The 103,294-nt window shown below is 61.4% G+C and carries 100 protein-coding genes and 1 pseudogene; 50 read left to right on the forward strand and 51 right to left on the reverse strand.

Annotated elements, in window-relative coordinates; translation table 11 throughout:
• The first annotated feature begins 185 nt into the window (after nt 1–185).
• Nucleotides 186–1,079: a LysR family transcriptional regulator gene (locus V3W39_RS26965; RefSeq protein WP_330213695.1), complete on the forward strand. Its 894-nt coding sequence runs from the start codon at nt 186–188 to the stop codon at nt 1,077–1,079.
• Between the two features lie 13 nt (nt 1,080–1,092).
• Here the strand turns inward: V3W39_RS26965 and V3W39_RS26970 are convergent, their stop codons facing one another.
• On the reverse strand, nt 1,093–2,595 hold the full coding sequence (locus V3W39_RS26970) for an APC family permease (protein WP_177121011.1): 1,503 nt from the start codon (nt 2,593–2,595) through the stop codon (nt 1,093–1,095).
• Nucleotides 2,592–3,854 carry an aspartate aminotransferase family protein gene (locus tag V3W39_RS26975; RefSeq protein ID WP_330213696.1) on the reverse strand — a complete coding sequence of 421 codons (1,263 nt, stop codon included), beginning with the start codon at nt 3,852–3,854 and terminating at the stop codon, nt 2,592–2,594. Before V3W39_RS26975 ends, V3W39_RS26970 begins: the two co-directional genes overlap by 4 nt.
• A gap of 224 nt (nt 3,855–4,078) precedes the next feature.
• Here V3W39_RS26975 and V3W39_RS26980 point away from each other — a divergent pair, with 224 nt between their 5' ends.
• Nucleotides 4,079–5,263: a DUF2252 family protein gene (locus tag V3W39_RS26980; protein ID WP_330213697.1), complete on the forward strand. Its 1,185-nt coding sequence runs from the start codon at nt 4,079–4,081 to the stop codon at nt 5,261–5,263.
• Nucleotides 5,264–5,400: 137 nt separating this feature from the next.
• Here V3W39_RS26980 and yghX read toward each other — a convergent pair whose 3' ends face one another.
• Together yghX and V3W39_RS26990 are read right to left on the reverse strand one after the other, a co-directional pair.
• Complete coding sequence (yghX, locus tag V3W39_RS26985; protein ID WP_177115664.1) at nt 5,401–6,288, reverse strand: YghX family hydrolase; 888 nt, start codon at nt 6,286–6,288, stop codon at nt 5,401–5,403.
• Nucleotides 6,289–6,332: 44 nt separating this feature from the next.
• Nucleotides 6,333–6,827, reverse strand: a complete 495-nt coding sequence (locus V3W39_RS26990; protein ID WP_177130266.1) for a PaaI family thioesterase — start codon at nt 6,825–6,827, stop codon at nt 6,333–6,335.
• 118 nt (nt 6,828–6,945) lie between these two features.
• On the opposite strand from V3W39_RS26990, the gene V3W39_RS26995 reads away from it, so the two are divergent.
• Nucleotides 6,946–7,500, forward strand: coding sequence for a YceI family protein (locus V3W39_RS26995; protein WP_177046715.1), 555 nt, complete (start codon nt 6,946–6,948; stop codon nt 7,498–7,500).
• 41 nt (nt 7,501–7,541) lie between these two features.
• Nucleotides 7,542–8,696, forward strand: a complete 1,155-nt coding sequence (locus tag V3W39_RS27000; RefSeq protein ID WP_330213698.1) for an MFS transporter — start codon at nt 7,542–7,544, stop codon at nt 8,694–8,696.
• Here the strand turns inward: V3W39_RS27000 and V3W39_RS27005 are convergent.
• A complete protein-coding gene (locus V3W39_RS27005; RefSeq protein WP_177078679.1) occupies nt 8,693–9,583 on the reverse strand; it encodes a DMT family transporter in 891 nt (296 codons plus the stop codon). The two genes, V3W39_RS27000 and V3W39_RS27005, sit on opposite strands and share 4 nt — an antisense overlap.
• 92 nt (nt 9,584–9,675) lie before the next feature.
• On the opposite strand from V3W39_RS27005, the gene V3W39_RS27010 reads away from it, so the two are divergent.
• Nucleotides 9,676–11,004 carry an aminotransferase-like domain-containing protein gene (locus tag V3W39_RS27010; protein ID WP_330213699.1) on the forward strand — a complete coding sequence of 443 codons (1,329 nt, stop codon included), beginning with the start codon at nt 9,676–9,678 and terminating at the stop codon, nt 11,002–11,004.
• Between the two features lie 297 nt (nt 11,005–11,301).
• Here V3W39_RS27010 and V3W39_RS27015 read toward each other — a convergent pair whose 3' ends face one another.
• Nucleotides 11,302–11,733 carry a nuclear transport factor 2 family protein gene (locus tag V3W39_RS27015; protein WP_177046709.1) on the reverse strand — a complete coding sequence of 144 codons (432 nt, stop codon included), beginning with the start codon at nt 11,731–11,733 and terminating at the stop codon, nt 11,302–11,304.
• Between the two features lie 238 nt (nt 11,734–11,971).
• Here V3W39_RS27015 and V3W39_RS27020 point away from each other — a divergent pair, with 238 nt between their 5' ends.
• The 5 genes from V3W39_RS27020 (at nt 11,972) to V3W39_RS27040 (ending at nt 14,707) form a co-directional block, all read left to right on the forward strand.
• On the forward strand, nt 11,972–12,175 hold the full coding sequence (locus tag V3W39_RS27020; RefSeq protein ID WP_330213751.1) for a DUF6434 domain-containing protein: 204 nt from the start codon (nt 11,972–11,974) through the stop codon (nt 12,173–12,175).
• A 326-nt stretch (nt 12,176–12,501) separates the two neighbouring features.
• Nucleotides 12,502–12,738, forward strand: a complete 237-nt coding sequence (locus V3W39_RS27025) for a hypothetical protein (RefSeq protein WP_330213700.1) — start codon at nt 12,502–12,504, stop codon at nt 12,736–12,738.
• Nucleotides 12,735–13,490: a hypothetical protein gene (locus tag V3W39_RS27030; RefSeq protein WP_330213701.1), complete on the forward strand. Its 756-nt coding sequence runs from the start codon at nt 12,735–12,737 to the stop codon at nt 13,488–13,490. Before V3W39_RS27025 ends, V3W39_RS27030 begins: the two co-directional genes overlap by 4 nt.
• 17 nt (nt 13,491–13,507) lie before the next feature.
• Complete coding sequence (locus V3W39_RS27035) at nt 13,508–13,978, forward strand: RidA family protein (protein WP_177130272.1); 471 nt, start codon at nt 13,508–13,510, stop codon at nt 13,976–13,978.
• 6 nt (nt 13,979–13,984) lie between these two features.
• Nucleotides 13,985–14,707, forward strand: a complete 723-nt coding sequence (locus V3W39_RS27040) for a CPBP family glutamic-type intramembrane protease (RefSeq protein ID WP_177130274.1) — start codon at nt 13,985–13,987, stop codon at nt 14,705–14,707.
• A gap of 6 nt (nt 14,708–14,713) precedes the next feature.
• Here V3W39_RS27040 and V3W39_RS27045 read toward each other — a convergent pair whose 3' ends face one another.
• Both V3W39_RS27045 and V3W39_RS27050 read right to left on the reverse strand, forming a co-directional pair.
• Nucleotides 14,714–15,133, reverse strand: a complete 420-nt coding sequence (locus tag V3W39_RS27045) for a hypothetical protein (RefSeq protein WP_256348384.1) — start codon at nt 15,131–15,133, stop codon at nt 14,714–14,716.
• A 124-nt stretch (nt 15,134–15,257) separates the two neighbouring features.
• Nucleotides 15,258–16,061: a helix-turn-helix domain-containing protein gene (locus V3W39_RS27050; protein ID WP_330213702.1), complete on the reverse strand. Its 804-nt coding sequence runs from the start codon at nt 16,059–16,061 to the stop codon at nt 15,258–15,260.
• A gap of 116 nt (nt 16,062–16,177) precedes the next feature.
• On the opposite strand from V3W39_RS27050, the gene V3W39_RS27055 reads away from it, so the two are divergent.
• Nucleotides 16,178–16,495 (forward strand): DUF2834 domain-containing protein, encoded by a 318-nt coding sequence (locus V3W39_RS27055; protein ID WP_330213703.1) that lies wholly within the window; start codon nt 16,178–16,180, stop codon nt 16,493–16,495.
• Nucleotides 16,495–16,905 carry an MAPEG family protein gene (locus V3W39_RS27060; protein WP_330213704.1) on the forward strand — a complete coding sequence of 137 codons (411 nt, stop codon included), beginning with the start codon at nt 16,495–16,497 and terminating at the stop codon, nt 16,903–16,905. The genes V3W39_RS27055 and V3W39_RS27060 overlap by 1 nt, the downstream gene beginning before the upstream one ends.
• A 119-nt stretch (nt 16,906–17,024) precedes the next feature.
• Here V3W39_RS27060 and V3W39_RS27065 read toward each other — a convergent pair whose 3' ends face one another.
• Both V3W39_RS27065 and V3W39_RS27070 read right to left on the reverse strand, forming a co-directional pair.
• Complete coding sequence (locus V3W39_RS27065; RefSeq protein WP_330213705.1) at nt 17,025–18,191, reverse strand: cystathionine gamma-synthase; 1,167 nt, start codon at nt 18,189–18,191, stop codon at nt 17,025–17,027.
• Entirely contained in the window at nt 18,188–19,564 is a 1,377-nt protein-coding gene (locus V3W39_RS27070) for a pyridoxal-phosphate dependent enzyme (protein WP_177046700.1), read from the reverse strand. Before V3W39_RS27070 ends, V3W39_RS27065 begins: the two co-directional genes overlap by 4 nt.
• 264 nt (nt 19,565–19,828) lie before the next feature.
• On the opposite strand from V3W39_RS27070, the gene atzF reads away from it, so the two are divergent.
• From atzF to V3W39_RS27085, 3 genes are all read left to right on the forward strand, one after another.
• Entirely contained in the window at nt 19,829–21,628 is a 1,800-nt protein-coding gene (atzF, locus tag V3W39_RS27075; RefSeq protein ID WP_330213706.1) for an allophanate hydrolase, read from the forward strand.
• Nucleotides 21,629–21,630: 2 nt separating this feature from the next.
• Nucleotides 21,631–22,317, forward strand: coding sequence for a GntR family transcriptional regulator (locus tag V3W39_RS27080; protein ID WP_330213707.1), 687 nt, complete (start codon nt 21,631–21,633; stop codon nt 22,315–22,317).
• Nucleotides 22,318–22,489: 172 nt separating this feature from the next.
• Complete coding sequence (locus tag V3W39_RS27085) at nt 22,490–22,675, forward strand: FCD domain-containing protein (protein ID WP_442968433.1); 186 nt, start codon at nt 22,490–22,492, stop codon at nt 22,673–22,675.
• Between the two features lie 170 nt (nt 22,676–22,845).
• Here the strand turns inward: V3W39_RS27085 and dapA are convergent, their stop codons facing one another.
• Together dapA and V3W39_RS27095 are read right to left on the reverse strand one after the other, a co-directional pair.
• Entirely contained in the window at nt 22,846–23,709 is an 864-nt protein-coding gene (gene dapA, locus V3W39_RS27090; protein WP_259197435.1) for a 4-hydroxy-tetrahydrodipicolinate synthase, read from the reverse strand.
• Nucleotides 23,710–24,001: 292 nt separating this feature from the next.
• Complete coding sequence (locus tag V3W39_RS27095) at nt 24,002–24,979, reverse strand: alpha/beta hydrolase (RefSeq protein WP_330213708.1); 978 nt, start codon at nt 24,977–24,979, stop codon at nt 24,002–24,004.
• A gap of 105 nt (nt 24,980–25,084) precedes the next feature.
• Between V3W39_RS27095 and V3W39_RS27100 the strand changes: the two genes are divergently transcribed.
• Nucleotides 25,085–25,558 (forward strand): VOC family protein, encoded by a 474-nt coding sequence (locus tag V3W39_RS27100; RefSeq protein WP_177120996.1) that lies wholly within the window; start codon nt 25,085–25,087, stop codon nt 25,556–25,558.
• 15 nt (nt 25,559–25,573) lie between these two features.
• Here V3W39_RS27100 and V3W39_RS27105 read toward each other — a convergent pair whose 3' ends face one another.
• Nucleotides 25,574–26,731, reverse strand: a complete 1,158-nt coding sequence (locus V3W39_RS27105) for a GGDEF domain-containing protein (protein ID WP_330213709.1) — start codon at nt 26,729–26,731, stop codon at nt 25,574–25,576.
• Nucleotides 26,732–27,017: 286 nt separating this feature from the next.
• The gene (locus V3W39_RS27110; protein ID WP_330213710.1) at nt 27,018–28,688 is read right to left on the reverse strand and encodes a M24 family metallopeptidase; all 1,671 of its coding nucleotides are present in this window, start codon (nt 28,686–28,688) and stop codon (nt 27,018–27,020) included.
• A gap of 77 nt (nt 28,689–28,765) precedes the next feature.
• On the opposite strand from V3W39_RS27110, the gene pdxR reads away from it, so the two are divergent.
• The 3 genes from pdxR to V3W39_RS27125 all read left to right on the forward strand — a co-directional run bounded on the left by pdxR (nt 28,766) and on the right by V3W39_RS27125 (nt 32,207).
• Complete coding sequence (gene pdxR, locus V3W39_RS27115; protein ID WP_330213711.1) at nt 28,766–30,256, forward strand: MocR-like pyridoxine biosynthesis transcription factor PdxR; 1,491 nt, start codon at nt 28,766–28,768, stop codon at nt 30,254–30,256.
• Between the two features lie 309 nt (nt 30,257–30,565).
• Entirely contained in the window at nt 30,566–30,892 is a 327-nt protein-coding gene (locus V3W39_RS27120) for a DUF6124 family protein (RefSeq protein WP_330213712.1), read from the forward strand.
• Between the two features lie 970 nt (nt 30,893–31,862).
• Complete coding sequence (locus tag V3W39_RS27125) at nt 31,863–32,207, forward strand: hypothetical protein (protein ID WP_330213713.1); 345 nt, start codon at nt 31,863–31,865, stop codon at nt 32,205–32,207.
• Nucleotides 32,208–32,753: 546 nt separating this feature from the next.
• On the opposite strand, the gene V3W39_RS27130 is transcribed toward V3W39_RS27125, so the two are convergent.
• Complete coding sequence (locus tag V3W39_RS27130) at nt 32,754–33,248, reverse strand: hypothetical protein (protein ID WP_330213714.1); 495 nt, start codon at nt 33,246–33,248, stop codon at nt 32,754–32,756.
• A 371-nt stretch (nt 33,249–33,619) separates the two neighbouring features.
• On the opposite strand from V3W39_RS27130, the gene V3W39_RS27135 reads away from it, so the two are divergent.
• The 4 genes from V3W39_RS27135 to V3W39_RS27150 all read left to right on the forward strand — a co-directional run bounded on the left by V3W39_RS27135 (nt 33,620) and on the right by V3W39_RS27150 (nt 40,052).
• Nucleotides 33,620–37,498 (forward strand): autotransporter outer membrane beta-barrel domain-containing protein, encoded by a 3,879-nt coding sequence (locus tag V3W39_RS27135; RefSeq protein WP_330213715.1) that lies wholly within the window; start codon nt 33,620–33,622, stop codon nt 37,496–37,498.
• 132 nt (nt 37,499–37,630) lie between these two features.
• On the forward strand, nt 37,631–38,641 hold the full coding sequence (locus V3W39_RS27140; RefSeq protein ID WP_330213716.1) for an asparaginase: 1,011 nt from the start codon (nt 37,631–37,633) through the stop codon (nt 38,639–38,641).
• 80 nt (nt 38,642–38,721) lie between these two features.
• On the forward strand, nt 38,722–39,432 hold the full coding sequence (locus tag V3W39_RS27145; RefSeq protein WP_330213717.1) for a CPBP family intramembrane glutamic endopeptidase: 711 nt from the start codon (nt 38,722–38,724) through the stop codon (nt 39,430–39,432).
• A gap of 53 nt (nt 39,433–39,485) precedes the next feature.
• Entirely contained in the window at nt 39,486–40,052 is a 567-nt protein-coding gene (locus tag V3W39_RS27150) for a hypothetical protein (protein ID WP_330213718.1), read from the forward strand.
• A gap of 121 nt (nt 40,053–40,173) precedes the next feature.
• Here V3W39_RS27150 and V3W39_RS27155 read toward each other — a convergent pair whose 3' ends face one another.
• On the reverse strand, nt 40,174–40,716 hold the full coding sequence (locus V3W39_RS27155; protein ID WP_330213719.1) for an AAA family ATPase: 543 nt from the start codon (nt 40,714–40,716) through the stop codon (nt 40,174–40,176).
• 118 nt (nt 40,717–40,834) lie between these two features.
• Between V3W39_RS27155 and V3W39_RS27160 the strand changes: the two genes are divergently transcribed.
• The gene (locus V3W39_RS27160; RefSeq protein WP_177078704.1) at nt 40,835–41,203 is read left to right on the forward strand and encodes a hypothetical protein; all 369 of its coding nucleotides are present in this window, start codon (nt 40,835–40,837) and stop codon (nt 41,201–41,203) included.
• A gap of 16 nt (nt 41,204–41,219) precedes the next feature.
• On the opposite strand, the gene V3W39_RS27165 is transcribed toward V3W39_RS27160, so the two are convergent.
• Nucleotides 41,220–42,101, reverse strand: a complete 882-nt coding sequence (locus tag V3W39_RS27165) for a LysR family transcriptional regulator (protein ID WP_177116006.1) — start codon at nt 42,099–42,101, stop codon at nt 41,220–41,222.
• Nucleotides 42,102–42,223: 122 nt separating this feature from the next.
• Between V3W39_RS27165 and V3W39_RS27170 the strand changes: the two genes are divergently transcribed.
• Nucleotides 42,224–43,354: an epoxide hydrolase family protein gene (locus V3W39_RS27170; RefSeq protein ID WP_330213720.1), complete on the forward strand. Its 1,131-nt coding sequence runs from the start codon at nt 42,224–42,226 to the stop codon at nt 43,352–43,354.
• On the opposite strand, the gene argC is transcribed toward V3W39_RS27170, so the two are convergent.
• Nucleotides 43,338–44,270: an N-acetyl-gamma-glutamyl-phosphate reductase gene (gene argC / locus V3W39_RS27175; protein ID WP_330213721.1), complete on the reverse strand. Its 933-nt coding sequence runs from the start codon at nt 44,268–44,270 to the stop codon at nt 43,338–43,340. The genes V3W39_RS27170 and argC overlap by 17 nt on opposite strands.
• Nucleotides 44,271–44,382: 112 nt before the next feature.
• On the opposite strand from argC, the gene V3W39_RS27180 reads away from it, so the two are divergent.
• The 3 genes from V3W39_RS27180 to V3W39_RS27190 all read left to right on the forward strand — a co-directional run bounded on the left by V3W39_RS27180 (nt 44,383) and on the right by V3W39_RS27190 (nt 46,203).
• Nucleotides 44,383–45,267: a LysR family transcriptional regulator gene (locus V3W39_RS27180; protein WP_330213722.1), complete on the forward strand. Its 885-nt coding sequence runs from the start codon at nt 44,383–44,385 to the stop codon at nt 45,265–45,267.
• 79 nt (nt 45,268–45,346) lie between these two features.
• A complete protein-coding gene (locus V3W39_RS27185; RefSeq protein ID WP_330213723.1) occupies nt 45,347–45,892 on the forward strand; it encodes a hypothetical protein in 546 nt (181 codons plus the stop codon).
• Nucleotides 45,889–46,203, forward strand: coding sequence for a DUF2388 domain-containing protein (locus tag V3W39_RS27190; RefSeq protein ID WP_330213724.1), 315 nt, complete (start codon nt 45,889–45,891; stop codon nt 46,201–46,203). The genes V3W39_RS27185 and V3W39_RS27190 overlap by 4 nt, the downstream gene beginning before the upstream one ends.
• A 13-nt stretch (nt 46,204–46,216) precedes the next feature.
• Here V3W39_RS27190 and V3W39_RS27195 read toward each other — a convergent pair whose 3' ends face one another.
• Nucleotides 46,217–46,852: an HAD-IA family hydrolase gene (locus V3W39_RS27195; RefSeq protein ID WP_330213725.1), complete on the reverse strand. Its 636-nt coding sequence runs from the start codon at nt 46,850–46,852 to the stop codon at nt 46,217–46,219.
• Nucleotides 46,853–47,038: 186 nt separating this feature from the next.
• Between V3W39_RS27195 and V3W39_RS27200 the strand changes: the two genes are divergently transcribed.
• Both V3W39_RS27200 and V3W39_RS27205 read left to right on the forward strand, forming a co-directional pair.
• The gene (locus tag V3W39_RS27200) at nt 47,039–47,845 is read left to right on the forward strand and encodes an alpha/beta fold hydrolase (protein ID WP_330213726.1); all 807 of its coding nucleotides are present in this window, start codon (nt 47,039–47,041) and stop codon (nt 47,843–47,845) included.
• A gap of 101 nt (nt 47,846–47,946) precedes the next feature.
• A complete protein-coding gene (locus V3W39_RS27205) occupies nt 47,947–50,142 on the forward strand; it encodes an OsmC domain/YcaO domain-containing protein (RefSeq protein ID WP_330213727.1) in 2,196 nt (731 codons plus the stop codon).
• Between the two features lie 129 nt (nt 50,143–50,271).
• Here the strand turns inward: V3W39_RS27205 and V3W39_RS27210 are convergent, their stop codons facing one another.
• Genes V3W39_RS27210 through V3W39_RS27220 form a run of 3 tightly spaced genes read right to left on the reverse strand, consistent with a single transcriptional unit; the run spans nt 50,272 to nt 54,372 of the window.
• Nucleotides 50,272–51,690: an efflux transporter outer membrane subunit gene (locus V3W39_RS27210; protein WP_330213728.1), complete on the reverse strand. Its 1,419-nt coding sequence runs from the start codon at nt 51,688–51,690 to the stop codon at nt 50,272–50,274.
• Entirely contained in the window at nt 51,687–53,267 is a 1,581-nt protein-coding gene (locus tag V3W39_RS27215) for a DHA2 family efflux MFS transporter permease subunit (protein WP_177130366.1), read from the reverse strand. Before V3W39_RS27215 ends, V3W39_RS27210 begins: the two co-directional genes overlap by 4 nt.
• Entirely contained in the window at nt 53,260–54,372 is a 1,113-nt protein-coding gene (locus tag V3W39_RS27220) for an HlyD family secretion protein (RefSeq protein WP_259197404.1), read from the reverse strand. The genes V3W39_RS27215 and V3W39_RS27220 overlap by 8 nt, the downstream gene beginning before the upstream one ends.
• A 99-nt stretch (nt 54,373–54,471) precedes the next feature.
• On the opposite strand from V3W39_RS27220, the gene V3W39_RS27225 reads away from it, so the two are divergent.
• Nucleotides 54,472–55,176, forward strand: coding sequence for a CerR family C-terminal domain-containing protein (locus V3W39_RS27225; RefSeq protein WP_177120975.1), 705 nt, complete (start codon nt 54,472–54,474; stop codon nt 55,174–55,176).
• Nucleotides 55,177–55,178: 2 nt separating this feature from the next.
• Here V3W39_RS27225 and V3W39_RS27230 read toward each other — a convergent pair whose 3' ends face one another.
• The 5 genes from V3W39_RS27230 to V3W39_RS27250 all read right to left on the reverse strand — a co-directional run bounded on the left by V3W39_RS27230 (nt 55,179) and on the right by V3W39_RS27250 (nt 61,597).
• Nucleotides 55,179–55,799: a LysE family translocator gene (locus tag V3W39_RS27230; RefSeq protein ID WP_177044199.1), complete on the reverse strand. Its 621-nt coding sequence runs from the start codon at nt 55,797–55,799 to the stop codon at nt 55,179–55,181.
• Nucleotides 55,800–55,848: 49 nt separating this feature from the next.
• On the reverse strand, nt 55,849–58,266 hold the full coding sequence (locus V3W39_RS27235) for a TonB-dependent siderophore receptor (RefSeq protein WP_177120972.1): 2,418 nt from the start codon (nt 58,264–58,266) through the stop codon (nt 55,849–55,851).
• A gap of 106 nt (nt 58,267–58,372) precedes the next feature.
• Nucleotides 58,373–59,317: a FecR family protein gene (locus V3W39_RS27240; RefSeq protein ID WP_330213729.1), complete on the reverse strand. Its 945-nt coding sequence runs from the start codon at nt 59,315–59,317 to the stop codon at nt 58,373–58,375.
• Complete coding sequence (locus V3W39_RS27245; protein WP_177044196.1) at nt 59,310–59,843, reverse strand: RNA polymerase sigma factor; 534 nt, start codon at nt 59,841–59,843, stop codon at nt 59,310–59,312. Before V3W39_RS27245 ends, V3W39_RS27240 begins: the two co-directional genes overlap by 8 nt.
• 122 nt (nt 59,844–59,965) lie before the next feature.
• On the reverse strand, nt 59,966–61,597 hold the full coding sequence (locus tag V3W39_RS27250; protein ID WP_330213730.1) for a sensor domain-containing diguanylate cyclase: 1,632 nt from the start codon (nt 61,595–61,597) through the stop codon (nt 59,966–59,968).
• Nucleotides 61,598–61,749: 152 nt separating this feature from the next.
• Here V3W39_RS27250 and V3W39_RS27255 point away from each other — a divergent pair, with 152 nt between their 5' ends.
• Complete coding sequence (locus V3W39_RS27255) at nt 61,750–62,787, forward strand: alpha/beta hydrolase family protein (RefSeq protein ID WP_330213731.1); 1,038 nt, start codon at nt 61,750–61,752, stop codon at nt 62,785–62,787.
• Between the two features lie 233 nt (nt 62,788–63,020).
• Here the strand turns inward: V3W39_RS27255 and V3W39_RS27260 are convergent, their stop codons facing one another.
• Both V3W39_RS27260 and V3W39_RS27265 read right to left on the reverse strand, forming a co-directional pair.
• Nucleotides 63,021–64,409, reverse strand: a complete 1,389-nt coding sequence (locus V3W39_RS27260; protein ID WP_330213732.1) for a hypothetical protein — start codon at nt 64,407–64,409, stop codon at nt 63,021–63,023.
• A 266-nt stretch (nt 64,410–64,675) separates the two neighbouring features.
• Nucleotides 64,676–65,176 carry an Lrp/AsnC family transcriptional regulator gene (locus V3W39_RS27265; protein WP_330213733.1) on the reverse strand — a complete coding sequence of 167 codons (501 nt, stop codon included), beginning with the start codon at nt 65,174–65,176 and terminating at the stop codon, nt 64,676–64,678.
• 118 nt (nt 65,177–65,294) lie between these two features.
• On the opposite strand from V3W39_RS27265, the gene V3W39_RS27270 reads away from it, so the two are divergent.
• The 4 genes and pseudogenes from V3W39_RS27270 to V3W39_RS27285 form a co-directional block, all read left to right on the forward strand.
• Entirely contained in the window at nt 65,295–66,329 is a 1,035-nt protein-coding gene (locus tag V3W39_RS27270) for a histone deacetylase family protein (RefSeq protein ID WP_177116018.1), read from the forward strand.
• 76 nt (nt 66,330–66,405) lie between these two features.
• A complete protein-coding gene (locus tag V3W39_RS27275) occupies nt 66,406–67,815 on the forward strand; it encodes an amino acid permease (protein ID WP_177078719.1) in 1,410 nt (469 codons plus the stop codon).
• Nucleotides 67,816–68,019: 204 nt separating this feature from the next.
• A complete protein-coding gene (locus V3W39_RS27280; protein WP_177044185.1) occupies nt 68,020–69,429 on the forward strand; it encodes an OprD family outer membrane porin in 1,410 nt (469 codons plus the stop codon).
• Between the two features lie 59 nt (nt 69,430–69,488).
• Nucleotides 69,489–69,734: pseudogene (locus V3W39_RS27285) on the forward strand (TOBE domain-containing protein); the annotation flags it as partial.
• A 161-nt stretch (nt 69,735–69,895) separates the two neighbouring features.
• Here V3W39_RS27285 and V3W39_RS27290 read toward each other — a convergent pair.
• From V3W39_RS27290 to V3W39_RS27300, 3 genes are all read right to left on the reverse strand, one after another.
• Entirely contained in the window at nt 69,896–70,405 is a 510-nt protein-coding gene (locus V3W39_RS27290) for a cytochrome P460 family protein (RefSeq protein WP_177044184.1), read from the reverse strand.
• A complete protein-coding gene (locus V3W39_RS27295) occupies nt 70,405–71,445 on the reverse strand; it encodes an alpha/beta fold hydrolase (protein ID WP_330213734.1) in 1,041 nt (346 codons plus the stop codon). Before V3W39_RS27295 ends, V3W39_RS27290 begins: the two co-directional genes overlap by 1 nt.
• A 133-nt stretch (nt 71,446–71,578) precedes the next feature.
• Nucleotides 71,579–72,106: a GNAT family N-acetyltransferase gene (locus tag V3W39_RS27300; protein ID WP_330213735.1), complete on the reverse strand. Its 528-nt coding sequence runs from the start codon at nt 72,104–72,106 to the stop codon at nt 71,579–71,581.
• Nucleotides 72,107–72,256: 150 nt separating this feature from the next.
• Here V3W39_RS27300 and V3W39_RS27305 point away from each other — a divergent pair, with 150 nt between their 5' ends.
• Entirely contained in the window at nt 72,257–73,384 is a 1,128-nt protein-coding gene (locus V3W39_RS27305) for a GGDEF domain-containing protein (RefSeq protein ID WP_177078724.1), read from the forward strand.
• 3 nt (nt 73,385–73,387) lie between these two features.
• Here the strand turns inward: V3W39_RS27305 and V3W39_RS27310 are convergent, their stop codons facing one another.
• The 7 genes from V3W39_RS27310 to V3W39_RS27340 form a co-directional block, all read right to left on the reverse strand.
• The gene (locus tag V3W39_RS27310; RefSeq protein WP_259197389.1) at nt 73,388–75,064 is read right to left on the reverse strand and encodes an ATP-binding protein; all 1,677 of its coding nucleotides are present in this window, start codon (nt 75,062–75,064) and stop codon (nt 73,388–73,390) included.
• A 141-nt stretch (nt 75,065–75,205) separates the two neighbouring features.
• On the reverse strand, nt 75,206–75,625 hold the full coding sequence (locus tag V3W39_RS27315) for an organic hydroperoxide resistance protein (RefSeq protein ID WP_330213736.1): 420 nt from the start codon (nt 75,623–75,625) through the stop codon (nt 75,206–75,208).
• A gap of 140 nt (nt 75,626–75,765) precedes the next feature.
• Nucleotides 75,766–76,620 carry a CAP domain-containing protein gene (locus tag V3W39_RS27320; protein ID WP_177044178.1) on the reverse strand — a complete coding sequence of 285 codons (855 nt, stop codon included), beginning with the start codon at nt 76,618–76,620 and terminating at the stop codon, nt 75,766–75,768.
• 81 nt (nt 76,621–76,701) lie between these two features.
• Nucleotides 76,702–78,027 (reverse strand): MFS transporter, encoded by a 1,326-nt coding sequence (locus tag V3W39_RS27325; protein ID WP_177044177.1) that lies wholly within the window; start codon nt 78,025–78,027, stop codon nt 76,702–76,704.
• Between the two features lie 58 nt (nt 78,028–78,085).
• The gene (gene lhgO, locus V3W39_RS27330; protein WP_330213737.1) at nt 78,086–79,279 is read right to left on the reverse strand and encodes an L-2-hydroxyglutarate oxidase; all 1,194 of its coding nucleotides are present in this window, start codon (nt 79,277–79,279) and stop codon (nt 78,086–78,088) included.
• A 105-nt stretch (nt 79,280–79,384) separates the two neighbouring features.
• Nucleotides 79,385–80,095, reverse strand: coding sequence for a FadR/GntR family transcriptional regulator (locus V3W39_RS27335; RefSeq protein WP_177044175.1), 711 nt, complete (start codon nt 80,093–80,095; stop codon nt 79,385–79,387).
• A gap of 46 nt (nt 80,096–80,141) precedes the next feature.
• Nucleotides 80,142–81,368 (reverse strand): MFS transporter, encoded by a 1,227-nt coding sequence (locus V3W39_RS27340; RefSeq protein WP_330213738.1) that lies wholly within the window; start codon nt 81,366–81,368, stop codon nt 80,142–80,144.
• Nucleotides 81,369–81,479: 111 nt separating this feature from the next.
• Here V3W39_RS27340 and V3W39_RS27345 point away from each other — a divergent pair, with 111 nt between their 5' ends.
• Nucleotides 81,480–82,370 carry a LysR family transcriptional regulator gene (locus V3W39_RS27345; protein ID WP_330213739.1) on the forward strand — a complete coding sequence of 297 codons (891 nt, stop codon included), beginning with the start codon at nt 81,480–81,482 and terminating at the stop codon, nt 82,368–82,370.
• A gap of 399 nt (nt 82,371–82,769) precedes the next feature.
• The gene (locus V3W39_RS27350) at nt 82,770–83,444 is read left to right on the forward strand and encodes a GNAT family N-acetyltransferase (protein WP_177044172.1); all 675 of its coding nucleotides are present in this window, start codon (nt 82,770–82,772) and stop codon (nt 83,442–83,444) included.
• 46 nt (nt 83,445–83,490) lie between these two features.
• Here the strand turns inward: V3W39_RS27350 and V3W39_RS27355 are convergent, their stop codons facing one another.
• On the reverse strand, nt 83,491–84,093 hold the full coding sequence (locus tag V3W39_RS27355; protein ID WP_259197383.1) for a TetR/AcrR family transcriptional regulator: 603 nt from the start codon (nt 84,091–84,093) through the stop codon (nt 83,491–83,493).
• A 91-nt stretch (nt 84,094–84,184) separates the two neighbouring features.
• Between V3W39_RS27355 and V3W39_RS27360 the strand changes: the two genes are divergently transcribed.
• Nucleotides 84,185–84,793, forward strand: a complete 609-nt coding sequence (locus V3W39_RS27360; protein WP_330213740.1) for an NAD(P)H-dependent oxidoreductase — start codon at nt 84,185–84,187, stop codon at nt 84,791–84,793.
• Here the strand turns inward: V3W39_RS27360 and V3W39_RS27365 are convergent.
• Complete coding sequence (locus tag V3W39_RS27365) at nt 84,790–85,659, reverse strand: LysR substrate-binding domain-containing protein (RefSeq protein ID WP_330213741.1); 870 nt, start codon at nt 85,657–85,659, stop codon at nt 84,790–84,792. The genes V3W39_RS27360 and V3W39_RS27365 overlap by 4 nt on opposite strands.
• A gap of 107 nt (nt 85,660–85,766) precedes the next feature.
• Between V3W39_RS27365 and V3W39_RS27370 the strand changes: the two genes are divergently transcribed.
• Together V3W39_RS27370 and V3W39_RS27375 are read left to right on the forward strand one after the other, a co-directional pair.
• Nucleotides 85,767–86,045 (forward strand): carboxymuconolactone decarboxylase family protein, encoded by a 279-nt coding sequence (locus tag V3W39_RS27370; protein ID WP_330213742.1) that lies wholly within the window; start codon nt 85,767–85,769, stop codon nt 86,043–86,045.
• 5 nt (nt 86,046–86,050) lie between these two features.
• Nucleotides 86,051–86,425 carry a tautomerase family protein gene (locus V3W39_RS27375; RefSeq protein WP_330213743.1) on the forward strand — a complete coding sequence of 125 codons (375 nt, stop codon included), beginning with the start codon at nt 86,051–86,053 and terminating at the stop codon, nt 86,423–86,425.
• A gap of 1 nt (nt 86,426) precedes the next feature.
• Here V3W39_RS27375 and V3W39_RS27380 read toward each other — a convergent pair whose 3' ends face one another.
• Both V3W39_RS27380 and V3W39_RS27385 read right to left on the reverse strand, forming a co-directional pair.
• A complete protein-coding gene (locus V3W39_RS27380; RefSeq protein ID WP_177130399.1) occupies nt 86,427–86,816 on the reverse strand; it encodes a hypothetical protein in 390 nt (129 codons plus the stop codon).
• 32 nt (nt 86,817–86,848) lie between these two features.
• Nucleotides 86,849–88,105, reverse strand: a complete 1,257-nt coding sequence (locus V3W39_RS27385) for a 3-phosphoshikimate 1-carboxyvinyltransferase (RefSeq protein ID WP_330213744.1) — start codon at nt 88,103–88,105, stop codon at nt 86,849–86,851.
• A 234-nt stretch (nt 88,106–88,339) separates the two neighbouring features.
• Between V3W39_RS27385 and V3W39_RS27390 the strand changes: the two genes are divergently transcribed.
• Together V3W39_RS27390 and V3W39_RS27395 are read left to right on the forward strand one after the other, a co-directional pair.
• Nucleotides 88,340–88,693 (forward strand): DUF1428 domain-containing protein, encoded by a 354-nt coding sequence (locus V3W39_RS27390; RefSeq protein ID WP_330213745.1) that lies wholly within the window; start codon nt 88,340–88,342, stop codon nt 88,691–88,693.
• 212 nt (nt 88,694–88,905) lie between these two features.
• Entirely contained in the window at nt 88,906–89,535 is a 630-nt protein-coding gene (locus tag V3W39_RS27395) for a lytic polysaccharide monooxygenase auxiliary activity family 9 protein (protein ID WP_330213746.1), read from the forward strand.
• A gap of 34 nt (nt 89,536–89,569) precedes the next feature.
• Here the strand turns inward: V3W39_RS27395 and V3W39_RS27400 are convergent, their stop codons facing one another.
• Entirely contained in the window at nt 89,570–90,133 is a 564-nt protein-coding gene (locus V3W39_RS27400; RefSeq protein WP_177130403.1) for a TetR/AcrR family transcriptional regulator, read from the reverse strand.
• Between the two features lie 92 nt (nt 90,134–90,225).
• On the opposite strand from V3W39_RS27400, the gene V3W39_RS27405 reads away from it, so the two are divergent.
• Nucleotides 90,226–91,293, forward strand: a complete 1,068-nt coding sequence (locus V3W39_RS27405) for an NAD(P)-dependent alcohol dehydrogenase (protein WP_442968431.1) — start codon at nt 90,226–90,228, stop codon at nt 91,291–91,293.
• 22 nt (nt 91,294–91,315) lie between these two features.
• Here V3W39_RS27405 and V3W39_RS27410 read toward each other — a convergent pair whose 3' ends face one another.
• The 5 genes from V3W39_RS27410 to V3W39_RS27430 form a co-directional block, all read right to left on the reverse strand.
• Nucleotides 91,316–91,870, reverse strand: a complete 555-nt coding sequence (locus V3W39_RS27410; protein ID WP_177120944.1) for a UPF0149 family protein — start codon at nt 91,868–91,870, stop codon at nt 91,316–91,318.
• 88 nt (nt 91,871–91,958) lie between these two features.
• Nucleotides 91,959–93,212 carry a chloride channel protein gene (locus V3W39_RS27415; RefSeq protein WP_330213747.1) on the reverse strand — a complete coding sequence of 418 codons (1,254 nt, stop codon included), beginning with the start codon at nt 93,210–93,212 and terminating at the stop codon, nt 91,959–91,961.
• Between the two features lie 114 nt (nt 93,213–93,326).
• On the reverse strand, nt 93,327–94,010 hold the full coding sequence (locus V3W39_RS27420; RefSeq protein ID WP_177134876.1) for an anti-sigma factor: 684 nt from the start codon (nt 94,008–94,010) through the stop codon (nt 93,327–93,329).
• Nucleotides 94,007–94,534 carry a sigma-70 family RNA polymerase sigma factor gene (locus tag V3W39_RS27425; protein WP_259197374.1) on the reverse strand — a complete coding sequence of 176 codons (528 nt, stop codon included), beginning with the start codon at nt 94,532–94,534 and terminating at the stop codon, nt 94,007–94,009. Before V3W39_RS27425 ends, V3W39_RS27420 begins: the two co-directional genes overlap by 4 nt.
• A gap of 71 nt (nt 94,535–94,605) precedes the next feature.
• Nucleotides 94,606–95,127 carry a DUF3455 domain-containing protein gene (locus tag V3W39_RS27430; RefSeq protein ID WP_330213748.1) on the reverse strand — a complete coding sequence of 174 codons (522 nt, stop codon included), beginning with the start codon at nt 95,125–95,127 and terminating at the stop codon, nt 94,606–94,608.
• A 136-nt stretch (nt 95,128–95,263) separates the two neighbouring features.
• Between V3W39_RS27430 and V3W39_RS27435 the strand changes: the two genes are divergently transcribed.
• Together V3W39_RS27435 and V3W39_RS27440 are read left to right on the forward strand one after the other, a co-directional pair.
• Nucleotides 95,264–96,043, forward strand: coding sequence for a class I SAM-dependent methyltransferase (locus V3W39_RS27435; RefSeq protein ID WP_330213749.1), 780 nt, complete (start codon nt 95,264–95,266; stop codon nt 96,041–96,043).
• 82 nt (nt 96,044–96,125) lie between these two features.
• A complete protein-coding gene (locus V3W39_RS27440; protein ID WP_076013626.1) occupies nt 96,126–96,911 on the forward strand; it encodes a sulfite exporter TauE/SafE family protein in 786 nt (261 codons plus the stop codon).
• Here the strand turns inward: V3W39_RS27440 and V3W39_RS27445 are convergent.
• Complete coding sequence (locus V3W39_RS27445) at nt 96,908–98,143, reverse strand: acyl-CoA dehydrogenase family protein (protein WP_330213750.1); 1,236 nt, start codon at nt 98,141–98,143, stop codon at nt 96,908–96,910. The two genes, V3W39_RS27440 and V3W39_RS27445, sit on opposite strands and share 4 nt — an antisense overlap.
• Before the next feature lie 263 nt (nt 98,144–98,406).
• On the opposite strand from V3W39_RS27445, the gene sfnG reads away from it, so the two are divergent.
• The gene (gene sfnG, locus V3W39_RS27450; protein ID WP_177044154.1) at nt 98,407–99,498 is read left to right on the forward strand and encodes a dimethylsulfone monooxygenase SfnG; all 1,092 of its coding nucleotides are present in this window, start codon (nt 98,407–98,409) and stop codon (nt 99,496–99,498) included.
• On the opposite strand, the gene V3W39_RS27455 is transcribed toward sfnG, so the two are convergent.
• Nucleotides 99,482–100,582, reverse strand: coding sequence for a GNAT family N-acetyltransferase/peptidase C39 family protein (locus tag V3W39_RS27455; RefSeq protein ID WP_177044153.1), 1,101 nt, complete (start codon nt 100,580–100,582; stop codon nt 99,482–99,484). The two genes, sfnG and V3W39_RS27455, sit on opposite strands and share 17 nt — an antisense overlap.
• A gap of 94 nt (nt 100,583–100,676) precedes the next feature.
• Here V3W39_RS27455 and V3W39_RS27460 point away from each other — a divergent pair, with 94 nt between their 5' ends.
• Together V3W39_RS27460 and V3W39_RS27465 are read left to right on the forward strand one after the other, a co-directional pair.
• Nucleotides 100,677–102,263 carry a RimK family protein gene (locus tag V3W39_RS27460; protein ID WP_003215278.1) on the forward strand — a complete coding sequence of 529 codons (1,587 nt, stop codon included), beginning with the start codon at nt 100,677–100,679 and terminating at the stop codon, nt 102,261–102,263.
• Nucleotides 102,264–102,269: 6 nt separating this feature from the next.
• Nucleotides 102,270–103,211 (forward strand): magnesium transporter CorA family protein, encoded by a 942-nt coding sequence (locus tag V3W39_RS27465; protein WP_177134868.1) that lies wholly within the window; start codon nt 102,270–102,272, stop codon nt 103,209–103,211.
• Nucleotides 103,212–103,294 lie beyond the last annotated feature (83 nt).

The raw sequence follows: 103,294 nt of genomic DNA on the forward strand, positions 1-103,294 counted from the left end.
GAGTGCGCAGCGCTCCCGCTTTTTTTTGGGGCTGCTACGCAACCCAGCGGGAGCAAGCTCCCTCGCCACAGCAAGCTCCCTCACCCAGCAAGCTCCCTGACCCAGCAAGCTCCCTGACCACAGCAAGCTCTCTCACCACAGGTTATTCTCCCACTCGGTCTGCCGACTGATCATAAGAGGCTTCAATGCAAACTTCCGGCGTGGACATCCGTCAACTCAAGGCCTTCGTGGTAGTCGCCGAAGAGCTCAGTTTTGTGCGCGCGGCGACCCGCCTGCATGTCTCGCAACCCGCGCTGTCCCAGACCATCCGCCAGTTTGAAGCGCTGCTGGATGTGCAGTTGTTCCAGCGCAATACCCGCAACGTGGCACTGACCGACGCCGGCGTAGCGTTACTGGTTGAGGCGCGGGAAATTGTCAACGGCGTCAGCCGCCTGGTGCGCACCGCCCACGAACATGCACGCGGCGTACGCGGCTCATTGAATATCGGTTTCCTGATCGGCGCCGGTGTAGACCTGATGCCCCAAATCCTCAGTGTGTTCGCCAAACGCTACCCGGAGATCGAACTGGTGGTGCGCGAATATGACTTCGGCTCGCCCCATGCCGGGATCGACGAAGGCATGGATGTCTCGGTGCTGCGCCCGCCGCTGGGCCTGGCGGACATCGAGTTGCACACCCTGGTGACCGAACCGTGCGTGGCGTGCCTGGCGTCCAGCCACCGGTTGGCCGGGGAGAGCAGCGTGAGCATCTATGATGTGCTGGATGAGCCGATCATTGCTGCACCGGGTGTTGGCGTGTGGCGCAGTTTCTGGACCGCCGATGCGTACCGCAACGGCCAGCCGGCACGGGTCGTCCATGAAGCCTCGACGGTAGAGACCGAGTTGCAGGCGGTGGCCTCAGAGCGCGGGATCAGCATCACCGCGCTGTCCACTGCACGCTTCTATGCGCGCCCTGGCCTGGCGTTCCCGGTGATCAGCGATATGCCGCTGTGTGAAGTGGCGGTGGCGTTGCCGCCACAGCCGAGTGTGGCGGCACGCAACTTTGCCGAGTTGGCGATGGAAGTGGCGAGCAGCCGACGTTAGTCAGGAGGGGCTCCTACTGATCCAGTAATTTGCTGCTCGGCCCGGCGCTGCCATTGTTAAGGCGTGTACGCAGCGAAAACAACCACCACAGCACGCCGACGCCGAGTGTCACCCCGGTGGTGATGGCGCCAGTATGGCTTTCTTCCGGCACGCTCAGGGTCAGGATCACCGCGATGGCCCACAGGCCGCCGAGGACGATCATCGGCAACAACCAGCGACCCAGGCTGAACACCCCCGCGGGCGCCCCCGGCATCCGGCCGTTTTTATAGGCCAGGTATGCGGCAATCAGCGTCAGCAGGTAGGTGCAGTAGTAGGTCAGGCCGACCATCGAGTAGATCGCCGTGACAAACCCGCCGCTCGCCAGGTTCAGCAGCACGGCGATGGCGGTGATCAGCACGATGGCGCCCACCGGCGTGCCGAAGTGCGGGTTGATCTTCGCCAGCACCCTGGAGCCCGGCAGCATGTTGTCCCGGGACAGGGCGAAGGTCATGCGCGTGGCCACCGCCATATTGGCGATCAGGCAGGCGAGGATCGAGGCGAAGGCGATCACGATCATGCCCACGCCGGCGGCGTTGCCCAGTTGCAGGCGCACGATATTGATCACCGGGTTTTCGCTGTGGCTGAGCAGCTCGCTGACCGAGCCCGGTATCGCAATGCTCAGCAAGGCGAACACCACGAAGCCCAGCACGCTGGACACCAGCACCGCCCGCAGCATCGCCCGGGGCGCGGCGCGGCGTGGGTCCTTGGTTTCCTCCGACAGGTCCGCCGCGCCTTCCCAGCCCAGCAGCACCGAGACCGGCAGCAAGGTGGCGAGGGCGATGGTGGTGAAGCTGACGGTGCCGCCGCTCACCGGTTGCGCCGAGGTCAGGATCGCCACGCCCTGGGTGTGTTCGAAGAAGAAAAACACCCCGAAGAACAACGCAATCGCCAGCAGCACGGTGCCGATGATTTCGATGATCGCACCGATGTCGTTGATGCGCGTGGCCAGGCGAATCCCGCAGATATTCAGCAGGCCCACCACCAGCGTCGCGCCGATGCTCAGGCCTTGGATCTGGCCTTGTGTGGGGTTGGCCCAGATCTCCGGTGCGAACACCGTGCCGATGGCCGCCGAGGTGGCTGCAGTACCCGCCACGAACGAGGTGAACGCGACCCAGCCGGTAAACCAGCCGAAGTGATTGCCCGCCAGCCGGCTGGACCATTGGTAGGCGTAGCCGGTAAGCGGAATGCGCCCGGCCAGGTGGCAGTAGACCATGACGATGCAGCACACCAGCGGGATCACCAGCAGCCACAGAAGGATGCCAATACCGCCGACGCGGTTGAACGGGTCGGCGAACAGCGTGACCACCCCGGTATTGATCGAGACCATGGAAAAGGCCAGGGCAAACGAGGTGAACGAACTCATGGTGCGGTGCATCTTTTGCTCGTAGCCGAGGCTGGCGAGGTCGGCGTCATCGCTGGACAGCGGGGCCTGGGCATTCGGCGGGGCGGTCACGGTGTTTTCGACGAATGTGCTCATGGCCGTTGCTCCTCGATGATGCCGATCACTTCGTCCAGCACGTCGAGGGCCTTGGCCAGCAACGGGCGTTCGATATCCAGCGGCGGCTTGACCTTGATCAGGTTGCCGAGCCCGGCGTAACGGCTTTCGCCAAACAATACGCCGCGCTCCACCCCAAGGCGATACACCTCCTGGGATTCCCGGCAGGCCGGTTCCTTGGTGGTGCGGTCCTTGACCAGTTCGATGGAGGCCATCAGCCCGGGGCAGCGCACGTCGCCGATCAACGGGTGGCGGGTTTGCATCTCCTTGAGGCGGGCGGTGATGTACTCGCCGGAGTCCCGCGCCTTTTCGCAGAGGTTGTCGGCGACGATGGCTTCCACCGTGGCGTAGCCGGCGGCCAGCGAGACCGGGAAGTGGCCGAAGGTCAGGGCTTCTTCGCCTTCGTCGAACCACTTGAGCTTGTCGTCGGCCAGGATCCCGGCCAGGGGGAAGCCGCCGCCGACGCCTTTGCCGAACACGATGATGTCGGGCAGTACGTCGTAATAGTCAGCGGCGAACATCGTGCCCATGCGCCCGAAGCCGGTTTGGACCTCATCGAAAATCAGCAGCACACCCAGGCGGTCGCAGATCTCGCGTACGCCCTTGTAGTAAGAGCGGGGGAATTCGATATGCCCGCCATTGCCCTGGATCGGCTCCATCATCACGGCGGCCACGCCACCGTCGACACCTTTGAGGATGGTTTCTTCCAGCAGGCCGAGGCACAGCTGCGACTCGGTTTCCGGGTCCATGCCCAGGCGGGTGCGGTAGGGGTTGGGGTGTGGCACGCGGGTGAAGCGCGGCTGGATCGCCAAAAACGGGTTGTTCGGATGGGGCCAGCTCGCGCCGAGGGTGGCCAGGGAGCGGCCGTGGTAGCCGTCTTGCAGCACCAGCAGGTTCTGCGCGCCGGTGCGGTTCTTGAAGGCCAGTTTCATCGCCATCTCACCGGCGAGGCTGCCATGCAGGGCAAAGCCCATCTGGTTGAGGGCGCCGGGGGAAACTTCCCGCAGTTTCTTGACCAGCCGGGTGTGGGCGGGGGAGCCGAAGTTGGGGCGGATGTGGGTCATTTCGCGCAGTTGCGCGACGGCGGCTTCCACCACCCGAGGGTCATTCGCCCCCAGATTGTTTGACCAGGCCTGGGCGGTACAGTCGATGTATTCCTTGCCCTGGTCGTCCCATACCAGCGAGCCTCGGGCCTTGACCAGGTTGATCTTGGCGGGTGCGGTGTTCATCACTTCATTCATCTGCTTTATCTCTTTTGTTAGGGCGGCAGTGTTTGGGGATGTGTGCAGTTAGGGTTGTGACTCGCTGCATCGAGTTGACCCGATGCTAGTCCCGGGGACGGGAGGAATAGAAAGACCGATTGCAGTGGGATTATTTGGCGTGGCTTATTAATAAAATCCTCTGAAACAAAATGAAACATTTGTCGCGGGCCAGCCTCTACCGTATCTCCACGACGAGTACTTTCATGAAAACTCCGCGTCCTTCTTCGCGAATGCCTCACCTCACGCAACTGCGCAACCTGAAGATGGCGCGCTCCGCCCACGCTTACGTGCGGGGCAGTACGGTTCAGTTTTATGAGTGGCTCCACAGCCAGCACGGCCGGCGCTTGCCCCACGGGCCGGCGATCTGGATCTGCGGCGACTGCCACGCCGGCAATCTTGGGCCTACGGGCGACACCAAGGGCCGGATCGACATGCATATCCGCGACCTTGACCAGGCGGTGATCGGCAACCCGGCCCATGACCTGGTGCGCCTGGCGTTGTCCCTGGCCACTGCTGCCCGGGGCTCGGATTTGCCGGGGGTGACCACCGCCCGCATGCTCGAAGAGATGATGGTGGGCTACGCCCAGGCATTTAAGGACAAGCCCGACGAGGCACCGCCGCGTCCGTCCCAGGTGAAGTCCGGGATGCGTAGCGCGGTGGAACGCACCTGGAAAAACCTGGCCCGCGAACGCATTGAAAACACCCGGCCGACGATTCCGTTGGGCAAGCATTTCTGGTCGTTGTCGCGGGGGGAAAAATCAGCCCTGGAAACGCTGTGTGCGTCGGATGAAATCCACCGGCTGGTGACTTCGCTCAAGGGCCGCTCCAACGACGACACGGTCGAGCTGCTGGACTCGGCTTACTGGGTCAAGGGCTGCAGCTCCCTTGGGCTGTTGCGCTATGCGGTGTTGCTGGGAGTAGGAGACAAGTCGGATCAGGAATACTGCCTGCTCGATATCAAGGAAGCAGTAGGCGCTGCTGCTCCGCGTGCGGCCCGGGCAAAGATGCCCAGGGATAATGGCCGGCGGGTGGTGGAGGGCGCGCGGCACCTTTCACCGGCGTTGGGAGGGCGAATGTTGGCGACGCGGTTCCTGGATCACGGTTTTTTCATCCGCGAATTGCTGCCCCAGGACATGAAGCTGGAGCTGGATGAGCTGAGTGAGATTGATGCGATGCACGCGGCAGGGTACCTCGCGCGGGTGGTGGGCGTGGCCCATGCACGGCAGATGGATCGGGACACGCGCAAGGACTGGATGGCGATGTTGCAGGAGAACCGCTCCAAGCAGCTGGATGCGCCGTCGTGGCTGTGGACCAGTGTGGTGCAGTTGGTGGGGAGCCATGAGGAAGGGTATCTCAACCACTGCCGGCGGTATGCGCTGGAGCACTGACCCGGGAAACAGCTGAATCACTGTGGGAGCTGGCTTGCCTGCGATGGCATCACCGCGGTGTATCTGACACACCGAGGTGATGCCATCGCGGGCAAGCCCGGCTCCCACATAAGCCCGGTCCTACCTGAGCGCTGTGTTCAGGCCAGGTATTTCCTGAACCAACCCAGCGTCCGCTCCCACGCCAGATTCGCCGCCGCCTCGTCATACCTCGGCGTCGAGTCATTGTGGAATCCGTGATTGGCGCCCTTGTAGATAAACGCCTCATACGTGGTACCCGCCGCCTTCAACGCCTTCTCGTACGCCGGCCAGCCCTCGTTGATCCGCGTATCCAGTTCGCCGTAGTGCAGCATGATCGGCGCTTTGATCCGTGGCACATCCTTGGCCTCCGGCTGGCGCCCGTAAAACGACACCGCCGCGCCCAGTTCCGGATAGGCCACCGCCGCCGCGTTGGTCACACCGCCGCCATAACAGAACCCGGTGATGCCCACCTTGCCGGTGCTTGCATCGTGGTGCATCAACCATTCGATGGCGGCGAAGAAGTCGTTCATCAGTTTCTCGGGGTCGACCTTCTGCTGAAGTTCCACACCTTTCTCATCGTTGCCCGGATAACCGCCGACCGAGGTCAAGCCGTCCGGCGCCAGGGCAATAAACCCGGCCTTGGCCAACCGACGGGCCACGTCTTCGATATACGGGTTCAACCCACGATTCTCATGCACCACCACAACCGCCGGCACCTTGCCGGTGGCCTTGGCCGGGCGCACCAGGTAGCCGCGCACCGTGCCGTTGCCCTTGGGTGACGGGTAGGTGATGTAGTCGGCGACGATCTGCGGGTCGGTGAATTTCACCTGTTCGGCCAGGGCGTAGTTGGGGCTCAGGGCGGCGAGCAGGGCCGAGGCCGTCAGCCCGCCGAAGGTGAACAGTGCCGCACGGTCGAGAAATTCCCGGCGGTTGATCTTGCCGTGGGCGTAGCCGTCGTAAAGCTCCAGCAGTTCAGGGGCGAAGTCTTTGGCGGTCAGACGAGTCATCGGTGGCGTCCTCGATTAGCGGTGGGACTGAATGTAGACCAGGATCAGGCTTCCCGGCCATGGGCAGCGGCGGCCAATTGCCCGGTGTCGACCCGCACGAACACCGAATCGCCGATCGCCGTCAGCACGCCATCGGCGTACACCTCGCACACCACGCGGCTTTTGCGCCCCACGTCACCTTCGACTTTCGCACGCAGGCTCAGCGGCACGCCCATCGGGGTGGGCTTGATGAATTTGATCCCCAGGTTGCCGGTCACGCAGTCGATACGCGGCAGGCTGCCGGGTTCGCGTTGCTCGGCGCGGTAGTGGTAGGCCATGGCGGTCCAGTTCGAATGGCAGTCCACCAGCATCGCGATCAAGCCGCCGTAGACCAGGTCGGGCCAGCCGCAGTATTGGGCGTCGGGCTGGTGCTCGGCGATCACGTGGATGCCGTCGGCGTCCCAGCGGCTCTTGATGTGTAGGCCGTGGGGGTTGCTGCTGCCGCAGCCGTAGCAGACGCCTTCGGGGGCGGTGGTGTCTTGCAGGGAAAGCGCGGGCATCGTGGCTCCTTGTTGTTTGAGTTCCATCCGGCATGAGCCTAATGCCAGGGGCGTGAATAAATCCAGCACCTACGCTGTTAGCAGTGCACAGCGTGTTCCATTCCCACTCGAGAATCCCATGAAACGTCGATTGCTAGCGGCCTTCCTTACCCTCGGCACCCTGTCCAATGCGTATGCCGTGGAATACACCGACGTCAACCCGGCGGCCAGCACCATCAGTTTCACCTATGACCAGATGGGCCAGCAGGTGTACGGCACCTTTGGCACCTATTCGGCAGCCCTGAGTTTCGATACGCAAAACCCTGCTGCTGCCAGCACCGTGCTGACCATCCAGCTGCCGAGCATCAATGCCGGCAGCGACGACGCCAACACCGAACTGCCCAAACCCGGCTGGTTCGACATGACGACTTACCCGGTGGGCACCTTCACCTCCACCCACATCACCGACCTGGGCGGCAGCCGCTACCTGTTCAGCGGCAACCTGACCCTCAAGGGCCAGACCAAACCGGTGGAGGTCAAGGTGGCCCTCAAGGAACAGAGCGGCATCGGCGTGTTCGACGGTGAATTCGTGCTCAAGCGCGACGACTTCAAGATCGGCGCGGGGGAGTGGGCGGACAGCGTGGTGTCCAATGAGATCGTCATCAAGTTCAAGATGGTTGCGCCTGAACGCTGAGAGCTGAGATTCTGGCAGCTCTGAATCAAGGCGGTAACGTCATGGATGATATTGCTTACAGCGACAGACAACGCTGGCTGGCCCTGACCCGCATCAACACCCTGTCGGTGCTGTCCCAGATCGTGCAGATCGGCACCATCACGCCGTTGCTGTCGTTGTCCCTGGAACAGAAGGGCGTGGACCCGGCGAAAATCGGCGTGATCGTCAGCGCCTCGTGGATCGCGATCCTGCTGCTGTACAAGGTCGTGCCACGGTTGTTGGGGCACCTGGGGTTGGTCAGGGCCAATCTGCTCAGTGTGGTCCTGACCGTGCTGGGGCTGATCGGCATGACGCTGACCAGCGAACTGGCGCTGCTGTTCGCCCTGAACTTTGTGCTGGGCATCGGCTTGATCCTGCGCTGGATCGCCTGTGATACCTGGATCGTTTCCGTGGCCACCGACAGCGAACGCGGCCGGGCCATTGGCGTGCACGAAACCCTGATGGGCCTGGGGATTGCCGTCGGGCCCTTGCTGCTGGTGGTGTTCGGGGTCGACAGTGCGATTCCCTATTACGCCTGTGCGGCTATCGTGCTGCTGTCCGGTGGCCTTGCGTTGAGCTTGAAAGGGCACGATTCGCGGCCGAAAACACCGGCGGAGAAACGCCACGGCAAACTGTTCAGCGTGATTCCGGTGGCCTTGTGCGGCGCGTTTATCGCCGGGTTCTCGGAGACCTCATCGGTATCTTTCCTTGGCGCCTACAGCCTTTCGGCGGGCTATGTGCTGGCGGCGGCGACGTTGTTGATCTCGGTATTCGGCCTCGGCGGCACCGTGCTGCAACTGCCCATTGGCTGGATGGCGGATAAAAGTTCGTACAAGACCGGCCAGTTGGCCTGTGGCCTGGTGGTGCTGCTGGGCACCCTGGCGATCCCGTTCAGCCAAGGGCTGCCGTGGCTGTCGGCGCTGATCGTGTTTGTATGGGGCGGCGCGATTGGCGGCATGAACACCCTGGCGGTGATCGAGGCAGGAGACCGGGTGGCCGAGCACCAAGTGTCTACCGCGATGACTGCGATTGCGCTGTTCTACACCTTGGGCAGCGTGCTCGGGCCGATTGCCACGGGGGCGACGGTGTCCTATGTCAGCCCTCATGGCTTGATGATCAGTGTCGGCGTGGCCGGCGGGCTGTTTATCGCGTTGTTGATGTTGAGGAAGGCCGACTAGCGCGCAAACTTCTTCGCGCCCGCCACGCAGGCAATCACCGCCACAGTCACCAGAAGCATGCCCAGGCTCACTTGCTCATGCAGCAGCGTCGCCGCCAGTGCCAGGCCAAAGAACGGTTGCAGCAACTGCAATTGCCCCACGGCCGCGATACCGCCCTGGGCCAGCCCGCGATACCAGAACACAAACCCGATCAGCATGCTGAACAGCGACACATAGGCCAGGCTCAGCCAGGCCGGCAGGCTGATGCCGGTGAACGACGCGGGTTTGAGGATGGCCGTCAGCGGCGCGACAATCGGCAGCGAGACCACCAGCGCCCAGCAGATCACCTGCCAGCCGCCCAGGGTGCGCGACAGCTTGGCGCCTTCGGCATAACCCAGGCCGCACACCAATATTGCCAGCAGCATCAGCAAATCCCCGGCGGGCGCGGCGCTCAAGCCTTGGGCAACGGCATAGCCGACCACCAGCAGGCTGCCCAGGATCGAGAACAACCAGAACACCGGCTTGGGCCGCTCGCCGCCGCGCACCACGCCAAACACCGCCGTAGCCAACGGCAGCAGGCCGACAAACACGATGGAGTGGGCGCTGGTGACGTACTGCAAGGCCAATGCCGTAAGCAGCGGAAAGCCGATCACCACCCCCAGCGCGACGATTGCCAGGGGCAGCAAATGGCTGCGGGCCGGGCGTTTTTCCTTGAACAGCCACAGCAGGCACAGGCCGAGCAGGGCGGCGATGGTGGCGCGGGCGACGGTCAGGAACACCGGGTCGAATTCCAGCACCGCCAGGCGCGTGGCGGGCAGCGAGCCGCTGAAGATCACCACGCCGATAAAGCCATTGAGCCAGCCGCTGGCGTTGTGTTCCCGGGTGTTGAGGTGGGTGGTGCGTTCCATGGGCGTCGGGCTCGATGAAGGATAAGTTGCGTCCTTCGCATCCTATGATTCACCATTAAGACAATCAAAAAATTGTCATGGATACATCGCCTATGCCTCGCGCCCGCTACAAGACCCTGGTGGACACCTTCGCCCGGGATATCCGCTCCGGCACGCTGGCGGCGGGTACCCGTTTGCCGACCCACCGCCAGTTGGCCGCGAGCCACGGCCTGGCGTTGGTTACAGCCAGCCGGGTGTACACCGAGCTGGAGGCCATGGGGTTGGTCAGCGGCGAGACCGGACGCGGGACCTTTGTGCGGGAAATTGCGCTGTCGCCGGGGCAGGGCGTCGGCCAGATTGCCGTGGCGGCGGGCATGATCGATCTCAACTTCAACTACCCGTCGTTGCCGGGCCAGACCGACCTGCTGCGCACTGCCTTGCGCCAGTTGGCGCTGTCCGGCGACCTGGCCTCGCTGCTGCGCTACCAGCCCCACGCCGGCCGCCTGCATGAGCGTGCGGCGGTGGCGCGGCATCTGGCGAGCCGGGGGCTCACGGTGCACGCGGAGCAGGTGCTGATCGTCAGCGGGGCCCAGCACGGGCTGGCGGTGACCATGATGTCGCTGCTTAAACCCGGCGATGTGGTGGCGGTGGATGCGCTGACCTATTCCGGGTTCAAGGTACTGGCCGAGACGCTGCATCTGGAAATCGTCGCGGTCCCGGTGACCGCGACCGGCCCGGACCTGGCCTTCCTCGAAAAGCTCTGTGCCCGGCGCCCGGTACGCGCCGTGTACAGCATGCCGACCTTGCATAACCCGCTGGGCTGGGTGATGAGCATGGCGCAGCGTGAACACTTGGTAGCGATTGCCCGTCGGCATGACCTGATCCTGATCGAGGACGCTGCCTATGCGTTTTTAGCCGAGGACGCGCCGCCGCCTGTGGCCGAACTGGCGCCGGAGCGCACGGTGTACGTGTCGGGGCTGTCCAAGAGTGTCGCCACCGGCCTGCGGGTGGGGTTCGTGGCCGCGCCTCAGCAGTGGATGGCGGCGCTGGAACGTACGGTCATGGCCACCACCTGGAATACCCCGGGGGTGATGACCGCTGTTGCCGCCGCATGGATCGACGACGGCACGGTGCAGCAGTTGGAAGCGCAAAAACGCGAGGATGCCCGGGCTCGCCAGGTGGTGGCTGATGAGGTGTTGGCGGGGCTCAATGTGATCCGCCATCCTTCTTCGTATTTCTTGTGGCTGCCCTTGCCGGAAGACGCCCGCGCCGACCAGATCACCATGGCGCTGGCGCGGGAAAACATCTCGGTGTCCACCGCCGAACCGTTTGCTGTTTCGGCCCACGTGCCCCATGCCTTGCGTGTGGCGCTGGGGTCGGTGGACCGGGAGGTGCTGCGCGAGGCGCTGGTGAAGGTGCGCTGGGCGGTGGAGGCGTACTAGGCCTCCTGATGGCCTTTGATATGACTGTGGCGAGGGAGTCTGCTAAGTGGCGAGGGAGCTGCTGTGATGAGGAGCTTGCTGTGGTGAGGAGCTTGCTGTGGCGAGGGAGCTTGCTGTGGCGAGGGAGCTTGCTCCCGCTGGGCTGCGTAGCGGCCCCAAAAAAAGCGGGAGCGCTGCGCACTCCAGCGGGAGCAAGCTCCCTCGCCACAGCAGCTCCCTCTTCACAGCAGCTCCCTCTTCACTGCAAACTCCTCACCAAAGCAAGCTCCCCCCTCACAGGAAAGCATCCGCCTGCTATCAGAACTTGTAAGCCTGGCGCCCAATCAGCAGCCACTTGCCTTTCTGCTTCTGCCAGACCTGGAAGTTTTCAATTTCGGTAGGCACCTCAACACCACTGTTCACCGCCTGGGCGGAAAAGTGGTTGCGCACCAGGGCGGTGTCGCCATTGAGGGTGATGGTTTGTTTCTGCATTTCCAGGGTCTTGAAACCGCTTCTGCCGGTTTCAATGTCGGCGATGAATTCCTGCTTGTTCTGGATCTTGCCGCTGGAGTGGCCGTAGGTGAGGTTGTTGGCGGTGAGTACCTGCAGTTGCGGGATGTCCTTGTGCAGCATGGCCTGGGTCAGGTGATCGACCGCAGCGGCTACATCCTTGTCACTTGCGGCAGGCGCGGCCGCCGCGTAGCCGCTGAACAGGCACAGAAAACCAATCAGAACCTTGACGTTTTGCATGGGTGTTTCCTTGTTGTTGTGGGGTACTGGTACGACACAGAAGAGGTTTTATAGTCGTCGTACAACCATGCCGTATTTCGGACCGTCAAGGAAAGTGAAATTTGTATTTGTCCATAATTTCGGCGTCATTGATTATTTCTGGTCGTCATATCACTTGAGAATTAAAGGCTGGTGTTTCCTGTCGAAATGGCACATGGCTATGCTGTGGCCGGAGCACCCACACCGGGGAAAGAATGCAATGCTTTTTGATTGGCACAGTGACTCGATCCAACGCGCTACCCCCGTTACCCCGCAGTACAAAAACACCCAGAATGTGCGCCGCTTCATGCTTGAACAGTGCGGTGCCGGTTTCAGGTTCGACCGTGATTTCATGGCGTGGATTCGCAACGACATCCCCAAGACCATGGGCGATGTGGTGGATGAATGGAGGCGGCGGCAGTGAACACCGGAGGGGCGGTAAAGGTGCCGTCGACCAAAAGACAAATAGACGAAAATGATATCGCATTGATATCATTGGGATTGCTTGTGGATTGAAGAACGATCCTCCAGAAAGCTAGTGGGGGATTCATCGCAGTTATATTGCACCGTAGATCTAGGGGCTTCTTGTCTGACTGCGGTGATAAGGGGGGTTACGTTATTTAACACTTTTTGAAGTAATACCCAGTGGCGAAGTTGCTGGATAGTGTTTCGTGCGGTCCATGAATTTTATAATCACGCCTGTGCATTAAGGCATATTTAAATTTTTATCTCAGCGGTCAAGGAGTAATAATGGGGATTATGATTGCCCAAGTTCTACATATATTAGGAACGCTGCTTGCGGCTGTTGTGGTGTTTTTTTTCGCTCCGTGGTTTGCGGACGCCACATCCTCTGATCTACCGCTTGTTTATTTTTTTCTGTTCGGAGTTCTCGCGGTGTGGAGTGTTCGTAAAGTTAATGTCATTGCTGCGGGAAATGACAAGCTGGCCAATAGATTGCAAGATGTTTTTGACGGAAAATCTAAATGATACTCTCGATTGTGCTGGGCGTTGTTGGGACACTCATTGGTCTTCTGATATTTTACATGCGCGTAATCAGTGTCGTCGTTGATGAGATGGCTGCGATTGAGTTAAATGAGGCCTCTTTAAGGAGGCATGCGCTGGCTATTAACGTTTCAAAAAAATTGGCGCGGCACTGGCCGGCTATCAAGTCGATGGATTTGTTGCGCTGGTCCGCCATTTTATCGAATCTAGCGATGCTGTTGATGTTCGTGCTATTGCTCTTACTTGGACAGCTGAAGGAATACCTGGCTAATTATGCAGGCTTGGTTTTAGTTCTGCTGTTTTTGCTTTCTTCATTGTCCAATGGTCAAAAAAGCCTTGAGCGATATCATAAGATAAAGCCATATCTGCCGATTATTTTTCCGGCGCTGGTTTATCAAGCCTTGTCTCAGCTCGAGATAAGTAACCCTGTTGCCGCTTCGGTGTTTGTTTTTCCTGGAGCTACGTTCCAAGAAACCAAAGTGATGGCGGGCGTGATTGCGTTTATTCTGACGTTTGTATTGCCGTACCCATTGGCCAAGTTTGATGCCTGGTTTTCTCACGTTGTTTTTGGATGCGTGCTGAATTTTGTACAGGATATTATGCGCCTTGGTACAAAACCGTCGGACGCAGAAGAGATAGCATTGCGGAAAGTCGCTAAGGAAAGTCTGGCATTTTCGTTGAGAGTGATTCTTATAATTTTGGCTGTTATTGTTTTTTTGAATACACGTCCGTCTTGATCAGTAAGGAAAATAAAATGACACCGGATCAAAAGTACGCGGCGGCCATGACGCGCCTCGGTTACCAGCTCAACGAGTTCAAGATCGGCGGCAACTACACGCCGTTGTTGCGGGACGGCAATCACATCTACATCAGCGGCCAGATCCCCCGGGTGGGTGACGCCATCGTGCTGCCCGGCAAGGTCGGCGAAAGCCTCAGCCTGGCCGACGCACAAATTGCCGCGGGCGTCAGCGCACTGCGGTGCCTGGGGTTGCTCAAGCAGGCACTGGGTTCGCTGGATCAGGTCAAGGCGATCTTGAAGATCAATGTGTACGTGCGCAGCGCGGATGACTTCGACCAGCAAAGCGAGGTGGCCAACGGCGCGTCCGACTTGTTGAACGAGATTCTGGGGGCGGCCGGGTCGCACACGCGTACCTCGGTGGGCGTGCTGCAACTGCCCAAGGGCGCGGCGGTGGAAATCGACATGATTGCCGTGGCAAGGGACTGACGCCGGGTGATCACCGAGGCGTTTGCGGTACTGATCCACTATGGAATCTACCTGCTTCCAGGGCTGATCCTGTTTGGCCTGTGGTTCGGCCTCACGCCGAAGACATTGCCGGGCTTGCGCATCGTTATCCTGCTGCTGGCCTTTGTGCTGATGCGTGATGCGATGACGCCGCTGGGCCTGTGGTCGCTAAGCCGCGAGGTGCAGATCGAGTTCACGGCCAACCCGTTGGTGCTGGCCGCGCTGGGCGGGTTATCCCTTGGGCTGATTGCGCTGCTCGCACGCCTGGCACCGGAGTTGTGGCAGCTGACGGTGCTGTTCAAGGGCAATCGTTGGGCGGGCCTGGCGGTGGGCCTCGGGGCCGGGTGTTTGATCGGCCTGCCATTGCGACTGTATCAAGGCATTGAGCCGGTTTACGGGACCTGGCTGATGGGCATGCTGGTGCTTGCCTACTGCGCGAATGCACTGGAAGAGGTGCTGTTTCGCGGCTTCCTGCAGGGCTATCTCGAACAACACGTCACGCCCCTGCGCGCAGCGTTGCTCAGTGCGCTGGCGTTCGCCGCGTGCCATTCATTCCTGGCGCTGAGCGTGACGCAACTGGGCTGGCCGGTGCTGGCGTTTACCCTGATTGAAGGGCTGGCCTGCGGCCTGGTGCGGATTCGCTACGGTGTGGTGGCCGCGACGGCGACCCATGGCACGGCGATCTTGCTGATTGCCGTGCCGATGGTGTGAGCCCCTTCAGGCTTGCACATCAACGCCGATGTGCGCCTGCAGCCAGTCCTTGTATACGGCGATGTTATCTGTCGACTGGTCGCCATTTTTCGCGGTGACGGTCTTGCCATCCAGGCGCCCGATGTCCAGCAGGTACTGAAGACCGTTGGCCACATGGGTGGCGTCGCTTTTGCTGAGTGACTGCACATCAGGCAATTCGACGGCATTGCTTTTATCGTCGAAGGTCGCCCACGACGGATTGGCTCTGGCGGTGGCAACGGTTTGCGCGGTCGAGATCACTTGCTCCTGATAGCTGGCTTCCAGCTTGGCCTTGATCTCTGGTGTGGCGTTGATGACCTCGATCCTCCCGGCCCGAAGCGTGCCGTTTTCCATGGACTGGGTCAGGCTCTTCTGGGCCAGTGCGATAAGGCTGGTGCTTCCGATCATGATGTTGCTCCCTGGTTGGTAACAGGAGCACAGCAATAGTCAGGCCATAAGCTGCAAGCCTTGTGCTGCGGGGCCGCCGGGGGCGGGGAGTGGGCAGGGGTTGCCGGATCCGGCAAGGCATTGCCTATTTCGACCGTTCATACGCCGCGGTCATCACCTGCCACGTCTGTGCATCCGCCGGAATCAAATGCTCGATGCGCAACGAGGTCACCGTGATGTCCTGCGGCATGCCAAAGGTGGTGAAGGTCGACATGAAGTTCAACTCACCTTCCCGGGAGTGGAGGCGTGTCAGCAGCAGCGGCGGCAGCTCATGGGCCAAGGCCCCGGGGCTCTGCGGCGCCGGCAGGCTGTCCAGAATCCTGGCAAGTTGCGGATTGCCCAACGCCTCGCGGGATGCCCGTTGCCAGGCGACGGTTCGGATTTCTTCAGCGTTGATCAAGTGATCACCCAGCCCGCCAGGCTGCAGCAGGGTGACCAACAAATTCAGCCCTTCAGCCGCTTCCGGCTTGATCCCCACCAGATCGAACAGCACGTGGGTACTGGCATTGGCGGCGAGCACTTCCCAATGGCTGCCCAGCACGATTGCCGGTGCAGGATTGTTCGCGTGCAGCACATGGTTGATGGCCTCGCGAATAGCTTCCATCGACGGTGAAGCGAGCGGGGTGGCCTCATAGCGCGGGGCGAAGCCGGCGGCCAGGAATACGTTGTTGCACTGCTCCAGCGGGGCCTCGAGGGCCATCAGCAAGTTGTGCAAGGTGCCCGGGCCAGGCTTGGCACGGCCGGTCTCGATACAGCTCAAGTGGCGCTGGGAAACCCCGGTGATCAGCGCCAGTTCCAGCTGGCTCAATCTGGCCTGCCGACGCAGCACGCGCAGTTGCGCGCCGGCGGGCGTGTCGGGGGTTGCGCGGGGGAAAGGTTGGCTGCTCATGGGCTGACTCTGGCCGTGCGGGTCGGTGATGTCGATGACCTGTGAGGTCATTGAGAAGGGACGGACGTTATCACTAATGTGCAGCTTCCCGAACCCTCGTCTCCAAGGAGGAGAACATGCACAGACCCTGGACCGCCCTTGTCGGGTTGTTGGCGTTTGCCCTGTACACCGTGATTACGATGCTGATGGCCGAGCAGTCGCTCATGGCGTTCGGGCTTGAATTGATATCGAGGCCGGACACCGCCCAGGTGGTGATTGACCTGTACCTGATGGCGCTGATGGCGTGTATTTGGATGTACCGGGATGCGCGGGCCAGAGGCAAATCCCTGGTGTCGGTGTTGCCTTATTGGTTGATAACGGCGGTGTTTGTGTCCGTGGGGCCGCTGCTGTATCTGGTGGTCAACGGGTTCCGCCGCCGTTCGGGGAGCCGATGATGAAGGTGTATGCCCTGTGCGTGTTGGTGCTGTTCATCAAGATGCTGGCGATCTCTTGCTATCAAGGCTATTTCCGCCTCAGGCACCTTGCGTTCATCAACAGTGAGGATGCCGGCTTCTTCAAGCGGGCGGCTAATTCGCAGGAATTGCCGCAAGTCAGCCGAGGCGCCAGGGCCTGGGCGAATGACCTGGAGAACATTCCGTTGTTTTTTGTGTTGGGCGGATTGTGCGTGGCGTTGGATGCCCCCAGCGTCATGACTGCCTGGTTGTGCTGTACGTTCACCGTGGCAAGGGTGGTGCATACGCTGATGCACCTGCGCAGCCGGCAGCCATGGCGTACGGTCGCTTATGGCGTGGGGTTGATCTGTTTATTCGGACTGGCGGGCGTCATTGGCGTGAGCCTGATATAGCTCCCTGTAGGAGCGAGCTTGCTCGCGAAGGTCGTTAACGATGACGCTGGCATCCTGATTCAATGCGGCGCCCTCAGGTTCTTCGCGAACAAGCTCGCTCCTACAGTGACGGGGCGTGGTTAGATCAGCGCCAATGCCTGCGCCAAATCCGCCCGCAGGTCCTCCACATCTTCAACCCCCACCGACAACCGCACCAACCCGTCACCAATCCCCAACTGCGCCCGGGTCGCCGCCGGAATGCTCGCGTGGGTCATGATTGCCGGGTGCTCGATCAGGCTTTCCACACCGCCGAGGCTCTCGGCCAGGGCAAAGATCTTCACGTTTTCCAGGAAGCGTGTCGCACCCGCCAGGTCGCTTTTCAGGTCCACCGAAATCATCCCGCCAAACCCGCGCATCTGTCGGCGTGCCAGTTCATGTTGCGGGTGCGAGGCCAGCCCCGGGTAGTAAACCCTCGCCACCTGCGGCTGTTGCTCCAGCCATGTCGCCAGTTCCAGTGCGTTGCTGCAATGGCGCTCCATACGCAGCGCCAGGGTCTTCACCCCGCGCAGGGTCAGGAAGGCGTCGAACGGCCCGGCAATCGCGCCCACGGAGTTTTGCAGGAAGCCCAGGCGCTCGGCCAGTTCAGGATTCTGGCCCACCACCGCAATGCCGCCGATCACATCGGAGTGGCCGTTGAGGTACTTGGTGGTGGAGTGCACCACGATGTCGAATCCCAGCTCCAGCGGGCGCTGGATCCAGGGGCTGGCGAAGGTATTGTCGGCCACGCAAATGATGCCTCGGGCCTTGCACACCCGAGCGATGGCGGCGAGGTTGGTTAGGCTCAGCAGCGGGTTGCTTGGGGTTTCGACCCAGACCATTCGTGTGTCGTCCTGCAACGCGGCTTCGAAGGCCGACAGGTCGGTCAGGTCGACGAAGCTGAAGCGATGCCCTGCGCTGCGTTGACGCACCTTATCGAACAGGCGAAAGGTGCCACCGTACAAGTCGTTGCCGGAGACCACGTGGGCGCCGGCGTCGAGCAGTTCCAGCACGGTGGAAATCGCCGCCAGCCCGGAGGCAAACGCGAAAGCCTGAGTGCCGCCTTCAAGGTCGGCCACGCAGCGTTCCAGGGCAAAGCGCGTCGGGTTGTGGGAGCGCCCGTAGTCGAAGCCTTTGTGCACGCCGGGGCTGTCTTGCAAATAGGTGGAGTTGGCGTAGATCGGCGGCATCAGCGCGCCGGTAGTCGGGTCTGGGGATTGCCCGGCATGGATCACGCGGGTGGCGAAGGCGCTTTTATCGTGCTGGGTCATGCAAGGGATCTCCGTAAGTGATTGAGCAGGTCGACGCGGGTGATCAGGCCGTGAAAGCCCGAGGCGTCGGCAATGATTGCCACCAGTCCGCGATCCAGTTCGGCCTGCAATTGCGCAAGGCTCGCGCTGGGCGCAAGGGTGTGAAGGGCGTTGGTCATGGCGCTGGCCACGGTCATGGAAAAGTGCGCGGCGTTGTGATGCAGGCCAAGCAGCACATCCGATTCGTCGAGCACGCCCACCAGTTGCTGGCCGTCCACCAGCACCGGCAGTTGCGAGACGTCCGCCAGGCGCATGCGCTGGAAGGCGGTGAGCAGGCTGTCGTCGGGGCCGACGCTGATCACCCGACCATCCTCGAACCGGCGGGCGATCAGGTCCCGCAGGTCGCCGTAGTGTTTGTATTGCAGCAGGCCGGCGTCGTTCATCCATTGGTCGTTGTAGACCTTCGACAGGTAGCGCGTGCCGGTGTCGCAAACGAAGGTCACCACGCGCTTGGGCTCGGTCTGTTCGCGGCAGTAACGCAGGGCGGCGGCGAGCAGGGTGCCGGTGGAGGAGCCGCCGAGAATGCCTTCGGCCCGCAGCAGTTGGCGGGCGTGGTCGAAGCTTTCTTCGTCGCTGATGGAATAGGCGTGGCGCACGCTGGAGAGGTCGGCGATCGAGGGGATGAAATCTTCGCCGATGCCCTCCACCGCCCACGAGCCGGGCTCCGTCATAGTGCCGCTGCGGCTGTATTCCGCCATCACCGAACCCACCGGGTCGGCCAGCACCATGGCCAGGTCGGGTTGCACGCGCTTGAAGAAACGGGTCAGGCCGGTGAGGGTACCGGCCGAGCCGACGCCGACCACGATGGCGTCCAGGTCATGCTGGGTCTGGGCCCAGATTTCCGGCGCGGTGCTGGTCTCGTGGGCGAGCGGGTTGGCGGGGTTGTTGAACTGGTCGGCGAAGAAGGAATCGGGAATGTCCTTGGCCAGCCGGGCGGCCACGTCCTGGTAATACTCGGGGTGGCCCTTGCCGACATCGGAGCGGGTGATATGCACCTCGGCGCCCATGGCTTTGAGGTGCAAGACCTTCTCGGTGGACATCTTGTCGGGCACCACCAGCACCACCCGGTAACCCTTGGCGCGGCCCACCAGGGCCAGGCCGAGGCCGGTATTGCCGGCGGTGGCTTCGATGATGGTGCCGCCGGGGCGCAGGCGGCCGTCGCGTTCGGCGGCGTCGATCATGGCCAGGCCGATGCGGTCCTTGATGGAGCCGCCGGGGTTCTGGGACTCAAGCTTGAGGAACAGCGTGCAGGGGCCGGTATCGAAGCGGCTGACCCGAACCAGCGGGGTGTTGCCGATCAGTTCGAGCACGGCGGGGCGGGAAGCGGTGGGCATGTCGTCACCTGGCTACGGAAGGGCGTATGGGATGGACAGCAGTTTCGAAAGCATGGTTTCGAACATAGGCCGGTATCGAGCCGCTCGCAACCGGGCGGCCGCCTGAATGTCTTTTTTTGGCGCATCGCTGCTTCATCACGGAGCACAGCCGAAGGCTGCCAAGCCGATGGATTTCGATCGCGGCCACGTATTCATTGGTTTGCAGCCGATTGGCCCAACGCTTGCTAAAAGAAATCCAAACTTGGATACAAGATGGAATCCCCAATGCGCAACGAACAACTCGGCTGGACCCTTGGTGAATGGCAGGCTGCCTACCGCAGCCGGGCACTGACCCCCGACATCCTGTTGACCCTGGCGGATACGTTTCCCGCCGAGGACAACGCCTGGATCAGCCGGGTACAACCCCAGCAGTTGAATGCCCAGTTGGCGCAACTGGCCGAGCGGCTGGCGGCGGTCGACGGCGATATCGACAAGCTGGCGCTGTATGGCGTGCCGTTTGCCATCAAGGACAACATCGATGCGGCGGGCTGGGATACCACCGCTGCGTGCCCTGAGTTCGCGTATACCGCCGTGGCGGACGCCTCGGTGGTAGCCCGGTTGCGGGCAGCCGGGGCGATCCTGATGGGCAAGACCAACCTCGATCAGTTCGCCACAGGCCTGGTCGGCACTCGTTCGCCCTATGGCGCGGTTGGCAACAGCTTCAACCCGGATTATGTCAGCGGCGGTTCCAGCTCGGGCTCGGCTTCGGTGGTTGCCCGTGGCCTGGTGGCGTTTTCCCTGGGCACCGACACCGCCGGTTCCGGACGGGTGCCGGCGGGCTTCAACAATATCGTGGGGCTCAAACCGACCAAGGGCCGGCTGTCCAATACCGGGTTGGTGCCGGCGTGCCGCACCGTGGACTGTATTTCGGTGTTTGCCCTGACGGTTGAAGATGCCGAGCAGGTGGCAGGCGTGGCCGCCGCTTACGACCCCAGTGACGCGTATTCCCGTGTCAACCCCAACACCGCGCCGGTGGCGGCAGGTGCCACGATCAAACTGGCGGTACCGGCCACCCTGGAATTTTTTGGCGACGTGCAGAACCAGGCGGTGTTTGAACAGGCGCTGCTCAGGTTCAAGTCCCTGGGCGCCGAAATCACTCCGGTGGACTTCAGCCCGTTCCAGCAACTCGCCGAGCAGCTGTATTACGGCTCCTGGGTGGCGGAACGCACGGTCGCGCTGGAAGGCATGCTCGCCAGCAACCCCCCCGCGATCAACCCGGTGGTGCGCGGCATTGTCGAGAACGGCCTCAAATACAGCGCCTGCGATGCCTATAAAGCCGAATACCTGCGGGCCGAACTGAGCCGGCGTATCAACGACACCCTCGTCGGTTTCGACGCCTTGCTGGTGCCGACCTCGCCGACGATTCGCACCCTGGCGGAAATGGCCGTGGAGCCGGTGCTCTACAACTCGCAGTTTGGCTTCTACACCAACTTCACCAACCTCGCGGACCTTTCGGCGCTGGCCGTTCCCGCCGGGCTGCGCAGCGATGGCCTGCCATGCGGCATCACCCTGATCGCACCGGCCTGGCACGATGCGGCGTTGGCGCATCTGGGCAAGCGTTGGCAGGCTGGCCTCGACCTGCCGTTGGGCGCCACCGAACGCGCTCTGCCGCCACCAGCCGTTGCACGACAGGCGCCCGGCAGCGTGCGGGTGGCAGTGGTGGGCGCACACCTCACCGGGATGCCGCTGAATTTCCAACTGACCAGCCGCAATGCCGTATTGGTCGAGCAAACCCTCACCGCCAGCCACTACCGCCTGCATGCGTTGCCGGGCACGGTGCCGCCCAAGCCCGGGCTGGTCAAGGATGACTCGGGCCGTTCGATCATCGTTGAGCTGTGGGACATGCCCATGGCCCGCTTTGGCGAGTTCGTCGCCGAGATCCCGGCGCCGCTGGGCATTGGCAACCTGACCCTGGCGGACGGGCGCAGCGTGAAGGGTTTTATCTGCGAGCCCTGGGCCCTGGCAGGTGCCACCGACATCACCGAGTTCGGCGGCTGGCGCGCTTACATGGCAAGCAGGGCGTAGCCATGCAGCTTTCAACCACGAGAAAGTCCGGCGAACGGCCGGACAGCCTGGCGGAGCGGGTGTACCAGCAGTTGAAGGACGACATCTTCGGCTTTCGCCTGCTGCCGGGGGATCGCTTCAGCGAAGGCGATGTGGCCGAGCGCATGCAGGCCAGCCGCACGCCGGTGCGCCAGGCGCTTTACCGGCTGGAGCGGGAAGGGTACCTGGAGGTGTTCTTCCGGAGTGGCTGGCAGGTGCGGCCGTTCGACTTCAACTATTTCGAGGAACTGTACGACGTTCGGATCGTGCTGGAGCTGGCGGCCGTCAGCCGCTTGTGTGGCATGGCGGAACAGGGGCTTGAAGGGCTTGAGGCGATTTGGCGGGTGGACAAAAGTGCGCGGCTGGATGACGCCCAGGTCGTCTCGGCACTGGACGAGGCGTTTCACTGCGGGCTGGTGCAGGCCACCGGCAACGCTGAAATGGCGCGGATGCACTACGAGATTACCGAGAAAATCCGCATCATTCGGCGGCTGGATTTCACCCAGCAGTCACGTATTGCGGCGACGTATGAGGAGCATGGGTTGATCCTCGCGGCGATCCTGCAACGGCAAAGCGATCAGGCGCAGCAACTGCTCAAGACCCATATTGAGCTGAGCAAGCAGGAGGTGCGCAAGATCACATTGCACAGGTTGGCGGTGGCAAGGGGATAAGCCCTTCACACTGAAAAATTGGCTAGCCCCAATCCCTGTGGCGAGGGAGCTTGCTCCCGCTGGGCTGCGCAGCAGCCCCAATCCAGACACCTCTTTTCGGCAGATAAAATAGGGTGTCCGGTTTTGGGGGCGCTTCGCACCCCAGCGGGAGCAAGCTCCCTCGCCACAGGTTATTCGAGCGTGGCCAAGACTTGCATCACGTATTGCGGCGACGTATGAGGAGCACGGGTTGATCCTCGCGGCGATCCTGCAACGGCAAAGCGATCAGGCGCAGCAACTGCTCAAGACCCATATTGAGCTGAGCAAGCAGGAGGTGCGCAAGATCACATTGCACAGGTTGGCGGTGGCAAGGGGATAAGCCCTTCACACTGAAAAATTGGCTAGCCCCAATCCCTGTGGCGAGGGAGCTTGCTCCCGCTGGGCTGCGCAGCAGCCCCAATCCAAACACCTCTTTTCGGCAGATAAAATAGGGTGTCCGGTTTTGGGGGCGCTTCGCACCCCAGCGGGAGCAAGCTCCCTCGCCACAGGTTATTCGAGCGTGGCCAAGACTTGCTGCAATTGATTCACCACCGTCTCACTCGCCGCCAGCATCGGCGCGCGCAACTCACTGCCGATCAAACCCTCCATCGCCAACGCGGCCTTCACCGGCGCCGGATTGGGCTCCACAAACATCGTGTGAATCAACGGCAGTAACCCGAAAAACGTCTCGCGTGCCTCGTCCAGGCGGTTATCGCGAACCTGCCGATGCAGCCTCACAAACGCCTCGGTCCGCACATGCGCCGACGCGGCAATCGCCCCCGTCGCTCCCAGGCACAGCGCATTGAATATCTGCACATCCTCACCACACAGCACATCCACATTCCCGCTGGCCAATAGCGCCAGGGTATTGGCCAGGTTGCCGCCGCAATCCTTGATCGCGACGATCCGCTCATGGGCGACGATGTTCAGCAGCGTCGCCTGCTCGAAGGCAATCCCGGTGCGATAAGGAATGTCATACAGGATGATCGGCACGCTGGACGCATCGGCCACGGTGCGGAAGAACGCCTCAAGGCCGGCCTGGGACGGGCGGATATAGCTCGGCGGCGGCACCAGCAAACCGGCCACCGGGCGCTTTAGAATCTCGGCCTGGAACTGCAACAGCTCGATCTGGTTATACCCCGCCAGGCCCATCACCACCTGCTGCGGTGGCACCAGCTCCAGCACGGCATCCAGCATCGCCAGTTGCTCATGGCGGCTCAGTGCCGCGGCCTCGCCGGTGGTGGTGCAGACCATGATTCCGGCCACGCCCTTTTCCAGCAGATGGCAGACCAGGCGGCGCAGGCCGATGAAGTCGATGGCGCCGTTATGGAACGGTGTCACGACGGGAACCCAGATACCTTGAAACGATGACATGCGCTTTCTCCTGATGGTTGACCGATTGAGTCACCGTCAGAAGGGCAGAGGGAGGTAAGCAAGAGGAGGGGGCCTTCGCGCTCATTGTCCTGTCAGCTCATCTGACGGGACAGCGCGCCCCGGTCACATGAGCGACTGTTTCTTCGATTTGAGGGCGTGCGCAACGCAACCTTGCGCCTTGGCAATCAAGCCAATGACGGAAAAGTTGAAGGTCGTTGCAGACATTGAGGACACACCCTGAAGAAGACGCTCATCTTTATGGATTATTACAGGGTGTGTCAACTCACCGATATCAGTCGCGTTTCAGCCAGTGGCGTACAAAACGCACCACTTCTGCCGACAGCTCGGCATCTTCCGGGGCGCCCATGAAGCCGCCGTGGGGCATGGCTTCAAAAATGTGCAGCTCCACCGGCACCTCGGCCCGTCGCAGCGCGCGGTGCAGGCGCACGGCGTTGGACAGGAACAGGTCCCGGGTGCCGCTTTGCACCAGCGTCGGCGGGAAGCCCTGCGCGAAATCCCCGAACAGGGGCGACAGGTACGGGTGAGACAGATCCGCGCCGGCGGCGTACAGCAGGTTGACGCTCATCAGCGGGTTGGGCAGCACCAGGTCGACAGTGCGGTTGACCTGGAAGCTGTCGCCCGACTCGGTCAGGTCCATTTCCGGCGACAGCAACACCAGCGCGGCCGGCAGCGGCAAGCCTTCGTCGCGGGCGCGCAGCACCAGGGCGGCGGCGAGGTTGCCGCCGGCCGAGCGCCCGCCGATCACGATCTTGTCCGGGGTGTGGAGCGTGAGCACGTGGCGGTAGGTGGCCATGCAATCATCCAGTGCCGCGGGGTACGGATGGTCCGGTGGCATGCGGTAGTCCACGCCGTAGCAGGTCATGCCGTGCAGGTCGGCGTGTTTGCCGGCAGCAAGGCGGGCGTTTTCGCCGCCGCCAAATACCAGGGCGCCGCCGTGCAGGTCGATATAGGCAAACTCGGCGCCATCGGTGGGCGTCGCCCGGTACACGGTGGCGTCTTCCACGGTGATGGTCTCGACGCGGGCACGCAGGTTGGCCGCCTGACCCACCTGAGCCGCTGCGTACTGCTGGGCAACCGCGGCTTGCATGCGGCGCCAGCCTTCGTGGTCGTCGGCGGCGGGCATGGCGTACAGGCTGTTCACCGGCACGCCATCGGCGTTCACCAGGCGTTGCAAAGTCGCCTGGGCCTCGGGGCTGATGGACTGTGGAACCGGGAGGGTTCGCGGGTCGATCCTTACACCGTTACTCATTATCTGCACCGTCGGGGTTAAAGCGGGAGGGGGTCGAGACGCGAGCGCATTCTTGTCGGTACCGGTACTACACTGCAAGTCCAACCTCCCATCAGGGGAATCGTCATGATGAGCAAAAACACGATTTGTGTTTGGTACGACGGCACTGCACTGGACGCTGCGAACTTCTACGCCAAGACCTTCCCCGACAGCGCCGTGACGGCGGTGCATCACGCGCCCGGGGATTATCCGGCGGGCAAGCAGGGCGACGTGCTGACCGTGGAGTTCACGGTGATGGGCATCCCGTGCCTCGGCCTGAACGGCGGCTCCGGCGTGCAACACAACGAGGCCTTCTCGTTCCAGGTGGCCACCGATGACCAGGCGGAAACCGACCGCCTCTGGCACGCGATCATCAGTCATGGCGGCGAGGGAAACGTCTGCGGCTGGTGCCAGGACAAATGGGGCGTGCGGTGGCAGATCACCCCGCGCGTGCTGACGACGGCGATCACCAATCCGGACCGGGCAGCGGCCAAACGGGCCTTTGACGCGATGATGGGGATGACCAAAATTGATATTGCTGTGATTGAAGCGACGCAGTGAAAGTGGCCGGTGCAATCAATCGGTCACTGTCCGGTCAACCAGGCGAATACTGTTACGCCCGCCACGCTTGGACTCATACAGCGCCGCATCGCCTTGCTCGATCAGCGCAGCCAGGCTGGCGGGCGGCGTGTCGAACAGGCTGGCGCCGATGCTCAGGGTGACCGCTGCGGGTGTGATGAATGCCTGTGAGGCGGCTTGGTAAAACTGCTCACGCAGCGCGGCGCCCAGCTCGATGATTCGCTCGTTCGAGGTGTTTTTAAGCAGGATCACGAACTCGTCGCCGCCCAACCTCGCCGCCAACGCTCCCTCGGGCACCTGTGCGCGAATCATCTCGCTCAACGCCACCAGCAGGCGGTCGCCTGCGGTATGGCCGTACAGGTCGTTGACCAGTTTGAAATTGTCGATATCGATCAGCAGCAAGGCGCCTGGCCGGGCGGGCGAGACCTCGTTCAAGAGGCCCGGCGCCCGCAGTTCCAGGGCGCGGCGGTTGTACAGGGCGGTCAATGGATCCCGGGCGGCCAGGCGTGCAATCTGTTCCTCGCGTCGGTAACGCTCGGTGCCGGTCATCGACAGTGCAATCAGCATGATCGCCATCGCGCCTTCCACCAGCGACACCTGAATGATCTCGCCACGAAACGCCGTCAGGTCGATCAGCGTACCCGGCACAACCGCCGACAACGCCTTGGCCAGATAGAACACCCCGTGGGCCAGCAGCACATAACGCAATTGCACCGCGCCAACACTCAGCGACCGGCCGTGGGGGCGCAGCAGGAAACTGGCCCGCAGGGTCGGCACCGCCACCAGCAGCGAGTTGGTCAGCAGCATGGTTTTGGACCACAACTGGCCTTCCGGCAACAGCAGCATCGCAAACCAGGCCACGAAGATCAGGTACCAGGCGCGAGACAGGCGTACCTGGGTGAAACGTGCGACGCCCAGCAGGAACAGCCAGTGGGCGGTGACCAGCAACCCGTTGGCAAACCAGATGCCGATCAATACCAGCCCGCTGGCCCGCAGCAAGGCCAGGGTGCTGCCCACGCTGATGATGGCGAAACCGGCGGTCCAGTACAGCAGCGAAGGCTCGCGGACATTGCGCCACTCGACCGCCAGGTACAGCGCGGCGGCGCCGGCGAGGGCGATGGTGAGGACCAGAATGGTAATGGGGTCGAGCGCCATGGACGGACTGGCCTGCCTGAATTGCGGTGAGAACGCGATTGTATGCGTTTAGGCCGGTTTTCGCAGTGTTCGGCAGGCCCATATCCCCATGAATGCAGCATCTGTCGACAGGTGGATTAGGCTTCTACAGCTACACACAGCACCCTCTTGCGTATGCCTTTGTGTTAGCCATGAATGGCAAACCTGATGCCGCGCAAGAGGAGTTTCAACGCTATTCGCTGCGTCTTTCAGCGGCAGCTCAAAAGAAGCTTCGCCGGTTATTCGTTGATGCTGGCGGTTACCCCGACTAACCCCGCTTGGCCTCCCCAATCAGGATATCCTCGAAAAACGCCCCGATCGGCAGCGTCGGGTGGCACAACTGTATCTCCAACACCCAGACCATCTCGCTCGGTACGATCTCCACTTCCGCCAACTTGTCCTGCCCGAACAGCGCATGGGGGAAGTCGGCGATGCGGTGTCCTGCCAGGTTGCGCTCAAGGCGCCAGCCTTTGGCGAAGGCACTGTGCTCGGCGAAGTCATACAGCTGGCGTCCGGTCAGCCCGCGGTGCCAGGCGTCGCGGGTTTCGTCGAACACCTGATGCAATGCTGTCACGCAGGCCTCATGCAGCGGGTGCCCGCCGAAGACGAAGGTGTCGCCATAATCGCCTTCATAGCCATCCCACACCGGGCCGAGGTCGACCACGGCGATATCGGTGGCCCGCAGTTCGCGGAGCAGGTCGACGCCCTGGCGCGGGGTACGGACGGTGTCGTCGCCAAAACGTATATAGGTGGGGTGCCAGGTGTGAGACGCGCCCATGTCCTGCAATGTCTGGCTGGCCATGTGCAGGGCTTGCGCGGTGGTCATGCCGACTTCCAATTGATCGGCGATGGCGGCCAGGGCCCTTACCGTTTGCTCGCGGGCAGCCAGCATGCCGTCCAGTGAGTAGCGCGGGCCGACTTTTTCCAGCACCGGGTCCAGCGTCTTGAGCGACTCCGCTTGCGGTAAAGCCCCGCTGGGGACGAAGGCCTCGGCGACAAAACGATGGGCCTGCGCACCCGCTGCCAGGCAGGTTTCGCGCACCTGGCTGATCATCGCGCCATTGCCGCAGGCGTAGATCTGGCTATCGCTCCAATGGTGGGGCTGCGCCAGGGCGACGTGCTGCACACGGGCCTCTGCCGACTGGACGCGGTGCCAGTGAAAACGTGGATGAGCCTGGCTGGCCTGCTCCAGAAACTCAGCGTCGTAGAAGTCTGCCGGGGTTGAGTTACCCCAGTACAAAGTCACCTCGGCATCGCGGGCCAGGGCCGTCAGCAATAAGGGCTTGATCCCGGCGTAACCGGTCCCGGTGGCGAACAGCACAACCGGGCGCTCATCTTCGTGTTGCCAGGTGCAGGCGCCCACGGGGCCTTCGAGTTGCACCGCATCACCCACTTGCAGGGCCGGCAGGACGCCTTCGGAAAACCGGCCGCCGCTGACCTGGCGAATATGAAACACCAAGCGGCCTTGGTCCTGTGCGGGCAGATTGGCCACGGAGAAACAGCGGCTGTCCCCATCCTCCAGGCGAAACCTGAGGTACTGACCGGGCCGCACTTCCAGTGGCTGGGCCGTCTGCAACACCAGCTCGACGATATCGGCGCTCAGGGCGCGCTTGCCGATTACCTGGGCGGTGACTTCCAGCGCTGGCGTGTCCAATGACCAGCCGGGAATCTCCAGGCGCAGGTCGCTGCAGGCATGGCTCTGGCACAGCAACATCTCGTCAGCCGCGAGCGGATAGGATGGGGCCGGGGCGTCTGGCGCGAGCAGTTTTTGCCGATACTCACCCGACACCACCTTGACCTTGCACGACCCGCAGGCGCCCCGCCGGCAGGAAAAGGGCACGGCGAGACCGCTGGCCAACATGGCGTCGAGCAGCAATTGATCGGCGGCTTCGAAGGATTTGCCCGAGGGCAGCAGTTCAACGACATGACGGTTTTGCATAAACACCTCGGGGCAATTGAGGTTCGATTATTGCGTTAGACTAGGACCATAAGAACCTCCAGTTTTGGATACTTCACATGGTCCAGCTCCGCAAATGGCGTCCTCTGCTCAAGCTCGATGGCGCGCAGCCGCAGGCATCCTATAGAAAGATCATCGAGGGCCTAGTGAGCGCGATTGCCGAGGGCCGGCTGCGCCCCGGCACGCTGTTGCCCGGGACCCGGGAGATGGCACAACTGCTGGACGTCAATCGCAAGACGGTGATCCTTGCCTACGAGGAGGGCGTAACCAAAGGCTGGCTGGTCAGCATCCAACGTCGCGGTACTTTCGTCAGTACGCAACTGGCGCAAGGCACGGTAGCGGCTCCCCGCGCGGCAAAGTCGTTTGCCCTGGCGCTGCGGGAAACGCCGGCTGCGGCCTATTTCACCCCGGGTGAGCAAGTCATCGCGCTGCAACAGCGGCCGGGTGCGCTGTTTTTCGACAATGGCGCCTGTGACCATCGCTTGCTGCCCCAAGCCGTGCTGCATCGCTACTACCGCAACGCCTTGCGCAACAGCTTTACCACCAACACCGTGCGACATGGCAGCGAGAGCAGCAGCCACTACCTGCGCAGCGCCCTGGCCGAAATGCTGCGCCACAATCGCGGCCTGACGGTCGACGCGCAGCAGATCTGCCTGACCCAAGGCGTGCAGATGTCGCTGTACCTGACGGCCAGCGTGCTGATCAAGCCCGGTGATGTGGTGGTTGTCGAACGCTTGAGTTACCCACCTGCCTGGGAGATCTTCCGCCAGTTGGGCGCGCAACTGGTCACCGTGGACCTGGACGACGAAGGTTGCCAGGTCGACCAACTCGCCGAGCTGTGCCGGGTGCACAACGTGCGCATGATGTATGTCACGCCCCATCACCAGTTTCCTACCACCGTCAGCCTGCGTGCGGGGCGTCGCCAGCAACTCCTGGAACTGGCCCGGCTGCATGATTTCTGCATCATCGAGGAAGATTATGACCACGAGTACCACTTCGCCGGACGCCCCTATCTGCCCCTGGCCAGCGACAGCGCGCAGCGCCACGTGATCTACATCGGCTCGCTGTCCAAGTCCCTGGGCAGCACCTTCCGTTGCAGCTACATCGTTGCACCGTCGAATGTCATCGAAGTGCTCGAGCGCAAGGCGGCGGTGAGCCTGGGGCAGGGCGATGCTGTGATGCAGCGGATGCTCGCGGACTTGATCAACGATGGTGAGCTGAAGAAGCACCTGCGTCGGGTTTCCAAAGAGTACCGTCGGCGCCGGGAAACGCTGCTTGGTTGCCTGCTGGAGGCGTTTGGCGAGCAGATAGCCGTGCAGGAGCCGGAGGGAGGTCTGGCGCTGTGGGTGAGGTTTTCCGACTCAATCGACGTCGACCAACTGACTGAAAAAGCGTTGGAGCTGGACCTGGTGGTGCGCGGCGGTCGGCTGTTTTCGCCGTTTGATCACCCCGAGAATGCCCTGCGTTTGGGGTTTGCCTCGCTCAACCTGGAGGAAATTCGTATCGCTGTGCAGCGCTTGGCTCAGGCGGCGTGGGCATTGAGACGGTGAGCACGGCACCTTGCTCCATTGCCTACAGTTGCGTCAGAATCCGCCGGCTTGTGCGCTTGGGGATGGGTCTCTAAGGTTGCTCGGTCGCTGAAACCTCAGTGATCGGGTTTAGTAGCCCGAAGTATTCTAGGCATGTGCATGAGCATCATCTGTCAGACATCCTTGTCTGTGCTTGATGGTGGCTGTGCGCAGGGCGTCTTCGGGCGCGCCGGCTTTTGTAGTTTCCCCGGTCTACTAACCTGCGTACAGCTGCCACCCCATTCGTTTAGTAGCGACGTGGTGACGGCCCAGCTCAGGAAAACTACTGATATGTTCAAGGTAACGCCGAATCCTCCGGGAACTCCCGACCCAAAACTCCACCAGGCCGCCCAGCGCGCCTTGGACCACTACCTCAATCCCTCCTTGAAAACTGCTCCGCCATCGGCAGCACTGTTCAGTGTTGCTGCAGATGCCAGCAGTGAAAGTCTGATTACCAACAGCTATGAAACCTTCTCCTCGGTCAGTGCATTGCTGCTTGATCTGTCGGAAGAACTGAGCGGGAAAGACCGCGATGTGGCGCTGGCTATTCACCAGCTTAGTGAGTTGGGGGTGCTGTTGATGGGTAAGCTGATGGATCGGGAGGTGCCTTGTAGCTGAAGCCGGACGCTGTCTAGGCTACTCGACTAGCTCAATCGACTGATCGCCGAGGCGTTGTAGGCATCTACAGCGGCTCAGCGACTATGAGTGCCGAGTGCTGCCTTCAGTTGAGTGAGTCGCCGGTCATGCTGCGCTAAATGGCGACTTTCGGCCACAAGCGGACATTCTCACAGTATCTTGATAGACATCCTTGAGGCCTGAGAGGCTCTCTGAAATTGGGGCCGACTCACTGCGACTCCACCTCTAGGGCCGCGCTGTACTCGTCCTCTTAACTACCTGCCCAGAAGTCTGCTTGAGGTAAGGACTAAATCGTATTGCTGCCCTCAACGAATGTGCCGCCGACATGCAACTGCTCAAGGATTTTGAGAGCCAAGAGGCCATAGACTACTTCAGGCTTGGTGTCATTTCGGACGTACCGGATGTGGGTTACGACATGTGAGGTGCCAAAGCGTCGATTCGCCTCCGATGTTCCTTCGAGTACGCTTGCAACGATATCAGCCTCAACTAGTGGTTCGTGATTACATGCACCCTGCGGCGGTAGACACTCACAGATCGGCTCATGCTGCTCACCAACTCCTAGGCGCAGTTGCAGGAGATTATGCCGAGGCCCAGTAATACGTGAAGCGGCAAGGTACTTTCCGAGGCGGACGAAATGCATGTGACGTGGCTCTACTGTTTGGTTAAAGGGTGCACTCTAGCCCATCTTAGAGGCTCAATCATGCCCGTCGAGTGGAGCAGTTTGTTGGCATTAGAGGCAACCACTCTGGATGAATGCCCGTCGTTCTTTCACAGTACTGAATCGGTCCTTCTTCCGTAGACGCTTTCAAAGGACCGCTTCTGGCCGTTTCAGCCGGTCGCGACAGGCAGAAAACGGCCAATAGCGGTCGCCCAACTGCTTCGCCCTCGCTTAAGGACCAGCCAAGTGATATACCGCGCTTGGGTCTAATGCATGACACAAACAGGCAGTCTCATGATGCGATTCTCAATTTATAGCGGATTGGTTTTGGTGGGCTACTCGGCGCTCGATTATGGAGATCCCCCGATGGGCGTTGCTTTTGGCCAATTCGAACCTGCCGATGGGTACGCAGCTATCCAGAACCAGTGCTCCACGAACCATCACGACCAGACCGTTCTGGAACTTTCTGTTCAGACCGAAGCGGGTCTGGTCATTCCATGTGCGGGTCTGGCCATCCTGGATTACTCCGAAGGGTTCGCGCCACCGTGCATCGAAGTGAACATTTTCGGCATTCCACATCCGCTCTATGGCGAGCTGTTTCCTCAGCACGTCGACCTGTATGAGCGTCAATTCAGCTAATCGGAATGCCCCGCCGATGTCCGCTTCGGGTTGCGGACTCAACCGGCCATTAGCTGTCCTTCACGAAGGGCAGCTTTGGGTCGATAGCTGCCACTCAGTGAAGGTGGAAAAGCCTCAAGATCAAGCGTGAGGCTTTATCACCGTCGGCCTCATATAGACCGTGTAATCCGGCCTGATCGGTAAGTTTGTGTAGATTGAAGTGGTTGTAAAACGCTTGGCCCAGTCGCTGATGTTCGAAGCTTCCTTGACTCCAAAGCCGGACGAACTCCTCATAAGCGGCGCGTTCGATCTGCAACGAGGAATCATGTCCCATGTCAGGTTCCTATCATTAGAGGGACTCAAGCGTACTAGCTGCCCATCAGCCCTTCCAGCTCGGCCTTTCCAATCAGAAAGTCAGCAATCGGCCAGAAGCAAGCACTCGCCGTTGGCCGGTTATGACCCAAGGCGGTCACAGTGGATCATCCCATGGCTCGGGATGAAGCCTATACGAAGGCCGGACGCAGAGCGTCCAGAGCGGCATTCCCACGCAGAGCGTGAGAACGGTCGTCAAGGCTTGACCACCGAAATCGCTGGAAACTGAAACCCGTCGTCCACTCTTTTTTGGGTGAAGTCGTTGCCACTGTCTTGCGCCTTGCTGCGGTACGTAGTGGCGGTTAGCTCAATGATTTCGTACGCGTCATTAAGGTAAGGGTTTCCTGGGATGGCGTGAGAGATCTCATCTCCCACTTGCTTCCCGGTGGTGATGGTGAAGTAGATTTTGCCGGACACTCCCCATAGGCCGAATTCCTTTTGCTCAATCCATTGGCCGGATTTGTCGGTCACGCGAAAGTTCACGGTGAAGCCGCCATCGGCGCGGCGCTCACTCAGTTGCTGCGTACGTTTACCGTCGAGGGTTGTCGCTTCGCCGTACCATTTACCGATCATCAGGGCGTGTTCCTGTTCCTGAAGGGTACCGATGGGTTTCACGCTATGAACAAGGATTTGTTGATCGCAGCCGAACAGACACGCGAGGGCAAGCGCTAAAGCGAAAGTCTTGAACACGTAAATTCCTTGGCTCATGAGCCGCTGCTTGTCGATCCCTTTCAATGGGGAGATTTGGCGATTTACCTGGTAGGCAGATAATGAATGTCAATAATAGTCAGGATGATGACAAATGGCCATCCGTCCTTTTCGGCGTGCCACCCTGCACACCAACAGTGAACGTCTGACGAACCTACTTTGAATGACCTGTCTGAAAGTCGCATACCGTCGTGTAAAAATGTACTTTTCATCCGAGAGGTTAATGTTCAAATAAGATTGAATGACCGCTTTTGGCCGATTGCTGCCTGTCAAGAAGGGCAGCAGTCGGCCAAAAGCCGAAGCTCGCTTAATCCGACATCTGCACTAAAGTCAATACCTGTTAAGGACGATGATTGAGTGATTCGGTGCGGGCAGTGATCCTCCCGCGGTGGATGTTCGACAAGGAGGTTGTCATGGTCATGCAAGGAGCTTGCTATCACTCTCACCCAGGCATTGCCCCGCATCTTCTTCGCCGTGCCTTGCTGGTCGCCATGGCAAATGCCCTGGCGCTGGCAGACGTACAGGCCGCCTGCGGACCGCTGACAGCGGGCGCCTACAACGTATCGCAAACCTGTACACCGGCAGCCGGCGTCGATGCCTCGCTTAGTACCCAGGCAGGAACGAGCGTCACCACCACCGCCGGGTCTTCGCTACTGAGCCGAGCAAACAACGCCAACTCAACGTTGACGCTGGACGGCACCACGATAAACAGCTCCCCGCCGACGGCCGCCAACGCCGTGTTCTCCAATGTGACCGGCAGTGCCGGCATTGCAACACTGACCGTCAATGGCGGCACAAACACCGTCAACCTTGGCGGTAGCGGGCTGGATGCGCTGGCAATCAGCAAAGCCGGCAGCGGGCTGTCGACCTTCTCGGTCAGCTCAGGCACAACACTGAATATCCTCAATACTGTGGTCGGCAACGAACACGACGGGATCGATGTAAATGCCAGTGGCGGCGGTGGAATCACCGTCGCCCACGATGGCAACGGTCAGATAACGCTGCTGGGCGGGAACGGCATCTGGACCAAGGCCACGGGTAGCGGTGATACCGATGTCAGGGTGGGCGCCGGGGTCAGTATCCTGGTCAACAACGACGATGCGCTATCTGCCGGCCCTCCGATTGTTGACGATACGTTGCCCACCGCTGGCATCGGCAACCACGCCGGTGTCCACACCCGCGCGGTCAATGGCAACACCACCGTGGTGAACGCCGCGACCATCCAGGCCATTGGGATGAATGCTTTTGGTCTCTTCACCGAAGGTGGCGCCGGCAACACCCGGCTGAGTAACAGCGGGACGCTCACCACCAATGGTCTCAGCGGCTTTGGCATTCGCTCGTTCTCGACCGTTGGCAGCATCGACATCGTCAACGATGGCGCGATCACTACTACCGGAGGAGGTGGGCACGGTATCTATGCCAACGATAACGTCGGCGCCACCGGTTCGATCAGCATCGAGAACAATGCCACATTGAACGTCGGCAGCACGACCAATACCGCCGGCTCGCGAGCGATCTACATCATCAAGCGCGGTACGGGTGACGCGACGGTCACCGGCAACGGCAATATCAACGTATTTGGCGCAATCAACACCACGCGCGCCTACGGCATCATCGTCAGTGCCGAGAACAACAACGTGCTCATTGATTACTCCGGCGACATCTTCGCCAGCGGTTTTGGCGCTGGCGGCATTCGGGTGGATTCAACCGGCGGCAATGTCCGGGTCGACTATTCCGGTAACCGTATCGAAACCCTGCACAGCAACGCGAACGGCATCTATGCCTCGACCCAGTCCACAACCGGCACGGTGGACGTCACTGCCGCAGGTACGATCATCACCCACTCCGATGCGGGCACTGGCGATGGCAGTGGCATTGGTTCCTTTGGCATCCAGGCGTTGACTATGGGGGGCAATGTCAGTGCCGCATTCACCGGGCCGTTGATTGACGTCAATGGCCAGGGTGCAGCGATTCTGGCGGGCAACGCATTCAATTCTGGCTCCGGGCTGGGAACGATCAATGTCAGTAACAGCGGCGAACTGCTCGCACGCGGTAACCAGCAGCGCGGCATCCGCACACTGTCTGTCAGCGGTGCGCAGACGATAGTCAACAATGGTTCGATCCAGACGCTCGGTGCCAGCGACAGCCAGGGCATTCTCGCCCAAGCCTCGGGGGCGGCCAATCTCTCGGTGTCCAATACGGGCGCCATTACCACCAGGGGCACCGGTTCGTCGGCGATTGAAGCACTGACGGACGGCGGCACGGTCAATGTCAGCAACACGGCAACGATCCAGGGTGGGCGGGCAGACAGTAGCGGCGTCACCCTCGGTGGCGCATCACAGACCTTGGTCAATACGGGGCAAATCGGGGCACTCAGCGATTCGGCGGTACGTGCTGATGCAACCACGCCTGGGACGAGTTTTGCCCTCGACAATCAGGGGCAGATGACAGGCTCGGTCAATGCGCTCAGTGCCGCCAGCACCGTGACCAACAGTGGCACTTGGACGCTGCGTAACTTTACTGACACGACGGGCAGCGGCGTACGGGATACCTGGGGCGTGGCCACCAGCAACCTGGGGGCTTCGGGTGCCAACAGCGTCGATAACAGCGGTGCCCTGCGTTTGGCGGCGCAGCCAGCATCGGGTATCGGCAACTTCAGTACCAGCGGTGCTTATCTGCCGCTCGGGCAAGCGGCCAACACGCCTGCGCCGGGAGGTGCCGTCCAAGGCCAGTTGCTCGGAGTAAATCGCTTCACCAATAGCGGCACTCTCGATCTACCGGCCGGCAGTCAAACCGTGGGCAATGTGCTGCTGATCAGCGGCGCCACCACCGCCGGCACCAATGGAGGCGGGGTTTTCGTTTCCAATGGCGGCAGCCTGTTGCTCAACACCACATTGAACGCAGGGGGCGCAAACAGCCGCTCCGACATGCTGGTGGTGGACTCGACCACTACGGGGAGCGGCGGCGCCACCGGGGTCGCGGTGACCAACGTTGGAGGGCAGGGGGAGTTGACTGAGGGCAATGGCATTGCAGTGGTTGAACTGCTCAACAAGGCTGACGGTGCGAGCGATCCGAACGCCTTTCGCCTGGCGCACCGGGTGGTTGCCGGGCCGTATGAATATCGCCTGCAACAAGGCGCCGAAGATGGCAGTTCCAAGGACACCTGGTATCTGCGCTCGGATGCACTGACGCCGGTCGATCCGCCAGGCCCTGATCCCGATCCTGCCCCTAACTATCGTCCGGAGGTATCGTTGTACGGCGCGGTTCCGGCATTGGCGTTGGTATATGGCAGGACGATGGTCGACACCCTGCACGAGCGGGTCGGTGAAGAACGCCTCAATGCCAGCGATCCTTTACCCAGGGAGGACCAGTCCACCCTGGCTCCAACCATGGGCTGGGGCAGAGTGATTTATCGCAGCGGCAAACAGGACGGTGATCGCAAAAACGCCCTGGGGAATACCCCCGAATACAACTACGATTTGACCGCCTTTCAAGTCGGTACCGACCTTTATCGCAAGACCAGAACCGACGGCAGCCATGAGCAGGCCGGTATCTCGTTATCGGCGGGCACCATCAGTGCGGGGGTCAGCCATTACACAGGTGCCGCCGCCGGTGGGGACACGTTGCGAGCCTACGGGTTAGGCGCTTACTGGACCCATTTCGGTCCCTCGGGTTGGTACCTGGATGGGGTGTTGCAAGTCAATCGCTTCGATATCGAAGCCAAGCCAAACAACCTGGCAAAGCTGAAAACCCGCGGCTGGGGTTATACCGCCTCGCTGGAAAACGGCTATCCGTTCGAGGTCGACAAGGACTGGTACGTCGAGCCGCAATTGCAGGCGATCTACAGCTACGTTGATCTGAACAGCAGCGATGACATCGGCGCCAAAATCCGCTTCAAGAATGTTGATTCACTGATTGGCAGACTCGGCGTGCGCATCGCCAAGGACTGGGACACCGAAGGCGTCGACAAAAGCGAGCGGCGCACCAACGGCTGGATCAGGCCAAGCATATGGCATGAGTTCAAGGGACAGCCGAAGACCGAGTTCTCATCCGAGACCGGTTACCTTCCGTTCGAATCGGACATCCAGGGCACCTGGGGCGAGGTCAACGTGGGAGTGGACTATCAAGCCAACCGGCGCACTACATTCACCGTCTCGGCAGGTTATCGCCAGGGTTTCGACGGCGACAGCCATGGGTATGACGCGATGCTTGGGTTCAAGATCAACTTTTAGAGACGACGCTTAACAGGACCGATGTCCGCTTTTGGCCGACAAGAGACAACGTTGAGTTGAATTCACGCTCTTGCAGAGTTTCACAATGCTGCTCTACTGATTCAACCTTCACACCCGCGTTTGGATCCTGCAATGCTGATACCTGCTCATACCCCGATTGTCGTCGTGACACGCAATACCCACATCGAACGGATTCACTGGGGATCCGTCGCAGTGGTTGACGCGGCGGGCGCGTCAGTTGTGCATGTCGGAGACCCTGACGCCTACGTGTTTTCACGTTCGACACTGAAGCCTTTTCAGGCCGTGCCATTGGTCAGGGATGGTGGGCATCGTCACTTTGGGTTCTCGGCGGCGGAGCTGGCTGTTACCTGCGGCAGTCACTCTGGCGAGGACTTTCATGTGGCAGCTGTCACGCGGCTGCTTGAAAAAATCCGCAAATCAGAAGCTGACCTGCGTTGTGGGTGCCATTTACCTATTCAATACGGTGAGCACAATCTTCCGCCGCGCGGGAGCACGTTCGATCAGCGGTATAACAACTGTTCAGGCAAGCACGCAGGGTTCCTGGGGTTCTGTTCTTTACACTGCCACAATCAAAATTATCTTGATTCGGATCACCCGCTGCAGGTGGATATCCGTAATGGAATTGCGCGACTTGCGAACCTGCCGTTAAACCAGCTGTGGTCTGGAATAGACGGTTGCAGTGCGCCGAATTACGGCATGCCATTATCACGCCTTGCCATGCTCTGGGCGCGCCTTGCTACTGGAGACTCCGGCATCGACAACGATCACGATAGTGCGTTGTCATCGATCGCGTCCGCGATGGCTTCGCACCCGGAAATGGTATCAGGCACCGGTCGCTGTGATCACGCCATCGCTCAGGCATCCAAGGGGGATTGCATTGCCAAGGTTGGCGCGGATGGTGTCTATACCATCGGGGTTCGTAGCCGCGGTTTGGGCGTCGCAATTAAAGTTGCCGACGGAGGCCTGGGGCCCCTCTACACGACGGCCGTGAGCGTATTGCTACAGCTGGGTTTGATCGACGGCCATGAGCTTCTAACGCCCTGGGTTGATCCGCCTGTGCGGAGCATGGCGGGTGAGTGCGTAGGCCAACTGCAGACGACGTTGAAGCTGGCTCGCCTGTGACGCTCAGATAAATAGATCGGTCCTCGTGACGCTCGTTCGTTAATATGCCCGGCATACCAATCGGGTAAAGGAAGTTTGGCGTGAAGTACGAAGCGCTTTCAGGGCCGTCTGCGGCTTGCATGGACACTTACTCCTGGCGGCGTCGTATCTTGATGGCCTGCCTGGCGATAGGTTTGTACCTCGCGATTCAACTTGCGCTGGTGCTGGTTGTCGGCACAGGAAACTTGACCAGGCTCACGCAGCTAATCGACGGCGGTTTCTCTGCAATGGTGCTGCTGATGTTGGCGGTGATCGAGCGCAGGCACTCAGGCGGATTTCGCGCGGTTATTGGGCGCGACCTGAGCAGGACATTCAAGCTGTGTTTGCCATGGATACTGGGGGTTTACCTGGTCTGTACCAGTCTCGATATCGGGCTGGGATACGGGTCTGAGGCCTACACAATGGCCTTCCGTGGCAGTCTTCCCACCGCTCAAAAGGTGCTCCTTCTCTCAATGGGGCTCCTGATTATTCCGATTTTTGAAGAGCTCCTGTACCGGCACTTCCTGATTCGCCTCTTCCCCCTGGACCATCGCCTTTGGCAGTGGGTGGCGATACTGGCCACCACCACGTTGTACGTGGCCATGCACATGCCGTTTAGCGGTTGGACAGAGTGCCTGCTGATCGGCACGCTCTCAGTCATCCTGGCGTATGCCCGGGTGCGCAGCGCCGGCATTCTGGTCCCGGTGCTATTGCACATCTTCGCGGGCGTTGTGAATCTTTCGAGGGGCCTCGTGGCTACTCTCTGGCTGTGAGCCTGCGCTGCTTTTGACTCACCCCCGGAACTAAAAAATAGAGTAGGCAGGGAATGGAATATCCTTCATTTGAAAACAAACCAAAGAAAAGAGCCATTTTGGTAGCGGTGTGTTTGGTTTTTGGGGCCTGGATTCTTTATATGCTCTGGGCCGTTCGTATTGGAACGCGAACAGTTTTAATGCCGTGGGCTCCTGAGTGGACGACCTATACAATCGTCGGCTGTTTGATTGGACTTATTTTTGCCGGAAGGGCGATCTACTATCGTCCTGATGGGAGAGGCTTGAAGCGTGTTGCAGATTCTTTTGTTGGTGGCTTTTGTCTTGGCCTTATTTTGTCTTTGAATATTTATAATGTCTGTACTTACCTGTTGCCTGGCGAAATTGTTCATTATGAGTCAGCTTATGAGCTAAATATTCCGGGGCGCTCCTTTGGAAGGGCTGGCCGTTGTGAGGCGGGTGTGCGGTTTAAGGATTTGAACACTGAGCGCTGGATTGAGCTTTGTACCACTAAGTCAGAGCTCGACGATCGAAGAAAGAAAGGTATGAATGCCGTTTGGGTGACGGCTCATTCAAACAAGATAGGCTCGTATATTCTGGGGTATGAATTTATTTATAAATGAATCAGATTGAAGTCCCGTTCAAACGCGTCGGCCGATATCCGCCTGTGCGATTTCCCCGGTCTACTAACCGCCATCGGAGGCGGCAACTCCGAGAGTTCGAATGCCGCATAGCGTCCAATAATCACAGCGCCCGTTCCTCGCATTCCGGCCTCATGGGCAAGCTGCCAAGAAACTCCTCAATCTCCCGACCATCGCGCAAGTGCACCACTGGAACCTGCGGCCCTACCGCCAGCCGCACCGCCTCAATGCGCGGGCGGGAGCCGCGATCAAACGTCCACACGTACTTCAGAAAGGTCAGGAATTCGCGGTCGAGTTTTTCGGTGCAGCCTGCGGGTAAGTCCGGGCGAGGGCGGTTCAGTGCACTGCGCACTAGCACCCGGGTAAAGCAGGTGAGCCGTGGCGTATCGAGCCAGATGATCAGGTCGGCACGGGGCAGGCGCAGGTCGAAGGTGCGCCGGGCGTAGTTGCCTTCGCACACCCAGGCATCAGGGGCGACTGCGTCGCGCACCCGCGTGCGGAACTGTTCGGCGTCGGGTTCGACCCAGCCGGGGGACCAGAACAGGCTGTCCAGGTGCACCACGGGCAGGCCAAGGCGTTCGCCAATTGCGCGGGCGAGGGTGGATTTTCCGCTGCCGGCATTGCCGAGAATTACGATGCGTTGCATGAGGACATCCTGTCGCGGAAAAGCCAGCAATTGTGCAGGTTTTAAATGACCGGTTAAAGCGTTATGAGGTAGGTTTACCGCCCCGGAATGGACCCTGTCGATCAAGGAAGCGCTTTATATGCAAACCCCCTTTTCCCAAATCAGCGAACGCTTGAACAATCGCCGGTTTGTCGTTGCCGGCAACACCCATGGCTTGTCCGGGGCAGGCACGGTGTTTCATTACCATGTCGACGCCAACGCCATCTGGGGCACTTACCAGGGCGGGCGGATTCGCATGGGCAATCAAGTCGGGCGCGCCACCGGCCCCGATACCATCGAGTTGCTGTATCAGTGCCTGACCACGGAGGGTGAGATTCTTGCCGGCTGGTCCCGGGGCACAGTAGGCGTGGATGACGCCGGACGTACCACGCTGGCCTTCGTGTGGGGCTGGTTGTCGGGCGCGGAGGGCGGCGGGGAGTCGAGCTACGTTGAGCTCGTCGCAGAGTAGCCACACGGTTTAACGCTCACTGGAACCGCTCAACCAGGTAATCGACAAAGCAACGGACCCGTGCCGGCGTGTGTGTGCCCCCCAGGAACACGGCATGAATCTCTTCCCCGTCGCCAGGGTTGAAAGCCTCCAGCAGCGGCACCAGCCGGCCTGCCTGGATCGCGTCTTCGACGGTCTCGGCGCAGACCCGTGCGATGCCGATGCCCTCGGCCGCCAATTGGCCCTGGGTGTCGCCGTTATTGGTTTCCACATGGCCCTTGATCGTCAGTGAATAGTCGTGGCCATCCTTGCGAAACGGCCAGGTGGGCGCAGCGCGTTTGAAGTTGAAGCCGATGCAGTCGTGATTCAGCAGGTCCTCCGGTACCTGCGGCGTGCCGCGCCGCGCGAGGTAGCCGGGGGAAGCGATGATGACCTTGTGGGTGGCGCCAAGCCGGCGGGAGGTCAGGGCGCTGTCGGGCAACGGGCCCAATCGCACGGCGACATCGGCCTGGCCGGCGGCGATGTCGACCACGGTGTCGGTGAGGTCGATGTCTACCAGGATGTCCGGATAGCGTTGGATGAACTCGGCCAGCAGCGGTATCACGAACGTCCTGCCATACAGCAGCGAACTGCTGACCCGCAGGCGCCCGCGAGGTGAGTTCTGGTCGGTGATCTGCTGTTCGGTTTCCCGCAGGTCGGCAAGGATTCGTCGGGCGCACGACAGGTAGGCCGCGCCCTCCGGAGTCACGGTCAGCGAGCGTGTGGTGCGCAGCAGCAGGCGCACACCAAGCCTTGCTTCCATGCGGTCCAGCACCCGTGCAATGGAGGAGGGCGCAAGGTTCAAGCGACGGGCCGCCGCCGAGAAACTCTGGGTCTCGGCCACGAGGGTAAAGATTTCCAGTTCGTCCGTTATATCCACGGGAAACTCACTTATGCGTTTTTCGCAAAGGCCTTGAGCGGCGCAATGGGGTTCACATCGGGTTTTGTCGCGATCAGTATTGCGTAAAGCAACGTAATACGGAAACTCACGAGGAGAATCCCATGATCTTGCCTTACACCATCGACATCCCCGAAGAACGTCTTACCGCCATCCGCGACAAAGTCGCCGCCTACGACTGGACCCAACTTCCCGACCTGGGCGGGTGGAGTGCCGGCGTTGGCGTCAGCGACCTCAAGCGCCTGGCCACTTACTGGCTGGAATCCTACGACTGGCGCGAGGTGGAAAAACACCTTAACCAGTTGCCCAACTTCATCACCGAGATCGAGGGCGAGCACCTGCATTTCGTCCGTGTGCGGGGCGACGGTTCCAAGCCGCCGGTCCTGCTGCTCCACGGCTGGCCAGGTTCGTACCTTGAGTTTGAAGCGCTGCTTGAACCGCTGGCCGCGGATGGACACGATGTGATCGTGCCGTCGCTCCCGGGCTTTGCGTTTTCCAAGCCGATCACTGGGGTGATTGGCCCGCGTCGGGCTGCCGAGTTGATGCACGGGCTGATGGCCAGGTTGTTCGGGCAAACCCGCTTCATCGTCCAAGGCGGCGACTGGGGTTCCGGCATCGCCGGCTGGATGGCCCACGATCGGCCCGAGGCGTTACTGGGGATTCACCTGAACATGGCTGACCTGATTGCCCAAGGCACGGTCGCAACCACGGCCGAAGAAAAGGCGTTCGTCGCCCGGCGCGACGTGCTGATCGACTGGGAAACCGGCTACAACCACCTGCAGGAAACCCGCCCGCAGACCCTGGCTGTTGCGCTGGCCGACAGCCCGGTAGGCGCCGCCGGCTGGATCCTGGAAAAAATCGGAACCTGGGCCGACCTGCCCAAGACTGCCGACGGCAGCCCTGACCTTTGGCATACGTTTAGCGAAGCGCAATTGCTCACCAACATCATGCTGTATCTCGCACCGTCTGCCATGGTCACTTCGACGTGGATGTATCACGGCAAACGCCTTGAGGGCTCGTCGATATTCCCGCCCGGCACCCACATCCAGGTGCCGACCGGATTCGCCGCGTTTCGCGACCCGGTGTTCGTGCCGCCGCCGCGCTCATTTGCGGAAAAGACCTTCAACATCGTGCACTGGAGCGAGATGCCTGCCGGCGGTCACTTCGCGGCCTGGGAGCAGCCGCAGTTGATGCTGGCGGACTTGAGGGCCTTCATCGCTACTGTTTCGGCTTGAGCATCAGGTCCAGGTTTTGCACGGCGGCACCGGCGGCGCCCTTGCCGAGGTTGTCGAATATCGCCGCCAGCAACACCTGGCCCGTCTCGTGGTTCTCACGCACGATCAAGCGCAAGTCATCCGTGTCGTTCAGGGCTTGGGGATCAAGGAACGTCAGCTCGTTGGCGGCCTGCATCGACAGCACCTGTACGTGATAGGTGTCGCGGTAGTGCCCGGTCAAACAGTCGTGCAACTGCAACCCATCCACGCCCGGTGCCAGTAGTCTCAGTTGCAGTGGGATGGTCAGTACGATCCCCTGGCGAAAAGCACCGTAGGCCGGCACAAACACTGGCCGTTGCGTCAGCCCGCTTTGCAACTGAATCTCCGGGACATGCTTGTGTTCCAGCCCCAGGCCGTAGACCAGGAAGGCCGGTGCCTGCGAGGCGTCGGCGCCCTCATGTTCCTGCACCCCGGCGCGGCCCTTGCCGGAATAGCCTGAGACGGCATGGATGGTCGTCGGGTAGTCCCGAGGCAGCAGCCCGGCCTCAAGCAACGGCCGCAACAACCCAATCGCGCCGGTGGGGTAGCAACCGGGATTGCTGACCCGCTGCGCCGTGGCGATGCGTTGAGCCTGTTGCGGGTTCATCTCGGCAAACCCATAGGTCCAGTCGGAATGGGTGCGGTGCGCCGAACTGGCGTCGATCACCCGCACGGCCGGATTCCTGATGCTGGCGACAGCGTCCCGCGCAGCCTCATCGGGCAAACACAGAATCGCGATGTCACAGGCGTTGATCATCTCGGCACGCTGTGCCGGGTCCTTGCGGTGTTCGGGGCTTAGGGTGATCAGTTGGAGGTCGGTGCGGCCGCGCAGGCGTTGATGGATCTGCAAGCCGGTGGTGCCTTGGTCGCCGTCGATAAATACAAGAGGACTTGCCATGGGATGCTCTCGGAAAGGAAATCAGGTGTCCCCATCTTCGGTGAGCGGCTAGGATAGGAAAAGTTGAATTTCCAAACTATGGAATTCAGGTTTTCTGAACGAGGAGTCGCCCATGCGGGAAATCAGCCTGGATCGTTTGCGCACCCTGGTGGCGATTGCCGACCTGGGTTCCTTTGCCGAGGCGGCCCGTATGCTGAATCTCGCGCCGCCCACCGTCAGCTTGCACATTGCCGACCTGGAAGCCCGAGTGGGCGGGCAGTTGCTGTCACGCACCCGTGGGCGCGTGCAGCCTTCGGTGATTGGCGAAACCCTGGTGGAGCGCGCACGCCGATTGCTGGCGGATGCGGAACAGGCACTGGAGGATGTGGAACGTCAGGTCCAGGGCCTCGCCGGGCGTGTGCGCCTGGGAGCTTCCACCGGGGCCATCGCGCAGTTGCTCCCCCAAGCCCTGGAGACCTTGAGCCAACACCATCCCGCCATCGATGTGCAGGTTGCGGTGCTCACCTCCCAGGACACCTTGAAGAAGCTCGCCGAGGGTGCTTTGGAAATCGGCCTGGTGGCGCTGCCGCAGGCGCCGGTCAAAGGGTTGCGCATCGAGCCCTGGCGGCGCGACCCGGTCATGGCCTTTTTGCCCGCGCGCCGGGAATGCCCGGAGGTGGTCACACCTGCCTGGCTGGCTGCCCAGCCCTTGATTTTGAATGACACCACCACCCGACTTTCGCGCCTGACCTCGGAGTGGTTTGCCAATGACGGCTACCAGCCCACACCGCGCATTCAACTGAACTACAACGACGCGATCAAAAGCCTGGTGGCCGCCGGTTATGGCGCAACGTTGCTGCCTCATGAAGCGTCCACACCGCTGACCGACAGCCGAATTGTGATGCGGCCATTGCAACCGTTGTTGTGGCGCCAGTTGGGTATCGCGCATCGTGCCGGAGACGTCGAGCGGCCGACGCAGCACGTGCTGGATGTGTTGTGGGGGCTGAGCGCGGGGTAGGGTGACGGTTGTGCGCGCAGGGCAAGACGGTTAGCCTTGCACCCCGATGTAACTGGCCATTTCAAGGAAGGAAGCGCGCGTGAAGGTTTTTCAAGGAGTGATCGGGCTATCGCTATTGAGCTTGCTGTTCGGCTGCAGCACCGGGCCCGTGCAAACGCTGAAGTTCAATGTGCCACACGGTTATTACGGCAGCTACCTCAAGCAGAAAGTCGGGAATCACGGGCAGTTGACCTGCAACGTGACCACTGAAAAAAACAATCTCGGTGAGGAATGGGTGTCTTCGGTCATTCTCGGAGCGGGCGAGGACGATACCCAGGACAATATCCTGTTTCTGTCCAGCTACCCGCTAGGTACCGACGACCAGCGGGCTTTCCAACTGCGGCTGTTCAACAAGGCACAGCGGGTCACCGATAGCCTGGTCCTGACCACTCCCGATCACAACGGGGTCTACTCACTGCGCCTGGCTTGGGCCGACGATGGCTCCATCAGCTACCAAGTCGCCAGTGGCGGGCCATGGTCTGAAAAGAAAACGGTGACGCACCCCGGCTTTTCCGTGCGGCAGGTCAGCATGCAAGCCTCGGGTATAAAGGGCACGGCTGTCTGTGAACTGGCGGCTGATCGTTGAGAGTCTTCGCGCTCATCTTCGCCTTGCTCATCACCACCTCCGCCCAGGCCAAAGACGGCATCTCCTTTGCCGACGATCCGCTGGGCTGGTCATGCCTGAGGTTCTCCACCTTCACCTTGTTCACGTCGGAACTGACGACGCGCCCGGGCAGCTTTCTTTCGGCCAAGAATGACGCATTGGCGTTTGTCGGGTCCGACGGCGAGATTCGTGGCGCGTATTTCGAACAGGCGCTGCTGAGTTTTCGCAGCGCTGGCGGTAACGATGACGTCAGCGATGCGCAGTTTGCCGAGGCGGTGGCGGTGATTGAGTAAGACCGCAGCAGGCTTATGAGGACGGTGCGAGGTGCACACCCTCGGTCTGGAGTTTGGCCAGCTCGGCAGAGAGGCAGCAGCCCTCCATCCATTGCACCGCATTCCAACCCAGTTGCCTTGCCGCGACGACATTCGCAGGGGTGTCGTCTATCAGCAGCAATTGCTCTGGAGCGAAGCCCGAGTGAGCGGCAGCCTGTTTAAAGAAGTCCGGATCCGGCTTGCGGCTACCCAGCGCTGCCGAATAATAGATGCCGTCTACGTGCAGGCCCAGGTCAAGTCGATCCATCAGATAGGCAGCCCGCAGGTGCTCCTGGTTAGTCGCCAGATAAACCTTCGTACCCGTTTTGCGCAGCTGGCTGAGAGCTTCAAGCAACGGTCGGTTTAGCCTGGCGTCGCTTTCAAACCAATAGGCAATCAAGCTTTCGTGGGGCACGGACGGCGCAATTCGAGCCAGTACCCGTTTCAGTTGCTCGGCTAGCCCATGGCGTCCAACGACAATATCGTTCCAGTAAGGGCCAAAAAACTCGCGGTTCAAATCGACGTTACTGATGCCAAGATCCGTTTCAATATCAGACGCCCAGGGCCTGCCATCCGCAGGCCGTCCGTTAACGAGCACACCGTCGACATCTACCATTATCGCGTGAATCATCGTGCCGTTCTTCCTTGTAGTGGTTGTCTGCACTGCAGGTACCGCGCTGCAATGCCATGCTTCCATACGATAGGCCTATGAATACATTCCCGGATCAGGAATTTACAGCGGCCTGAATATCCTTGAAATTGGCGGTTTTTGGCCGCCAATCCGTTCTCTGCGGTCGTTTCTCTCAAGGAATTCTATATGTCATCACTCGATTCGTTCATCCATACCCAGCTCCCCATGACCGTCGACGGCGTACCGTTGAACATCGCCACAATCCACCGCGCCGGCACCCTGGCACCGATTGTGTTCCTGCATGGCTTCGGCTCCACCAAGGAAGACTACGCCGACATCGTCCTGCAGCCAGCATTCGATAGTCACCCGTTTGTTGCCTACGACGCCCCCGGTTGCGGTGAAAGCCAGTGCGGCGACCTGTCGAAGGTTTCCATCCCGTTCCTGCTGCAGACCGCCGTGCAGGTGCTCGAGCATTTCGACATCGACCGCTTCCATCTGGTGGGCCACTCCATGGGCGGGCTCACCGCGCTGATGTTGGCCCATCAGTTCCCGGGCCGGGTGCTGAGCTTTGTCGATATCGAAGGCAATATCGCTCCGGAAGACTGCTTCCTCAGCCGGCAGATTGTCGACTACCCGGCAGAGGATCCCGAGGCATTTTTCAGCGCCTTCATCGAGCGCACCCGCCAGGCGCCGGCCTACGCCAGTGCGCTGTATTCGGCGAGCCTGCGGCACAAGGTGCGCGCCGGTGCGGTGCGGGGGATTTTCCAGTCGATGGTCGAGCTGTCGGATAACGCCGACCTGATGGGCAAGTTCCTCGGCCTGGAATGCCCGCGGATGTTCATGTACGGCGAGCAGAATTCCCATCTGTCGTACCTGGCGCATATCCAGGCCCATGGCGTGCGACTGGCGCCGATCGCCCGGTGCGGGCACTTCCCGATGTACTCCAATCCCGTTGCGATGTGGCAACAGATCGCGGACTTCCAGGCCGGCTGATCGCAACCACCAACCATCAGCCAGGCCCGAAAGCACAAGACTTACGCCTCGAAACCCGGATAATGGCGGCCATATTTTGCTCGCTATTCTGGTAATCCCGCATGGAAATCAAGGTCAATTTTCTCGACAACCTTCGACTTGAAGCCAAGTTCGACGACTTCACCGTGGTGGCCGACCAGCCTATTCGCTACAAGGGCGATGGCTCGGCCCCCGGTCCGTTCGATTACTTCCTGGCGTCGTCGGCGTTGTGTGCGGCTTACTTTGTGAAGTTGTACTGCGAAACCCGCAACATCCCCACCGACAACATTCGCCTGTCGCAGAACAACATCGTCGATCCGGAAAACCGCTACAACCAGATCTTCAAGATCCAGGTGGAGTTGCCGGCGGACATCTCCGATAAGGACCGCCAGGGCATCTTGCGATCCATCGACCGTTGCACCGTGAAAAAAGTGGTGCAGGCCGGGCCGGAGTTTGTGATCGAGGAAGTGGAAAACCTCGACGCCGATGCCCAGGCGTTGTTGATGCCGAGCGCGGCGTCCGATGCAGGCACTTACATCGCGGGCAAGGACCTGCCGCTGGAAACAACCATCGCCAACATGTCGGCCATCCTGGCGGGCCTGGGCATGAAGATCGAAATCGCGTCGTGGCGCAATATCGTGCCCAACGTGTGGTCGCTGCATATCCGCGATGCGCACTCACCGATGTGCTTTACCAACGGCAAGGGTGCGACCAAGGAAGGCGCACTGGCGTCGGCACTGGGCGAGTTTATCGAGCGGTTGAACTGCAACTTCTTCTACAACGACCAGTTCTGGGGTGAAGACATCGCCAACGCGGCGTTCGTGCATTACCCGGACGAGCGCTGGTTCAAGCCCGGCCGTAAAGACGAACTGCCGCCGGAAATCCTCGACGCGCACTGCCTGCACATCTACAACCGCGACGGCGAGCTGCGCGGTTCGCACCTCTACGACACCAACTCCGGCAACGAAGAACGCGGGATTGTTTCGCTGCCGTTCGTGCGCCAGTCCGATGGTGAGTTGGTGTATTTCCCGTCCAACCTGATCGAAAACCTGTACCTGAGCAACGGCATGAGTGCGGGTAACACCCTGGCTGAAGCCCAGGTGCAGTGCCTGTCGGAGATCTTCGAGCGCGCCGTGAAGCGTGAAATCATCGAAGGTGAATTTGCGCTGCCGGATGTGCCCCAGGAAGTGCTGGCGAAATACCCCGGCATCCTGGCCGGTATCCAGGGCCTGGAAGCCCAGGGCTTCCCGGTGCTGGTCAAGGACGCGTCCCTGGGCGGCGAATTCCCGGTAATGTGCGTGACCTTGATGAACCCGCGCACCGGCGGTGTATTTGCCTCGTTCGGCGCGCACCCAAGCCTGGAAGTCGCGCTGGAGCGCAGCCTGACCGAGCTGCTGCAAGGCCGCAGTTTCGAAGGCCTGAACGACTTGCCGCAGCCGACGTTTGAAGGCCACGCGGTGACCGAGCCGAACAACTTTGTGGAACATTTCATCGACTCCAGCGGCGTGGTGTCGTGGCGCTTCTTCAGTTCCAAGTCGGATTACGAGTTCGTCGAATGGGACTTCTCCGGCCAGGGTGAAAACTCCAACGCCGAAGAGGCCGCGACGTTGTTCGGCATCCTCGAAGGCATGGGCAAGGAAGTGTACATGGCGGTGTACGAGCACATTGGCGCGACCGCCTGCCGGATCCTGGTGCCGGACTATTCGGAGATCTATCCGATCGACGATCTGATCTGGGACAACACCAACAAGGCGCTGTTTTTCCGCGAAGACATCCTGAACCTGCATCGCCTCGACGAAGCCGAGTTGAAGGGCCTGGTTGAGCGTCTGGTGGAAAGCGAGCTGGACGACTACACCGACATCCCCACCTTGATCGGCATCGAATTTGATGACAATACGGCGTGGGGTCAGCTGACGATTCTGGAATTGAAGCTGCTGATTTACCTGGCGTTGCAGCAGTTTGAAGAAGCCAAGGAACTGGTGGAAATGTTCCAGCAGTACAACGACAACACGGTTGAGCGCGGGTTGTTCTACCAGGCCGTGAATGCGGTGCTGGAGATGGAACTGGACGAAGACCTGGAGCTGGCGGATTACGAAGTCAACTTCCGGAGGATGTTTGGCAACGAGCGGATGGATGCGGCGATTGGCTCGGTGAACGGCAGTGTGCGGTTCTACGGGTTGACGCCGACGAGCATGAAGCTGGAAGGGCTGGATCGGCACCTGCGGTTGATTGACAGCTACAAGAAGCTGCATTCGGCTCGGGCTAATACTGCGCACTAACCTGTCGATGAAGAACCCCTGTGGGAGCTGGCTTGCCTGCGATGCCGACAACTCGGTGTATCTGCTACACCCGGTTGATGCCATCGCAGGCAAGCCAGCTCCCACAGGGTTATGCGTCGTCCTGAAGCGTTACAACGTCCATCCCAGCCCGAGCGCCTTGTGCAACGACGCAAAGTCCTTGAGCAACGCCGCATCCCCGGAAATCCGGCTTTCCTGAGCCTGGTACCGCGTACGTTCCGCGTCCAGCCAGTCCAGCGTACTCGCCGTGCCTGCTTTATAACGCTGGCGCGTCAGGTCCGCCGCCCGTACCGCCGACGACTCCACATTCCTCAGCAACACCACGTTCTGCCGCTGGTTGCCATACCGGGCCAACGCCACATCCGCATCACGCAATGCACTCAACACCACGCTTTTGTAGTGGGCGAGGGCTTCATCGCGGCCGGCTTGCGCACCTTTGACACTGGCCGCCACCCGGCCGAAATCCAGGGCGTTCCAGGTCAGCCGTGGCAACAGCAACCAGGTGCCGCTGTCCTTGCGCGCCAGGTGCCCGGGATCCGCCGCCGAGAATGACAGGTCACCCATCAGGCTGAGTTTGGGAAACCAGTCGGCGGTTTTCTCGCCGATCTGCGCGTTGCTGGAGGCCAGTTGGCGCTCGGCAACGCGGATATCGGGCCGGGCTTTGAGGATCGTCGCCGGGTCGGCAAACGGCACCTGGCTCGGGATGGCGGGCAGGGCGCGAGGCGTGCTGAGCTGTGCATCCAGCTCGCCCGGCTCGAGGCCGCACAGCAGGTTCAACTGATCCACCGCCTCGACGATTGACGCTTGCAGCGGCAGGCGTTGAGCCCGAGTGTTTTCCGCCTGGGTCAGCACCTGTTCCAGTTGCAGCTGTGAGGCCACGCCACGACTGCGCCGTTGTTGGGTCAGGTCCAGCGCCTGCTCCTCGGTGTCGACACTGGCATCCACCAGCGCGAGCCGCGCCTGTTGGTCGCGCAGGTCGGCATAGGTCTGCACCACCTCGGCGGCCAGTTGTACCTGGGCATCGGCCAACTGCGCCTGTGACGCGTCGTTTTCGGCTTGGGCTGCCTCGATTGCACGGCGGGTGCCGCCAAACAGATCGGCCTCCCAGCTGGCATCAAAGCCGGCGAGGTAAAGACTCAATGGCCCGCGTCCGCCGCCACCGTTGCCACCCAGCGCCGACGTGTCGGGGGAGCGCAGTTTGAGCATCGCGGCATCGCCGGTGATCTTGGGCAGGGCGTCGGCGTTGGCGCCGCTCAGGCTGGCGCGCGATTGCTTGAGTCGGGCCTGGGCAGTCGCCATGTCCGGGCTGTTTTGCAGCGCCTGGGCCACCAGTTGGTTGAGTTGCGGGTCACCGAGGGTTTGCCACCACTGGGCGACACCCGGCGTACTCGACTCGCTGCCTGCGTGAGGCAAGCGTCCGGCCGCCAGGGTTTTTGGCGCGGCATCCGGCGCGCCGTGGTAGTCCGGCCCCACGGTGCAGGCCGCTAGCAGGCCGACGGTGAAGAGCAGGGGAAGTGAGCGATAAATCATGTTCGTTGGCCTGCCTGCGCCGCGCGCTTTTTCAGGATGAAGATCAGGGGAAGGCACGCCAGCATGGCGAGTCCCAGCACGTAGAACGCGTCGTTGTAGGCCATCACTGCCGCTTGCTGGGCGATGTCGCTGGCCAGGTGACTGAGGGCTTGCAGCGATGCGGTAGACGGATCACCGGTTTGTGCCAGGTAGCTGGCGGTGTCGCTGGCCATTTGGTCTTGGGTCAGCTGGGTGTTGGCCTGGATGCCTTCGCGCAGCATGTCGTCATGAAAGTGGCTGCGCCGATCCATCAGTACACCCAGCAGCGCCAGCCCCAGGGTGCCGCCGAGGTTGCGTGACATGTTGTAGAGCCCGGCCGCATCACCGGCGTCTCGCGCCTCTACCGAGCGCATGGACAGCTGGCTGAGGGGCATCATCACCAGGATCTGCCCGAAGCCCCGCAGGATTTGCGACCAGTAGAAATCATGCCCGACGCTTTGGGCGGTGAGCTGGGTGTCGAGAAAACAGCTGGCCCAGTACATCAACAGGCCCACGCCGACCATCATCCTGAGGTCCAGGCGGCCGAGCATTCTCGGCAAAATCGGCATCAGCAGAAACGCCGGAATGCCCGACAGCAACATGATCGAACCCGATTGCTGCGCGTTATATCCCGACAGGATGCCAAGGAACTGCGGCACCAGGTAAGCCGTGCCATACAGCCCGGCGCCGACCGCCGTGGCAATCAGCAGCACACTGCCAAAGCTGCGGTTAAGCACCAGTTGCAGGCGCAGGATCGGCGTACTCGACCGAACCTGCCCGACGGCAATCAGAAAGAAACCGACCACCATCGTGATGCTCAGCCAGATGATCAACTGTGAGTCGAACCAATGCTCACGCTGGCCTTCCTCCAGCACCACGGTGAGCGAACTCAAGCCCATGGCCAGGCCGAGGATGCCCAGCCAGTCGGCCTTGATGAACTGTTGAAGGTTCATCCGCTCACTCGGCAGGCCGGTGATCAGCAGGGTAATCAGGGTGATGCTGACGGGCAGGTTGATAAAGAAACACCAGCGCCAGTTGATGTTTTCCGTGAGCCATCCGCCAATCACCGGGCCCAACAGCGGGCCGAGAATCACCGTCATGCCGAACATCGTGGTGCCGATTGCCAGCTGGTGAGCGGGCAGGCGGGTGCGCACGATGGTCTGTGCGGTCGGGATCATCGCGCCGCCGGCAAAACCCTGGCCGATGCGCCCGGCGATCATCGCGCCGAGGCTTGAAGACAGCCCGCAGAACATCGAGAAAAACGTGAACATCAACGCGGTGCCGATCAGGAACCGGCGCAGGCCGAACACCCGGGTCAGCCAGGCGGCGAGGGGAATCATGACGATTTCCGACATCAGGTAACCGGTGGCGATCCACGTGCCTTCCGTGCCGGTGGCGCCAATCTGGCCCTGGATCTGCGGCAGGGCCGAGTTGGTGATCGAGATGTCCAGGGTCGCCAGCAATGCCCCCAGCGAACCGGCGGCGACCGCGATCCAGTCCGTCAGCGAGGCGTTGCGCGGTTTGTCCGCGGGCACCTCGGTCAAAATGGCTTCAGCCATGGTTGGCATCTGCCTTGTGGGTGCGGGTGTCGACTTCCACGGTGGCGGACAAGCCGGGCACCAGCGCCTGGCGAACGTCGTCATCCGGCAGGTCGAGGGAAATCCGCACGGGCACCCGCTGCACGATCTTGGTGAAGTTACCGGTGGCGTTCGACGGTGGCAGCAAGGCGAACTGTGCGCCGGTGCCGGGGGACAGGCTGTCGATATGGCCCTGGATGTCGTGGCCCGGCAGCGCGTCTACGTGCACGGTCACGACCTGCCCGGTGTGCATCTCGCCGATCTGGGTTTCCTTGTAGTTGGCGGTCAGGTAGATCGCGCTCACCGGCACCACGGTCAGCAGGCGTGTGCCCGGCTGCACGTATTGGCCGACACGCACGCCACGGTCGGCGATGCGCCCGTCGAGCGGGCTGCGGATCACCGCGTCGTCCACATCCAGCTGGCTTTGGGCCTCGCTGGCCTTGGCCACCCCGAGTTGCGCCTGGGCTTGCTTGAGCTGGGCTTCGAGGGTGCCATAGCGGGTCTGGCTGGAGCGCAACGCCGCCTGCTTGGCGGCCACGGTACTGCGGGCCTGGGCCAGTTGGTTGTTGAGCTGGGCCAGGCGTTCTTCAGGCTCGGCCCCGGAGCGCGCCAGCGGTGCATAACGCGCGACTTCGCTTTGGGCATGCTGGGCATCGGCCTGCGCACCTTGCAGTTGGGCGCGGGCTTCGGCGATGGTCGAGTCCTGCTGCACCAGGTCGGCCTGGGCCTTGGCAAAGTCGGCCTCGCGGGCTGCAATCGTCGCCGAGGCTTCGTCACTGACCGCCTGGTATTTGCGGGCGTCCAGGCGTACCAGCACGTCGCCACGCTTGACGTTCTGGTTGTCGGCCACCAGCACTTCGGCCACGTAGCCGTTGATTTTCGGCGCCACGCTGATGCTGTCGGCTTGCAGGTAGGCGTCGTCGGTGGTCTCGATAAACCGTCCGGTGAGCCACCACCAGGCGCCCCATGCCAGCCCGGCCAACAGCGCTGCGCCGGCGAGTGTGAGCAGGATGCCTCGGGCTTTGCCGCGTTGGCCGTTGACGGTGGTATCAGGAATGACCTGAGAAGAGGGAGGTGCAGCGGACATCAAGTCACTCCAGTTTTATATCAGTTGGAATAAATTCGTTTTTCCACGAAAATTTGTCAACTGGTATATTTTGGTTACGTTAAAAAAATGGAGTTGCACATGGCACGACACAAACCAGCCGCCGAAGGGGGTTATCAGCGGGGCGAGGAAACCCGCGCGCGGATCGTCGAGGCTGCCGTTGAGGTATTTGGCGAGCGCGGCTACGACGGCGCGTCCACGCGGGATATTGCGAACGCCGCCGGGGTCAATGCACCGGCGATCCAGTACTACTTCGATGGCAAGGAGGGCGTGTATCTGGCCTGCGTCGAGCATTTGATTGCGCTGCTATGGCGAAAGATGTCGCCCTCCGTTGAAGCGGCGGAAAGCGCGCTGGCCGACCCTGAGGTCAACGATCAGGCGCTGATCGAAGTCTCATTGGGCATCCTCGGCACGGTGGTCTCGACGATTCAGGACAGCCCCCAAACCACCGCGTGGCGTGCGTTTATGGATCGCCATCAAGCCGGCCTGTGCCCGGAAAGCGCGACGATGGCCTTTGAAGAGCGCTTCAAATCGCGCATTGCCAATGTGATCCGCCTGTTGATCGCACGCCTGGCCGGCCTTGCGGTCGACGACGAGCGTACGGTGATCCACTCCATGGCGCTGTTCACCCAGGGCCTGGCCTTTCGGGTGCAGAAGCCCAAGCTGCTCTCGGCCCTGAACTGGACGGAAGTGAACCAGAAGGAAATGGAGTTGGTGCGGGATGTGGTGCTGATGCAGGCGCGGTTTACCCTCGAAGGCCTGGTGCGGCACCGGGACCGGCGCTGACCTCAGCGCTTGCTGAAGGCCAGCCGGGCGGCAAACAGCACAAAGATCATGCCGGTGGTGCGGTCCATCCACTGGATCACCTTTTCGCGCCGCAGCACGCCGGCCAGTGGCTGCGTGGCGCCTATCAGTATCAGTGACCAGACCAGGCTGATCAGCACATGGATGCTGACCAGGCCAAAGGTCCATCCCACCAGCGAATGCCCCTGGGGAATGAACTGCGGCAGGAACGACACGTAGAAAATCCCGACCTTGGGATTCAGGACGTTGCCCAGCATGCCTTTCAGGAACCAGTTGGCGCCGGGTTTTCCGTCGGCCTCCACAGACGCCAATGAGCGGCGCGGGCGCACCAGCATGTTCAAGCCGAGCCACGCCAGGTAAGCGGCGCCGCAGTACTTCAAGACGTTGAAGGCCACCTCGGACACGGCAATCAGCGCGCCCAGCCCAAAGGCCACCGCTGCGCCCCACAGTAAACACCCGGCGTTGATGCCCAGGGTGGCGCGCAACGCCTGTTGTTTGCCTTCGACCGTTGCGGTGCGCAACACCAGGGCCGTGTCCAGCCCGGGTGTGAGGGTCAACAGCGTCGCGGCGAAGGTGAAGGCGAGCAGGTTATCGGCGATGGACATGGGCAGGGCACGTCGAAGTGGGCACCCGCCCACGTTAACAGGCCCTCTGTCAGAAATTCCAGCGGGTGCTCAGCATCACGTTGCGCGGGTCACCGTAATACGACGAGTTATAAAAACCGATGTTGGTGTAGTAAGACTTGTCGAACACGTTGTTGACGTTGAGGGTGGCCGACAATTTGTCGGTGATCTGGTAGCGCGCCATCACGTCCACCAGCCACAACGGGTCCTGGGAAAACTTCTCCTTGATGCCATTGTGTTCGAGGATCTTCCAGCCCGTGCCCTGCCAGCGCACGCCGCTGCCGAGGGTCAGCTTGTCCAGCGGCCCCTTCAGCTTGTAGGTGGTGTAGAGGTTGACCTGGTCCTCCGGCTCCCAGGTGGAGAGTTTATCGCCCGCCTGATCGCGCATGATCTTGTGGGTGTAGCCTGCCGCCAGTTGCCAGCCCGGCGCCACTTCACCGGTGACCTCCGCCTCATAACCCTTGGTCTTGGCCTTGACGCCCTTGGACGCGTAATCAAGCCCTGGGTAGCTGTTGGCGACATAGTCCAGATCGTCCACCGGCTTGTTTTCCTCATGCACTTCGAAGTAGGCGAGGCTGGCGTTCAGGCCCCCGTCGAAGAACTCACCCTTGAGGCCGATCTCGTAGTTCTTGCCTTCGTCCGGATTGAGTGGCTTGTCGTTGCCATCCCGGTAGTCATCCTGGGGCAGGTAGATTTCGGTATAGCTGGCATAGGCCGAGAAATTATCGTCGAGGTCGTACACCACACCGGCGTAGGGCACGACTTTACCGGTGTCCTTGATCTGGCTGGTGCCGCTGACTTCGTAGTTGTTGACGCGGGCACCGAGCAGCAGGGTCAGGTCGTCGGCCAGGCTGAAGCGGCCGGTGGCGTAGTTGGCGCTCTGACGGGTGGTTTCATCATTACGTTTGGTCTGCGGGCCCCAATCCGGTTCGGGCGCATCGCCGTCCCAGCCAAAGTAGTCGTAGCTGTTGTTGAGGTTGGTGGCGTTGGTGTAGTCACGGCCCAGCCAGCGCGAGCGCGATACCGAGGTGCCCAGCACCAGTTGGTGTTCGCGGCCAAACAGGCTGAAGGGCCCGCTGGCATACAGGTCGCCGGTGTCGCTGGTGGTCTCGCCGGTGTACTTGCGCGTCAGCATCTGCGCCTTGCCGGTGACGGCGTCAGGGTCGAGCAGTGCGGCCAGTGGCGCGTGGTAGCCGTTGATCTGGTGATTGTATTGGCCTTTGACCATCCAGCCATTGTCGAAGTTATGTTCCAGGGTCGAGAACACGGTGCGGGTGTACTGCTCCCAGCTGCTGAACTTGGCCCCGTTGTTGAACGAGCGGGAGTTGCTGATGGGTTGGCCCTTGGAATTGAACAACGAGGCGCTGCCCGACCAACTGGAGCCTTGCGGATCACTGTCCTGATAATCGGCGCCGACGGTCAGCAAGGTATCCGGCGCCAGGTCGAACTCCAGAATCCCGTAGTAGACACTCGTCTGGCGCTGGTAGTGGTCGATGAACGAGTGCTTGTCCTGATACGCCGCGACGGCGCGTCCGCGCACATTGCCGGTCTCGGTGAGGGGCCCGCTGACGTCGATTTCCGAGCGGTAGTTGTCCCATGAGCCCGCACCCAGGTCCACGTAGCCCTTGAACTCGGCGGTGGGTTTCTTGCGCACCATGTTGATGGTGCCGCCGGGGCCGCCGGCGCCGGTCAACAATCCCGTGGCACCCTTGAGCACTTCCACCCGGTCGTAGATGACGGTGTCGGTGAGGGTATGGCCGGAGGAATATTGCGCATCCTGGAGAATCGGAATGCCGTCGTACTGGAAGTTCTGGATGGCGAAACCACGGGAATAGTAGCTGGTGCGGTCGCTGTCATAGGTCGCCACGGTGATGCCCGGGGTATGGCGCATCACGTCGTCGATGGATTTGAGGCCGAAGTCGTCCATGGCCTGGCGCGTCACTACGGAAATCGACTGCGGCGTCTCCCGGGGTGTCAGCACCAGGCGCGTGGCGGTGGCGATAGTGCCCGGCGTGTAGGAACCGGAGCCTTCGGTAACAGTGCCGAGCTGGTTGCTGACCACGTGGGTGGCGCCCAACTCCAGGGCGCCCGTGGCCGGCAATGCTTCGAGCATCACCGCATTGTCGCCGTGCTGCTCAACCCGCAGGCGCGTGCCGGCCAGCAGTTTGGCCAAGGCCTGGCGCGTGGTCATGGTGCCGTTGATGGCAGGGGACTCGATGCCGGCGGCGAGGTCCGATGAGTAGACGATCTGCAGGCCGCTTTGCTCGCTCAACTGATCCAGCGCGTTGGCCAGGGGCTGCCGGGGGATGGCCAGCGCGTAGGTTTTCGACTGGTCGCTTGCGACGGGCGCGGTGTTGGGTTCGGCCGCCGTTGCCTGCGCGCATGCCAGGAAAACCGCGAGCGCCAGCGCGCTGCGAGCGTGCGTCGAGTGGAGAGTTGGAAAGTACATACGAGCCCCGTAACGAATAGGAATTGTTTGCAATAACAAACCCCTGACGGGTTGAGACTTTGAAACCCGTAAAACTTTTTTCATAAAACGCTACGGGCTGTCCGGCTTAGTGGATGACCAGCACTTTTCCGGGTAGTTGGGTGACGTGGGTCGCGGCGACCTTGCTCAATGCCTGGACGATGGCCAGCGGGTCATCCAGCCGGTAATTGCCGCTGACCCGAACCTTTGCCGCCTCGGCGTCGAGCAGCCAGATCGGGGCAGGGTAGTAGCGTTTGAGGGTGTCGAGCACTTCGGCCAGCGGCGCGTCCTGAAACGACAGGCGCCCGTTGACCCAGGCCATTTGCCGCTCTGCACCTTCGGTGTGGGCGTCCTGCAGATGATCCTGCTTGAGTTGCTGCCAGCTACCCGCCAGTAACAGGTTTTGCTGGCCGCTGCTGTCGGCAACGTTGACCCGGCCTTCGCGCACCGCCACGGTGACATCCAGATGGTTCAGCGCCACGCTGAATTGAGTGCCGACGACGGTGACTTTGGCACCTGCACTTTCAACAATCATCGGGCGAGATGCGTCATGGAACGCCTGGATAAACACCTCGCCGCGCAACAGACGGATCTGTCGCTGCGGACCCTTCATGTGAGTGCTGATGGCGCTGTGGCTGCCGAGGACGATCTGCGAACCGTCCTCCAGGGTCAGGCGCTGGACCTCGGCAACCGAGGTCATGTGATCGGCGCGCAGGCGCATGGGCACATCGGCGATCCATCCGCCGACCAGCATGATCAACAGCGAGGCAGCCACCGCGAAAAGTCGCGACCGGCGGCGCCTGGCACGCGGGCGTTCAGGGATGTGCAGGCTGGTCTCAAGGTTGCGCAGGGCTTGTTCGAAGGCGAGGTCGTTCCACATCGTTTCGAGGGCTTGATACGCCTGTGCGTGAGCGTTTGACGCGTTACGCCATTGCTCGAACTGATGGCGCAGCAACGGATTGCCGGCCACTTCATCGCGTCGGGCAAACCAGTCGGTGGCTTGTTGGCGAGCCACTTCGATTGAATCAGTCATCGCAAGCCTGCTCCTGAGTGGCTCTGGTACAGGCATCGAGCGCACTGCGCAGGTCTTTTTCGACGGTACTCAAGGACACGTCCAGTTGCTGTGCAATCTGCGCTTTGGAAAAGCCCCGCAGTTTATCGAGGATCAATATTTGCTGCTGGCGCTTGGGCAGGGTCGCAAGCACTTGCTCGAAGCGCTTGAGTTGCTGCTGGCTTTGCGCATGGTTGTCCGGGCCCGGGGCAGATGTAGGTATCTGCGCGAGGTAGCTTTCATCCGCGACCTGGCATTCGAAGCGCCGCTTGCTGCGCTGGCTGCGCAAGTGATCAAACGCCAGGTACTGCGCGGTCTGGTACAGGAATGGACGGATATGTTCGATGGGCCTGGCGCTCAGCGCCTTGGCCACCTTGAGGTAGGTTTCCTGGGCAAGGTCTTCGGCCAGGCTGGCGCAGCCGGTGACTCGGGCGAGCATGCGAACCAGTGCAGGGCGCTGGCCGATAAATAGCGCGCTCAGTTTGTGCTGACTGTCCCCGTTATCCATAACGCCCCACACTGCCCTATGCGCGAAAGCTGGGCATTATAATGAGATTAAATATCATTACTAGCATGGTTTGGGGCCGAAAGAGCACTGCTGTGTCCTGGGCGGCTGGCCGTCAGGATGACTCACGCTACCTGATTACGCCCTGATGATTTGGCCCGATACAACTGCTGGTCCGCACGCCTGATCAGCACCGTTGTGTCGCTGTCCGAAGCCTCGGCGAGGCCGATGCCAATACTCACCGTGACTTGCCCGACCGTCTCAAACTGCGCCCCGGCAATGGCCGCACGAATCTTCTCGGCCACCCCATCGGGGCTGTCCGGGGCTTCGAATTCCGGCAGCAGCACCGCAAACTCTTCACCGCCGTAGCGGGCCACAAAGTCGGTGGTGCGGATAGTTTCCTGGGTCAACTGTGCGAGGTGGCGCAGCACGTCATCCCCGACCGCATGCCCATGGGTATCGTTGATCCGCTTGAAATGATCAACGTCGATCAGCAGCAGCGCGAAGGCACGCCCGCTGCGCTGGAACAAAAGGCTGTATTCGGCAAGTTTTTCATCGAAGCGCCGACGGTTGTAGACGCCAGTCAGCGCATCGTGGCTGGCCAGGTTCAGCAACTCGGCGTTGGCCTGGGTGAGGGCGATGGTGCGTTGGGCGACCGTGGCCTCTAGCGACGCGTTGGTCTCTTGTAGTTCGCGCTCCTTGCCAAGCAGGGACTGCGTCATGCTTTTGATCGAGCGCCCGAGCTGGGCGATCTCCCGCACGAAATGGTCCTGGGGGAAGTAGGCACCGGGCTGTTGGTCCTGGACCTGTTTGGCCGAGCGCGCCAGCTCCTCGATAGGCCGGCTGAGGTAGGACGCCAGGTAATACGCCACGAAGCCGAAAACCACCGCCGCGATCACGCCCAACAGCAGCAGCTTGTAGAGCAGCACGCGGGCGGGTTGCAGGGCGATTTCCAGCGGCTGGCGCATCACGATGTACCACGTCAGGCTGGAATTCGACGGGCTGGGCACCGCCACGGCGCTGGTCACGTAGCCGTTGTCGACCGACCAGCCGGTATCATTGGCCAGGCGGTCCTGGGGCAGTTGCTGGCCGGCCAGTTGTTCCGGGTAGAGCACCTTGCCGTCGTTGTCGATGATCAGGGCCTCGATGTCCGGCGCGGTCCCTTTGGCGGCCTCGACAATTTGCGTCACCCAGGTCCAATGGGCGTGAGCCCCCAGTACCCCAATCACCTTGCCTTCGGCGTTGCGAATCGGCGCGGCAAAATCGATGAAGCGCCAGGGCTCGCCGTTGGCGCCCGGCAGCAGCTTGGCCAGCAGAACCGCCTCGTGGGGATCGCCGGTGTAGTTGCCCTGCAAGCCGGCCTGGAACCAGGGGCGCTGCGTTACCGATTGGTTCACCAGCAGCCCATTCACCGCCTGGCGCACACGCCCATCGGTATCGGCCACGCCCATCCACGCATACTCGGCGCGGGACTGGGTGCGCTGTTCCATGGAGGTCAGGATATCCGGATCGTCCAGGTTGCCACGGCTGAACAGCGGCGCGCGGCTGAGCAGTGACACCTCCAACTGGCGTTCACGCAGTTGCACCGCCAACAGCGCGGCGGTGGAACGGGCGGTGCTTAACAGCGCGTTGCCACTGGCGAGTTTCAGTTGCTCAGTGGCGATGTGCCCAACGTAGAAACCTACGCTAACCAATGTCAGCAGCGACAAACCGGCAAACCATAGGGTCAGGTGACTACGCAGGCTGGCTTTGATCATGGGAGGGATCTGAAAGGAGTGTTCTTACATAGTAGCCATACCATTCGGATGGATTCCATAGCCTCATGCTTTATACGCACATTGATTTCACACCTGCTTTCCCACGATGGCCGTGCAAGAATATGGCGCTTAGCCACTTAGGGAACTCAAGGATGAAAACGCTGTGTGCTGCGCTGTTGTTGATGGTTGTGTCCAGCCTGGCCCAGGCCAATGACGTGAAAGTCGGATTCCAGGAAATCGTGATTCCAGACGCGGAGCACGGCAGGCCGTTACAGGTGGCGGTGTGGTACCCGGCCAATGCCGCCGGCACGCCACAACTGATCGCGGACAACCCGGTCTTTGTCGGCGCCCCTGCCTTGAAGGACTCCGCGCCTGCCGCCGGCGAGCATCCGTTGGTGGTGATTTCCCACGGCATCTTCGGCAACTGGATCAACCAGTCCTGGCTCGCCAGCGCCTTGGCCGGGCAGGGTTATATCGTCGCCTCGCCCAACCACCCCGGCACCACCAGCAAGGACCGCACACAGCCCGCAGCCTCCGAGCTCTGGAAGCGCCCCCTCGATATCCGTCGGGTGATTGATGCGGTGATCGCCCAGCCCAAGCGCTTTGGCGCAGTGGCCCAGCACAAGATCGCCGTAGTGGGGCACTCCCTCGGTGGCTGGACCGCACTGGAAGTCGGCGGCGCCCGCTTTGACCCGCAGCGCTTTACCGAGGACTGCAAGGTGCATCCGCAGATCGCCCCTTGCAAGGCGTATGAACTGATCGAAGCCGGCCGTACCGAGCAGGCCAAAAAGCACCTGGCCGAGGACTTGAGCGACCCGCGCGTGGCCGCCATTGTGTCCCTGGACCTGGGCTTCGCCCGTGGCTTCAGCGATGCAAGCCTGGCGGCGCTGCACCGGCCCACACTGGTGATTGCGGCGGGCACGCCGTCCCCGGAGTTGCCCGCCGCGCTGGAGTCTGCCGACCTGGCCAAGCGCCTGCCGCCGAATACTTCGCACTATGTGGAAATCAGCGACGCCACCCACTTCACTTTCCTGCCCCTGTGCAAGCCGGGCGCGGTGGAGCGGATTGAACAGAGCGACCCCGGCGAAGGCTTCATCTGCCTGGATGCCAAGGGCGCCCGTCCCAAGCCGCAGATCCAGCAGCAGGTACTCACCCTGATCAGTGAGTTCCTGCAGCAATCCCTGCGCTAGCCGTCAGATGTCCTTGGACAACACCAGGCTCGCGCCCTTGCGCCTGCAGACCCATGCTGAACATGATCGCGAAGGTAATAGCAAAACCCAGCACCGGGGTGATCAGGTACGGCGTGCTGTATTTTTCAATGTGGGAGTTGTCGAGCCTTGGCGAGGCTGCGATGGTATCGCCGCGGTGTGCCAGGGAAACCGAGCCGCCAGCATCGCGGGCAAGCCCGGCTCCCACAGGGTGCCTATTCGAATGTGTCGATCCGGTGATCATTGTAGGAGTAAGGGTTCTTGTCGAGGCTGGCCCGGAAGAAGTAGCCATAGTCTTCCAGATAGTAAATGCGACTCACCGGGTCTACCTCTTCGGCCCTGTCCTGACAGGCCAACGCTTTTGCCTTGCCCAACAGCCGGGGGTGGAGTTCGCTCGCCGCCAGTTCGCGTTCTACCCGACAGTCACTGGTTGCGGGTTTGGAGACATGGGTGCCGGCCCGGTTGTTAACGACGGAGAAGGCCCTGGTGAAGCTCACCGTTTCCCCGACGGGCAGGTTTTTCCAATCCCCGCTGTAACTCAGCTGGGTGAGCGTGGTGGTTTGCTGCATGCCACGCGGGCCCTCGGTGAATGAGGCCCTGGAGTACAGGGCGAGAAAGCCGCGCCATCCCGCGGTATAGGTCTCGCCATCTTCCTCACGTAGAGCGACGTTCAATTGCCCGCTGACCGGGTCGCTAGAAAAGAAACGCTCCTCCTTGACCGGCTCGGTGACGCCCCGAAATGTCGAGGTGCCCGTCACCCGCAGGTACTTGAGCGAGCGGCTCGGCGGGTCGAGATTCAACTGCTCGATCGCCGCCAATATCGCGGGCGCCACAGCCGGCAAGGTCACGGGCAACGGTACGATCACGCGCGGTGTAAACGGCTCCAGTCCCGCCACTATCTCGGCCCCCTCGCACACCTTGGCGAGCAGCGCCCGTTGTTGTGGATTGCCACTGGCGATGGCTTGGCTGGGCGGCGAACGGTCGACACCGCCATCGCTGACCTGATTGCTCGCGTCCAGGCTGTAACTCGCCAGCCGCTTGAACGTACCGGCACCACAAGACACGGCGTAACGCTCACGTTGTTGCGCATAAGGCGCGTTGTGAGGCGGCGATTGGCGAATGACCGGGCTATCGATCGCCCCCCAGAAGCGCACCTCATCGCCCGCCGTGCTCAGGCTATTGCGATCGAGTAACAACCAAATGCCGTGATCGTCTGCACTCAGCCGGCGCCAGTCAGGTGTTGGCGTTTGGGCACAGGCTTGGATGAATGAAGGGTTGGCTGCCAGTATCGGCCGCAATTTCTCAGGTATCCCGGAGCCCGGGCCGTACTGGGCACTGCCCGTGGAGTACACCCGCTGATTGCTATTGAGATAGGTCAGTCGCAAGCGTTTCGACGAACACGCGGCCTCCACCTGAATCGACTGGTTGGGCACGTTCGTTGGCAGTTGAAAACTCAGCACATCACCATCGCGCAGGATGCTGTCGGCCACCAGGGGTTGGGCCAGGATGGTCTGCAAACCCCATTCGGCTTTTGTGTCGGGCGTGGCGCAGCCGGCCAGGCCGATAACGCCGGCAACAAGCATACAGACAGGGGATAGACGCACGTGGACCTCTCTGAATCCATTCGGGGTAGGTGTTGGCTGCCCAGGTACGAGCGTGGCTCAGGCGCTGGACGAAGGGATTGTAGGAGAGGTTGGGAAGGTTGTCGGATTAATTGCTGTCACATAGCCATCTTTTATGACATGGCATGAGCACGACTGTGGCGAGGGAGCTTGCTCCCGTTGGGCTGCGAAGCGGCCCCAAAAAACTCAGGGGCGCTGCGCACCCCAACGGGAGCAAGCTCCCTCGCCACAGTGGTTTTTGAACCGGATCATTTTTCCACCCGCCCCGGAATCGCCACCCGACTCGTCGCCTTCACCTCCCGCAACGCCAGACTCGACTGAATCGACGCAATCCCCAACTGCCGCCGCAACACGCTCTCCACAAAATCACTGTAGGCATCCAGATCCTCCGCCAGCACCTGCAGCAGATAATCCGCATCCCCGGTGATCTTGTGGCAGGACTGCACCTGGGGCAGCTCCTTGATCACCGCTTCAAAATCCTCCGGCGTATGGTCGGAATGCACCGCAAACCGCACATGCACAAACGCCATGATTTCCAGCCCGAGCATCTTGCGATCCAGGTTGGCCTGGTAGTCCTTGATCACGCCTTCTTCCTCCAGGCGCTTACGCCGGCGCCAGCAGGGCGTGAGACTCAGTGACAGGCGCTCGCTGAGTTCGGCGTTGGAAATACTCGCGTCTTCCTGCAGCAACGCGAGGATGGCGAGATCGGTGTCGTCAAGTGCGACCTGTTTGGTTTTATTTTTCTTCATGGTGGCTCTTTGGGGTAAAAATGCCCGATTACGCTAGCATCGGCGCACGTAAAAGCAAAGAAAGCCCAGCGCAGCCAGAACAAAATAATCACCTGTCTTTCACGGGTGGATGTCTTTTATGTTGACTGTATTCAGTGATTCTCATCGTTTGCACCATGGCACCGAGCTTAAGGATGGCGTGCTCAAGCCGTCCTTCGAACAACCCAGCCGTGCCGACACCGTGCGTGATCGGGTCAAGCACGTTGGGCTGGGCGATATCATCGTGCCGCGCACGTTCGACCGGGCCTGTTACGTCAATGCCCACAGCGAACGCTACGTGTCTTTCCTGGAAACCGCCTGGGCCGAATGGACTGCGATTGGCCGTGCCCATGACGCCTTGCCGCTGGTGTGGCCAGTGCGTGACCTGGCCAATGCGCACGTGCCGGAATTTATCGACGGCAAGCTCGGGTTTTTCGCGATGGATGCCGGCTCGCCCATCACCAGCACCACCTGGGAGGCGGTGAAGACCAGCGCTGATATTGCACTCACCGGCCTGGCCTTGATCGATGAAGGCCACAACAGTGCCTTCGCCTTGTGCCGCCCACCGGGTCACCACGCGGCGCGGGAATACATGGGCGGTTATTGCTACCTGAATAACGCAGCCATCGCAGCGCAACAGGCGATCACCCAAGGTGCCAAACGGGTCGCGGTACTGGACGTGGATTTCCACCACGGCAACGGCACGCAGAACATTTTCTACGACCGTAGCGACGTGATGTTTGTCTCGCTGCATGGCGAACCTGCGGTGTCGTATCCCTACTATTCGGGCTTCAGTGCCGAGCGCGGTGCGGGGGCGGGCGAGGGGTTCAACCTGAACTACCCGCTGGCCAAAAACACCGGGTGGAGCACCTATAAGGAAGCCTTGCTCGACGCCTGCACCCAACTGCGCAGGTTCTCGCCGGAGGTGCTGGTGATTTCCCTCGGCGTCGACACCTTCAAGGACGACCCCATCAGCCATTTCCTCCTCGAAAGCCGCGACTTCCTCGGCATCGGCGAGATCATCGCCAGCGTTGGCGTGCCCACGCTGTTCGTGATGGAAGGCGGCTACATGGTCGATGAAATCGGCATCAACGCCGTCAACGTGCTGCACGGTTTCGAGAACAAGCAAGCCTGATCCCGACCCCATTCCAACAATAAACAACCCCGACTTTTTTCTGCCAAAACTCAAAAACATAACAAGAGGTTTTGTGATGAAAACAACCGCGCCCGGGCTGATTGAAAAGCCCGCTTTGCAACGCACCCTCAGCAACCGACATATTCAACTGATGGCCATGGGCGGTGCGATTGGCACCGGCCTGTTCATGGGCTCGGGCAAGATCATTGCGCTGTCCGGCACCTCGATCATCCTGATCTACATGATCATCGGGCTGTTTGTGTATTTCGTGATGCGCGCCATGGGCGAGCTGCTGTTGTCCAACCTGAACTTCAAGAGCTTCGCCGACTTTGCCGGTGCGTACCTGGGGCCGCGTGCGGCGTTCTTTCTCGGCTGGTCGTATTGGCTGAGCTGGAGCGTGGCGGTGGTGGGGGATGCCGTGGTGGTGGGGGGCTTTTTCCAGTACTGGTTCCCGGACGTGCCGGCGTGGATCCCGGCGATTGCGATGCTGCTGACGCTGTTTGCACTGAATGTGCTGACGGTGCGGCTGTTTGGCGAAGTGGAGTTCTGGTTTGCGATCATCAAGATCATCGCCGTGGTGACCCTGATCAGCGTGAGCGTGGTGCTGATTGCCAGCTCGTTTGTGTCACCCACCGGCGTCACCGCTTCCCTGACGCATTTGCTGGATAAACAGGCGGCGTTTCCCAATGGCCTGTTCGGCTTCTTTGCCGGGTTCCAGATGGCGATCTTCTCGTTCGCCGGCACTGAGTTGATCGGCACGGCGGCAGCTGAAACCCGCTCGCCCGAGAAGACGCTGCCCAAGGCGATCAACTCGATCCCGCTGCGGATCATCCTGTTTTACGTGCTGGCCCTGGCGTGCATCATCGCTGTGACGTCCTGGCAGCAGGTGTCACCGAGCAAGAGTCCGTTCGTTGAGCTGTTCCTGGTGGCCGGGTTTCCCGCTGCCGCCGGGCTTGTGAACTTCGTGGTGCTGACGTCGGCGGCATCGTCCGCCAACAGCGGGGTGTTCTCGGCCAGTCGCATGCTGTTCGGCCTGGCGGACTTGGGCGATGCCCCCGGGATTTTCCGGCGACTGTCGAACAACAGCGTGCCGTTTATCAGCCTGGCGTTTACCACCTTCCTGATGCTGCTGGGCTTATTGCTGCTGTTTATAGTCCCGGAAGTGATGACGGCCTTTACTATCGTCTCCACCGTTTCGGCGATTTTGGTGATCTTTACCTGGTCGACGATCCTGGCGTCCTACATCGCCTATCGGAAAAAGTGCCCAGAGCTACATGAAAAATCGCTGTACAAAATGCCCGGTGGTGTACCGATGGCCTGGGTTTCACTTGGGTTCCTGGCCTTTGTACTCAGCTTGCTGGCACTTCGCCCAGACACCCGCCTGGCGCTTTGCGTGATGCCGGCGTGGTTTGTGTGGCTGGCGGTTGCCTACCATTTCTCGCATTTTCGCAGCCGACTTCAGCCTGATCAGCGCACAGCGCTATAGCGGTCGTCATACAACTCACGCGAATTCGACCGTCAAAAAAGGCCGTCCTGTACGGCCTTTTCATGACGGTTTTTTCATCGCTACATGACAAAAATTTCACATTCTGCGCCATAGGCCCCATGCCACAATCCGCAGCGTTTGCAGGGCCGCAACGGTATTCGCTCGAAGGACAGTAAAAAAATAATGTTCACAGGGGCGCAGTAAATGAAACTCTCTACATTAGCGTTGGCCATCACCGCGGCCGTCCTCGCACAACACGCCAGCGCAGATGACTTTGGTCTTGGCTCACTCGGCACGGGTAACGGTCACAGCGGCTTCCTTGAGGACAGCCACTCGTCGATCAGTTCGCGCACCATGTACTACAACGCCGACGTTCACTCCGGCACCGCGAATGACCTGCGTGAAGCGGCTCAAGTACTGCGTTTCGACTACAAATCCGGTTACACCCAAGGCACCGTAGGCATCGGGTTCGACGTGATGGCCTTTGGCGCCTTGCGTCTGGACGGTGGCGATGGTCACGCAGCGGGTAACGGCCTGTCGGGTAACGGCAACAGCTTCTTCCCCGTGAAGAACAACGGCACCGAGCCTGCTGACAGCTTCGGTCGCGCAGCCGGCAACGTTAAATTCCGTATTTCCCAGACAGAACTGCACGTGGGCGGTGGCTTGGCCCCGATCCTGCCGATCCTGGTGTCCAACGACAGCCGTGCCGCGCCGCAAACCTTTGACGGCGGCATCCTGACCTCCAAGGACATTCCCAACGTCACCTTCACGGGCGGTGAGCTGAACAAGGCCGAAGGTCGTGCATCGAGTAACTCCACGGGCTTGAGCGTCGCCGGCGCCACTCGCGACAGCGACAGCTTCCGTTTCGGCGGCGTTGACTACCAGCCGTTCGGTTCTTCTGACAACGTCATCGCTAAAAACCTGACGTTGCAGTACTACTACGCCGACCTGGAAGACTTCTACAAACAGAACTATTTCGGCCTGGTGCATGTACTGCCGTTGGGCAATGACCAATCGTTCAAGACCGACCTGCGCTATTTCGACAGCACCAGCGACGGCAAGAACGGTTCGGCCGGCTATGCGTTCAACAACAACGGCGGCTATGCCAAGCACGCCGGTGAAGTCGACAACAAAACCTACAGTGCTGCCTTCACCTACCAGTTGGGCGGCAGCCAGTTGATGCTCGGCCACATTGGCGTGAGCGACGACGGCGGCTTCGTGTGGGTCAACCAGGGCAGCATCGCCGACCCAACTGCACAAGGCGCGGCCGGCTCCGACTTCTACCTGTTCACGGATGCGGTGGTTGGCCAGTTCTCCCGCGCGGGCGAGCAGGTCAATTTCGGTCAGTACCTGTATGACTTCCGTACATTGGTGCCGGGCCTGAAAGCCTCCGTTGCCTACCTCAACGGTAGCGACATCAAGGCCAAGGTTGCCGGCGGCAGCGATCAGTCGGAACGCGAAACCGATTTCCGTCTTGATTACGTTGTGCAAGAGGGCCCGCTGAAAGGCTTCGGTACAACCTTCCGTACCGGTAGCTACCACGGCCACAACACCGGCACTGCCGACCAGGACCAAACCCGTTTGATCTTCAACTACACCTACGCGCTGTTTTAATCAGTCGCGGGTAAACGCTCCAAACGAAGGCCGCCTGTTGGGCGGCCTTTTTTTTGCGCATCCGCAATCTCGGCATCGCCGTGGGCAAGGAAGCGATCGCGCTGGGCAAGGCTCCGTGGGTGATGCTGATGACTGAATCCAGCGACATCCGCCTGTCGGCCCGCAACTGCCTGGAAGGCAAAGTGCTGAGCGTGAATGACGGCGCGGTGAATGCGCAAGTGGTGATCGAGTTGGGCCTGAAGCCGGGTGTGAGTGCCACGGCGGAGATCAAGGCGTCCCATATCATCCTGGGTGTGCCGGCCTGATAAAACCCACCCACGTAGCAGCTGTCGAGCCCAAGCGAGGCTGCGTCGGCGGTGTATCTGACACACCGCCGACGCAGCCTCGCTTGGGCTCGACAGCTGCTACGGATCGGTCGTGACGGAGCGCGAGTCATTAATCAGCGTTGCAGCGATCATTCAACGGGCTAAGGCGCCAGCCGCGTAAACACATAATCATGGTTCTTCACCAACGCCTGATGGCAGGCAAAGCATGTCTCATGCTGCGCCTGGTCCGCCGGTTTGCCGTTGATGAACCGTCCAAAGCCCCAGCCTCCCGTCGCCGCATACTTCTTCGAATCCTTGACCATGAACTGCACGGTGGTGGCCGCGCCGGGAATCGAGGCGGTCTTGAACTCGGGCGACTGCACATGTTTCCACGCCAGCTTGGCCAGCACGGTGCCGTCGGGGAAGGGCAGCGTGCCCTCGCGGTAGGCCTTGAGCGCGACGGTGTTGCCGAGCACCACCCGCAGTTCATTCAGCGGGTCGGCTTCCTGGGCCGGCGCGATCAGCTCCCATTGGCGGTAGCCGTCGGGAATTGTCACACCGTAGATCGGCGAAGGCTCGCTGGTGGCCGGGCCGCCAGAGGCGAACCCGGTAGCGGCGGCCACCACGGCGGCGGTTGTGGCGACGAGTGCAGCAAGGTGCAGGCGCTTCATCACAGGTGATCCGCATCAATCACGGCCTTGGCAAAGGCTTGCGGGGCTTCCTGCGGCAAGTTGTGGCCGATGCCGCCGCTGATCAGCCGGTATTCGTATTTGCCGGTAAAGCGCTTGGCGTAGTCTTGCGCCGCCGGGTGCGGGGCGCCGTTGGCGTCGCCTTCCAGGGTGAGGGTGGGCACGCTGATGGACGGGGCGGTGGCGAGTTTCTGTTCCAGCGCAGCGTATTTTTTCTCGCCCTGCACCAGCCCCAGGCGCCAGCGGTAGTTGAAGATCGACACGGCGACGTGGTCGGTGTTGTCCAGGCCTTTGGCGCTGCGGTCGAAGGTGGCGTCGTCAAACGCCCATTTCGGCGAGGCGATCTGCCAGATCAACTTGGCGAAGTCATGGGTGTTTTTTGCATAGCCGGCGGCGCCGCGATCGGTGGCGAAGTAGAACTGGTACCACCATTGCAACTCGGCCTTGGGTGGCAAGGGGTTCTTGCCGGCGGCCTGGTTGCCGATCAGGTAGCCGCTGACGGATACCAGCGCCTTGACCCGCTCAGGCCACAACGCCGAGACGATGTCGGCGGTGCGTGCGCCCCAGTCGTAGCCGCCGAGCACGGCTTGCTTGATGTGCAGCGCGTCCATGAAGTCGATCAGGTCGACAGCGAGTGCTGCCGGCTGGCCGTTGCGCAGGGTCTTGGCCGACAGGAAATGGGTGTCGCCGTAGCCTCGGGCGTAGGGCACCAGTACGCGGTAACCCTGGGCGGCCAGCAGCGGCGCGACTTCGGAGTAGCTGTCAATGTCGTAGGGCCAGCCGTGCAGCAGGATCACCACCGGGCCATCGGCCGGGCCGACTTCGGCGTAGGCCACGTCCAGCAAGCCGGCCTTCACGTGCTTCAGCGGGCCAAACGCGGTGTGGGCGCTTGCGCTGGCAACCGCAGGCGCTTGCGTGTCCTGTGCACTGGCAACGCCGAGGGCACCGAACTGCAACAGCGCAAAGGCCAGCAGCGACGCGCCCATCAGGCGGCGAGATGGGATGTTCAACTGTGTGTGCATGGTGAGCCTCCGACGGCGGGTTGTGTGCCTGGCTCACAGTTGAACGTGGTTGTGTATCCCGTCTGTTTCGAGAAAACGCTTGGGTTAAAGCTTTTGTATCGCAGGGGTGTTTGGACACACTGCGATACACAGGTCAGACGGGCCGGGTGGCCCTGTACACCAGGCTCGGCGCCTGCCCGGGTACATCATCCAGTTCATCGATGTGCTGCATGCCGATCTTTTCCAGCACCTTGATCGAGGCTGCATGCGCGGGACGCACCACGCCGTACACCTGTGGCTGGTCCAGCTCGACAAAGCCAAATTGCAACGCCGCCCTGGCAAGCTCCGTGGCAAAGCCCTTGCCCCAGGCACTGACCGCGAAGCGATAACCCAGGTTGATCCGCTCGACCTCGTTGTACTTGTACAACGTGATGCCACCAAAGCCGATCACACACGCCGGCGCTTCCCGGGTGGCGATGGCCCACTGGCCAAAGCCGTGTGTTTCCCAATGGTCCAGCCAGCGATCCATGACGTTTGCGGCCTGCTGGATATCCGTCAAAGGCCCGGCCGGGTTGTAGCGGTTAGTCTCGGGATCGCCATAGATGGCGAATACACTGGCCACATCGTCGACCGTTGGGGCCCTGAGTATCAGGCGCGAGGTGGTAATAGGGCGGGTATTCATGGATGGGCTCTGATCCTTGGAGCGAGAGAGAAGGTGTTCACCTATATTTATCCTGCTTTCGGCGCTCTAGCACGCTTGATTCAGTTGTTAGGGCTACTGGCAGGATGCCACAATGGCACTTTGTCGCAGCAGTATGATCAGGCGGACCAAATGAATGGCCTTGGGCGTGGGCAGGACCAGGATTGCTTCATCGAGGAGCAGGTACGAACGGATCGATTGCATCAGCTGTTTCGCCAGTCATTTTCGGCGGTGTTCGGCAGTTACATGGCGGCGGCCATGCTGTGCTGGCTGTGCTGGGAGCGGTTTGATCAGCGGGTGATGCTGGTGTGGCTGGTGGTGCTGGCGGGGACTTCGCTGCTGCGGGTCTCGATGTTCATGGCCTGGTTTCGTTGCCCCAACAGCGAACGCACCCCCGCACGCTGGGAGCGGCGGTACTGGCTCACGTTGATGCTGTCTGCCGGGGTCTGGGGCCTGGGCGCACTGGCACTGATGCCCACCGACGACCGGCTGTCCCAGGCCTTGGTGATGCTGTTCACCGTGGGCATGTCGGTGAGCGCAGTCTCCTGTTATTCGGCCTATCGCTATATGACCCTGGTCTCCATGGGCCTGGTATTGCTGCCATGCACCCTGTGGCTGCTGTTTCAACCGTCCTCGATGCAAGTCGGCATGGCGCTGGCGGTGCTGGTGTTTTCCTCGTTTGTCGGCGGCGCCACGCGCAAGCTGTCGGACGCCCTGGAAAAGGCCTTTCGCCTGACCCGGCAAATGGAACGTGCCCACAACATCTCCACCCGCGCCGCACAAACCGATGAGCTCACCGGCCTGATGAACCGCCGGGCATTCTTCGAGCATGCGCAGTTGCTCTACGAACAGTGCCGGCATAACCAGCAGCCGTTGTGCGCGCTGATGATGGACATGGACCACTTCAAGGACATCAATGACACCTACGGCCACCAGGCCGGGGACCAGGTGTTGCGGCAGATCGGCGGAGTGATCAGCGCCTCGTTTCGCCAGGCCGACGTTTACGGACGGCTGGGAGGCGAGGAGTTTGCGGTGCTGTTGCCGGACACGTCGCTGGAGACCGGGCGGGACATCGCCGAACAACTGATCAAGGCGATTGCCGGGCTGGCCAGCGAGCCGGTCCATGGGCTCACCGCCAGCCTCGGCGTTGCCTGGGCCCGGGCGGTGGATCAAGACCTGCACGGCTTGATGAACACCGCCGACAAGGCCCTGTACCGCGCCAAGGCCCTTGGTCGCAATCAGGTGGCCGTGGCCGAATAGGGCTCAGCCCTTGGGCAGTGCCTTGGCCAGCACCTGGGAGACCTGGTCGGCCGAGTAGGGCTTGGGCAGGAAGGCCAGGCCTTCATAGCCGCCGTCAGCCAGTTCCTGGCTGTAGCCGGACGTCAACACCACCGGCAGGGCGGGCCTGCGCCGCCGCAACTCCCTGGCCAGCGCCACGCCGGTGATGCCGGGCATCACCACGTCGGAAAACACCGCGTCGAACCCCATTGCATCCGCACCGGCCAGCTCCAGCGCCTGTTCGGCGTTGGTCGCCCAGGTGGTCCGGTAGCCCAGGTCCTGGAGGATCTGATTGGCAAAACGGCCCACTTCCAGGTTGTCTTCCACCACCAGGATATGGCGCTGGGCGCTTTCTGCCACCAGCCCGCAAGTCTGATGCGTGGGGTTTTCAAAGCCTTCTTCGGGCACCACTTGCGGCAGGTACAGGGTAAACACCGTACCCTGGCCGACCTTGCTGGCCACATCGACGTTGCCGCCCGATTGCTTGGCGAAGCCGAACACCTGTGACAGCCCGAGGCCCGTGCCCTTGCCGACTTCCTTGGTGGTGAAAAAGGGTTCGAAGATGCGCTCGAACGTCTCGACGGGTATCCCGCTGCCGGTGTCGGTGAGTGAGATCGCGATAAACGCCTGGCAGGAACCGGCGTCGCCGCGGATGCTCGGCAGCGGAAGATCAGGTTCCACTTTCAGGGTCAGGGTGCCCTGGCTGTTCATGGCATCCCGGGCGTTGAGGGCGACGTTGATCAGTGCGGTTTCAAATTGGCTGGAATCGGCGCGGATGTAACACGGCTGCCCGGGCAGTTCGACCCGCACCTGGATCCGCGCGCCGGTCACCGTCTCGAGCATTTCGCCGATGTTGTTCACCCGCTGGCCGGCATCGAACACTTCCGGGTTCAGCGGCTGGCGGCGGGCGAATGCAAGCAACTGGCTGGTCAATTTGCTGGCCCGTTCCACCGTGTCGGTGACAGCGCCCATGTAGCGCTGGCGACGCTCCTCGGACAGGCCAGGCATACGCAGGAAGTCGACGGAGGAGCGAATGATGGTCAGCAGGTTGTTGAAGTCATGGGCCACGCCGCCGGTCAACTGGCCGATGGCTTCGAGCTTTTGCGATTGGCGCAACGCGGCTTCGGTCTGGGTCAGCAGGGTGGTTCTTTCGTCGACACGTTGCTCAAGGCTTGCATTCAACTCCGCCAGGCGGCGGGACAGGACCACGGTGGCGGTGGTTTCGGTCACGGTGTCGAGCATGCCGACCACCTGGCCGTTCACGTCACGAATCGGGCTGTAGCAGAAGGTGAAATACGCCTGTTCCGGTGCGCCGCCGCGTTCAACCGTCAACGGGAAGTTTTCGATGAAGGTGGCTTCACCGGCGAAGGCGGCGTTGGCGATCGGGCTGATCTGGGGCCAGGCTTCCTGCCAGATTTCACTGAAAGGCCGCCCGAGTGCATTGGGTTTGTCGCCAAGAATCGGCACAAAGCCGTCGTTGTACAGCGTGGTCAGCGAAGGCCCCCAGACGATCGCTTGAGGGAAACTTGAGGCCAGGCACAGGGAAACGGTGGTCTTGAGAACGTCCGGCCATTGATCCAGTGGCCCCAATGGCGTCGTTGCCCAGTCGTGATGCCGAACCCGTTCGGCCATTTTGCCGCCGCCTTGCAGCCAGTTTGTCATTGGGTGAACGCCTTCTTTGTCGCGGTTTGCTGAAGCAGGGGTGCCAAGCTACAGACACCCCTGGATTCAGCCAGTTCAGCGGGATTATCGACTAGATGGCATTTTAATGTCTCCGCCGCATAATCACCCGTCAAACCGCGTTCAGACCACGGTGATCGCCACCTCGATATTGCCGCGGGTTGCCTTGGAATACGGGCAGGTCTGGTGGGCCAGATCGACCAGCGCCTGGGCGGCGGAGTGTTCGATACCCGGCAGGCTGACCCGCAGGCGGGCTTGCAGAAAATAGCCATTCTCGGGGCTGTTCACCAGGTCCACTTCGGCACTCACTGCGGTGTCGGCCGGCAGGCGGATTTGCAGGGTTTGCGCGGCCTTGCCCATTGCACCGATAAAGCAGGCGGACCAGCCGGCGCCAAACAATTGCTCGGGGTTGGTACCGGCGGCCTTGGAGCCGGGTGGGGACAGCTTGATGTCCAGTTGCAGGTCATCGCTGTGGGACGCGCCTTCACGCCCGCCAGTGGTGTGGGTTTTGCCGGTGTAGAGCACGGTGCTGTTCTGGGACATGACGGTTTCCTGGTAAGTGACCCGGGGTGGGCCGGTGTGCACAGGAAACCGTGCTGGCGTATCCGCAATGTGTCATCGCCCGGGGCGCAGCGCCTCGCAGTGTGTCGTCTCGCTACGAGGATACGTTGGGATACAAACCCTTATTGCTGCACGCCAAACAAACCCGTCCAGTAGATGCCCGCGTCGCTCTTCGGGTCCATGGCATAGGCGGCGCCCATTTCGCGAAATTGCGGGTTCATCAGGTTGGCGCAGTGCCCGGGGCTGGCGAGCCAGCCGTCGACCACCTTGCGTGGGGTGTCCATGCCGGCGGCGATGTTCTCGCCGATCTGCTGGCCGATATAGCCCGCCAGTTCAGCCCGGTCGCCCGGGGTGCGGCCATCGTGGTCCAGGTGATCGAAGAAGTTACCGTTGGCCATGTTACGGGCGTGGCCGGCGGCAGCGGTGGCCAGCGCTTCGTTCCAGCTCAAGGGCGTGGTGGCGGCAAACGCCTGGCCGCCACACTGGTGGGGTTGCTGGCGGGCGGCGTTGATGAGGTCGAGCACTTTCTTGCCTTCGGTCTGTGTCTCACCCAGGCCGCTGGTCAGCAGCGGGCGAGCCAGCACGATGCGCCAGTCCTGGCCACTGTTGCTCACGCCGATATCGATGAACTGCGGGTCGAGCACCACCCGGCAAAAGCTTTCGCGCACGGCTTTCATGGCGGCTTCGGCGTTCTTGGGCCCGCTCAGGCTGATGGCCTGGACGTTGACCATCGGGTACGCCGCCCGCGCCAGCGCCTGCTGCAAATCGCCGACGCTGTTGACCGGCAGCACCAGCCGCGTGTCGCTGGCCAGCGGTGGCAGTTCCTGGGAACCCTGGTTGCCGCAGCGCTGAACCTGGCTGCGGTATTGATTGATCGAGTCGACCAACAGGCTTTCTTCACCCGCCTGCGCCTGGGCGCTGAACACCAGACTGGCGGCCAGCGTCGTAAGACCCATCATCAATGACAGAACGCGCATGGACGTTTCCCTTGAGCTTGAAAGTGCCCATGATGCGCGATGAAGGGGCTTGCATGCACCCGTTGGTCCGAACTTTTTGCCTCAGTTCTTGAATGCCGAGTGTTTGCGGCCCTGATCGCACAGGGCGAACACCACCACCAGCAAGGCCGAGATCGCGAGGATTATCACAACGCCATCAGTGGAGTGGGTGGCCGACGCCGCCACCATCGACAACGCCCCTAATGGCGCCAGGCCACCTGCGATGGCGGTGCCGATTTCCCGTCCGGTACCAAAGCCTGAAGAGCGGGTTTGGGTCGGGAACTGCCGGCTCAGGAACGAGCCCTGGGGCGCAAACATCATCGGGGCGAGGATGCCGGTACCCACGCCGATGGCGATATAGATCATCAGGCTTTCGCCGGTATTGAGCAGCGCCAGGAACGGGTAGGCGAACAGCAGCGAGAACAGGCCGCCGAGCATCAGCACGGTCTTGCTGCTCCACTTGTCGCACAGCCAGCCGAAGCATGGCACGGCGACGATGGCGATCAGGCTGGCGATGGTCACCGACAGCGAAGTGACGTGCACATCAACGCCTTTGAACTGGGTCAGGTACGCCAGGGAAAAGGTCTTGAAGATGTAGCTCAGGGCGTTGTAGCCAATCGCCACAAAGAACACCACCGCCAAACCCTTGAGGTCGTTTTTGAACAGCGCCTTGAGCGGCGAGGCCTTGGCCTTCGCGGTTTCCTTGCTCAGTTCCTTGAACTCCGGGGTTTCCGGAATGCTGTTGCGCACCCACAGGCCCACACCCACCAGCGCGATGCTGCAAATGAACGGAATCCGCCAGCCGCCGGCCAACAGGAATTCATTGCCGTTGATGGTCAGCAGGTACACGGTCAGGGACGACAGCAGCAAGCCCAGGTTCAGGCCCAATGCCGGCCATGCACCCTGGCTGCCGCGCTTGCCTTCCGAGGCGTGCTCGTAGGACGTGACCGCCGCGCCGGACAATTCGGCCCCGGCACCCAGGCCCTGGATGATGCGGATAAACACCAGCACGATCGGCGCCCAGATGCCGATGGAGGCGTAGCTGGGGATCAGGCCGATCAGCGTGGTGCACACGCCCATCATGCAGAAGGTCAGCACCAGCACTTGTTTACGCCCGAACTTGTCGCCCAGGTAGCCAAACAGAATGCCGCCGAACGGGCGGGCGATAAAACCGATGGCAAACGTGGAAAACGCCATCAGCGTGGCGGCTTTCGGGTCGCTGTTATCGAAGAAGATTTTCGAGAACACAATCGCCGCCATGGTGGCGTACAGGTAAAAGTCATACCACTCCAGCATCGAGCCGAAGATCGTCGCGGCCGCGACTTTGCGCAGGCGTTTCTTGGTTTGCGCGGGCGTTTCAACGTCCGGGGTGCGGGCTGTTGCCGTCATGCTGTAGTTCCTTCCGAGTCATTATATTTATTGTCAAAGTGAGGCGTGTCGCAGGGTGTCAGTGGGGCTTGAACATGCGGTCGGCGATCATCGCGCCGATGGGCATCGCGGAGGTGGCAGCGGGTGAGGGCGCGTTGCACACGTGGAGCATTCGCGGGGTCTGGGCGAACAGGAAGTCGTGCACCAGGGTGCCGTCGCGCATCACCGCCTGGGCGCGGATGCCGGCCTCGAAGGGCAACAGGTCTTCGATGTTCAACGACGGGCAGTACTTGCGGCACTGCTCCAGGTAGCCGGACTTGAACAGCGAGTTCTTCATCTCGACGCTGCCGGAGCCGAGGTTCTGCCAGATGGTTTTCCAGAAGCCCGGGAAGCTCGCGTACTGCGCCACGTCGCGCCAGTTCACCGAGAACTTGCGGTAGTTCTCGCGGCCCAGGCCGAGTACGGCATTCGGGCCGACCGTGACGCTGCCGTCGATCATGCGGGTCAGGTGCACACCCAGGAACGGCAGCTCCGGGTCGGGAATCGGGTAGATCAGGTGGTTGACGATGTTGTTTTTCGATGCCGGCAGGCGGAAGTATTCGCCACGGAACGGGATGATCTGGTGGTCGATCTTGACCCCGGCCATCACCGCCAGACGGTCCGATTGCAAGCCGCCGCACACCACCAGGTGCCTGGCCTGCCAGCTTTCGCCACGGGTGCTGATGGTGACTTTATCGGTGTCCTCGACGATGGCGGTGACGGTGCGTTCCAGGCAGATTTCACCGCCGGCGCGGCGGATCACCCGGGCCATGGTTTCGCAGACTTCGCGGTAATCGACGATGCCGGTGGCGTCCAGGAACAACCCGCCCAGGCCGACGATATTCGGTTCGCGCTGGCGCAACTGGTCGGCGTCCAGGCGTTCGACCTTCATCCCGTTGAGCTGCGAGCGGGCGTAGAGCGCCTCCATCCGCTGCACTTCCAGCGGGGTCGAGGCCACCAGTAACTTGCCGCACACCTCGAACTTGATCCCGTGCTCGGTGCAGAACTGCTTGGTGGCTTCGGCGCCGCGCTTGCACAGGTCGGCCTTGAGGCTGCCCGGCGCATAGTAGATGCCGGCATGGATCACGCCGCTGTTGTGGCCGGTCTGGTGCTTTGCCAGCAGGCTTTCCTTTTCCAGGATCACCACGGACGCGTCGGGCTGGCGCTTGAGCAGCTCCATCGCAGTGGCCAGGCCGACGATACCGCCGCCGATGATGCAAAAGTCATAGATCATTGTTTTAGGTACCTACGCATTTCAGTCTGCTTATCAGGTTGTCAGACTAATGGTTTTGTTAAAAAACGGCGCGCCGGCGGCACGCTTCAAAAGGGTTTGGATCAGTCAGTTGATGGCGGGCAGTTCCAGGTGCAGGCGCCGTGCTGCCGCGCGCAAGTGGGCCTCGGCACAGGCCGCGGCGCCTTGGGCGTCACCGTCGGCGATGGCCTGGTAGAGCGCGGTGTGTTCCTGGGTGGCGTCGGCCGAGCCACTGACAAAGCGCGTGGCGGAGTTTTCCCAGGCGGTCTTGCGGGCACTGGCCAGTTGGCTTCGCAGGAAGTCGTGGAAGGCCACGAAATAATCGTTCTTGCTGGCCTCGGCGATGGCGCGGTGGAATTCCACATCGGCCAGGGCGGCGGCTTCGAAGTCGGCACGCTTGTCGTGCATTTCCTGCAGGGCGGTTTTCATGCGCTGCAGGTCAGCGGCATCACGGCGCCGGGCGGCAATCGAGGCCGCTTGGGTTTCGATCCACAGGCGAACTTCGAACATTTGCGCGAGGTCCGGGCGGCGGCCGTTTTTTTCCGGGAAGCGGAACACGGTGCCGGCAGGAGTCTGGGAGATAAATGAGCCCAGGCCGCGCCGGGCGGTGAGTACGCCGTCGGCCTTGAGCTGGGCAATCGCTTCGCGCACCACCGAACGGCTGACGTTGAGCTGTTCAGCCAGTTGCTGTTCGGTGGGCAGGCGCGCTTCGGGCGCCAGTTGGCCGGAATCGATTTCTGCACGAATGGCGCTGACAACGCGCATAACGAGCGAATCAGGTCGCTGGAGCTCAAGCATGGGAAAACCTTGGTAATCAGGTTGTCAGACAATAGTCGTTACGATTTTACCTTGTCAAGATTCGTGTGGCGTCGAGCCGGGTGCGCAGTGCCAGGAAAAGCCCTACGCCAATCAGTGCCAATGCCACGCCGAACGTGGCCTGCATCCCACTTCCCACGCTACCTGGCGTGGCGGTGGCGAGGTCACCTGAGACATGCGCAAACACCGCGCCCAAGGCCGAGGCGCCGGCGATCAACCCCAGGTTGCGTGACAGGTTGAGCAGGCCAGCGACCACGCCACGGCGGTCTGCCAGTACGTCGCTCATCACGGCGGTGTTGTTGGCGGCCTGAAACTGGGCGTAGCCGAGGGTGAGGATGATCAGCGGGGCGATGTAGCCGGCAACACCGAGGTTCAGCGGCATCAGTGACAACAACAGGCAGCCGGCCAGCATCGCCAGCAGCCCCGCAACGGTCATCGGGCCGCTGCCAAAACGGTCGGTCAGGCGGCCGGCAGGTACGCCCATCAGCGCCGAAACACAGGGCCCGACGGCCATCGTCAGGCCCATCCACGCGGGGTCGAGGCCGGCGCCGTGGGTCAGGTAGAAGGGGCCGACCACCAACGTCGCCATCATGACCGCCGACACCAGTGCACTCATGGCCAGGCCGGCGCTGAGGGTTGAATCCCGCAGCGTCGACAGGAAATTGAACCGGGATTGCGTGGCCGGTGATTCGCGACGCTCGACCCGCAGATAACGCCGGGCGAGGGCAAAGGTCAGCAGGCCCAGCGGCACGGTGATAAAAAACAGTGCGCGCCAGCCAAACCCGGCGATCAACACTCCGCCGATGCTGGGCCCCAGCGCGGTGCCCATGGCCGACATCGTGCCCAGCAAGCCCATGGCGCGGCCGGTGCGTTCCTTGGCGACGGTCTCGCCCACCAGCGCCATGGTCATCGCCATCATGATCGCCGCACCCAGGCCTTGCAGGGCGCGGGCCGCGATCAAAAGGCCGAGGGATGGGGCCATGCCACACATGGCGGAGGCAACGGTGAACAGCAACAAACCCGCCAATAGCAGGCGGCTGCGGCCCATCAGGTCGCCCAGTCGCCCGACGCTGACGATCACGGCGGTGATCGCCAACAAGTACGCGAGCACCACCCACTGCGCCGCCTGGAAGGATGCATCAAACGCCAGCACCAAGGTGGGCAGGCCGACATTGGCGATGCTGGTGCCCAAAGACGCCAGCAGCATGGACAGTGACAGGGCGGCGAGGGCGCCACGGGGTGCAGGTGAGTTCATCAAGAGGCTCCTGGAGTTGACCGCTGTCAGAAATCTACGCCGTCACCTAACATGGCGGAAGGCGCAGCAGTTGCACTGTATACGTGCGCCAAACGCCATGTGAGGTTTGCCGTGTCGACACCTGATTTCAATTTGCTGGTCACCCTGGATGTGTTGCTCGCGGAAGGCAGCGTTGCCCGCGCCGCCCAACGGCTGCGCCTGAGCCCGTCGGCGATGAGCCGGGCGCTGGCGCGATTGCGCGAAACGACGGGCGATCCGTTATTGGTCCGCGCCGGCCGAGGCCTGGTGCCAACCCCACGGGCGCTGGAGCTGCGCGAGCAGGTCAGCCAGTTGGTGCAGGACGCTGAAGCGGTGTTGCGTCCGGCTGCGAAGCTCGACCTGAGCCAACTGGTGCGTACCTTCACCTTGCGCACCAGCGACGGTTTTGTGGAGAACTTCGGCCCGGCGCTGCTCGCACGTATCGCCCGGGAAGCGCCGGGCGTGCGATTGCGTTTCGTGCACAAGCCGGACAAGGCCAGCACACCGCTGCGCGATGGCAGCGTCGATTTGGAAACCGGCGTGGTCGACAGCAGCGCCAGCCCCGAGGTGCTGACCCAAGCACTGTTCCGCGACCGATTTATCGGCGTGGTGCGCAAGGGGCATCCGCTGAGTGAGGGCGAAGTAACGCCGCAGCGGTTTGCCGCAGGCCAGCACATCTACGTGTCCCGACGCGGCCATGACCAGGGCCAGATTCAACAGGCTCTCGAAGCGCAGGGGCTGACACGGGACGTGGTGACTATCGTCGCCGGCTTCTCCACCGCCCTGGCACTGGCCCGCAGCACCGACCTGATCGCCAGCGTGCCGGAGCGGCACACCGCCAACCTGCACAGTGATCTTTATCGTTTTGCGCTGCCATTTGCGTTCCCGGACTTCACCGTCTCGATGCTCTGGCACCCACGACTGGACGCCGACCTGGCCCATCGCTGGCTGCGCGGTTGCCTGCGGGAGGTATGTGCGCAATGAACGGCCGAACCTTTGTGGTGAGGGAGCTTGCTGTGGTGAGGGAGCCTGTTGTGGCGAGGGAGCTTGCTGTGGCGAGGGAGCTTGCTGTGGCGAGGGAGCTTGCTCCCGCTGGGCTGCGCAGCAGCCCCATCAAGCGCACCGCGTTTCTTCAGCCATACTCCCGTTGCAGGTTTGAGGGCCGCTTCGCAGCCCAGCGGGAGCAAGCTCCCTCGCCACAGCAAGCTCCCTCGCCACAGCAAGCTCTCTTACCACAACAGGCTCCCTTGCCACAGCAAGCTCCCTTTCCACGGCAAGCCCCTCCCTATCCACAATATGAATGAGGCAAATGGCTTTGGGTCCAAAGCAGCCCTTCAGCAGGTACAATCCGCCCAGACTTGACACGAAACACCAGGAATTCGAATGTTCAGCCTTACCCGTTACGAAACCCCATGCCCCGAGCCGATCAACGCGCAGATCCTGCAGATGGTGGTCGACTACCTGACGGACATCAGCATGGTCGCCATCCCGCCGAGCAACCTGCTGTACAACGTCTACCAGTACGCCATTGGCTACGAGGTGCACCTGTACCTGGAAGCGCTGGGCGGGTCCAAGGGCATCGCGGTTGAACTGATCGTCGCGCTGGACGAGCAGGAGCAAGTGATCGGCTTCCTGCTGTACCTGCCAGTGAAGGATGATCCCGAGGCGTGCGGCGTGGCCTACATGGCGGTGCACGCCAGCCATCGGCGCAAAGGCGTAGCGCGGGCGATGATGCAGGACATGCTGGCCCGCTACCCCCATGCCGAGCTGACCTGCGCGGTGGAGAAGGTGCCGGCGTTCGAGTCCATGGGCTTTCAACTGCGCGGCGTACGTGGCACCCAGGTGCTGATGAACACCCGCGACTACAGCACCGACGGCTTGATGGGTTTGCTGGATGTGGCATCGATCTACAGCTCGCTGGAGGTGCGGCAGATCCATACCTACCTGCTGCAAAAGCACGGCAAGCGGGCGATGATCGATGCGGAGAAACAGCGTGATCGTCACTTCGACCAGATGACCCACAAAGCGCGGATGTTTGTACACGCCAGGTTGGGCTGACGCAGGACAATGTGGCGAGCTTTAGCGAGGCTGCAATGGCGGCCGCTCAATCGCGCCCGCGATTGACCATCGCCTTGATGCTCGCAAACAGCTCCTCCTGCGCCTCCAGCGGGCTGATTTCCCCGCTGGCGGCGGCGTGGGAAAGAGCATCTGCCGCGCCCAGCATCCCCCTCAAACCCGCTTGGCCTATCACACCGTCGACGGCAAACGGGGCGAGAGCATCGCTGCATTTGCCGAGGAAAATCACGTCGTACTCGCGCTTGATGGTTTCCAGCTCCGGGCTGCCGGCCAGCGCCGCAATCACCCCCGGAATCTCGCGCCCCTGCAACAGCACACAGTCGACATAACACGAGGCAATCACCCAGGCACGGTCGTCCAGGGTGGGCTCGCTGGCCTCGATGGCGGCGGCAAACACCTGGTTCTGCCGCGCGTCGAAATCTTCATACAGCGCGGCCAGCAGCCCCGCGCGATCGCCGAAATGGTCATACACCACCGGCTTGGTCACGCCTGCCAACTCGGCCAGATGCCCCAATGTCAGGGCGTCGGTGCCTTCTTCACGCACCAGTTGCCAGGCCACGTCGAGCAATTGGCGTAACCGGTCATCCCGGGACAGGCGGCGGCGAGGGGCAGGGGATTGATCGCTTGACATGCTTATATACCAAAAGTAACTTACCAACGGTAACTTAGCTCAAGCCTACTCAATTTGCCTTCCCGTCGCTACCCCCGAAGGAGTTTCTGCCATGCACGCCCTCATCGTTGTTGCCCACCACGACCCGCAATCCCTGACCCACAGTCTGGCCAAGCAGGCCGCCGCCGGCATCACGGCCGCCGGCCACACCTTCGAAATCGCCGACCTCGCTGCCGAAGGCTTCGACCCGCGCTACAGCGCCGCCGACCACAAAGTGCATCGCACCCGCGCCACACCACCGGCCGACGTGTTGGCCGAACAGGCCCGGCTCGACCGCGCCGATGCCTTGGTGCTGGTGTTTCCGATCTTCTGGTGGTCGATGCCGGCCTTGCTCAAAGGCTGGATTGACCGGGTGTTCGTCAACGGTTGGGCAATCGACTACAGCCTGGAAACCAAGGTGGTGAAAAAGCTTGGCCACCTGCAGGTGCACTTGCTGGGCGTCGGCGGGGCCGATGAAGGTGTGTTTGAACGCCACGGCTACGCCAACGCGATGCGCACGCAAATCGACCACGGAATTTTTGATTACTGCGGCGCGAAGGTGCTCACGTCCGAGCTGCTGCTGGACTCGGAGAGCGGCGCGGCCGAACAGCATCTGGAGACGGTGGCGAAGCTGGGGCGGCAATTGTTTGTCGCTGCCCTGGAACCCATCGAAACCGCCTAAACAATCTGCGGGTCGAGGCTGCTCTGTATCAGCGCTGCCAACTGCGCCACTGCCGCGTTTGGTGCCGGGTGGCTGCAATGCAATTCATAGCCCAGGGACGGCACCGGCGGCAGCCCGTCGAGTACCCGCAGGTGCGCCGGCAAACCGATGCGGGTGCGCAAGGTCACGCCCAACCCGGCGTCGACGGCCGCCCAGATCCCGCCGACGCTGGGGCTGGTCAAGGCAATGCGCCAGGCAATCCCGGCGCGGTCCAGGGCTTCTGTGGCGGCGCTGCGCAATACGCAGGGCGCCTCGAACATCACCAGTGGCAGCGGCGCGTCCTCGGCGCGTGGCAATAGCGGCTTGTCCCGGGGGCCAATCCAGTGCATCGGGGTTTGCCCCAGGCGCGTGCATCCGGACGAGTTGTGGCCGGTTTCCCAGGTCAGCGCCAGGTCCAGGCGGGTGTTGTCCATCAGGCCCAGCAACTCTGCGTTGCGGCCAATCCGCACTTCGAGGCTGATCAGCGGGTACAGCCTGGCGAAGCGCCGCAGGATGTCACTGAGCACATGCTCGCCAAAATCCTCCTGCAAACCGAGGCGCAAGGTGCCTGCGGTCTGGGTTTCGTGGAGGCTGCCGAAGATGCTGTCGTTGAGGTCCAGCAGTCGCCGGGCATGACTGAGCAGCGCCTCGCCCACCGGGGTCAGCGCGAGCCCGCGCCCGGATTTACCCAGTACCGGCGTGCCGACCTGTTCTTCGAGTTTCTTTAATTGTGCGCTGACGGCCGAGGTTGAACGGCCCAGTCGGTCGGCTGCCTTGGCGAAGCTGTTCAGCTCCACGCCGGTGACGAAGGTGCGCAGTACATCAAGGTCGAAGGTGGGACGGCGCATTTTATATTCCATAAAAACAGGATGGTTGGTGCTGTTTAATCTGATATTCGGAACGATCCTGGCTTGCTAGATTTTGCCCGTCAACTGAATTGTCGGAGCGAGAGTCCATGAGCAGCAAATTTACCGAACTGACCCGCGACGTGTTGTTCGCCGATATCTGGGAGCGCGATGGCCTGTCCCCCAGGGAGCGCAGCCTGATCACCGTGGCGGCGCTGGTGGCGATGTATCGCCTTGAGCAATTGCCGTTTCACTTGCAGCGGGCGATGGATAACGGCGTGAGCGCCGATGAGCTGAGCGAAGTCATCACCCACCTGGCGTTCTATTCCGGATGGCCGACAGCGGCGTCGGCGCTGAACCTGTTGGCCGCCATCAATCCTGCGGAGTAACCACCATGCCTTATGCCCGAATCTCCCTGCATCGCGGGAAATCCCCTGAATATTTGCAAGCGCTTTCCCAGGGGCTGCATGATGCCCTGGTTGAAAGCTTCAAGATTCCTGTCGCAGATCGCTTTCATGTGATCCACCAGCACGAAGTGGGCGAGATGATCATCGACCCCAACTACCTGGGCGGCCCGCGCAGCCACGACTATGTCCTGATCGCGATCACCGGCGGCAAACCCCGGGATACCGAGACCAAGCGCAATTTCTACCGGGTGCTGGTGGAGCGGTTGGAGGCGGCCATCGGGCTGAGCCCGGAAGATGTGATGGTGGTGATTACCACGACGGCGGCGGATCAGTGGTCGTTTGCCGGTGGCAGGGGGAACTGACTCAGCCTTCGCGAAAAAGGTCATGGGCATCCAGCAACCGATACGCAATCTCCGGCCGCTTCTCCATGCCCTTGCGAATCGCCGCCGGAATCGACTGCCGGGTCTTGCGACACAGGCCTGGCAACTCATCGATAACGATCTGGATCCCGCGCATGCTTTTGACTTCCGTATGCCCGGGGGCGATGTGCACGCGGATGCCCAGTTGCTGGTACATCAGGTGTTGCATGCGTTCCAGGTCGGGCAGGCTTTGCAGGTTTTCGAGGCGTTCGAGCAGGCGTTTTTCTTCCTGGCGCGTCAGGTGCAGGATGCGTGCATCGGCGCCGGGAAGTTCGAGCAGTTGTTCGCGATTGCAGTCGCAGGCACCGGGTGGGCAGGGTTGGCGAATCGTCATGAAGTCTCCCTCCCGTTACCGGCGCCGACGGCTTACCAGGTCAACTGGACGCCAAGGCTTTCCAGCTCTTTCCAGTACTCAGGATAGGTCTTGCCGACGCAGTCCGGGTCCTGAATCCTGATCCCTGAAACCTTCAGGCCCGCCAAGGCAAAGCACATCGCGATGCGGTGATCGGCGTGGGTGTCGATCAGCGCGTTGCACGTGGTGCCCGCCAGGGCCGGATCGCTGGCCACCAGCAAATCATCACCTTCAATGGTCGCCAAACCCGCACGGATTTCATTCAGGCCGTCATGCAGTGCCTGCACCCGGTCACACTCCTTGACCCGCAGGTTGGCCAGCTCGGTGAAGCGTACCGGTGTGTTGTTGAACGCGGCCAGTACGGCGAGTGTCGGAATCGCATCCTGCATCTGCGAACCGATGACCACCGGTTGCATGTGCGGGAATTGCGCGATCACTGCCTGGGCCTTGGCATCGGGCTGGGTGAAATCCTGCGGGGCGACACCGAGGTCGATGCGGCCACCGGTCAGCACTTCGGCCGCCCACAAGTAAGTGGCGGCGGACGCGTCAGGCTCGATCAGGTAGTCGTGGGCGGTGTAGCCGGTGGGCGCCACGCGCCAGGTGCTTTCATCGACGATGTCCACCTGGGCACCGAAGGCGCGCATGCAGTCCAGGGTCAGGTCGACGTAACCACGGGCGCCGATGTCCTTGCCGGTCAGGGCCACTTCAATCGGTGCCTCGCCGCACGCCGCCAGCATCAACAGCGCCGACACGTACTGGCTCGACAGGCCGCCGTCGATCTCGAAACGCTTGGCCTGCACGCGGCCGGTGCCGTGTACCGTTACCGGCGGGCAGCCGGTTGGGCTGTCGACCTTGATGCCGTTTTGACCGAGGGTCGCGAGCAAAGGGCCGATCGGGCGTTTTTGCATGTAGGCGTCGCCGTCCAGCACCACCGTGCCTTGAACGGTGGCCACGGCGGCGGTGAGGAAGCGCATCGCGGTGCCGGCGTTGCCGAGGAACAGCGGCTGCGCCGGCAATTGCAGCTCGCCAACGCTTGTGACGACGAACGTGGTGTCGTCCGGTTCATCAATCACCACGCCCATCTGCCGCAGGGCCACCGACATGTGGCGGGTGTCATCGCTTTTCAACGCGCCGCTCAAACGGCTGGTGCCCTTGGCCAGGGCAGCCAGCAGCAGGGCACGGTTGGTAATGGATTTGGAGCCGGGGGGCGCTACCTTGCCGTTCAATGGAAAGTTGGGCGGTGTAACGGTCACGGTTTTCTGCGAACTCAAGGTACAAGGCTCCTGCTTCAAGGCGGGTGGCGTTTGGCGGACACGAATAATCGGCCAAACACGCTACCGTTGTCGAGCGGGGATCGTTGAAAGTCGCGGGGGATGGCGCCATGCGGCCATTCCCTGCCTTGCGATCAATAACCACCGCTGGTCGACATTTCTCCCATTAATGTCGATTGAGCGCCTGATTGATCGACTACAAGCACAACAACCCGTCGAATCAGGAGAGTGATCATGTCGTACGTAGATGGCTGTGTGATAGCAGTACCCACCGCAAACCGCGAACAATTCATCCAGCACGCCAAGGCTGCCGCCGTGGTGTTCAAGGAACATGGTGCGCTGAGTATCGTTGAGTGCTGGGGCGATGATGTGCCCCAAGGGCAGGTGACGTCGTTTCCCATGGCGGTAAAGCTCAAGGACGACGAAACCGTGGTGTTTTCCTGGATCGTGTGGCCCTCCCGCCAGGTGCGCGATGCCGGGATGAGTAAGGTGATGGAAGATCCGCGCCTGAAGGCGGACGCCAATCCGATGCCGTTTGACGGGCAGCGGATGATCTATGGCGGGTTTAAAATGATCCTCAACACGTGAGGACAAGTGTTCATGGATAGCAGCTGTAGTCCGATCGCCTGTTGCAGGGTAGGACGGACGACAGGTCCGGTGCAGGACTGCTGAGAAAACTCCGCAAAACAAGGACGTTGCGCGATTTGTCCGACAGAACCGTCGGGTAGACAACCCGGCGGGGTGGGCTAAGTTCAAGGCGCTTTCCATGACGGGAAGCCTTCAATCAAGGAGTGACTGAAATGAACAAACCCCAGACTCAACTCAGGCATGGTCGCGTCGTGACCCCGGCCAGTCGTGGTTCGGTGGCGGTAGAACGCGGCCTGCTGGAGAACTGGCAAGTCAACGAAATGGAAGGCGGCAAGAACTTCCCGGCCCTCAGCGCCGGACCGTTTCCGGCGCCTTATGAAACCGACGATCAAAGCGTCACGCCACCCGCAGACGGGCACATCCTCAGCGGCGGCAAGACCGATGCCCGCGACTGCGTGAACTTCACCGACGAAGAAATGGGTAAAAAGCTCAACACTCCGTTTAACTGGCCGTTGCTGAATGTTGAAGCTGACCAGGTGTTCAAGGTGCAGTGGGACTACACCGCCGCGCACGTGACCCGGGGCTATCGCTGGCTGATTACCCGGGACGGCTGGGACCCCAAGCAGCGCATCAGCCGGGCTCAACTGGAGGCCAAGCCGTTCTACGAGGACTTCTACACCCAGGTGCCGTATTACCAGCACTCGGCTGAACTGAAAGCCAAGGTCGAACATCAAGTGACGTTGCCCAAGGGCAAGAAGGGCCGGCATGTGCTGGTGTTGATGTGGATCGTGGCCAACACCGGTAATGCGTTTTATCAGGCGTTTGATGTCGATATCAAATAGCGTCAAATGATCTGTGGGAGCGCCGCTCCCACAGTCACGCGACGGCAGCGACTGCCATCACTACCAATCCGTCGACCATGCGCTGCAAATCCGCAATGTTTTGCGCGGTGGCCTTGAGCCCGGTTGACGCCGACCGCAGAATCCGCGCGATATCCCGCACGTCCAGTGCAGCCTTTTCAGTCACCGCCGGCGTCAGCACTTCGATCAGCAGCGCCTCCATCTGCTCATACAAATCCGCCACCGCTTGCGGCGCGAACTCTACGCAATTGGTGAGCAGCTCCGTGGCGTTTTCCGAATCAATGACCGACGCCACCGGCTCGATCAGCCAGATATCAAATACACACCTGATGCGTGCCTGCAAGCCACTGATCCGGTGCAGTCGAGCGTGGGTTTGCGCCAGGTTGCGCGCGCACTGGCGCCGCACCAGTTCGGCGAAGATCGCCTCCTTGTTGGGAAAGGCGGCATACAGTGATGGCCGGGACATGTCGCTGGCCTGGGCGATGTCGCTCATCCCGACTTTGCGGTAGCCGTGGCGCAAGAACAGCTCGAAGGCGGCGGCGGCGATACGGTCTTCCTTGGTTTCCATTGCGATCAGCATGGGTACTCGTATTTTACAGTTGACGAAAAGTGTAAAGGTGTTAGGGTCTTTACAGGTTTATCAAAGTGTAAAGTCCTGAGGGGTGAGTAGCAATGAGCAATGTTCCTGTGGAAAGTAAGGGTCCTACCTTGGCCCGTGCCTATGCGGCGCTGCAGCGCGGCGGGCCCATGGTGCCGTGGACCTTCGAGCGCCGCGCACTGCGTGAACGGGATGTGTCGGTCAGGATTCTGTTCAGTGGCGTGTGCCATTCCGATATCCACTCCATGAACCACTGGGGCCAGGAGTTTCCCCTGGTGCCCGGCCATGAAATGGTTGGTGAAGTGACTGCTATCGGCGCAGGCGTCAGCCGTTTTGCCGTGGGTGACAAGGTAATGATTGGCACCATCGTTGATTCCTGTCGCCATTGCGAACCGTGCAAGGCGCATATGGAAGTGTATTGCCGGGAGTACCCGACGCTGACGTTCGATGGCCTGGACCGGGTTGACGGTACGCGCACCCGGGGCGGCTACTCCGATCACTACGTGGTAGATGAGCACTTCGCTTACGCGCTGCCCGCAGGCCTCGACCCGGCGGGTGCGGCGCCGTTGCTGTGCGCCGGCATTACGACGTTTTCGCCGTTGCGTCACTGGAAGGTCGGCCCGGGTAAAACAGTAGGGATCATCGGGATTGGCGGGTTGGGACACCTGGCAGTGAAGTTTGCCAGGGCCATGGGGGCGCACGTAGTGGCGTTCACCACCTCGCCAAAGAAAGCCGAACTGGCCCTGAAACTTGGCGCTCACGAAGTGGTGCTGTCCACCGACGCCGAGCAGATGGCGGCCCAGGCGTTTCGCTTTGATTTCATTCTCGACACGGTGTCCAGCCGTTACCCGATGGACCCGTTTCTCGCCGCGCTGAAACTCGATTCGACGTTGTGTTCGCTGGGCATTCCTGATCAGTTTGATTTCAGCCCGATGTTACTGGCGATGGGCCGCCGCAGTATTGCCAGTTCGGGTTCCGGCGGTTCGGCGGACACTCAAGAGATGCTGGATTTCTGCGCTGAACACAACATCGTTGCCGATGTGGAAGTGATCGCGATGGAGCAGATCAACGAAGCGTTCGCCCGGGTGGAGAAGGGCGACGTGCACTATCGGTTTGTGGTTGATATGAGCAAGGGGCTTTAAAGCCCCTTGTCGCAGCTGAATGTCAGCGCTGGGCCAACCAGTAATCGTGCAACACACGGGCCGCCGGTTCGATCGCAGCAACCCGTTGCTGATGGGCATTTACATCCAGGTCTGCCGGCAGTTCAAAGTTGTCCTGCTCGGCACACCAGGAAATTTTCTCAAACTGCCCGGCTTGTTCGGCAGGCAGCTCTGGCCAGTTGCCGATCGCGGCGCCACGGATATAACCAAAGCACCATTCTTCCGCCAGGGTCAGTGGTTGGCCCTGGTGCTCGGTTTCTTCGAAACGCGCCTTGAATCCTTCAGCATCAGTCGCCAACTGTGTGGCGATAGCGTTCATGTGCCGCACGCTCAGTTCAAGAAACCGCTTGGCTTCTTCCGGGCTTTCCCAATCCGGGTTCTGCCCACCAAAGATGCCGGGGAACCACTCGGCCACATCCACCTGCGCAGGGCTTGAGACCAGGGCGGTGAAGTAGCCGTCGAGCTCGGCCAGGTTCAGCACCGAATGGTCGTCGCCGTACTTGAGCAGGGTTTCGTCGATGAACTCGAAATCGGCAGGGGCGAGGGGTTGATCGTGCATGGAGATGTCCTTTGTGCGTAGAGCGCCGCCGATAGGGGCGGCTTAAAGCGCGGAGGATGGCGCGTGCCGGGTTTTTAATCCAGCCTCTTCAGCGCTTTTCCCACAACACGCACAGCTTGCTCATGCACATCGAACCCGCCACGGCGAGGATGATCGGCACCAGGAAGTCGTGGTCGATGCGGGTAAATTCCGCCACCAGCACAATTGCGGTCAAGGGCATGCTCATGCTCGACGCCAGGAACGCCGCCGCGCCAATGATCGCGAAGGCCCCCAGCGGCACGCCGGGCCACAGCAGGCTCCAGGCGCCGCCGAGGATGATCGCCAGCAAAGCGCCGTTGGCCAGCGCCGGTGTCAGCAAGCCACCTTCGGCACCGGCGCGCAGGCTGCTGGCGGTGATCAGCACCTTGACCACCAGCAGTACGGCGGCGAGGGCGATGCTCAGTTCATTGTCGAAACCCAGCTGCGCCGGGCCTTTGCCGTTGCCGAGAATCTGCGGCAGGAAAATCGCCAGGCCACCAATGATCGTGAAGTTGATCAACGACAGTACCGGCAACCGCCAGCCACGGGCGGCGTTGCTGCGGGCCGCGCCGGTCAGCCGAGTGAAACCGTAGGCAGCCAGGCCAAACACCGGGCCGCAGGCCAGCGCCCAGGCGATCAAGCCGGGGCTGAGCACAAAGTGCGGCACCACGTATTGTGACTCTGCGCCCAAACCCATCCAGGCCACCGACGCACCGATGGCCGAGGTGGTCAACGCAATCACCGCCGCCGGCCAACTGAACACACCCACCAACACTTCGAGCACAAACACCGCGCCCCCCAGCGGCACGTTGTACACCGCCGCCAAGCCGGCGCCCGCGCCGCAGGCGACGATCAGCCGGTGCATGTCCGGCGCCAGGCGTGCCCGCTGTGATAACCAGGTGGCCGCCAGCGCGCCGACTTCCCTTGGCGCCACTTCACGGCCCAGGGGGGAGCCGAGGGCAACGGTGATGATTTGCAGCACGGCGTGGGCGAGGGTGGTCTTGGGCGGCATGATCGGCGCCTGGGCCGAGACTGCTTGTTTGATGCTCACCAACGGCCGGCCATAGCGGTAGATCAACCACCAGCCCACGCCCGCCACCAGGCCGCAGGTGAGCAGCACCAGCACCCGGCGTTCAGGCGCGGCGGCAGTGACGCCGAGCAAAAAGGTTTCGTGGCTGATCAGGCTGTCGAGGCTGTAGCCGTACGCCAGGTGCTGGATGCCGTGCAGCAGCAACGCCAGGAGCATGCCGCCGATGCCGGCGCCGATACCGGTGAAGATGACCACCAGGGCGAGAATCAGCAAAGAGCGGGTCTTGGAAGGCATAAAGGGTCCACAGGGCCGGATTTTCGAGGCTGATTCTATAGCGTGCAGGTGCTGCTACCGCGCTGACATGTAATGCAATGGCGCGAATTGGCCTTCCACAACATTGCATTACGTTCAGATTACTTTAACGGCCCGGCCGATTGCCTGAATCGGACCTGTCGGCTTGCCGGTTTTCGATCCGCCGGGGTTTTCCAGGGTCAGCTCAAACAGTTGGTTGGGCGCCAGTGGCGGCAGTTTGTCCAGGGGCACCGACAGCGATTGCCCGGGCTTGACCAGCCCCAGCGACACCGGGCCTTGCCAGTCTTCGCCCTTGGTCCAGAACTGCAGGGTCTTGTCTGCCGGTACTTCCATGATGCCCAGGGGGATCAGCTGGATTTCCTGGGTATTACTCGCCTGGATCACCCAACCCGGTGCCTGGCTTTGCGGCGCTACCAGCACCACCACATAAGCGGTCGGGTTGATGGTTGCTGTCTGGGTCAGCAGCAATGTTGCCAATACAAGACTCGCCGCGAGGCCCGCACCGGCCAGTCCGCGCCACAAAGACAGCCGGTTCCACCATGAGACCGGTGAGTCTTCAGAGGCTGAATGCCCCAGGCTGCGCTCGATACGTCGCCACAGATTAACCGATGGCGTGACGGGGTCGGCCTGCTCGGTCAATGGCAACAGGCGCTGCTCCCAGGCGTCCACCGCTGCACGCAATCCGGGGTCGGTGGCCAGGCGTTGTTCCACTTCGGCACGTTGCTCGGCGGGCAAGGTGCCCAGCACATATTCGCTGGCCAGTTCGTCGATGCTGTTCATGCCATGCACTCACGCAATGCCGCGAGGCTGCGTTTGATCCACGCTTTCACGGTGCCCAGCGGGGTGCCGAGTTTGTGCGCGATTTCGCTGTGGGAATAACCGTCTACATACGCATGCAGGATGCAGTTGCGGCGGGCCGGGTCGAGTTGTTCGAGGCAGCTGTAGATGCGTCCCGAGCGCGCCTGATACTCGAAGGTGTCGGTGTGCTCCGGGGTTTCATGTTCTTCGTCGAGGGGAACTTCGCGTCCCATGCTGCGCACCGCATTCAGGGCCAGGTGCCTGGTCACGCTATAGACCCAACCGCGGGCCGAGCCTTTGTGCGGGTCAAAACTGGCGGCTCCCTTCCAGATCTTGATAAAAGCGTCATGCACGATGTCTTCGGCCAGGGCCTTGTCGCGCACGATGCGCAACGCCACCCCCAGCAGCCGGCTGCTTTCCTGTTGATACAGGCGGCGCAGGGCCGGTTGGTCGCCCCGGGCGCAGGCCAGCAGGCAGGCTTCATACTCAAAATCGGCTTCAGGCAAGGACAGGGTTTCCCGGTGGATGCCCCGGTAGTGAACCCGGGGCGCTTTCGCAGCAGCGTAGACGACTTTACTTAATTGGCCGCCCAGAAGATGTAGTCGGCCTGGTACTTCACCACTTGCTGCTTGCCCTTGTTGGCCGCCGTGCATTCGGTGCTCGGTGCCACGCCACCCTTGAGGGCGACCCGTTGAATGTAGGCAACGCCACTCATCGCGCCCTTGCCTTCGGCGGGGTTGGCCTTGACCAGTTGATAGGGCAGGTTGCCGGGGCTCGACGGCGCTAAGGCCAACTGGGTGCCGGTGACTTTCGAGCCGTCCTTGGCCTGCCAGGTGGCGGGCGGGCCGAAGTAGCTGCCGACTTGCTGGCCGCTGCGGTCATTGAGCACGGCCTTGGGGCCGACGAAAAACCATTCGGTCTGGCCAGCAGCATTGGCCTTGTCACGGCATTCGTAGGTGATTTCGCCGACGCCGGTGGTTTCCATCGCCACCTTGTGACCGTCCGGCACCTTGATGCTGTCGGGTAAACCGGTCTGGGCAAAGGCAGTCGGTGCAGCAGCGAACAGGCAGGTCACGCAGAACAGGGCTTTGGCGTTCATCGGTGTCTCTCCATAAGGGCAGCAAGGCGCTGCTACCGGTACTACCCACGACACGCGCAAACGGATGCAGCGATTAGAAAATAATTCGGCAAGGGCGCACACTGTGGCCCCCGCACTACCAGAGGAGAGATTGGCGATGACCGGTGTTCACAAGGCTGCTCAACAGGGATTCTCTACCCAGGCCGTCACCTACGCCCAAGGCCGACCGGATTACCCACGCCAACTCACGGGCTGGTTGACCGACGCTCTGCAGATCAACTCGCACTCCACCGTTATCGACCTGGGCGCCGGCACCGGCAAGTTCACCCGGCTGCTCAGCACCGTGGCGCCGACCTTGATTGCGGTCGAGCCGGTAGAGGCGATGGGCGCGCAGTTGAAGAAACAGCTGCCCGATGTGCGCCTGCTGTCAGGCACCGCCGAGGCCATTCCTCTTGAAGAGGCCACTGCCGATGCGCTGGTGTGCGCCCAGGCATTCCACTGGTTCTCCACGGAAGCGGCGCTGGCGGAAATTCACCGGGTGCTGAAGCCGGACGGCCGGCTGGGCCTGGTCTGGAACGTACGGGACGAGTCGGTGGACTGGGTCGCGGCGATCACCGAGATCATTACGCCCTACGAGGGCGACACCCCGCGCTTCCACACCGGGCGCTGGCGGGAAGCGTTCACCGGGGAGTATTTTTCCGCGCCCGAAATGACCTGCTTCCCCTACAGCCACGTCGGCAGCCCCCAGGAAGTGATCATGGATCGCTTCCTTTCGGTGAGCTTTATCGCCGCATTGCCGCCGGCGGAAAAGGCGCTTGTCACTGAGCAGCTGCAGTCGCTGATCAACACGCATCCGGCCTTGCGCGGCCGTGAGACGGTGGCATTCCCCTACCAGACCCAGGCCTATCGCAGCCAGCGCCTGACGAAAAAGGCATAAAGTCAGATCGTATTGATATAAGTCGTTATAAGAAAAATCGCTATGCTGCGGCCAGAATTTTATAAGGCCGCAGGTAGTGGTAATGGATGTAGGTAATTTTGGTTTCTCGATTGCTGGCCTGATTGTTGGATTTATCGTGGGAATGACCGGTGTCGGTGGTGGCTCGTTGATGACACCGATCCTCTTGTGGTTCGGCATCAACCCGGCCACCGCCGTGGGCACCGACCTGTTGTATGCCGCCATCACCAAGTCCGGTGGGGTGCTGGTTCACAGCAAGAATCGCAACATCGACTGGACCATCACCGGTTGGCTGACCCTGGGCAGTGTGCCTGCGGTGCTGCTGACCTTGTGGTTCCTCAAGAGCCTGGACACCGATCCCGCCGCGTTGAACGCGGTGATCAAGCAGTCCCTGGGCGTGGTGCTGTTGCTGACGGCCACCGCCATCCTGTTCAAGAACAAACTGCTGGCCTTCGCCCAGCGACATGCCGGCGACGACTACAAGATGGCGCCGCGCAACCTCAATGCGCTGACCATCGTCACCGGCGCGATCCTCGGCACCATGGTGGCCCTGACCTCCATCGGTGCCGGCGCCCTGGGCACCGTGGCGCTGTTTATCCTGTACCCGTTCCTGGCCACCAAGCGCCTGGTGGGTACGGAGATCGCCCACGCCGTGCCGCTGACCCTGGTTGCGGGCCTTGGCCACGCGAGCATGGGCAACATGGACTGGACGCTGCTCGGCTTCCTGTTGCTGGGATCGCTGCCGGGGATTTATGTCGGCAGCCACATGGCCGGCAAGGTCCCGGACGGGATATTGCGTCCTTGCCTGGCGTTCATGCTGGTGATGATCGGCTTCAAGCTGGCGCTTTAACGCGCTGGCCCATTGCCGATCTGCCACACAAACGGCGGCTCGGTGCCGTTGATCACCCGGTCGCCGACAATCCGCGCCTTGTAGATCACCGGGTTGTGGGACGACACCGTGCGTGCGTTGCGCCAGTGCCGATCCAGGGATTTGCCCTGGCGTACGTCCGAAGCGCCCAGCGCGTTGAACAGTTCAGTGGTGGCGCGCTGGATCAGTTCCGAGACCACCACCTGCGCGGTCGCTGATTCGATTTCGGCGGCCACATTGGCTTCGTGTTCCGCCGCATCATCCCCACCAAAGCGCGCCACGTAAGCCCGCTGCGCTGGAAAGGTTGCCTTCAGCGCGCTGGCCTCGGCGGCATACACCAGCGCCGCGACTTCACCCACCACCTGTTGAATCTGCGAATCCTGGCTGACATGGGCAGCATTGCCATGGCTGTAGATGCGCTTGCGGCTGCGCACCTGATGCGCCACATCCTTGAGGGCCGCGCGACCGATGCCGGCCAGGGTGGCGAGCAGCACCAACTGGTAGAACGCGGTCTGGTATTTGAAGCGGGTGGAAAAGTCGATGAGGTTTTCCGCTTCCACCACGGCGTCGGTAAAGCGCGAGGTGCCGCTGCCGGTGGTACGCTGGCCAAAGCCGTCCCAGTCATCGCTTTGCACTACACCGGGCTGGTGGGTGCGGGTGGCGGCAATCACATCGCCGCCGGTGTCGCTGCGCTGGGCATACACGTCGATCCAGTCGGAAAACAGGCTGCCGGTGCTGTAGAACTTTTCACCGTTGAGTTTCCATTTATCGCCGTCGGGGCTGACTTTTGTGACCACATCGCCGATGGCCACGCTGCCGATTTCGGTCCAGGCGCAGCCGACGATGTCACCCTCGACAAAGCGTTTGAACCAGATGTCCCGCGCCGCGCCGGGGGCGGCGTTCAGGCGGTCTTCGGCGAACGCGAAATGCCCGCGCAGGGCCTGGGGCACGTTGGAATCGGCTTCGGCCAGTTCGATCAGCAGTTCAAACAGCTGGGGCAGGGAGGCGCCACCGCCACCGTACTCCACCGGCACGCGCACGGCGCCGAAGCCGGCTTGCTTGAGCCACTGGATGGGTTCGTAGGGCAGGGCGCGGGTTTGTTCACGCTCTACGGCACCGTCTGCGATGCGCTGGAAAACCGGCCGGAAGCGTTCGGCCAGGGCTTGATAATCGACGCCGGTGGACAGTGGGTTGATCACGTGGTGCTCGGTCATGGGGACGGTTCCTGGGCAGTGAGTTAGGTGAGCTATTGCACGGTCCATGCCGGGCGCGAAGGCACGTGTTTACGGGGCGGGTGCTGATTCAACTGTTGTTCCTGCAACAGTAAAACGACAAACCGCTGCAATCCGTGACAGCTCGGAGCAGGCTGCTTTTCGCCTGTTTCAGCGCTCCAAGGCCTGTAGCGTGGGCCTCTCACTGTCACTGGCACACTTGCTGCTCCACACCCTGTACATGCCAATCCGCGAGGTACAGTCCAATGAGTCAGCAAGCCGTCAAATTTGCCTACTGGGTGCCCAACGTCAGCGGTGGGCTGGTGGTCAGCAAGATCGAACAGCGCACCCACTGGGGCATCGACTACAACCGCAAGCTGGCGCAGTTGGCCGAGGACGCCGGTTTCGAGTACGCCCTCACGCAGATTCGTTTCACCGCCGGCTACGGCGCCGAATACCAGCATGAGTCTGTTGCGTTCAGCCATGCGCTGCTGGCGGCCACCACCAAGCTCAAGGTGATTGCGGCGATCCTGCCTGGCCCATGGCAACCGGCCCTGGCGGCCAAGCAACTGGCAACCATCGACCAGCTCACCAATGGCCGGGTAGCGGTGAATATTGTCAGCGGCTGGTTCAAGGGCGAGTTCCAGGCCATCGGCGAACACTGGCTGGAGCACGACGAACGCTATCGGCGCTCCGAGGAATTCATCCGTGCCTTGAAGGGCATCTGGACCCAGGACAATTTCACCTTCAAGGGCGACTTCTACCGCTTCAACAACTACAGCCTCAAACCCAAGCCACTGGGCGAGCCGCACCCGGAAATCTTCCAGGGTGGCAGTTCACGGGCGGCGCGGGATATGGCGGCGCGGGTGTCGGACTGGTACTTCACCAACGGCAATACCCCGGAAGGCATCAAGGCCCAGGTCGATGACATCCGGGCCAAGGCAGCGGCGAATAATCATTCGGTGAAAGTCGGGGTCAACGCGTTTGTGATTGCCCGCGATACCGAGGAAGAAGCCCGCGCCGTACTGGCAGAGATCATCGACCAGGCCGATCCGGAAGCCGTGAATGCGTTTGGCGACGCGGCCAGACAAGCCGGCAAGGCATCCCCGGAAGGCGAGGGCAACTGGGCCAAATCCAGCTTTGAAGACCTGGTGCAATACAACGACGGCTTCAAGACCAACCTGATCGGCACCCCGCAGCAGATCGCCGAGCGCATCGTGGCCTTGAAGGCCGTCGGCGTGGACCTGGTACTGGCCGGCTTCCTGCACTTCCAGGAAGAAGTCGAGTACTTCGGCCAGCGCGTGCTGCCGCTGGTGCGTGAGCTGGAGGCCAAGGCCGGGATCAAGCAAGTCGCCTGAACACCACCACCGCCGCACGCAATTTGTTATTGCCGAAGCGGCACATTCGCTCGAACTCCCCGTGGCTGACCGGCAGATGCTGGCAGTCCATGGGTTGGCGATGCTGGCTGTGGTCCACGTCCGGGTCGTGCAGGTACACGAAGTCTTCGTCGCAATCGGTGACGATCACCCAGTGGGGCGACTTGGAGCGGGTCAGCCGGTAGCTGCTGATCAACACCAGCGGCTGCCCGCCGTCCCGCAGCACCTGGGGTAAATCCAGCGGGCCGCCGAGCACCTGCTCGACGTCGCTCAATGCCAACTCTTCCTCGAAGGCGTCATGCACCAACCGCATGACGTCTTTTTTATGCGCATCCCGCACCCCGTCGAGAAACAACGGCCCGCTGACGTTGACCTGCATGCGCACCCGAAAACCCCGGCGCCACGCGGCCAGTGCCAGGCCTTGGGGGCTGCAGCCACCGTGGCCGGCGGTCATGAACACGGTGGTTGCCTCACGCCAGATCTGCAGTTCTTCGCGGCGCTGTGCCACCCGCGCAGGTTCCAAAGCGCCCATGGCCATCAGCAGGCTGGCGGCGCCACAGGTGAAGTCGGTGGTCTGCTGGTAATAGGGCACGCTCAGGGCGCGTGCGTCCTGGTGCTGGAGGATGCGTTTTTCCAGGCGCAGGGCTGGGGCGTGGTCTTCGTAATAGTCATTGATCAAGGCAAAGCGCCGGTAACCATTGCGCTCGTACAGGGCGATGGCGCCGGGGTTGTCGGTGCGCACTTCGAGGCGCAGGTAGGCGCAGTCGTGTTCCACGGCGCAGGCTTCGATGCGTGTCAGCAATTGCTTGCCCAATCCCAGGCCCCGGGAGGACTCGGCGATGGCGATGGAATACAGGCGCGCCAGGGAGGTGCCCCGGTGGAACAGCACCAGGGCGTAACCCAGCAACTCGCCGTGTTGTTCCGCCACCAACAGTTGCCCGTGGGCGCGGCTGACCATCCACTGAAAGCTGCGGGTGGAGAGCCGGTCCGTGGTGAAACAGTGCTGTTCCAGTGCCACCAATGCAGGCACGTCATCGGGTGTTGCAACGCGAAAGGAAAGAGCCATGTGACCGCCGTAAAAGTTGCGTAACGAAACGGGACTTCTCTAAAAGATCGTGCTTAATAGAAAAGGTCTAGTTCTCTAAAGCGGATCAATCAATATGTCAGCGGTACAAGGTCATTGGCGTGAAGTATCCGAGCAAACAGTGGCGGCGACAATAACTTCCAACGGTTATTTTTCCAGCCCTCCCAAGAGTGCAAGTCAAGTCGTGATCATTGTCGAGCGCAAGGAAGACTGGGCGTCGTACTTCCCCAGCGAAGACATCGTCACCGCCCAGGAATACCTTGAACAGACCCGGGAAAACGAGACGGGCAAGCGGGTGCAGGTGATCAACCTGTGCCGCAGCTACAAGTACCTGGGGCACGGCTACTACTGCTCGCTGCTGGCCGAGGCGCGGGGCCACAAGGTGATTCCGTCGGTGCGCACCATCAGCGAACTGACGAAAAAATCCCTGTACGGCCTGGCCTTGGATGACTTGGATAAAACCCTTGATAAAGCCTTGAGTCATCATCTCTACAGCAATACCGAAGGCTTTACCCTGACACTTTATTTTGGCCGAACCAATATTGAACCCTTACAGGATTTGGCCCGCCAGTTGTTTGAAGCGTTTCCCTGTCCGATCCTGTTAGTTGAGTTCCGCAAGAATAACGGCTGGCACATCGAAGGCATCAAGTCTGGGGTGTTGCACAAGTTGCGCGATGACCAGGAAGATCAATTCGCCAATGCGCTGGACAACTTCAGCCGCAAGATCTGGCGGCAACCGCGCTCCCGACGGTTGGCCCGCTATGACCTGGCAATCCTGCACGATCCGCAGGAACAATTGCCGCCGTCCAACGCCCGGGCCCTGGAAAATTTCGTACGGGTCGGCAAGGGGCTGGGCATCGATGTCGAGCTGATTGAGCGCAAGGACTACGCCCGCTTGGCCGAATACGACGCCTTGCTGATCCGCGAGACCACCAGCGTCGACAACCACACCTACCGCTTCGCCAAAAAGGCCGAGAGCGAAGGGCTGGTGGTGATGGACGACCCGGCGTCGATCCTGCGATGCACCAACAAGGTCTATCTCACCGACCTGCTCAAAAGCCACCAACTGGGCATGCCCGCCACCGAAATTCTGTACAAGGAGCGACCCGAAGATTTCGAACGGGTGGGCGAGCGCCTCGGCTTCCCGCTGGTGCTGAAGATCCCTGACGGGTGTTTCTCCCGCGGCGTGATCAAGGTCGAAAGCCAGCAGGCGCTGCTGACCGCCACCGCCGAACTGTTCGAGCATTCCGTGTTGTTGCTGGCCCAGGAATTTTTCTACACCGAGTACGACTGGCGCATCGGCGTCCTCAACCGCAAACCGATCTTTGCCTGCCAGTACTTCATGTCCAAGGGCCATTGGCAGATCTACAACCACAAGGCCATCGGCCAGGACATCAACGGCGAGTGCCGCACCCTGGCGGTTCACGAAGCGCCCAAGGCCGTGGTGGAACTGGCGGTAAAGACCGCCAACCTGATCGGCGACGGCCTGTACGGCGTAGACCTCAAGCAATCCGGCGACAAAGTGGTGGTGATCGAGGTCAACGACAACCCCAACATGGACGCCGGCATCGAAGATGCCTACCTGCAGGACGACTTGTATTCCCTGGTACTGGAGGAGTTCGTGCGACGCCTGGAGCTGAAACGTCAGGGCCAGGTGTGGTGACGCGCGATGATTCAGCGTTTTGAAATAGCCGATGGCAAGTTGTACAACAGCCTGGGGGACGACGCGAATGTGCTGCTCTTCAGCAATCCGGACCCCCACGAGCGCAAGTACCTGCGCGACTGCTACAAGCTCGACGAACATGCCCTGGCCTCGGCGCTGGACCCGGACGAAGTGTCCCGCATCGAGTTCCACCCCGATAACCTGTTCCTGATCTGGAAACGCCCGGAGAATTATTCCGGTGGCGGCAACCTGGTATTTGAAGTGGCGTCCTGTGGCTTGCTGTTTTCCGGGGATCAGTTGCTGGTGATCGCCGCTGACGACAGCCAGCTTTCCGGGCTGGGCGCCCGCCGGCCGCTGCGTACGCCACTGGATGTGTTGCTGGACTTGCTGCTCAACAACATCCACCACTACCTGGGCCACCTCAAGGTGATCAAGATGGTCGCCCGGGAGTTGCAGCAGCAGTTCAACGCATCGATGAGCAACCGCCACCTGATGCAGATGTTCAACCTCAGCGAAAGCCTGATCTATTACATCAACGCCCTGCACAGCAACGGCGCGGTGCTGACGCGCCTGCGCAATCATGGCGAGAAGGAACATTTCAGCGCTGAAACACTGGGCCTGATCGATGACCTGATCATCGAGAACAACCAGTGCTACAAGCAGGCGGAGATTTACTCCAACGTGTTCTCCGGGTTGATCGATGCCCGGGGCAACCTGATGAACAACAGCATGAACAACCTGTTGCGCAAGCTGACGTTGATCAACGTGGTGTTCCTGCCGTTGAACCTGATCGCCAGCGTGGGCGGGATGTCGGAGTTCAGCATGATGACGGCGGGCACGCCGTGGTGGATTTCGTACCCGTTGTTTATGGCGGCGATGGGACTGGGGGCGGGGTTGATGGTGTTGGGGTTGAAGCGGATTGCGGGGAGTGGTGACAAGGCGGTGTGACGATGTGCGGGAGGTTATTTGTGGCTAGGGGGCTGTTGTGGGGGGGGAGCTTGCTAAGGGGAGGGGGCTTGCTGTGGCGAGGG

Source organism: Pseudomonas sp. Z18(2022), assembly GCF_036346535.1.
GTDB lineage: Bacteria > Pseudomonadota > Gammaproteobacteria > Pseudomonadales > Pseudomonadaceae > Aquipseudomonas > Aquipseudomonas yamanorum_A.

What these genes read in the sequence shown, in the direction of transcription:
- V3W39_RS27435 (WP_330213749.1), top strand. Translation starts at nt 95,264, where the DNA reads ATGACCGGTGTTCACAAGGCTGCTCAACAGGGATTCTCTACCCAGGCC.
- V3W39_RS27060 (WP_330213704.1), top strand. Translation starts at nt 16,495, where the DNA reads ATGAAGGTGTATGCCCTGTGCGTGTTGGTGCTGTTCATCAAGATGCTG.
- V3W39_RS27150 (WP_330213718.1), top strand. Translation starts at nt 39,486, where the DNA reads ATGGAATATCCTTCATTTGAAAACAAACCAAAGAAAAGAGCCATTTTG.
- V3W39_RS27415 (WP_330213747.1), bottom strand. Translation starts at nt 93,212, where the DNA reads ATGCCTTCCAAGACCCGCTCTTTGCTGATTCTCGCCCTGGTGGTCATC.
- V3W39_RS27460 (WP_003215278.1), top strand. Translation starts at nt 100,677, where the DNA reads ATGTCAGCGGTACAAGGTCATTGGCGTGAAGTATCCGAGCAAACAGTG.
- argC (WP_330213721.1), bottom strand. Translation starts at nt 44,270, where the DNA reads ATGGCAAGTCCTCTTGTATTTATCGACGGCGACCAAGGCACCACCGGC.
- V3W39_RS27255 (WP_330213731.1), top strand. Translation starts at nt 61,750, where the DNA reads ATGAAAACGCTGTGTGCTGCGCTGTTGTTGATGGTTGTGTCCAGCCTG.
- V3W39_RS27335 (WP_177044175.1), bottom strand. Translation starts at nt 80,095, where the DNA reads ATGCTTGAGCTCCAGCGACCTGATTCGCTCGTTATGCGCGTTGTCAGC.
- V3W39_RS27395 (WP_330213746.1), top strand. Translation starts at nt 88,906, where the DNA reads ATGAACAAACCCCAGACTCAACTCAGGCATGGTCGCGTCGTGACCCCG.
- V3W39_RS27365 (WP_330213741.1), bottom strand. Translation starts at nt 85,659, where the DNA reads ATGCGCCGTCCCACCTTCGACCTTGATGTACTGCGCACCTTCGTCACC.
- V3W39_RS27315 (WP_330213736.1), bottom strand. Translation starts at nt 75,625, where the DNA reads ATGTCCCAGAACAGCACCGTGCTCTACACCGGCAAAACCCACACCACT.
- V3W39_RS27380 (WP_177130399.1), bottom strand. Translation starts at nt 86,816, where the DNA reads ATGACGATTCGCCAACCCTGCCCACCCGGTGCCTGCGACTGCAATCGC.
- V3W39_RS27045 (WP_256348384.1), bottom strand. Translation starts at nt 15,133, where the DNA reads ATGATCGGAAGCACCAGCCTTATCGCACTGGCCCAGAAGAGCCTGACC.
- V3W39_RS27205 (WP_330213727.1), top strand. Translation starts at nt 47,947, where the DNA reads ATGGAAATCAAGGTCAATTTTCTCGACAACCTTCGACTTGAAGCCAAG.
- V3W39_RS27410 (WP_177120944.1), bottom strand. Translation starts at nt 91,870, where the DNA reads ATGCACGATCAACCCCTCGCCCCTGCCGATTTCGAGTTCATCGACGAA.
- V3W39_RS27290 (WP_177044184.1), bottom strand. Translation starts at nt 70,405, where the DNA reads ATGAAGCGCCTGCACCTTGCTGCACTCGTCGCCACAACCGCCGCCGTG.
- V3W39_RS27195 (WP_330213725.1), bottom strand. Translation starts at nt 46,852, where the DNA reads ATGATTCACGCGATAATGGTAGATGTCGACGGTGTGCTCGTTAACGGA.
- V3W39_RS27420 (WP_177134876.1), bottom strand. Translation starts at nt 94,010, where the DNA reads ATGAACAGCATCGACGAACTGGCCAGCGAATATGTGCTGGGCACCTTG.
- V3W39_RS27005 (WP_177078679.1), bottom strand. Translation starts at nt 9,583, where the DNA reads ATGGAACGCACCACCCACCTCAACACCCGGGAACACAACGCCAGCGGC.
- V3W39_RS27160 (WP_177078704.1), top strand. Translation starts at nt 40,835, where the DNA reads ATGCAAACCCCCTTTTCCCAAATCAGCGAACGCTTGAACAATCGCCGG.
- V3W39_RS27295 (WP_330213734.1), bottom strand. Translation starts at nt 71,445, where the DNA reads ATGCACACACAGTTGAACATCCCATCTCGCCGCCTGATGGGCGCGTCG.
- V3W39_RS27015 (WP_177046709.1), bottom strand. Translation starts at nt 11,733, where the DNA reads ATGCAAAACGTCAAGGTTCTGATTGGTTTTCTGTGCCTGTTCAGCGGC.
- V3W39_RS26965 (WP_330213695.1), top strand. Translation starts at nt 186, where the DNA reads ATGCAAACTTCCGGCGTGGACATCCGTCAACTCAAGGCCTTCGTGGTA.
- V3W39_RS27025 (WP_330213700.1), top strand. Translation starts at nt 12,502, where the DNA reads ATGGGGATTATGATTGCCCAAGTTCTACATATATTAGGAACGCTGCTT.
- V3W39_RS27265 (WP_330213733.1), bottom strand. Translation starts at nt 65,176, where the DNA reads ATGAAGAAAAATAAAACCAAACAGGTCGCACTTGACGACACCGATCTC.
- V3W39_RS27000 (WP_330213698.1), top strand. Translation starts at nt 7,542, where the DNA reads ATGGATGATATTGCTTACAGCGACAGACAACGCTGGCTGGCCCTGACC.
- V3W39_RS27215 (WP_177130366.1), bottom strand. Translation starts at nt 53,267, where the DNA reads ATGGCTGAAGCCATTTTGACCGAGGTGCCCGCGGACAAACCGCGCAAC.
- V3W39_RS27305 (WP_177078724.1), top strand. Translation starts at nt 72,257, where the DNA reads ATGAATGGCCTTGGGCGTGGGCAGGACCAGGATTGCTTCATCGAGGAG.
- V3W39_RS27445 (WP_330213750.1), bottom strand. Translation starts at nt 98,143, where the DNA reads ATGACCGAGCACCACGTGATCAACCCACTGTCCACCGGCGTCGATTAT.
- V3W39_RS27370 (WP_330213742.1), top strand. Translation starts at nt 85,767, where the DNA reads ATGAGCAGCAAATTTACCGAACTGACCCGCGACGTGTTGTTCGCCGAT.
- V3W39_RS26970 (WP_177121011.1), bottom strand. Translation starts at nt 2,595, where the DNA reads ATGAGCACATTCGTCGAAAACACCGTGACCGCCCCGCCGAATGCCCAG.
- V3W39_RS27180 (WP_330213722.1), top strand. Translation starts at nt 44,383, where the DNA reads ATGCGGGAAATCAGCCTGGATCGTTTGCGCACCCTGGTGGCGATTGCC.
- V3W39_RS27430 (WP_330213748.1), bottom strand. Translation starts at nt 95,127, where the DNA reads ATGAACGCCAAAGCCCTGTTCTGCGTGACCTGCCTGTTCGCTGCTGCA.
- V3W39_RS27235 (WP_177120972.1), bottom strand. Translation starts at nt 58,266, where the DNA reads ATGTACTTTCCAACTCTCCACTCGACGCACGCTCGCAGCGCGCTGGCG.
- V3W39_RS27055 (WP_330213703.1), top strand. Translation starts at nt 16,178, where the DNA reads ATGCACAGACCCTGGACCGCCCTTGTCGGGTTGTTGGCGTTTGCCCTG.
- V3W39_RS27080 (WP_330213707.1), top strand. Translation starts at nt 21,631, where the DNA reads ATGCAGCTTTCAACCACGAGAAAGTCCGGCGAACGGCCGGACAGCCTG.
- V3W39_RS27225 (WP_177120975.1), top strand. Translation starts at nt 54,472, where the DNA reads ATGGCACGACACAAACCAGCCGCCGAAGGGGGTTATCAGCGGGGCGAG.
- atzF (WP_330213706.1), top strand. Translation starts at nt 19,829, where the DNA reads ATGCGCAACGAACAACTCGGCTGGACCCTTGGTGAATGGCAGGCTGCC.
- V3W39_RS27390 (WP_330213745.1), top strand. Translation starts at nt 88,340, where the DNA reads ATGTCGTACGTAGATGGCTGTGTGATAGCAGTACCCACCGCAAACCGC.
- V3W39_RS27065 (WP_330213705.1), bottom strand. Translation starts at nt 18,191, where the DNA reads ATGACCCAGCACGATAAAAGCGCCTTCGCCACCCGCGTGATCCATGCC.
- V3W39_RS27300 (WP_330213735.1), bottom strand. Translation starts at nt 72,106, where the DNA reads ATGAATACCCGCCCTATTACCACCTCGCGCCTGATACTCAGGGCCCCA.
- V3W39_RS27350 (WP_177044172.1), top strand. Translation starts at nt 82,770, where the DNA reads ATGTTCAGCCTTACCCGTTACGAAACCCCATGCCCCGAGCCGATCAAC.
- V3W39_RS27070 (WP_177046700.1), bottom strand. Translation starts at nt 19,564, where the DNA reads ATGCCCACCGCTTCCCGCCCCGCCGTGCTCGAACTGATCGGCAACACC.
- V3W39_RS27360 (WP_330213740.1), top strand. Translation starts at nt 84,185, where the DNA reads ATGCACGCCCTCATCGTTGTTGCCCACCACGACCCGCAATCCCTGACC.
- V3W39_RS27105 (WP_330213709.1), bottom strand. Translation starts at nt 26,731, where the DNA reads ATGGCGCTCGACCCCATTACCATTCTGGTCCTCACCATCGCCCTCGCC.
- V3W39_RS27200 (WP_330213726.1), top strand. Translation starts at nt 47,039, where the DNA reads ATGTCATCACTCGATTCGTTCATCCATACCCAGCTCCCCATGACCGTC.
- V3W39_RS27240 (WP_330213729.1), bottom strand. Translation starts at nt 59,317, where the DNA reads ATGACTGATTCAATCGAAGTGGCTCGCCAACAAGCCACCGACTGGTTT.
- V3W39_RS27320 (WP_177044178.1), bottom strand. Translation starts at nt 76,620, where the DNA reads ATGCGCGTTCTGTCATTGATGATGGGTCTTACGACGCTGGCCGCCAGT.
- dapA (WP_259197435.1), bottom strand. Translation starts at nt 23,709, where the DNA reads ATGTCATCGTTTCAAGGTATCTGGGTTCCCGTCGTGACACCGTTCCAT.
- V3W39_RS27405 (WP_442968431.1), top strand. Translation starts at nt 90,226, where the DNA reads ATGAGCAATGTTCCTGTGGAAAGTAAGGGTCCTACCTTGGCCCGTGCC.
- V3W39_RS27210 (WP_330213728.1), bottom strand. Translation starts at nt 51,690, where the DNA reads ATGATTTATCGCTCACTTCCCCTGCTCTTCACCGTCGGCCTGCTAGCG.
- V3W39_RS27250 (WP_330213730.1), bottom strand. Translation starts at nt 61,597, where the DNA reads ATGATCAAAGCCAGCCTGCGTAGTCACCTGACCCTATGGTTTGCCGGT.
- V3W39_RS27140 (WP_330213716.1), top strand. Translation starts at nt 37,631, where the DNA reads ATGCTGATACCTGCTCATACCCCGATTGTCGTCGTGACACGCAATACC.
- V3W39_RS27155 (WP_330213719.1), bottom strand. Translation starts at nt 40,716, where the DNA reads ATGCAACGCATCGTAATTCTCGGCAATGCCGGCAGCGGAAAATCCACC.
- sfnG (WP_177044154.1), top strand. Translation starts at nt 98,407, where the DNA reads ATGAGTCAGCAAGCCGTCAAATTTGCCTACTGGGTGCCCAACGTCAGC.
- yghX (WP_177115664.1), bottom strand. Translation starts at nt 6,288, where the DNA reads ATGACTCGTCTGACCGCCAAAGACTTCGCCCCTGAACTGCTGGAGCTT.
- V3W39_RS27170 (WP_330213720.1), top strand. Translation starts at nt 42,224, where the DNA reads ATGATCTTGCCTTACACCATCGACATCCCCGAAGAACGTCTTACCGCC.
- V3W39_RS27275 (WP_177078719.1), top strand. Translation starts at nt 66,406, where the DNA reads ATGAAAACAACCGCGCCCGGGCTGATTGAAAAGCCCGCTTTGCAACGC.
- V3W39_RS27245 (WP_177044196.1), bottom strand. Translation starts at nt 59,843, where the DNA reads ATGGATAACGGGGACAGTCAGCACAAACTGAGCGCGCTATTTATCGGC.
- V3W39_RS27230 (WP_177044199.1), bottom strand. Translation starts at nt 55,799, where the DNA reads ATGTCCATCGCCGATAACCTGCTCGCCTTCACCTTCGCCGCGACGCTG.
- V3W39_RS26980 (WP_330213697.1), top strand. Translation starts at nt 4,079, where the DNA reads ATGAAAACTCCGCGTCCTTCTTCGCGAATGCCTCACCTCACGCAACTG.
- V3W39_RS27355 (WP_259197383.1), bottom strand. Translation starts at nt 84,093, where the DNA reads ATGTCAAGCGATCAATCCCCTGCCCCTCGCCGCCGCCTGTCCCGGGAT.
- V3W39_RS27095 (WP_330213708.1), bottom strand. Translation starts at nt 24,979, where the DNA reads ATGAGTAACGGTGTAAGGATCGACCCGCGAACCCTCCCGGTTCCACAG.
- V3W39_RS27465 (WP_177134868.1), top strand. Translation starts at nt 102,270, where the DNA reads ATGATTCAGCGTTTTGAAATAGCCGATGGCAAGTTGTACAACAGCCTG.
- V3W39_RS27030 (WP_330213701.1), top strand. Translation starts at nt 12,735, where the DNA reads ATGATACTCTCGATTGTGCTGGGCGTTGTTGGGACACTCATTGGTCTT.
- V3W39_RS27120 (WP_330213712.1), top strand. Translation starts at nt 30,566, where the DNA reads ATGTTCAAGGTAACGCCGAATCCTCCGGGAACTCCCGACCCAAAACTC.
- V3W39_RS27440 (WP_076013626.1), top strand. Translation starts at nt 96,126, where the DNA reads ATGGATGTAGGTAATTTTGGTTTCTCGATTGCTGGCCTGATTGTTGGA.
- V3W39_RS27010 (WP_330213699.1), top strand. Translation starts at nt 9,676, where the DNA reads ATGCCTCGCGCCCGCTACAAGACCCTGGTGGACACCTTCGCCCGGGAT.
- V3W39_RS26975 (WP_330213696.1), bottom strand. Translation starts at nt 3,854, where the DNA reads ATGAATGAAGTGATGAACACCGCACCCGCCAAGATCAACCTGGTCAAG.
- V3W39_RS27375 (WP_330213743.1), top strand. Translation starts at nt 86,051, where the DNA reads ATGCCTTATGCCCGAATCTCCCTGCATCGCGGGAAATCCCCTGAATAT.
- V3W39_RS27020 (WP_330213751.1), top strand. Translation starts at nt 11,972, where the DNA reads ATGCTTTTTGATTGGCACAGTGACTCGATCCAACGCGCTACCCCCGTT.
- V3W39_RS27455 (WP_177044153.1), bottom strand. Translation starts at nt 100,582, where the DNA reads ATGGCTCTTTCCTTTCGCGTTGCAACACCCGATGACGTGCCTGCATTG.
- V3W39_RS27400 (WP_177130403.1), bottom strand. Translation starts at nt 90,133, where the DNA reads ATGCTGATCGCAATGGAAACCAAGGAAGACCGTATCGCCGCCGCCGCC.
- V3W39_RS27325 (WP_177044177.1), bottom strand. Translation starts at nt 78,027, where the DNA reads ATGACGGCAACAGCCCGCACCCCGGACGTTGAAACGCCCGCGCAAACC.
- V3W39_RS27220 (WP_259197404.1), bottom strand. Translation starts at nt 54,372, where the DNA reads ATGTCCGCTGCACCTCCCTCTTCTCAGGTCATTCCTGATACCACCGTC.
- pdxR (WP_330213711.1), top strand. Translation starts at nt 28,766, where the DNA reads ATGGTCCAGCTCCGCAAATGGCGTCCTCTGCTCAAGCTCGATGGCGCG.
- V3W39_RS27280 (WP_177044185.1), top strand. Translation starts at nt 68,020, where the DNA reads ATGAAACTCTCTACATTAGCGTTGGCCATCACCGCGGCCGTCCTCGCA.
- V3W39_RS27310 (WP_259197389.1), bottom strand. Translation starts at nt 75,064, where the DNA reads ATGACAAACTGGCTGCAAGGCGGCGGCAAAATGGCCGAACGGGTTCGG.
- V3W39_RS26995 (WP_177046715.1), top strand. Translation starts at nt 6,946, where the DNA reads ATGAAACGTCGATTGCTAGCGGCCTTCCTTACCCTCGGCACCCTGTCC.
- V3W39_RS27035 (WP_177130272.1), top strand. Translation starts at nt 13,508, where the DNA reads ATGACACCGGATCAAAAGTACGCGGCGGCCATGACGCGCCTCGGTTAC.
- V3W39_RS27110 (WP_330213710.1), bottom strand. Translation starts at nt 28,688, where the DNA reads ATGCAAAACCGTCATGTCGTTGAACTGCTGCCCTCGGGCAAATCCTTC.
- lhgO (WP_330213737.1), bottom strand. Translation starts at nt 79,279, where the DNA reads ATGATCTATGACTTTTGCATCATCGGCGGCGGTATCGTCGGCCTGGCC.
- V3W39_RS26990 (WP_177130266.1), bottom strand. Translation starts at nt 6,827, where the DNA reads ATGCCCGCGCTTTCCCTGCAAGACACCACCGCCCCCGAAGGCGTCTGC.
- V3W39_RS27125 (WP_330213713.1), top strand. Translation starts at nt 31,863, where the DNA reads ATGATGCGATTCTCAATTTATAGCGGATTGGTTTTGGTGGGCTACTCG.
- V3W39_RS27050 (WP_330213702.1), bottom strand. Translation starts at nt 16,061, where the DNA reads ATGAGCAGCCAACCTTTCCCCCGCGCAACCCCCGACACGCCCGCCGGC.
- V3W39_RS27100 (WP_177120996.1), top strand. Translation starts at nt 25,085, where the DNA reads ATGATGAGCAAAAACACGATTTGTGTTTGGTACGACGGCACTGCACTG.
- V3W39_RS27340 (WP_330213738.1), bottom strand. Translation starts at nt 81,368, where the DNA reads ATGAACTCACCTGCACCCCGTGGCGCCCTCGCCGCCCTGTCACTGTCC.
- V3W39_RS27270 (WP_177116018.1), top strand. Translation starts at nt 65,295, where the DNA reads ATGTTGACTGTATTCAGTGATTCTCATCGTTTGCACCATGGCACCGAG.